Genomic DNA, 115,343 nt, shown 5'->3' on the forward strand with positions numbered 1-115,343 from the left:
CCAGTGCTTTCAGCAGTACTACGGTACTGGCGCAAGAAAGCGAGAGACCAAACACAAGCCCGTGTCCCATGCTCCAGCCCCAGTAATGGGCGACCAGCATGCCGAGCAGCGTCGCCAGTGTCATCTGTACCAGGGCGCCAGGTAGCGCAATGCGCTTCACAGACATTAAATCCTGCACCGAAAAATGCAGGCCGACGCCAAACATCAGCAGCATGACGCCGATTTCAGAAAGCTGCGATGCGATTTCGATATCAGCGACAAAGCCAGGCGTGGCTGGGCCGATCAATATTCCGGCAAATAAATAGCCGATCAGGGCAGGTAATTTGAGTTTTTCTGCGATGAGTCCAAAGATCAGCGATAGCGCAAAAGCTGCGGCAATCGTGGTTATCAGGGAAAGGTTGTGATCCATAATGCTTGTTTTTCTTCTGGCAAATTGAAAGGGCTTTTTTGAGAGCTTTTATTATAGGTTTGAATGACTGACCATGATCAGCTTAAAAAGTTGAACATTTTTTCTTGAAAGAGAGGCTTGATCAAACTCTCTTAAATTTACATCAATGTATTTTAGTGTTCATCTTGCCGTATGCCACCGCAAGTCGTCAATGTTTTATATATGCAAGCCAGTCCTGACTCAGAATCAGGAAAGACGGGATTTTTCTAACTGGACAGCCGTTGCAGCCCATATTCACAAAGCTGTTCGGCTTTTTGCCAGCGCTGTGTTTCCGGCAGATTACCAAAATGTACGATGCTGAAAACACCTTCAATAATCGACTGGCAATACAGACTGATCAGCTCAAAGTCTGCATCAGGCTTGATCTCACCGGCTGTGATGGCTTGCCTGAGCAGGCTATCAATCTGCGCTATGCGTTTTTTCTCCCATGCATAGCGCAGCTGTAACAGTTCAGGGGAATCATCAATGCCGACATACAAAAAAAACAATACTTTCTGGGTGGAACTGGGTTCTATATAGCTGCAAATTTCCTGCAGGCAGTATTCTTTCAGGTTAAGCAAAGGACTTAAGCTTGCATCGCCCTGAAACGGGGTTATCTGGTCGATCACACGTTCAGCCATGGCGGTGGCGACTTCCAGTTTACCTTTGTAATGCCCGTAGACGGCGCCACGCGAAAGGTCGGCAGTGACGGCGATGTCGGACATGGTGGTCAGGGTAAACCCCTGGCGATAAAACACCGATTCCGCAGCGTCCAGGATCTGGTCACGGGTTTTTTGGGCGTCCTCTTTGGTTTTTCTGGCCATGGCAAATGACATGCTTAAGAAATGAATGACGTCATCATAGCAAAAAATAATTAATCAGTCACGATTGATTAATTAAAAAACTGCGGCTAGAATAGTAGCCATTCGCATTCAAGGCATGTGTATGTCGCTATTACGTTCGCAATCCATTTCGTTATTACTTTCTCTGGGTTTACTTTTGCAACTGGCTGCCTGCAGCAAAACTGAAGAAGCTGCAGCTGGCGCGGCTGGTGCGCCTGAAGTAGAGGTGGTGCAGGTGCAATATACAGAAATACCCTCTGAAACAGAGTTGCCGGGGCGTGTTGAAGCATTCCGCATTGCTGAAGTGCGGGCGCGGGTGACGGGCATTGTCGCCAGGCGTTTATACCAGGAAGGGCAAGTAGTCAAAGCAGGGACAATCTTGTTTGCGCTGAATCCCGAGCAGTTACAGGCTTCCAAACTTGAGGCCGATGCAGAACTGGCTAGAACCGAAGCCAACCTGGTGAATGCCAATGATAAATTACAGCGCTACCAGGCATTGGTCAGCGACCAGTCGGTAAGTCAGCGTGATTTTCGTGCGGCGCAAGCCGAAGTGCAGCTGGCAAAAGCAGAAGTGGCGGCCGCCCAGGCCAAACTCAATCGCGCCAAACTGGATGTGGGTTATGCCAATGTAGCGGCACCTATTGATGGAGTTGCCCGACGGGCGCTGGTGACGGAAGGTGCGCTGGTGGGTAAGGATGAAGCGACGCATATGACCACGGTGGAACAGGTGAATCCGGTCTACGTGAACTTTGCGCAATCTTCTTCTGAAGTGTTTGCACTGCGCAAAGCACTACGTGACGGACAACTCAAGGGTAATGATGGCAAATTTAAAATAGAATTGATCCTGCCGGATGGGACAACTTACCCAAGCGCGGGGAAACTCTCATTCTCGGATGTGTCTGTCAACCAGACCACAGATTCGGTGGTGATGCGTGCCATTTTTGAAAACCCGCAACAGGAACTGATGCCGGGTGCTTATGTGCGCCTTAAAATCCGCCAGGCGACCAATCCTAAAGCGATCCTGATTCCCCGCGACGCCTTGCTGCGTGACCAGTTTTCTGCGCGGGTTTGGGTGGTGAATGCGCAACAGGTGCTGGAATCGCGTGAAGTACAAACCGGCAGCCTGTCAGGCAAGCAATGGGTCATCGAGCAGGGTCTGCAACCGGGTGAACGTGTGGTGGTCACCAATGCCGCCACCCAGGCCGCGGGAACCAAAGTGACAGCTAAAGTCGTCACCGTCACCGAGATGAATAAAGCGGACACTGATAAAGGTGAAACTGGCAAAAGCGATGCTGGTAAAAACGGCAGTGGCAACAGCGACACACCCGAAAAATCAACGAAAGCCGCTTCATGAGCAGATTCTTTATTGATCGCCCGATATTTGCCTGGGTGATCGCGATCCTGATCGTGCTGGCCGGTATCTTGGCCATTAAACAATTACCGATTGCGCAATATCCTGACATCGCACCGCCGGTGGTCAATATCGCAGCGACCTACCCCGGCGCGTCAGCCAAAGTGGTAGAAGAAACCGTGACCTCGATCATCGAGCGTGAGATGAACGGTATGCCAGGCCTGATGTATGTATCGGCCACCAGCAATGTGGGCATGGCGTCCATCAGCGTGACATTCCGCCAGGGCACCAACCCCGATCTGGCAGCGGTGGATGTGCAAAACCGCCTCAAGAGCGTAGAAGTGCGCTTGCCGGAAATCGTCCGCCGTAGCGGCATCATGGTCGAAAAGTCTGCTGACAGCTTCCAGCTGATCGTTTCCCTGACTTCAGAGGATAACCGCTACAGCGAAATTGACCTGGGCGAGCTCTCATCCGCCACCGTGATGCCGACGCTTAAACGCGTGCAGGGTGTCGGTAAAGTACAGTCATTCAGCCCGGAATACGCCATGCGTATCTGGCCTGACCCGCAGAAAATGGCGGGCCTGAATGTCAGCGTGACGGAAATTTCCAATGTTTTGCGTAGCTACAATACCCGCCTGACCCTGGGCCAGGTGGGTGCCAGCGGTGTGCCGGATGGTGCGCCACTCAGTGTGTCACTGGAAGCAGATGCCACGCTTAAAACTGCGGAAGATTTCGCCAATGTGCCTATCCGTACGCAGCCGGACGGCTCAGCATTGCTGGTCAAGGATGTCGCGCGCGTCGAAATGGGCAGCAGCGACTATACCTATAGCTCAAAAGTGAACGGCAAGAATGCCGCCGGTATGGCGATCAAACTGGCACCGGGTTCAAATGCGGTAGAAACCATCAAGCGCGTGAAGGTTGCCATGGAACAGATGCAGCCGTACTTCCCGCCGAATGTGGTGTTCCAGCTGTCGTATGACTCCTCCGCCTTTGTGTCTATTTCGATCAAGAAAGTGATCCAGACCCTGATTGAGGCGGTGGTGCTGGTGTTTTTGGTCATGTATCTGTTTATGCAAAACCTGCGCGCCACGCTGATACCGACCATTGTGGTGCCGATTGCCTTGATGGGTACGTTTGCCGTGATGTACTGGCTGGGTTATTCGATTAACGTACTCACGATGTTTGGCGTGGTGCTGGCGATTGGTATCCTGGTTGATGACGCGATTGTGGTGGTGGAAAACGTAGAGCGCCTGATTGTCGATGAAGGCTTGTCGCCCTACGATGCTACCGTGAAAGCCATGTCGCAGATCAGCGGCGCCGTGGTTGGGATTACTGCCGTTCTGGTATCGGTGTTTATCCCGATGGCATTCTTCAGTGGTGCGGTGGGCAATATCTACCGCCAGTTTTCGCTGGCATTATCCGTCTCAATCAGCTTCTCTGCATTCCTCGCGTTGTCGCTGACGCCTGCATTGTGTGTGACCTTGCTACGTCATGAATCCGGGGCAAAAGCCGGTTTCTTTGTCTGGTTTAACCGCAGCTTCCAACGCTTGACCGAACGCTACACGCGATTGACCGGTGGCTTGCTCAAAAAACCTTTGCGCTGGCTGGTGGTGTTCGCTTTGATCGTCACTTTGGTAGGCTGGTTGTTTATGCGCTTGCCTGGTGCATTCTTGCCGGAAGAAGACCAGGGCAACTTCATGGTGATGGTATCCTTACCACAAGGCGCGACACTGGCGGAAACGGCAAAGGTGCTGGGCGATATGAGCAGTTATATCCAGAAGAATGAACCAGTCGATATCATCTTTGAAGTCAGTGGTTTCAGCTTTTATGGCACCAGTACTAATAGCGGCATGCTGTTTATCACGCTCAAAGACTGGGCGGAGCGTCCCGAGGTTGAGCAGCAGGTGCAGGGAATTGTAAACCGCGTCAACCAGCATTTTTATGGCCGCCCGAATCTGACTATTTATGCCATGAATGCGCCACCATTACCTGAGCTGGGCAGCGTGGGTGGTTTTGACCTCAAGCTGGTCGACCGCGCCAGTGTCGGTATAGAAACCCTCATGAAAGCGCGTGACCAGCTGATTTCCGAATCGGCCAAACATCCTGAATTAGCCAATGTATTGTTCGCGGGTTTGTACGATACCCCGGTGGTCAATATGCAGTTGGATCGTATCAAAGCCAATGCGCTGGGGGTATCGCTGGATGAGATCAATGACACGCTGGCGACCTTGCTGGGTTCCAATTACCTGGGGGATTTTGTCTATGGCAACCAGGTGCGGCGGGTACTGATACAGGCCGATGGCAAACAGCGCCAGACGCTGGAAGATATCAAGAAAATCCGCCTGAAAGCGGCCGACGGCAGCCTGGTACCGCTTTCTTCTATCATGACGCTGGGCTGGGCCATGGGCACGCCGCAACGCACACGCTTTAACGGCTTCCCCTCATTTAATATCAACGGTGGCGCGGGGCCAGGCTACAGTAGTGGTGAAGCCATGCAAACCATAGAAAAAATAGTGCAGGGGCTGGGTAAAGGCATAGGTTTTGAATGGGCCGGGCAATCATTGGAAGAAAAGCAGTCCGGCAGCCAGGCAGCATTGCTGTTTGGGTTATCCATTCTGGTGGTATTCCTGGTACTGGCCGCTTTGTATGAAAGCTGGGCGATCCCGTTTGCCGTGATGCTGGTAGTGCCTTTGGGGGTATTGGGAGCCGTAATGGGCGTGACCATACGTGGCTTGCCGAATGATATTTATTTCAAGGTAGGCCTGATTGCTACCATAGGCCTGTCGGCGAAGAACGCCATCCTGATTGTCGAGTTTGCACGTGAACACGTGTTACAAGGCATGCCATTAATGGAAGCCAGCCTGCTGGCCGCCAAAGAGCGTTTACGCCCGATTGTGATGACATCTCTGGCGTTTGGTGTCGGCGTGATCCCGCTGGCTTTTTCTACCGGCGCGGCGTCCGGTGCACAGGTGGCCATCGGTACCAGCGTGCTGGGCGGCATTATCACTGCCACCTTGCTGGCGATCTTTTTTGTCCCCTTGTTTTTTATGGTGGTCGGGCGCTGGATGCGCAAGCCGGAAACTCAACAAAAGGTGTCACATGAAGAGTAGTCGTATCAAAGGCCCGCTGGCAGCAGTCATTGCGTTGGCGTTCGCCATTAGCAGCTGCTCGCTGGTACCTGAGTATTTCAGGCCAGCAGCACCGGTGCCTGAAGCTTATCCAGGTCTGCCAGCCAATGAATCAGTCGCTGAAGCACCACCACTCACCTGGCAAAGCTATTTCCCGGATGCCGATTTACAGAAGCTGATACAAGTTGGCCTGGCGCATAACCGTGACCTGAAAACGGCAGTGTTGCGCATGGATGAAGCCAAAGCCACTTACGGTATCCAGAAAGCCGACCGGCTACCGACCATACAAGGCAACCTTGCTTACGACCGCAGCAGAACGGTGTTCAGCTCCAGCCAGGCCTTTGAAGCAGAATTGTTCAGGGTAGGCGTTGGTATCTCCGATTACGAAGTGGATATATTCGGTCGCGTCAAAAGCTTATCCCAGGCCGCACTGGAACAATACCTGGCAGTCGCGGAAAACCGGCAGGCGATACAGGCGACACTTGTCACCGAAATCGCCACGCAATACGTCAACCTGCTGAGCATACATGCGCAACTCAAACTGGCGCAACAAACGCTGGATGACAGAAAGCAGACCTTGCAGCGCACGCAACGCCGTTTCGAAGCTGGCTTAGACCAGATATTGGATGTGAAAGCCGCACAAATCCAGGTAGAGCAGGTGCAGGCGCAATACGCCCAATGGCAACGCCAACTGGAAACCACCAGAAATGCGCTGTATTTATTGTTAGGAGAACCTTCACAGCGAACGGCTTTGACAATCAAGCCACTGGAAACACTCAGGCTAGGTACCACACCTGCCGGATTGCCTTCAACGCTGCTTACCAGAAGAGCCGATATCCGCGCCGCTGAACACCAACTAAAAGCCGCCAATGCCAATATCGGTGCTGCCAGGGCTGCGTTTTATCCGCGTCTGCAACTGACCACCAACATCGGCCTGGTCAACTCCGACTTCTCCAAACTGTTTACCCAGACCGGCAGTAATTACTGGGCGTTCAGCCCGCAACTGGTCATCCCGATCTTTAACTATGGAAACAAAGCCAACCTCAACCTGGCCGAAGCACGCCAGCACATCGAAGTCGCCAATTACGAAAAAACCATACAGACAGCGTTCAAGGAAGTGATGGATGTGTTGTCGACTCGTACGGCTATTGCTGAGGAATCAGCATCCAGAACACGATTGAGTGACTTGGAAAGTAGTCGTCTGCAACTGGTCAAACGCAAACTTGATCAAGGATTGGTAACGTATTTAGAGTTGCTGGATTCCCAACGCAGTGTGCTGGATGCGCAGGCACAGGCATTACAGATTCAGCAATTAGCATTGCAAAATCAGGTGAGCCTGTACAAAGCGCTGGGTGGCAATTAAAGGTAAGAAAAGTAGCGATAGATTAATCTTGCGTTAATTGCTGAGTTTACAAAAATTTTCACCTGAATTCATTTGCAACAGGGAAAGACAATTGCAAATTTCTTTGATGAATGTATATTCAAATCAAGTATAAAAAATAAATAATAAAGTTTCAGGGCGATTTCCCATTTTTAAGCGTTTTTTGAAGTTCTTATTATTTTTCAATTGAGGAGACCCATATGAAACAACTTAGTAAATTTGCAGTTGCCTTAAGCTTGGCATTCGGCTGCACGCAGGCTTTTGCTGCAGCGTCTATTTTTGTAACAGAACCAGGTGCCGATGGTTTTCATATCGAAACTGGCGGTTTTAACGGTTCCAGCTATGAAATCACCAAACTGGTTTTTGACTTCAGTAAAGCAATCACCTCAGATGGAAGTGCCCTTGTCATTGACGGAACCCCAACTTCCGTGACCAATCCATCAGGCGGTTCAGCTACATTCTTCGGTAGCGGTTCCGTATTCGGTTTTGATTTCACAAGTTTTAATACTTTTGATACATTCAGTTTTACATGGGATCCTGACTCAGCCCTAAACCCTGATTTTGGTGCCACAGGTCTTGATTTCATCGGTGGTATTGTTACTGCTTATACCACTAACGGCTTGTACTCAGGCAGCTTCCAGTTAGTAGGCAGCGGTCCAGATGTATCCGCATCACTTTCACCAGTACCAGAACCAGTATCTAGTGCTAGCTTTCTGGCTGGCTTAGGCCTATTAGGTTTGATCGCAGCTCGTCGTCGTTCTTAATTTGCTCTAGATTAAAAAAAGCCCATCACGATGTGATGGGCTTTTTATTTTTACTCTTTGGAGTTATATCAAAATTGAGTTTAAGAAAGCGGCAATCAGCAGCAATAATTAGACCGCTTTGAGTTGGAAATTTTTTAGCAGGATTTATAGTCTATTTGCTCTTTACAGAGTTTTATGTCATTTGACTATTTGCATTCAGTCATTGTTAAGTACTTTATCTAGTTCCTTATGATGGTGACCATTACATTTACAGGTACTATCTACCTTCAGCAAATCTAGAGACCTTATCCCCTAATGCAAAGTGAAGTTAAAGAGCCTATCAGGTACGCTGTAGTTGCGGCAGTTCAGTTACCGAATGTGAGTGATATCGAGTTTGAAGCCTCTTTGAACGAACTGAGTGAGCTGGCAAAAACACTGGGCTACAAAATCGTCAACACATTTGTGCAGAAGCGTTCAAGCTTTGATACGACTGGCTATCTTGGGATAGGCAAGCGCGAGGAAATTCGACATTACGTCAGCAATGAACCCGTAGAGGATACGTCTCAGTCGTCGAATGCAGACTTGCCCGAGATAGAAGCCGTGCTGGTAGACCACGAAATTTCGCCGGCCCAGGCGCGCAATCTTGAAATTGAAGTGGGCTGCGAGGTGATGGACCGTACCATGGTCATCCTCGAAATCTTTCACCGCAATGCCCGCTCACGTGCTGCACGCGCGCAGGTTGAGATCGCGCGTTTAGGCTACATGGCGCCACGTTTGCGTGAGGCGGCAAAACTGGCAGGCCCACAAGGGCGTCAGCGTAGTGGCGCAGGTGGTCGCGGGGCAGGTGAGTCGCACACCGAGCTGGACAGACGCAAGATTCGTGACCGCATTGCCGATCTGCAACAGGAAATCATCGTGATGGATGGCGAACGCAGAACGCAACGCGCCCGCCGTCAGGAGCGCCAGACAATGGCGAGTGTCGCCCTGGTTGGTTATACCAACGCAGGTAAATCTACCTTGATGCGCGCGCTGACTGGCAGCGAAGTATTGGTGGCGAACAAGCTGTTCGCGACGCTGGATACCACGGTGCGGGCTTTGTATCCCGAGAGCGTGCCACGCGTTCTGGTCAGTGATACGGTCGGCTTTATCAAGAACCTCCCGCATGGCCTGGTCGCCTCTTTCAAATCTACGCTGGATGAAGCACTGGATGCGTCATTGCTGCTGCATGTGATTGATGCAAGCGATCCGGGCTTTGAACGCCAGCTGGAAGTGACTGATAAAGTACTTGAGGAAATCGAAGCGGACGATGTGCCGCGTATCCGCGTGTTCAACAAGATAGACTATGTTGGCGATGCCACGGCGCAAGCCGAGTGTGAAGCAGCCCTGCGTCTGAAATACCCGGATTGCATCGTCATGAGTGCGCGCCGCCCGGATGAAGTGGCGAGCCTGCGCCAGAAGATCGTTGATTTTTTCCAGCAGGACCTGGTTGAAACCGAGATTTTCCTGCCCTGGTCAGCGCAGCAACTGCGCGGAAAAATCTACAGCACCTGTCAGGTAGTGAACGAGCGCTCTGAGGATGACGGCACGTTCTTTACTGTGCGTGGCGAGCAAAATGACATAGATAGCCTGCGTGAGCAACTAACACAGTTAGAGTGATGGCAGTGACTTCCGGCCCTGCGCCAACTGGATAAACGCCTGTACATAATCAATCTGCACATCTGTTTCACGGATGCCCAGGTAAATCTGTTTGGCGATGCCTTGTTTACCAAGTTGTACCGGCACTACATCAAACCGGTTTTGATATTCCTCCACCAGCCATCGCGGTAATGCCGCAACCCCACGGCCACTGGCGACCATTTGCAGCATGATGTCGGTGGTTTCAATCGGTTTATGCACATGCGGGCTGATCCCCGCCGGTTGAAGGAACTGGTTATAGATATCCAGCCGGTCTATCTCGACCGGGTAGGTAATCAGCGTTTCGTTACTTAATTGTTCAGGCACGACATAGGCCGATTTTGCCAATGGATGTCGGTGATTCACCACCAGCACCTGTTCATAATCAAATACCGGCTGAAACACCAGGCCGGGTTTATATAGCGGGTCTGGCGTGACCAGCATATCAATTTCATAGCCAAACAGCGCGCCTATGCCACCAAACTGGAACTTCTGTTTTACGTCCACATCTACATCCGGCCAGTCCGCCAGGTAGGGTGACACTACTTTCAGCAACCATTGATAGCAGGGGTGGCATTCCATACCGATGCGCAAGGTGCCACGCTCGCCCTGGGCAAACTGGCGCAATCGCTCTTCAGCCAGCGACAGTTGTGGCAACAGCCGGTTGGCGACTGCCAGCATATATTGCCCTGCCTGGGTTAAGCGCAAACTGCGCCCTTCACGCAGCCAGATATCCGTTCCCAGTTGTTGTTCCAGTTTTTTGATGGAGTGGCTTAATGCAGACTGCGTAAGAAACAATTTTTCAGCTGCTGCGGTAAGTGAGCCTTGCCGTTCAACCTCGCGAATGATCGCCAAATGGATACGTTCTATCATAGATTTATGTATGAATAAAATTAATCGATAGTTGAAATAATACCATTTTACTTCATGGTTTGTGTTTTCTAGAATGCGTGTTCTGAAACGATTACAGGCGAGACACACATGGTCACCACACACAATCTTGGATTTCCGCGCATAGGTGCAAAACGCGAATTGAAATTTGCCCTGGAGGCATACTGGAAAGGGCAGTCTTCACTAGAGGCTTTAAAACAGATCGGTAAAGATTTGCGACAACACAACTGGGCTTTGCAATCCGGCCTGGATTTAGCGCCAGTAGGTGACTTTGCCTTTTATGACCAGGTGCTGGATATGAGTTTCACCCTGGGTAATTTGCCACCCCGTGTGCAGGACTTTCATGGCGACCCACTGGATAACTATTTCCGTGTCGCGCGTGGTCGTTCAGCTGAATCCGGCGAGGAGCACGCACAGTGTTGTGGCGGCGTTGCCGCAGGCGAAATGACCAAGTGGTTTGATACCAACTACCACTATATCGTGCCGGAATTCACTGCTGATACAAAATTCAAGCTAGATGCGACACGCCTGCTGGAACAACTGGCTGAAGCCAAAGCACAAAACGTCAAAGCGAAACCAGTGATTGTCGGCCCTGTGACTTACCTTGCTATTGGTAAAGCCAAGGATGACTCAAACCGCTTAGCCTTGTTGCCGCAATTGCTGCAAGTGTATACAGAGTTGCTGGAAAAATTGGCCGCGCAAGGTGTGGAATGGGTGCAGATAGACGAACCTATTCTTGTGACAGAGTTGGATGCTGACTGGCAACATGCATTTAACCTGGCTTATCACCAGTTGAAGAGCAGCCGCGTCAAATTGCTGGTCGCCACTTATTTTGGCCAACTGGCTGATAACCAGTATCTGGCAGCTAATTTGCCGGTGGCTGGTCTGCATGTGGACGCGATCAATGCCCGTCACGAAGTGGTGTCGCTTATTGGTTTGTTACCAGCGCATAAAGTTCTTTCAGTCGGTGTCATCAACGGCCGCAATATCTGGAAAGCAGACTTGAATGCCACACTGGAGTGGCTGGAACCGGTTGCAGAACGCCTCGGTGACCGCTTGTGGTTGGCGCCTTCCTGTTCTTTGTTGCATGTGCCTGTGGATCTGGACAGTGAACAAAAGCTGGATAGCGAGATTAAATCCTGGCTGGCTTTTGCCACCCAAAAACTCGAAGAATTAAGCATTCTGGCGATTGCCTTGAATCAGGGCCGTGCAGCTGTCAAAAAGCAATTGGCAAATAACCAGGCCGCGGTTGAAGCGCGCCGCAGTTCGCAACGTGTCAACAATCCGGTGGTGAAAGCTGCGTTGGAAAAACTGACGCCACAATTAGGCCAGCGCCAGAATGCCTATGCGCAACGTGCTGCCAAACAGGCTGCATTGCTCAAGCTGCCTAAATACCCGACCACCACGATAGGTTCTTTCCCGCAGACCGCTGATATTCGCCATGCCCGCAGTGAGTTCAAGGCCGGTCGTCTTGATGAGGCCCGCTACAAGATCGCGATGGAAGCCGAAATCGCCCGTAGCGTTAAAGAGCAGGAAATACTGGGTCTGGATGTATTGGTGCATGGTGAAGCCGAGCGTAATGACATGGTGGAATATTTCGGCGAGCAGCTGGATGGTTATACGTTCAGCCAGTTTGGCTGGGTGCAGTCTTACGGCTCGCGTTGCGTAAAGCCGCCTATCTTATTTGGTGATATCAGTCGTCCCAAAGCCATGACCGTGGAATGGATCAAGTATGCGCAATCTCTGACCAGCAAGCCGATGAAAGGCATGCTGACCGGCCCGGTGACGATACTTAACTGGTCATTTGTACGCGATGACCAGCCGCGCTATGTCTCGTGCTACCAGCTGGCATTGGCAATTCGCCAGGAAGTGCTGGATCTGGAAAGCGCAGGAATCAGTGTGATCCAGATCGACGAAGCGGCACTGCGCGAAGGTTTGCCGCTGCGGAAAACACAATGGAAGGAATATCTGAACTGGGCAGTGGAATCGTTTCGTATCACCGCCAATGGCGTCGCCGATGAAACGCAGATTCATACCCATATGTGTTATTCGGAATTCAACGATATCATCCAATCGATTGCAGACATGGATGCGGATGTCATTACCATTGAAACTTCACGCTCTGATATGGAATTGCTGGATGCGTTCAATACGTTCGAGTACCCGAACGAGATCGGTCCGGGTGTGTATGACATTCACTCACCGAATATTCCCAACGAAGCCTACATGGTCAAGTTGATGAAACTGGCGGCTGAACGTGTGCCCGCGGAACGGTTGTGGGTGAACCCGGATTGCGGCCTGAAAACCCGCCAGTGGGCGGAAGTGTTGCCGGCACTAACCAATATGGTTGCAGCGGCGAAAACATTGCGGGCAAGCGTATAAATCTGGCATAGCTTATTCAACATCATCTTGAAGTGATTGCGCTGGCATCCCTCAGAGGATGTCAGCGTTTTCCTTTTCAAACTTCAACAATATAATCTTTGCGTTTTTTCACCTATTTGAGAATGATTTTCATTTGTTATTTTTCAACGAGGCCGTTAAGATACCTGTTTTATCCAATTCATGTCTATTTGCCGTGTTGCTTCATCCGGAACATTCCAAACTCGTGGTCACACTGGTTTATCACTATGACGAACTGGTCAGCTATGTGAAACGCCGCTTTGGCGACCATCATTTCGCGCAGGATGTGGTGCATGATGTCTGCATAGAACTGATGGAAAAACCGCCGGCAAACGATGTGCACACACCTATGGCATTCTTGCGCAAGCTGTCACGCAACCGCGCCATTGACCGCTATCGCCAATACCAGGTTCAGCAATCACATCTCAATACCTTGCAGGAAACCACCGTTACTTCTCATCATATCGATGGCGAACGCGTGTTGCATTTTGTGCAACGGCTGGAAGCGTTGAAAAAGATTATTGAGGGCTTGCCAGCCCGGCAAAGACAGGTATTTTTATTACATAGATTGCACGATATGCCGCAACAGGAAATCGCCGATGAATTAGGCATTTCACGCAATATGGTGACACAGCACTTTACCAAAGCGATGGCGGCTATTAATTTGAACTGGGGAACAGCCGCATGAAGGTGACTGGGCATGAACTGGCCGCGTTGCCTAAGCAGGCCTCTGCAAATGATGCCTTGAATCCTTATAAAGAAGCATTGCGCGAGCATTTCCCTTCGCGCGAAGCATTGTTGCAGGAAGCCAAACGGCAAACGCAGCGGCAACGCATGCTGAAAAAAGTGACAACCGGAGTGACTTTCTCAATCGCATTCGCGTTTACCTGGGTGATAGACCCGGTATGGCATCGTGAAGAGATGCATACCATGGTTGGCCAGCAAGCCAGTTTTGACCTCAAGGATGGCAGCCATGTAGACCTTAATACCAATAGTGTGTTGGTGGTCGAGCAACATTTGTACTCCAGACAACTTCAATTAACACAGGGCGAAGCCCTGTTCACGGTGCAGCACGGCTGGCGTCCGTTTACCGTATTTGCCAACCAGACGCAGATCAGGGATATCGGCACCATATTTAACGTACGCAACACCGACGATGGCGCCGTAGTGACCGTAGTGGAAGGCAGTGTAGAAGTGCGTACTGCTAACGCACAGCGCATTTTGACCAAAGATATTTCTGTAACCACGCAAGCGGGTACGATCTCTGAAAGCCGTTGTACCTCGGCCAATGTTGCATGGCAACAAGGGCGTCTTGTATTTGATGGCACGCCATTACAGGAAGCCGTTGCCGAAATACAGCGTTATCGTCAGGCGCCGATTGTGATCCAGGATAGTAAAGTGGGCCTTATGCGTCTTTCTGGCGAATACGATATTAACGCCATAGAAAGCCTGTTAAAAACCTTGCCACTGAGTCTGGGCATACACGTAAATTATCAAACGGATGGAAAGGTCATATTAAGTAAATAATATTTTTTTCACAGCACCTCAACATTTCTCCACGCTCAAACGACATACCCATATCACTATGATTTCATCATCTTAATATGGGACTTTCAATGCAATCTCGCAATAAACATACGCATGCCAATTTTTCAGCAGCTCTTAAACGCACCAGCGTGCTGGCAGTCATGCTCAGCCAGGCATGGGTGGCGCAAGCAGCAGACTTTAATATCCCGGCACAACCTTTAGATAAAGCGCTTAATAGCCTGGCGAAACAGTCTGGCGAGCGTATTTTATTTTCCACCGACCTGACTGAAAAAATTTCAGCTCCTGCCGTTAAAGGCAATTTAAGTACGCGTGAGGCGTTGAATACGCTATTGAAAAATAGTGGCCTGACATTGCAAGGCGATTCAGCAAAAGGTTATACCGTTGTCAAAAAGTCAGCAGTGCAGTCACAGAACCCTGAAGATACCTTGCCGGAAGTGGCCGTTTCAGCAAAAGCTGAGGCGCCTTCGCCAGTCAAAGAGCCTGGCACTGTAGTGATTGATGAAGAAGCACTGGCACGCAATAACCCCAGCGACGTACGTGGCATTTTCAATGGCCAGCCTTCAGTGAAGGTAGGCGGGTCAACGCCTATGTCGCAAAAAGTCTATGTGAACGGTATTGAAGAAACCAATCTGGCGGTGACGATTGATGGCAGCCGCCAGAACAACAAAGTGTTCCACCATAACGGCACCACCTTGATCGATCCCTTGTTTATGAAAGCGGTCAGCGTCAATGCAGGGGTAGCACCTTCGGATGCGGGCCCCGGTGCAATTGCGGGTTCGATTGCTTATGAAACCAAAAATGCGCGTGACTTCCTGAGCTCGCCTGGCATGGGTGCTTATATCCGCTCCAGCTTTAATACGAATGGTGATGTATTCAGCCAGACACTGGCAGGCTACGGTGCTACCGAGCAGCTGGATGCATTAGCTTATTTAACTGTTGCCAACGGCAATAGATTTGAAGCGGGCAATGGTGACAAGGTTGATGGTACTGGCACCGACTCAGTCAGCGGCTTCTTTAAAATTGGTGCAGAAGCTGAAGGCGGCCACCGCTTGCAATTAAGCCATGAGCGGGTGCATGATGATGCCGCGCGTCCTTTCCGTGCCAACATCGGGTTTATTGCAGGGCGGCCTCCATCAGAGCCACGTGTTCGTGATTATCAAATGATTCGTGACAACACGGTGCTGCGTTATCACCAGGATAATCCTGACCATTGGTGGAACCCAACGGCGGTATTAGCTTATAGCAAGACCGAAATTACAGTACCAATTGTGGCTGGTGGTGTAGTGCTTTATCCCGGGAACGGTGAAACCGGCAGCTTTAACGGTAAGTTTGAGAATAAATTCCCTCTGGATATCGGCAATATTGTGGCTGGTGTAGATTTTTATCGCGACAAAGCAGAGTACAAAGACCCGACTTCGCATCCGGACGAAAAAGCCAGCAATAACGGCGCCTATGTGCAGGCACGCATCAACCCTTGGCAGCCGTTGCAGATTTCAGCAGGTATCCGCAATGACCGCCATGAGCTGACAGGTACGCGAGGCGATAGTTGGAAACACTCCGGATTCAGTTCCAATGTGTCTGGTGAATTATCAGTTGTGCCTGAGCTGCTCACTGTAAAAGCGGGCTACTCAGAGGTGTTTAGCGGTAGCCAGATGGCTGAAAACTTTATTATGAACACGGCGTGGAATTATGGACGTGGGCCCAGGGCTACCAAGGCAGATAACTACTTCTTCGGGTTGCAAAGTCGCTTCTATGGATTCACTGCGGATGCCAAAGTTTTTGAAACACACATAGACGATGCTCGCGTGGCAAGATTCGCCGCCGGTAGCGCCAACTTGGCCCGCGATGTACGTACACGCGGCTACGAACTCGGCCTGGCCTATCAATGGGAACAAAGCTTTGCCCGTGCACGCCTGGCGGATATTGATGTCACCATTGATGGCGCCGCTACTGATAGCGATGCAGGTAATTATTTAGCCACGCCCGTCGGCGAGATTTTATATGTAACGGTGGGACATCGTTTCCCCTCTTTAAACCTCACCGTGGGTGGCGATGCGGAGTTCGCGCAGAAATACAAGAAAGTCAGCAATGGCACTCTGGATTTCCCGTCGTACGAGGTATTTAATCTCTATGCCGAATACCAGCCAACCTGGGCAGTCAAAACCAGGTGGCGGGTAGATGTACGCAATCTGTTTGATGACACCTATGCAGACCGTGCTACTTATCAAGGATTTGGTACTGTGACGCCGTTGTATCAACCGGGCCGTAGTGTGCTGTTTAGCGTTGCAGCGACCTTCTAAATGGTTATAAATAAACTTATTGGCCATTTGAAGTAAGTAGTTTCATGCGCCAGATTTTCGCCATCATCCATCGATATATAGGGCTGACTTTGGCCCTGTTTCTAATGCTGGCGGGTGTTACCGGGGTGTTTATCGCCTTTTATGATGAGCTGGAAAAATGCATGCATCCTGAGTTCAGGCTGGTTGATTCGCAGCCTGGTCAACCAAGACTCAGCCCGGTCCAGCTTGCTGAAACACTCAAAGAAAAGTATCCGGATGCGATGTTTAATCGCATCAACTTGCACCAGGAAGCAGGCGAGTCAGTATCGTTTTATTTGCAACCTCGACCGGGAAACACAAGCGGATTGGTGAATGACGAGATTTTCGTCAATCCGTATACCGGGCGAGTACTGGCTGAACGCAAATGGGGGGATATTTCACAAGGCAGTATTAATTTACTGCCATTTTTATACCGTTTGCATTTCTCGCTGGCATTGGAGAAAACCGGTCGCTTGATACTCGGGATAGTCGCATTGATTTGGACACTGGATTGTTTTATCGGCGCCTATTTAACGTTTCCTCCCAAGCATCGTAGAGCAAGTATTCAATATCAGTCAAAAAATAACTCCTGGATTAAACGCTGGTGGCGGGCCTGGAAAGTGCGCTGGCAGGGTGGGTCAGCCAAAGTCAATTTTGATCTTCATCGCGCCGGTGGGTTGTGGCTGTGGGCCATGTTGTTTATTTTTGCCTGGTCCAGCGTGGCTTTTAACCTGCGCGATGTTTACTATCCGGTCATGGGTGCTGTGTTCTCCAAACAGAACTTCGGCGAAAAAATTCCGAGGTTATCCAAACCGCTTACAAATCCAGCATTAAATGCACATGCCGCGCTCGATACCGGGCGTATCTTGATGCAACAAATCAGCTTTGAACATCACTTTGCCATTCATCACGAAGCCAAGATTTACTATGACGCCAGTAAAGGCACATACACCTACATCGTGAATTCCAGTCGAGATGTCTCTGAACAGTCGTCTAATACCGCCGTGATGTTCAACGCCAGCAGCGGCGAGCAATTAGCGGTCTATCTGCCGACAGGTGGTGCCGCTGGCGATACCATCACACAATGGTTACTCGCGTTGCATACGGCTAAAGTGTGGGGAATGCCCATGCAGATATTCGTCAGTACGATGGGCTTTGGTGTTATAGGGTTAACTGTCACCGGCGTGCTGATCTGGTTAAAAAAGCGCAGTTCCCGCCAGCTCGTCCGGCAGCTCAAACAGGCTCAGTTGTAAAGCCTGAACTAAACCTACCAGCGGCGGCTCAACATAAAGTGCAGCACAATCGCCTCATTGCGGATTTCCGAGTCGCCCAGCAATTGGCTGTTGTATTTGACGCTTACCGGCAACATCCACTCCACGCCGCCTGTCGCCAGCCAGTTCTGGTCTATCTTGCGCGCGGCGCCGAACGTCAGGTGGTGTTCAAGAATACCTGCCAGTAGCGGGTTGGTATTTACACGCGGAATCGGATTTTTGCCATAATTGTGGCCCGCATAAATTGTAGTCCGGTCATCCCAGTTGTAAGCAACGCCGGTGGCGATCACCCATTGGTCTTTCCAGTCAGCAGGAGCAGTGGGGAAAGGGTAAACAGCAGGCGCGGCAGGATTATTCGGTTTAGTGGCGCGTAACTTCACATCATTAATCGCATCGTCCCAGTTCATCCAGTTCAGCTTGAATGAAAGCAACCAGGCATCCGCTGGCTTAAATGCCAGACCGACAGCGACTTCACGCGGCAATGCAAAACCTTTGACTGATGCATCCGAATACTTCACCTGGCCCAATCCGGCACTGCTGTAATCGGCGACTAGCGTGCCGCCGGTGAGTGGTAATTCGGTTTTTTCCGTATAGGTGGCAGCCAGGGTCAGCGCGGGGGTGACACGATATTGCATGCCTATTTTGAACCCAGTGCGTAGTGCGGCCGCATCCTCCAATTTGTAACCGGAGAAGCCATTAATACCACCAAATGAAGTGTTAGCAAAAAAATCCTGTTCTATGCTGGCATAAACGATATTCAGGCTGGCACCCAGCGACAGCCTGTCGGTCACTTGACAGCCTATGCCAGGGATAATCTTGGCAATGCCGAATAGCGAAGAAAGATCATCACGGTTGCCAAAAGGCGTGCGGATTTTATCGAACACACCACCGGCGCCGCCTTGTGCGAAGAAGCCGATGCCCGCCGTGCAGGATGTGTCTTCCAGTGGCCGCGCATAGCCACCACCACCCAGAGGTGTGTAGCGGTTAGAGGCATGCTCTTCGTTGCGGGGATCTTTATGCACCAGGTCGGTGGTGCGCAGTATCGAACCAAACATGTCCAGCAGCGGTGCCTTGATCTGCGTCAGCCCGGCCGGGTTGGTATTCAGTGCGCTGGTATCGCGGGCGACTGCCACATCGGCACCGGCCATCAGGCTGGATTCGGCACCAAAGCCAATCAGGTTGATGCCGTTGGTGGCAAATGCAGTACTGCTGAGCATAGTCAAAGCCAGTGCGGTTGAAATCGGCAGAATAAAGAGGCGGGAGTAAGTCATTTGCGAATTTTTATTGAATGCGTTAAACGCATTTTCGCATAATCAAATAAAACTGAGTTGCGATAATAGAGTGGTAATTACATGGTATTTACCCGGAAATAACGGCAAGCCTTACACAAGAATAGCCGATGCATCACATACAGCTTTGCTATACCTAACGCCCATGAAATGTATATAATGAGAATAATTATCATTATTCTGCGTATAGTATGTCTTTTCAAGCGCCTGTTGGCCAGCAGAGCATTGCAGCACTTTACAATGACCACCATGGTTGGCTATTAGGCTGGTTGCATCGTAAGCTGGACTGCCCGCATTTAGCCACCGATTTAACACATGACACGTTTTTGCGGGTGATCACCAGGCCATCAACCCCGGATTGCCGTGAGCCCAAAGCGTATCTCACCACCATTGCACGAGGCTTGCTGATAGATCACTGGCGCCGGCAGGACGTTGAGCGCGCATGGCTGGAAACACTTTCTGTATTGCCGCAGCCGCTGGTCTCTTCACCTGAAGAATATATGCAGGTGCTTGAAGCGCTCTATCAGGTTGACCAGCTATTGAACAAGCTAAAGCCCAAAGTGCGTGAAGCTTTTCTGTTATCTCAGCTGGATGGGCTGACCTATAGCCAGATTGCAGAAAAATTAGGCGTGGGTGAGCGCATGATCAAAAAATATATGGCTCAGGCCATGCTGGCCTGTTTGTCAGCAGAACTTGTCGGCGCTGTTTAGAATATGACCAGGGAACAGCTGATTCTTAACCAGGCCTCTGAATGGTTTGCGGTGTTGCAGGATAAGCACTGTAGCGAGCAGGATTACCAGCAATGGCAAGCCTGGTTAGCACAGGATGCAGCGCATGCACGGGTCTGGCAACGTGTCGAGGCTTTAAGCAAGCCATTTCAAACGCTGGCAGAGAAAGTGCCGGCAAACCTGGCCCGTGAAACCTTGGACCAGGTCAAACACTCTGGCCGTCGTCAGGCCTTGCGCTTACTCGGGCTGGGCAGTACCGTCGTCGCCACTGGCTTGTTACTGCGTTATAGCCTGCCCTGGCAGGGATGGCGGCATGAATATGCCTTGGCCCACGCCGCCTACCGTACCCGCCTGGGTGAACGCTTGCGGTTCAAGTTGGCGGATGGCACACAGCTGACACTGAACACTGCCAGTATGGTTGATGTTGAATACGATGAACATTTGCGACGTATCATATTGCATCAAGGCGAGATACATGTGGAATCAGCACATGACACAATGGTAAAAGCCCGGCCTCTGGTAGTGGATACGTCCACGGCACGTATTACTGCACTGGGTACGCGGTTTACTGTGCGTAGTGACCTGCACTCAGGCCATGTTGCCGTATTTGACGGCGCTGTGCAGGTAGCTCCTGAAAAAACTGCACCATTGCGTGTAGAGGCGGGCCGGCAGGTACGATTTAATATAGCGCAAATCACACCTGACGGATTTGCCGAGCTGGCGCGTGAGGCCTGGTCAGCAGGTAAGCTGGTAGCCGATAACATTGCATTACGTGATTTCATCGACGAGTTGTCGCGTTACACACCGCTTACCATCCATGTCAGTCCTGACACGGCGAAATTACGGTTGGTAGGTGTGTATTCTATTGCGAATCCAGCCAGTGATATCCCTGTGATTCTGGCAGCACTTGAACATGCATTACCGATACATGTTCAGAAAACTTCCCCTGCAAATTTAACTATCATCCCCAGGTAAACATTAATTTTTTTCGCAATACAGTTCCCTTTTTTGCAACTCATCCGGCATAGCAGATGAAAGTATCTGAAAAGTTTAAATCTGGAGCCTGATTTTTATGCAAAAACCTTCTTTAAAACCACGACGGATGTTGGCAACAGCGGTGAGTGTCGCTATCACAACTGCCGCAATGACCAGCCTTGGTCTGATCACGCCTGCTTATGTGCAGGCTGCAGAAGCCAGCTATAGTTTCAACATCCCTGCCGGACCCTTATCAACAGCATTGACTCAGGTGGCTTTAACCACAGGTGTAAACCTGACAGCAGATGCAGCGCTGACTAACGGTAAAAATGCAAGTGCGTTAAAGGGTTCTTTAACACTTCATCAGGCACTAACGAAATTGCTGGCTGGAAGTGGTTTAGAAGCAGTGCAATCTGGCAATGGCTATGTATTGCGAACTGCGGTGATTGCAGCACCAGCAGCAGCCAAAGCTGACGATGTGTTACCTGAAGTCAGCGTCAATGCCAAGGTTGAAAAAGAGCATGCCTACGGCCCGGTGATTGGCTATGTGGCCAAGCGCACCGCCACTGCGACCAAAACCGATACCCCCATTATTGAAACACCGCAATCTGTTAGCGTGATTACTGCTGACCAGATCGCTGACCAGAAGGCCATGTCCATCCAGGAAGCCTTACGTTACAGCGCCGGTGTCGTTGCGGACCAGTATGGCCAGGATTCCCGGTCTGATGGCTATGCCATCCGTGGCATGGATGCAGTGCAGTATCTTGATGGCCTGCGTCAGATCAACACATTCTATTCGGAAACCACCCGGCCGGACCCTTACATGATGGAGCGGATAGAGGTGCTTCGCGGGCCAGCGGCTACCTTGTACGGGCAGGGGGGTGTTGGCGGCATTATCAACCTGGTCAGTAAACGGCCACTGACCGAAGCACGCCGCGAGATCGGTGTGTCGCTCGGCAATTATGACTTCAAGCAGATACAGGCGGATTTCACAGGCCCGGTGGCAGATAGTGATAGCTTGTTTTACCGGCTGGTGATGGTCGGTAAAGACACTGATACCCAGATTGATCACGTTTTCCAGAAACGTACATTATTTGCGCCGTCACTGACCTGGAAGCCGAATGACAAAACCAATCTTACTTTGATTGCACGTTATCAACTGGACGACGCTTTACCAACACCCCAGTTTCTACCGGTCTACGGCGTGCTGAGACCCAATCCGAATGGACGTATTCCTTATGATAATTATTTAGGTGAGCCGGGTGTTGATAAATACGTCAGTGAATCGACCCATCTGGGGTATATTTTCGATCATCAGGTGAATGACACATGGTCTGTGCGACAAAATTTGCGCTGGACCAAAAGCCGCAATAATTACACTTCCCTGTACGTCAATTCGTTTACGTTTAATCCGGATGTGAACCCTTTTCCCACGCCAGACCAACGCACATTGCCACGTTACTACGATGTATCGAAAACACAGACCTACACGCTCAATGTAGATACCAATGCCAAAGCGCAATTCGATATCGGAAATACTTTCCATACCGTGCTGGTCGGTCTTGATTATGCCCGTTTCCGTAAAGTCGGCGTTGCTGGGTTCGATCTCGGCAATGCGAACCTGATCGATATCTATGATCCTGTCTACGGCAACATCGATTCTTTGCCGACACTGTCGGCAACACCTGAAACCAAGATGATGCAGACTGGCCTGTATGTGCAGGACCAGATCAAATTCGATCAGCACTGGGTGCTGACGGCTGGCTTGCGCCGTGACAAGGCAGAAAACAACAGCGAAGGTGTAATCCCGCAGGAAACTTATAAGACGACACAGCGATACGGCCTGAACTACCTGTTTGATAATGGCTGGGCACCATACGTCAGTTACGCAGAGTCTTTCCTGCCACTGAATAACCTGTCGGTCAGTGGTGGCTATCTGAAACCGCAGGAAGGCAAGCAGTGGGAGGTCGGCCTGAAATACATGCCTGCAAATTCTCCGACACGCTTCACCATTGCCGCTTACGATCTTGAAGATGAAAACCGGGCCATTTTTGTCATGAGTAACCTCTATACGCAAAAAGGCAAAATCACCTCGCGAGGAATCGAGATGGAGGCTGCCACCAGTTTTGGTGACCGCTGGGATGTGATCGGTTCTTACAGTTTCACCCAGGCCAAATACGGTATTACCGACAATCCCCTGGAAAAAGGTCAACAGGTAGAAGCCATTCCTAAACACCTGGCTTCAGGCTGGTTGACCAACCGATTCACGATTGGCGATATCAGCGGGTTCAGGGCAGGGTTGGGTGTTCGCTATATTGGTGAATCTTTCAATTCCACCCATATCGTGAAAACCCCTGATGTCACATTGTTTGATGCGATGCTAGGCCTGGATTACGGCAACTGGCGTTATACACTCAATGCCAGCAACCTGACTGACAGGGAATATGTCTCTACCTGCCTGACACGAGGCGATTGCTGGATAGGTGCACGACGCGCCGCCATCGCCACTGCAACCTATACCTGGTAATTTGGTATGAGTGCTTAATCAACGCAGGCGTATACCGAACCAGGTTTACTCACTTGCATTTGATTGTGTAAAGACCGGCCATCATGGCCGGTCTTTTGCGTTTAAGACGCGAATCAATATGTTTCAGCTTTGTAACATTCAATGCGCAATTCAATCAAAAATGCAATGCATTTTCTCAAAATTTTATTAAAAAAATTCTTAAAACATATTCTTTAATAGAAACAATACCTTGTCTATGAAAGCTAGACTTTACAACTATATCTTGTGTTTTGACTGATTGAAAAGCCATAGATATTGTTTTATAGTCGCATCCATACGGTTTGCAGGAGAAACACTTCTTCTGCATTTAAAAGGGAATCTGGTGCGTGAAACACTGCACAGTGTTCATCAAGCCAGGGCTGCCCCCGCAACTGTGATCAGCGAGTTGTTTGCGAACACTTAAAGCCACTGAAGCAATTCGGGAAGGCGACAGCAAATAATCATGACCTGAGAGCCAGGAGACCGACCGTATTTTTACTTGTTAACGTTTGAGGCGGGGTGTCCTCGGCAATAGCAGTGCATTCATCATCATCTGGATCTCCAGATCAGGCATGTTTTGCGTTTGCGTCTTTGCTGCAGTCCCTCCGCTTCCTGAATTTGGGAGCCATCAATGTCAAAATACGAATCCATGCAAGCCACCAAGCGTGATGGCCGCAAGGAACCTATCAATCTCGACAAGATTCATCGTGTGATTGATTGGGCAGCACAGGGCTTGAACAATGTGTCTGTGTCGCAGGTTGAGTTGCGCTCCCATATCCAGTTTTACGATGGCATTCGTACTGACGACATTCATGAAACCATCATCAAATCTGCGGCTGACCTGATCTCGGAAGAGACGCCGGATTACCAGTACCTGTCAGCGCGCCTGTCGATTTTCCACCTGCGCAAAATCGCCTATGGCCAGTTTGAGCCTCCGCACCTGTTTGACCATGTCACCAACCTGACCGAGCTTGGCAAATACGACCAGCACCTGCTGCGTGATTACAGTCGTGAAGAATTCGATGTGCTGAATGGCTATATCGACCATTGGCGCGATATGAACTTCTCCTATGCGGCAGTCAAGCAGCTGGAAGGTAAATACCTGGTACAAAACCGCGTCACCAAGAAGATCTACGAGAGCCCGCAGTTCCTGTACATCCTGGTCGCCATGTGCCTGTTTGCCAACTACAAAGGCCAGGTGCGTCTGGACCTGATCAAGCGTTTCTACGACGCCGTGTCTACCTTCAAGATCTCGCTGCCTACGCCTATCATGTCCGGCGTGCGTACGCCTACGCGCCAGTTCAGCTCCTGCGTGCTGATCGAGTGTGGCGATAGCCTGGATAGCATCAACGCGACGACTAGTGCGATTGTGAAGTATGTCTCACAACGTGCAGGTATAGGCGTCAACGCTGGACGTATCCGCGCGCTGGGTAGTGAGATCCGTGGCGGCGAAGCACAACATACCGGTTGCCTGCCGTTCTACAAACTGTTCCAGTCTGCCGTGAAATCCTGCTCGCAGGGTGGTGTGCGTGGCGGTGCGGCAACCTTGTTCTACCCGTTGTGGCACCTGGAAGTCGAATCCCTGCTGGTGTTGAAAAACAACCGTGGCGTGGAAGAAAACCGCGTGCGCCACCTTGATTACGGCGTGCAGATCAACCGCCTGATGTACCAGCGCCTGATCAAGAGCCAGAACATCACCTTGTTCTCGCCGCATGATGTGCCTGGCTTATATGACGCCTTCTTTGCCGACCAGGATGAGTTCGAGCGCCTATATACCCAATACGAAGCCGATGAAAGCATACGCAAACGCACGCTGCCAGCCGTTGAACTGTTCTCGCTGATGATGCAGGAGCGTGCAGGTACCGGCCGTATCTACATCCAGAACGTAGACCATTGCAACACGCACAGCCCGTTTGATCCGGCTGTGGCACCGGTGCGCCAGTCCAATCTGTGTATGGAGATCGCACTGCCGACCAATGCCCTGAATGACATCAACGATACCGAAGGTGAAATCGCCTTGTGTACCTTGTCCGCATTCAACCTGGGTGCGCTGGAGTCATTAGATGAACTTGAAGGCCTGGCTGACCTGGTGGTACGCGCACTGGATGCCTTGCTGGAATACCAGGATTACCCGGTAAAAGCCGCCTTGAGCGCTACTGATAAACGTCGCTCACTCGGCGTGGGTGTCATCAACTATGCTTATTACCTGGCGAAAAACGGCACCAACTACACCAGCGATGAAGCACTGGGCCTGACGCACCGTACTTTTGAGGCGATCCAGTTCTACCTGCTCAAGGCTTCCGTGCAACTCGCACGTGAGTTTGGTCCATGTGGCGCTTTCCAGGAAACCACTTATGCCAAAGGTACCCTGCCGATCGATACCTACAAGAAAGATCTGGACGCGGTATGCAGCGAGCCATTGCTGCTGGATTGGGAAAGCCTGCGCACCGAGATTCAGAAAGACGGCCTGCGCAACTCTACCCTGACGGCCTTGATGCCATCAGAAACCTCCAGCCAGATCGCCAATGCGACCAATGGTATTGAGCCACCGCGTGGCCTGGTATCCGTCAAGCAATCCAAAGACGGCATCCTGCGCCAGGTCGTGCCAGAGATTGACCGTCTGCGTGACCAGTACCAGTTGCTGTGGAAAATGCCTAACAACGAGGGTTACCTCAAGCTGGTGGGCATTATGCAGAAGTTTGTTGACCAGTCGATTTCTGCCAACACCAACTACGACCCGACCCGTTTTGAAGGTGGCCGTGTGCCGATGAAGCAACTGTTGAAAGACTTGCTGCAGGTGTACAAGCTGGGCATCAAAACGCTGTATTACCACAACACCCGTGACGGTGCGACTGAGGGTGGGACGGAGGCAGAGGATGACGGTTGCGCCAGCGGAGCCTGCAAAATCTAAATAATAAGTGGCTGCGCCGGCGAATTGCTAATAAATAGGAGTTTAAGAGTGCGTTTTTTAGTTACGGCATAACCTAAAGGTTAGCCTACACTGAAACTCCGTTTTCACAACCTCGCCGTACTATTTGTACTGTCTCGGTTGTTGCGTTCCGGGCGCCTTGCACTTCATCCGGCTCGCTCACTTATTTGGTATGTCTTGCAGTGAAGTAGTGAATATATTTTAAAAAGCAGTTTGAGTCTTGAAACTTAAACATTAGGAACACGGCCATGGCCTACAGCATCTTCACCAAAATCGACAACGAACAACTTAAAGAACCGATGTTCTTCGGTCAGCCCGTCAATGTGGCGCGGTATGACCAGCAGAAATACCCGGTGTTCGAGAAGCTGATCGAGAAACAGCTGTCATTCTTCTGGCGTCCGGAAGAGGTGGATGTGTCGCAGGACCGTTCTGATTACCAGAACCTGCCGGAGCACGAAAAGCATATTTTCATCAGCAACTTGAAGTACCAGACGTTGCTCGATTCTATCCAGGGCCGTAGTCCTAACGTGGCATTATTGCCGCTAGTGTCGTTGCCTGAAATTGAAACATGGATCGAGACCTGGGCGTTTTCCGAGACTATTCACTCACGCTCATACACCCATATTATCCGCAACATCGTCAATGATCCGTCCATCATTTTTGATGACATCGTGCGTAACGACAACATCACTGCCCGCGCATCGGATATCGCGCATTATTACGATGAGCTGATCCACCAGACCATGCTGTATTCGCAACTGGGCGAGGGCGACCACATCATCAATGGCGAGAAAAAAGTCGTGAACCGGCGCGAGCTGAAAAAGCTCCTGTACCGCTGCCTGATGAACGTGAATATCCTGGAAGCGATCCGCTTCTATGTCAGCTTCGCCTGCTCATTCGCCTTTGCCGAACGCAAAGTGATGGAAGGCAACGCCAAGATCATCCGCCTGATCGCGCGTGATGAAGCCCTGCACCTCACCGGCACCCAGCACATGCTCAATATCATGCGCTCAGGGCAAGATGATCCAGAGTTTGCCGAGATCGCCGCCGAGTTACAGCAAGAATGCTTCGAGATGTTCAAAACTGCTGCCGAGCAGGAAAAACAATGGGCAGAATACCTGTTCAAAGATGGCTCCATGATAGGCCTGAACAAAGACATCCTCTGCCAGTATGTGGAATACATCACCAACAGCCGCATGGCCTCGGTCGGGCTGGCACCTGCTTTCCCCCTGGCGAAAAGCAACCCTATTCCATGGATCAACACCTGGCTGTCGTCAGACACCGTGCAAGTCGCGCCGCAAGAAGTAGAACTCAGTTCCTATCTGATCGGTCAGATTGATTCTGAAATGTCTGCAGACGACCTTAATGACTTCGAACTCTAATAAGTGGCTACGCGGGCAAATTGCGGCCTTGCACTTTATCCCGCTCGCACACTTAATTATCGTTCTCTAATTATTGAATCACAATTCATAAAGTGAGCGTCGTACAAAGCCAGCACATCCGCTTTAACCTTATCCCGCAGGAAACCCTGCTCGAAGGCCTTGAACGTACCGGACACGAAGTAGAGTACCAGTGCCGGAGCGGTTATTGCGGCGGGTGCCGCGTGCGCCTGCTGGCGGGTGAAGTGGAATACCTTGAACAACCTTTGGCATTTATCGGTGCCGACGAAATCCTGCCTTGTTGTTGCATACCCAAATCGGATATCCGCATCGATTGCGAGCTCAGGCTCGATGTGCAAAATGCGCAGATGCAGAACGATATGTTCCCTGCACAGCAATCCCTGTTTGACGAACCTTCGCTTACACCCAAGCACGCGCCAGTGAAAAAAACAGCCAGAAAAAGGGCGCCTAAAAGCAATGTCCGGGCGCGTAATCTGAGCCTGTTCTAGAATTAGGGCTAAACACAAATAAAAAAGGCGCTTATAAAAGCGCCTTTTGAGTTTTAAAACATGCCTGGTTCTTAAGGCCAGTCTTATCTAACCGTTATGGTCGTACCCAATTCATTTTCAAGTTCGGCACACGTGCCCTGATATCTTCAATCAGGCCGCAGCTGATAATGTCACAACGCAAATACATCTGCCGAATCTTGTTATCCGCTTCAGTGCGGGATTTACCATACACCTGCAAATTCTCAACCAGCACGCCATTCGCGCTGCGTATCGTATACAAATATTTCCCAGAATTATGCTCTAACATTTTTAATGTCACCCCGAGTCTCGCTCTGTGTAAATCACAGTAATTTTTTAATAATTTGCACGATATCAGAGTTTTTTACACATGTATATACATTGAAGATAGGGTTTTTATATTTAATTCAATGCTTTAAGGGGTATTTTGCATAAATTAACTTCGATTCCAACGCTAACTATGATTATTCAGGTTGGAGGACTCGTCGCTAAATAGCTAAATGATGTCTTTAACAATCTCTATTAAGCGACTTTTCACAGTCTCTGAGACTCTATCTTCAGATATATTTGTTCCTCCGGCATAAACTGCTATTTTGGTGGAGCCTACGTCTCGGAAAGGCTTAAAGTTGCTTCTTGATTTCTCTTTCTGCAAGTCGGGACTGGAGTCAAAGCGGATTACTTTCGTATCAGTATCAATATCAGGAGAGTCTGTCACGCCGATTGATACTTGAGTAACTGTTATATAAGTATCTTCTTTAATGAAGCTACCAATAATTGCTCCCAATGTTGCACCAACAAGTATGCCAGTTGCTGTTCCAGCTCTAGCATCTGATCTGTATCCTTCAATACCACCTGCGGCTCCGCCTAAAAAAGCAAATTGTTGAGACATGTTCGTTTGTACATGACCACTGTACATAACATTGATATCGACTTTTATGCCAAATGAATCGTCTTTTACAGGAATGAAGCCTTTTTCTGCAAAGGCTTGTTCGATACTATTTTCTAGCCCTTTAAGTCTATATTCATTATCACCAGATACATTTCTAGTGGTGACTTTAATTCGTTTGTTTTTAAATTGACTTGAATCGACAAAAAAGCTTTTTTCTAAAACAGAACCAATTTGAATGCCTGACTTGCTGTCCTTAACCATTCCCATTCGTGTAGGTTGCGAGCATGCTGAAATTAGTAAGGTTAATAATATTGTTATTTTTATTAAAGAATCTCGCATCTCAAAAACCTTCATCCATGAATTTAGCTACTTCAGAGTGGTGAATAGCGAATCCGATACCCTCAACTCCCTTTTGAATCATTTTATTGTCGTTTACCCCGATTACCTTATCTCCAAGGAACAATGGACCTCCTGAATTACCTGGGTTGATTGCTGCATCGGTTTGAATAAAAAGGACATCTTTTCCGCCAGTTTGGAAAAGACTGGGACTTTTTCGCAAGGCACTTATGACACCTCTTGTAATTGTAAATTGCAATCCTTTGGGATGCCCGATTGCTTCAACCGTAGCACCTAAATCAAGCTTATTTTCTTTATAAAAAGATACTGGTTTTCCTTTTGTTTCGACTTTTATAAGAGCCAAGTCAAGCCTAACATCTGATTTCACTACCTTTCCAAAAGTCTCTAGACCATTGTAGAGTTTCATTTCTACATATTTAACACCTTCAATAACATGATAGTTCGTCATTACCAGATCTGGAGTGACGTAGAACCCAGTTCCTAGTGCACCTTTTGGGTTTAAAATCACAACGACGTTATCAAAACGGTTGTCATTCAACGCTCTTTCATCAAACTTATTAGTTTTATATTCAACAAGTGCTTTATTTTTATCATCAAGCATTTCTTTACGAAGTGCTTGGATGTCCTTGATAGGCTTTGATGCTTCTTGGTTACTTGCGTAGTTATCAATTAATGCCGACAGCTTGACTGAAACTGGTTCTTTTTCAAAAGATGCTATTTCATCCTCGTTGTTGTAACGTGATTGAAGCTTAGATTTGTCCGGATCATTATCATTAATGTTGTATGCCAACTTGTAAGAGTGAGATTCATTAATGTCAAAAGTGCCTTTGTAGTAGTCTTTTTTGGTCTTATTAATAAGATAGTAGTTAACAGTCATGACTTTAGTTACATCAACATCTGATACTGAGTAATTGTAGTTTGAGTATGCTGGAACCTCTTTGTACGATTGCAATGTAGAAAGGGTATCTTGCGCCTTTTTCAGATTGCCATTCCAAGAGATAATGTTTATTGCTTTGACTATCTCTGCGGCAGCACCATACACAAACTGATTCTGCGCGGTATTTAAACCGCTTTGAGCTTCAAAAACCTTCATTTTGGCCATCTCAAACTCAGGGTTTTGTACACGATCTATATGTGTTTGTATTTTTGAATTGACCTCTTCACGTTTTTGAATCCTACGATTTGCAGATGCTTTTGCAACATCAATTACAAAGATAAATTCCGAGTCACTCTTAAGAGCGTCATCAATCTCTAATTTACTAACATCAAACGGAGCATCTAAGGCGACTTCTGCTGGGAATTCGATTACACCTTCCTTTAGAAGGGTTTTGCTGGTTACTTGAATGAATGAGATTTTATTATTCGGAATTTTAGGTATTGGTAAACCAACATTTTTTAAGCTTGTTACAGATGTTAGGATGGTTTTTAAGTAGTTCTTCCCATTGCTTTCTTCATTTTTAATGGATGATTTTAAATAACATTCAGATATATCTTTTGAGAACTCTTCAGAAAAGTAATTACGATAATTTGAGACGACTTTAATCATCAGGTTAGGTGAAAGCCCACAAAACTTTGTCATCAGTGTTGATTTGTTTGAACTGAATAATGATTTTGAGTCAGCTTGAATAGGATATTGAGTAAAAAAGCTTTCTTGTTTTAAAAGGTCGTAATCTATAAAGCTTTCAGTGAATTTTGACGCATAGTGAGTTTTTATTCGATTGGATTTGTCATTAATGTTTTTCAATGTGGGTGACGAGTATCCAGTTTCTTGAAAGATTGCAACATTGCTATATTGGTTAAGCTTTTGATCTACGCTTTGTAGAATAACTTTATGTTCTGGCCATTGATCAAAGCTAGCATTTTTCAAATTAATGGAGTTGATTTTATTAAGTAGAATTAGGTTTTCATCAGCAATTTTTTGCTCCAGCATATCTGACAGCTTTGATAACAATTCTAAATATTGAGTTTTCTTCTCAGAAAAATATGATCTTTCTGATTCGAAATAAGTTAATGAGCCGTCAAGATCTTTACTCTCAATAAACTTTTCCAATTTGCTAGATTTTCCACCAAAAAAACTATTAATTTTTTTTGCAAAGTTATTATTATTTTTGATTTCAGGCTTATTTGGTTTGAGTGATTCTGCAGAGTTTTCAATTGTTGTTTTTTGAGTTGAGTTTACAGCGATGACTTCTTTTTTTTGATCTTTTTCTTCAACTGAGATGATTGGTTCTGTTGTTAAGCTGGACTCAGTTTTTACAAGTTGATTTTCAGAAACTAGTTTACTAAATTTTTCATACTCTTCTTGAGTGTCAATCCCAAAACAGGTGGTTGGTAAACAAGAGGTAACTATGTTTTTGGAATTTTCAATATAGGTTTTTGCTGCATCGTAATAGCCAAGATTTATAGCGGATTTCACTAAGTAGTAATGAGCCAACTCGTGACTATATTGTACGTCGTGAGTTCTTTTCGCTAAATCAATCCAATTTTTTTCATCATCAAGTTTCTTCAGTTCAGTCCTTATTACACCCCATTTGAACATGCAGGATTTACCACACTCTAGTTTCAGCTCACCTGTTTTAAACTTATTTTCAAAGACAGACTCTTCTGCATGGACTGTTGTGGAAAAGAAAACACCTAGGAGGAAAAAATTTATTATTTTTATAATTGACATGATGTTGTGTAGTTTTAATGGATTTTTATTCATATTACAACTTATTACGAATATAACAATATCCCATGTAGGTTATAGAAAAATTAGGAAAGTGCATGCTACTAAACACGGTACAGGCGGTGAGGGAAAGATACTGCACCGCCAAAAAAAGCAGTTTATGACCTAGATGTTTCGCGTCTAATATTCCAAAAATCGCATTTAATCAGCAGCTTGCAATTTATCCTTAGGCAGCCCCTTCGTGTTGAGGGATAATAGCGCCTCAGCATTTTTTGCAGCATTCTCGGAATTCTCCCCCATGGAAATCAAAGTTAACTTTCTCGATAAGCTACGTCTTGAAGCCAAGTTCGATGACTTCACGGTGATTGCCGATCAGCCTATCCGCTATAAAGGCGATGGCTCGGCGCCGGGCCCATTTGATTACTTTCTGGTTTCATCGGCTTTGTGTGCGGCTTATTTTGTGAAGTTGTATTGCAGCACGCGCAATATCCCTACCGAGAATATCCGCCTATCACATAACAATATTGTTGATCCTGAAAACCGTTACGGGCAGATATTTAAGATTCAGGTTGAGTTACCTTCTGATATTTCTGACAAAGACCGCCAAGGGGTTTTGCGTTCTATTGACCGCTGTACGGTGAAGAAGGTGGTGCAAGCCGGGCCTGAGTTTATCATTGAAGAGGTGGTGAATCTGGATGCCGATGCACAGGCGTTGCTGATGGTGAACCCGGCGGCGGATGCGCTCACTTACATTACCGGCAAAGATTTACCTTTAGAACAAACCATCGCCAATATGTCTGGCTTGCTGGCGAGCCTGGGTATCAAGATCGAGATCGCTTCGTGGCGCAATATTGTGCCTAATGTGTGGTCGCTGCATATCCGCGATGCGCATTCGCCCATGTGCTTTACTAACGGCAAAGGTGCGACCAAGGAAAGCGCGTTGGCATCAGCCTTGGGTGAGTATATCGAGCGGCTGAGTAACAACCATTTTTATGCCGGCTCGTACTGGGGCGAAGACATTGCCAATGCCGAATTTGTGCATTACCCGAACGAGCGCTGGTTCAAGCCAGGCCGTAAAGATGCGCTGCCGAAAGAGATTCTCGATGAATACACGCGGGAGATTTACAACCCGGATGGCGAGCTGCGTGGTTCGCACCTGATAGATACCAATTCCGGCAATGCCGAGCGTGGTATCTGTTCGCTGCCTTATGTGCGCCAGTCGGATGGCGAGGTCGTTTATTTTCCATCTAACCTGGTGGAGAACCTGTATGCCAGCAATGGCATGAGTGCAGGGAATACGCTGGTGGAAGCGCAAGTGCAATGTTTATCAGAGATTTTTGAGCGGGCAGTGAAACGCGAAATTATTGAAGGTGAAATTGCTCTGCCGGATGTGCCGCAGGAAGTACTGGCGAAATACCCTGGCATTGTGGCTGGTATCAAAGGGCTGGAAGAGCAGGGCTTTCCGGTGCTGGTGAAGGATGCCTCGCTGGGTGGCGAATACCCGGTGATGTGTGTGACCGTGATGAACCCGCGCACCGGCGGTGTGTTTGCCTCGTTTGGCGCACACCCGTCACTGGAAGTCGCACTGGAACGCAGCCTGACCGAGTTGTTGCAAGGCCGCAGTTTTGAAGGCCTCAACGATTTGCCGCAACCGACTTTTGCCAGCGAAGCGGTGACCGAGCCGAATAACTTTGTTGAGCATTTTATTGATTCCAGCGGCATTGTGTCGTGGCGGTTTTTCAGTGCTAAAGCGGATTACGAATTTGTCGAATGGGATTTCTCCGGCCATGGCGAGAATGCTAACGCTGAAGAAGCCGCGACCATGTTTGGCATGTTGGCCGACATGGGCAAAGAAGCGTATGTGGCGGTATATGACCAGCTAGGCGCGACGGCTTGCCGTATCCTGGTGCCGGGATATTCGGAAGTGTATCCGGTAGAAGACCTTGTGTGGGATAACACCAACAAGTCGCTATTGTTCCGCGAGGATATTCTCAACCTGCACACACTAGACGATGCCAGCCTGGAAGCGCTTCTGGATAGACTGGAAAATAACGAGCTGGATGATTACGGCGATATCGGTACCCTGATCGGTATTCAGTTTGACGAGAATACCGCATGGGGTCAGCTTACCGTGCTGGAATTGAAGTTATTGATCAACCTTGCCTTGCAGCAGTTTGAAGAGGCACAGGATCTGGTTGGCGCCTTTTTGCAGTACAACGACAATACGCTGGAACGCGGCTTGTTTTACCAGGCCTTGAATGTGGTGCTGGAAGTAATGCTGGATGATGAACTGGAACTGACAGACTACGAAGCCAACTTCCGCAAGATGTTTGGCGATGCGCGGATGGATGCAGTGATCGGCTCCGTGGAGGGCAGCGTGTGTTTCTTTGGCTTGACGCCGACCAGTATGAAACTGGAAGGGCTGGACAGACATCACCGCCTGATTGATAGCTACAGGAAGTTGCATGCGGCGCGAGGCAGGACTGCTTAGACGATCCACTTTCTTATTAGAAGTGAGAACGTCAAAGCTTAAATATATTGCAACCATTAGAAATGGATAATAACGCGTATAATACCCTCACCCTGTGACCTTCCAATCATCACAGCGGCCTAGCAAACCTCTAGAAATATCATCTTCGTTTGTCCAGATTGGTGTTGCGACTCGCAACAGACCAGCGCTCAATAATTTGTTGTGTGGCCTTGATAATAGGGGCCATGCACGCTCTATAAGTGAATTACTTTGTCCATAGAAAACAATACCCCCGCAAACGTGACGTTTGCTGATTTAAATTTGTGCGCGCCTGTGCAGCGCGCCATTGCCGATGCAGGCTACACCGTGCCTACGCCTATCCAGGCGCAAGCGATCCCTTATGTATTACGCGGCGGCGATCTGCTGGCGGGCGCACAAACCGGTACCGGTAAAACGGCCGGGTTTACCTTGCCGATTCTGCATCGTTTATCTGAAACTCCGCTTAATACTGCCACAGGCAAACCACGTTGCCTGATTCTTTCCCCGACCCGCGAGCTGGCGGCGCAGATTGGCGAGTCAGTCACCACTTACGGTAAATATTTGCCACTGAAAAGCCTGGTGGTGTTTGGCGGCGTGAGCGTGAATGCGCAAATCGCCCGCCTGAAAAAGCCGGTGGATATCCTGGTGGCGACACCGGGCCGCTTGCTTGACCTGGTGCAGCAGAGGGCGCTGGATTTATCCGGCATTGAAATCCTGGTGCTGGATGAAGCCGACCGTATGCTGGACATGGGTTTTATCCATGACATCAAGAAAGTGTTGGCCCTGCTGCCTAAAAAACGTCAGAACCTGCTGTTCTCGGCGACGTTCTCTGACGAGATCAAGCAACTGGCAGATAACCTGCTGAATGCGCCTGACTTGGTGGAAGTGGCGCGCCGCAATGCGTCTAACGCGTTGATCGAGCAGAGTGTGCATATGGTGCCGCAAGCGCATAAGCGCGAGATGGTCAGTCACCTGATCAAGCAGAATAACTGGAAGCAGGTGCTGATATTCACACGCACCAAGCATGGCGCTAACCGCCTGGCTGAAAAACTGGTCAAGGATGGTATCCCGGCGATGGCGATTCATGGCAACAAGAGCCAGAATGCGCGCACCGCGGCATTGGCCGAGTTTAAAGCGGGTACGATTCCGGCACTGGTGGCGACGGATATTGCCGCACGTGGGCTGGACATCGACCAGCTGCCGCAGGTGGTAAATTTTGAGTTGCCGAATGTGCCGGAAGATTATGTGCACCGTATTGGCCGTACTGGCCGTGCCGGTGCCACCGGCGCAGCGATTTCACTGGTAGACCGCGAAGAACTCAAAATGTTGAAAGACATTGAGAAACTGATCAAACGCGAGATCCCACGCGTGGCAGTAGAAGGCTTTGAGCCGCCGGCAAAAGGCAGTGAAGAGCCGGACCGGCCACCACGCGGGCAAAATCCACGCGGACAAAATAATGGTCGCCAGGGTCAAGCTCAGGGGCGTCAGGGTCAGGGCAAGCCAGCTGCTGGTGGAAAACCGGCGCAACCCCAACAGAATGGCCAGCGTCCGGCACAAGGTCAGCCTAACCAAAACCGGCCTGCGCATGGGAATGCCGCCAATGGCAACCAGGCGAAACCGGCTGCACAACACCGCCAGGGCGGTAACAAGCCTGCGGGCGCTTTGTTTACCCCAAAGCCGGGTGCAAACCCGGCCAACGGCCAGGGCAATCACGCAGCCAACAGGAATAAACCCAGAGGTCGCTAATGCATATCTGGGTGGATGCCGATGCTTGCCCGGTAGTGATCAAGGAAATCCTGTTCCGGGCGGCAGAGCGCGCCAAAATAAACACCACCCTGGTCGCCAATAAATTGCTGTTTGTACCGCCATCGCCTTACCTGAAAGCGATGCAGGTCGGCAAAGGCTTTGATGTGGCGGACAACGAGATTGTGGCGGCGCTGGAGGCGGGGGATCTGGTGATTACCGCCGATATTCCACTCGCCGCGCAGGTGATTGAAAAGGGTGGTCACGCGCTGAATCCGCGCGGGGAATTTTATTCGGCTGAAAATATCCGTGAGCGGCTGGCGATGCGCGACTTTATGGAGTCATTACGCGCCAGTGGCGTGCAAACCGAAGGGCCGAGTGCCATGCAATCGTCAGACCGCCATGCATTTGCCAGGCAGCTGGACCAGTTTCTGGCACGTTGCGCACGTTAACCTGCTTACGCTAAAGAGTTAGTACCGGCTTCTCTATTTTCGGGTGACAGATCGCGGATGGTAATGGGCCGCGCGCGGTAGAAACCTTGTGAGTAATCACAACCCATTTCTTTCAGTAAATTCTCCTGCGCCAGCGTTTCCACGCCTTCTGCGATCAGCCTGATATTGAGTTGTTTACCCATATAAATAATGGTTTTGCACAAGGCGAGGTCGTTGGCGTTTTCCGTGATATTGCTGATAAATGACCTATCGATCTTGACGTAATCAATCTTGAACTTGTTGAGGTAAGCCAGCGATGAGTAGCCGGTGCCAAAATCATCCAGCGCCAGGCGGATGCCATGTTCATTGATCTTGTTCAGGTTATCAATCACATGATTGGAAGGCTCCAGTAACAGGCCTTCGGTGATTTCAAAACAGAAATGTGTGCCGGGGATATTGCGGCTGCGGATGTTGGCAATAAATTGGTGGATGCATTCTGATTGCGCAAATTGGATCGGCGACAGGTTGATGCAGATTTCAATATCGCCAAAGTGTCTGGTCAGTTTTGTGAAATCACTCATCACTTGTTGAAACACCCATTCGCCAATCTCGATAATGCTGCCGTTCTCTTCGGCAATGCTGATAAATACATTGGGTGGCACGGTGCCGAATTCAGGGTGATACCAGCGCAGCAGGGCTTCTACTTTCTCGCAATGCTGGTTGTGCAGATTGAATATCGGCTGGTATTGCAGGTATAGCTGGTGCCTTTCCACCGCATGCCTTAATTCGTTGCCTAGCTGGGTGCGCTTGGTAAATACATCATGCATGTTTTCATTAAACAGGATGAATTTATTCTTGCCGGTGCGTTTGGCCTGGTACATGGCTTCATCCGCAAACATGATCAGTTCTTCTACATTGCGGCTGTTCTCGGGGAAGCGTGAAGCACCTATGCTGATAGACACCAGAAATGACTTTTGCTGAATCTTGAACGGTGCTTCCATGACCTCGATCAACCTGGCACAGAAAGTATTTAATGCTTCTGCATCAGGGTTTTCCTGCATCAGGATCAAAAACTCATCGCCGCCAAAGCGGGCCATGATATTGGGCGGCGCGATAATGGCGTTGATGCGTGCGGCCACTTTGATCAGCACTTCATCGCCAATGGCATGGCCTGCCGTATCATTGATTTCCTTGAAGTTATCCAGGTCGATAATGATCACGCCTATGTTACTCAGGCTGATTTCTGATTGATGCAAAGCCTGCGAGAGCTGGGTCTTGAGGAAGTAGCGGTTAGGCAGCTGGGTGAGAAAGTCGTGATTGGCCTGGAACCAGATTTTCTGTTCGGATTCGTGCGCCTGTTTTTTGCTTGATTTATAGAGCTTAATGAGTTGGAATAGCAGCACCACTGCAAAAAAGGAAATAGCGGTGATCAGGTATTTGGTAAACGGATTCTCGGCCTGGATTTTCCAGGTATTTAAAATCTCCGGCTGGTTGGTGCCGATTTGCAGGATGGCTTTATTGAGGATGCTTTGCAGCAAGGGGTGTTCTTTGCTGACCGCCAGATAGACTTTGCTGGTGATGGGCGTGACACCGCTTTTTGTAACCGATTTGATCCTGTGGTAATCGATATGGTAATCCAGCACCAGTTCGTTACCGATATAGGCATCTACTTCCTGCGCATGCAGGTATTCAAAAGCGTCGTCTGCGATATCCACCAGCTTCAGGTTGATATCAGGCACGGAAGTTTTCAGTTCGCGTGCCAGTGGACCACTCCTGAATACCGCCACGGTTTTCTGGGATAACTGGTTCAGGTTGCTATTGCCCGGAGAGAGGCCACTTTTAGCGGCCACGTAAATCGCATTGGTCGTTTCCAGGTAGGGTGTGGCTACCAGCTGGAAACCTTCAGGATAGTTTTTGCCACGGATGCCGGTCATGAATTCGACTTCATTGGCGTTGATGTTGGGGTGATAATCAACAATGGTAAACGTAAGCCCTGTCAGCAGGCTGATCTGCTCCAGGTAATCCACCGAAATGCCGGTATGTTTCTGGTTTTCCAACTGAAACTCGATCGGCATCCAGCCACTTTTCACGGCGACCCTGACACCAGGATGCTCTTTGATCCATGCCCTTTCCTGTTGCGACAGCGGGAGAGGTGGAATCAGGCTCACTTCCGGAATATGGTTAGGCAGCACTTCTTCAGCGAAAGCCAACATTGATACACATGTAGCAATGGCCAAGGCCAGCTGTTTAAGCCTCCGTAAGCGAGATGCGCTGAAGCGGTCGTCTGATCCCATCTTCTTTTAAGTCCTTGGCATTGCGGTGATTTCAATCAGGCTGTGTTGATGTCAATGCCTGTAGAGAGTGAATAAGCGCATGGGTTGGTTGTATATTGATCATTATATTTATTTTTATCTGGAAACAGCCATATTTCATAGCACTCTTTTTAAATCGGGAGTGTGAGTTGAGCGTATGGATGTTAATTCCTGGGATGAGGAAATCGTCAGGTATAAAAACGCAACTGGAACCCGTGCGATTCTTCCTACAGCAAATTCAGAAGAAAATGCATAGTACGTTTGCAGGTAAGCCCGCATGATTGAGCCTAATAAAACAAGTCATTCGATAGGCGGATGGCTGAATTTAAAAATTGCCACTTACCAGGAGATTTACCATGAGAACAGTATCAAATGAGCCATCAAAAAAAGCGACACCAGTAACTGCCGTTAAACACGATGTGATCGTATTGCTGAAACATGACCATGACGAGGTCAAAAAAATGTTCAAGCAGTTTGACAAGCTTGCCGAAAAAGGCGATACCGAAGGCAAGGTCAGCATTGCCAATAAAATCTGTTTAGAACTGATTGCACATACCATTGCCGAAGAAGAAATTTTCTACCCTGGTGCACGCGCCGCTACCGAAGATGATGCGATGATTAATGAAGGCATCGTTGAGCATGAAAGTGCAAAAGAATTGATGGCTCAAATTCAGGACATGGACCCTGAAGACGAAATGTACGATGCAAAAGTCACCGTGCTTGGTGAGTACATTAATCACCATGTGGATGAAGAAGAGGAAGAAATGTTTCCTGAGGTAAGGAAATCAAAGGAATTGGACCTGCGCGCGCTGGCAGTGACTTTTACCGCCCGCAAGGAAGAAATTCTGAGCAAAGTGCATGGTGCCAATGGCGAAATCAACGCCCAGGAACTGAAAACACTCATTGGCGTGCCATCAACACACTAATACTTTTGAATAGGCGTATGCCTGCTTTCAAAGTTACTTAGAAAAGACCCGGGGATAATTTCCCGGGTCTTTTTCTTTACATGGTCTATTGGTTTTGAAAATGCGGGAATTTTACGATTGGTATAAATGATTGGCTTTGATGTAATGCAGCACTTTTTCGGGTATTCCAGGGATGGATGCAATCTCAGCATGAGCTAAGGCTTCACGAATGCGCGTGGATGAAATATCCGGCGGGGTCACAGGCAGGTAACTGATAAAGCCATGCGTATTTTCAGCAAATCGCTCTGCTGCGTTAGCAATATCCACCAGCCTGTTTTCGTGTTCGGCATGCAGTTGTAACTTGTGTTCAGTATCTGCTCTATGCACGACCAGTAAATGGCAGTAATCGAGCAGTTCCAGCCAGCGATGCCAGCTAGGCAGTTTGAGGTAACTGTCTTGTCCTATGATCAAACACAATGCCTGATCCGGCAGGCGGTTGCGCAATAAGTGCAATGTTTCTATGGTATAGGATGGGCCCTGGCGATCAAGTTCGCAGGTATCCAGGATAAATTCAGGATGATCAGCAATCGCCAGCTGCACCATATTTGCTCTATGTTGCGCGGTGACTGCAGGAATGGCTTTGTGTGGCGGGATGGCAGCCGGAAGAAAACGGATATGGCTGCAATTCAGGGTATTCAGGACGCTTAGCGCGAGTGCTAGGTGGCCGTTATGGATGGGGTTAAATGTACCGCCGAACAGTCCGATGATTTCCATTTTTAATGATTCTTCCGGCACATCAATCAATAATCAAATTGCATCAATCGAGTTCCAGCACAAGGCGCACGGAGCGCAGAAACCGGAATGTACAAATAGTACATGAGGATTTCGAGCACCGCGCAACGCCGTGAAGCGCTCGATTCATGCAATTGCTTAAGCGCGAACGTGGCCGTCACCGAGGACGATATACTTCAGCGACGTCAATCCATCCAGACCCACAGGCCCGCGCGCATGCAGTTTGTCGGTAGAAATACCGATCTCCGCGCCAAAGCCATATTCAAAGCCATCGGCAAAGCGGGTAGAGGCGTTAACCATCACGCTGCTGGAATCCACTTCACGCAGGAACTGGCGCGCTTTGGTATAGTTCTCGGTCACGATCGCTTCCGTATGCTGGCTGGAATGCTGGTTGATATGCGTGATCGCCTGTTCCAGCCCGCTCACCACTTTGCAGGAGATGATCGCATCGAGGTATTCGGTGTAATAGTCTTCTTCTGTCGCCGCAATCGCTTGTGGCACCAGTGCGAGTGTCTCTTCACAACCACGGATTTCTATGCCTTTGCTAATGAGCATTTCCGCCAGTTTAGGCAGGGCGGTTGGCGCAATGCTACGCGCTACCAGTAGTGACTCGGCAGTGTTGCAAGTGCCCAGGCGCTGGGTCTTGGCGTTTTCCAGGATGCGAACGGCTTTCTCCAGGTCGGCTTCATCATCCACATAGATATGGCAGTTGCCATCCAGATGTTTGATCACCGGTATGCGGGCTTCATTGCTGATACGCTCGATCAGGCCTTTACCACCGCGTGGCACGATCACATCCACATATTGTTTCATGGTGATCAGTTCGCCAACGGCAGCACGGTCAGTAGTTTCGACCACCAGCACGGCAGCTTGCGGCAAACCGGCTTGTTGCAGACCTTGATGGACGAGCTTGGCCAGTGCCTGATTACAATGAATGGCTTCAGAACCGCCACGCAAAATACAGGCGTTGCCGGATTTGATACACAAACCGGCTGCATCCACTGTCACATTCGGGCGGGCTTCGTAAATGATACCGATCACGCCCAGAGGTACACGCATCTGGCCGATCTGGATGCCGGAAGGGCGGTATTTGAAGTTGCTCATCTCGCCGATAGGGTCAGGCAGGCTGGCGATTTGTTCCAGGCCTTCTGCCATGGTCGCCACTGATTTTTCGCTCAAGGCCAGGCGATCCAGCATGGCAGCTTCCATACCATTGGCTTTTGCCGCGTCCAGGTCTTGCTGGTTGGCGGCGAGCAGGGCTTTTTCGTGATGGCGGATCAGGCTGGCAATGTTGCGCAGCGCCTGATTCTTGGTATTAGTATCCGCCTTCGCCATCAAACGGGAGGCGGCGCGGGCCTGCTCTCCCAGTTGCTTCATGTAGTGTTGAATGTCCATAACTTGTTATTTTATCCTAAACCAGCTTTACCCTGAATGTTAGCGTGCTCTTGCCCTGGCCGACTTGCTGGCCGCCATACGCGCAATGCCGGTACACAGCCTCGATAACTCCAGCCAGGCATCGCCATCACCTACGCCTTTTGCCATGCGGTCTATGTCTGACAATTTTTGCAGTGCTGCTTCGATATGCTTTTGCGGTAAAAATTCCAGCGCGCGTTTAACTAATTGCTGGCGGTCACCAAACAGTCGGGCCTGGGTAAAGGCATTCTGCATGGATTGCCCGCTTTGCATGGCGATGCGCACTTGTAGTAACGGGCGGAATAACCACACCAGCGGGTTCATCACCGTAACGGCGGTTTCGCCTTCTTCACGCAGGCCTTCGATAATGCGCAGGATACGGCTCTGGTCGCCATGCAGCATGGCTTCACCCAGTTGCGACACATCGAATCGTGCCACATTGAGTACGCATTGGCGGATCGCTTCTTCAGATAATGGGCCTGCCGGATACAGCAATCCCAGTTTCTGGATTTCCTGGTGCGCGGCCAGTAAATTACCTTCTACCTGTTCGGCAATAAAACGGCGTGAGACTTCATCTGCGGACTGTTGTTGCATCGCAAGCCGCTGGCCTATCCAGTCCGGCAGTTGCGCAAGCGGTACCTGGTTATGAATCAGCACAACACCTTGTTGTAACAGTGCTTCATACCAGGCGCTGTTGGTCATGTCGCGGTCAGGCGCGGGCAGGGTGATGATGATGGTGGTATCAGCTGCTGGCAGCTCTGCCAGTTGTTGCAGGGCTTTAGCGCCTTCAACACCGGGTTTGCCGGTCGGGATATTGATTTCGAGTATGCGTTGTTCGGCAAACAGGGAGAAGCTTTGCAAAAACTGGCTGACCTGGCCCCAGTTGAAGTAGCGCTCTACAGAAAAGCTGGCGCGTTCCTGCGCGCCATGCTGCCTGGCTGCGGCACGAATTTGATCAAGGGATTCGGTAATGGATAAAGGCTCGTCACCCGCCAGCACGTATAGATGCTGTTTGGGTGGCAGATGTTGTGCCAGTTGCGCAGCCTGGATGCGCATTCGCTTACTCGGCTTTTTTCAATGCTGAAAGGCGACGCAATATCCCATTCAGAACATCGGTCTGCATGCGTTCAATCAGGAGTTTTTGTTCAGCCAGCTTGGCCAGCAGGTTTGCGTCGTTGTAGATGTAATCGCGGCGGCCTTCCATTATCAAAGGGAGGCTCCATACAGGCTCACCTGTCAGTTTTGTCCGGTATTGCACACGGTAGTACAGCTCATATTCCCGCACCACACCGGTACCGCTCAGGGAAAGAATACGTTGCTCGTTTTCTTCCTTCAACAGTTCAAGTTGTAACTCGGCACCCTCGGCGCTCTCGACCAGTTTAATACCCTGCTCGGTCAGCGCTTTGCGTAATTGGGGGTAGATGATAGCGCTGCCGGAAATATGTATGGTTTTAAACGCAATCGGCGATGGCTGGCGCAGCTGAAAGCCGCAGGAAGACAGTGCTGCCAGTAAAACCACCCAGCCACAATGTTGCAGAAACCTGGTCATTGAAAACCGGGTCAGCAAGCTTGGTGTCAGGCGGGAAAGCAGCATGGTCATCCTTTCTACGATATTCAACGCCAGTATGGGCTAGCCAACGACGATATTAATCAATTTGTTTGGCACAACAATGATTTTTTTAACGCTGCCTTCATTCAGGAATTTCTGCACAAAATCCTGGTTGACTGCGGTCGCTTCAATCTGTTCTTTTGCCATACTCTTGGGAATATTGATACTGCCGCGCAGCTTGCCATTCACCTGCACGACATATTCCACCTCGTCCTGTACAAGTGCCGAATTGGCAGGCTCCGGCCATTTGGCAGCCAGGATATCTTCGCCCAGGTCCAGTGTTTGCCACATGACTTGGGCAATATGCGGGGCGATAGGTGACAGCACGCGTAACAGAATACTGTAGCCTTCAAAAGCCACGGCTGACCAGTCTTTTTCTGCGTCTTTCTGTACTTTTTCCAGCGTATTCAGGATCTTCATGCAGGCGGAAGCCACAGTGTTGAATTGAAGCTTGGCCAGGTCGACATTGGCCTGTTTCAATAACGTATGAATCTCGCGTCTGTGGTTAGCCAGTTCGCCAGTCAGTTTGTTAGGCATTTCAGACGCTGATGTTTCAGACAGGCTGTAGCCGTAATTCCACACGCGTTTCAGGAAACGGTGCGAGCCTTCCACACCGCTGTCAGACCATTCCAGCGTTTGCTCCGGAGGTGCAGCGAACATCATGAAGAAGCGGGCAGTGTCGGCGCCGTATTGTTCGATCAGTGACTGTGGATCGACACCATTACGCTTGGATTTGGACATGGTGCCTATGCCCTGGTAATCAATGGTCGAGCCATCGGCAACCAGTTTGGCACCGGTAGTCTTGCCGTTCTCATCCTGGATCAGTTCGACTTCTTCAGGCGCAAAATACTCAATGCCGCCTTTGGCTGTACGACGAGAGAAAATATGGTTGAGCACCATGCCCTGCGTGAGCAGGTTGGCAAACGGCTCGTCATAATTGACCAGGCCCAGGTCGCGCATGACCTTGCTCCAGAAGCGCGAATACAGCAGATGCAGGATGGCATGTTCAATACCGCCTATGTACTGATCTACCGGCATCCAGTGGTTGGTTTGTGCATCGACCATAGCGTCTGCGCTGAAGCCTGACGCATAGCGTGCGTAATACCAGCTGGAATCGACAAAGGTATCCATGGTGTCGGTTTCACGCTTGGCCGGTTTGCCACAGCTGGGGCAGGCACAATTCAAAAAGTCTTCGCGTTTGTTGAGCGGATTGCCGGAACCATCAGGCACGCAATCTTCCGGCAATTTGACCGGCAACTGGTCATCCGGCACCGGTACGCTGCCACAGCTGTCGCAATGGATAATAGGGATAGGGCAACCCCAGTAGCGTTGGCGGGAAATACCCCAGTCACGCAGGCGCCAGTTGGTCTGTTTGCCGCCCAAGTCTTTTTCCGACAGGTCAGCAGCCACTGCATCTACCGCTTGCGCATAATTCAGGTCGTTGTATTTGCCGGAGTAAATGCAAACGCCTTTGCTTTTCTCGCCGTACCATTCCTGCCAGGCACTGTTGTCAAAGGATTGATCCATCACGCTGATGACCTGCTTGATCGGCAGGCTATATTTTTTGGCAAAGCCAAAATCACGCTCGTCATGCGCAGGCACCGCCATCACGGCACCTTCGCCGTAAGTCATCAACACGTAGTTGCCTACCCATACCGGCACCTGTTCACCAGTCACCGGATGCGTCACGGTCAGGCCGGTATCCATGCCTTCTTTTTCCATGGTCGCCATATCGGCTTCCATGACTGAACCTTGCTTGCATTGATCGATAAAGGCTTGCAAAGCCGGGTTGTTTTGTGCGGCATACGTGGCTAACGGGTGCTCGGCAGCGACTGCACAGAAAGTCACCCCCATGATAGTGTCGGCACGCGTGGTGAATACCCACAGTTTGCCATCATCAATCAATTTGCCTTCATTATTTTGAATGGTGTGCGGAAACGCAAAACGCACGCCCACACTTTTACCTATCCAGTTGGCCTGCATGGTTTTGACACGTTCAGGCCAGCCTGGCAGTTTATCCAGATCATCCAGCAACTGCTGGGCGTGGCCGGTGATGTTCAGGTAATAGCCGGGGATCTCGCGTTTTTCGACCAGCGCGCCAGTACGCCAGCCGCGGCCATCAATGACCTGCTCATTGGCAAGTACAGTCTGGTCTACCGGGTCCCAGTTGACTACCTGGGTTTTTTTGTAGGCAATGCCTTTTTCAAGCATGCGCAGGAATAGCCACTGGTTCCATTTGTAATATTCAGGCTGGCAAGTTGCCAGTTCACGGCTCCAGTCAATGGCAAAGCCGAGTGACTGTAATTGTTTACGCATATAGGCAATGTTGTCATAGGTCCATTGCGCTGGCGGTACCTTGTTCTGGATCGCAGCATTTTCTGCCGGCAGGCCAAACGCATCCCAACCCATAGGCTGCAACACGTTGAAGCCCTTCATGTGGTGGTAGCGGCTGAGTACATCGCCGATGGTGTAATTACGCACATGGCCCATATGCAGCTTGCCGCTAGGGTAAGGGAACATGGACAAACAGTAGTACTTGGGTTTGCTGCTTTCCGGTTTGGCTAAAAAGCTTTGTCTGGCGCCCCAGAATTGCTGTGCCTGTTGTTCGACTTCTTTATATGGATACTGCTGTTGCATGGGGACCGGGACGCGATGACGAAAACAATAATTATACCTGAGAACCCTGCGGCTTGTTGTTTGTGACCGGCATGACAGGCGCGAAGGAAACATTCATATAGGCTGATATAAACCAACAGGTTTCCTGATTGGTTTATATAAACCGGTATTAATGCCCTGTTTTAATTTTTTTGCAGAGGAATTTCAGTTTGTAAGTATATTTGCATAAATAAATCAACGAGATAATGATTATCTCAATTGCATTGGTGTAAATGTTGCTTAGTCTTCCCCGTCATTTTTATCACAAGAGGACGAAGAGGATGTACACAACTAATAAAAAAATCATATTCGCTGCCACTGCAGTAGCGATGGGTGTCAATGTTTCAAACGGTTTTGCAGAAACACAGGGAAATCAAACTGATACTTTAGAAGTCGATTCAGTCGTAGTAAAAGGTATTTTGCCGGACCGCCTGGAAACGGTGCCTGGTTCATATAGCGTTGTTGATGAAAAAGCGCTGAATGAACGCAGGCCGTTTTCGCTGCAGGAGGCTATCAATAATGTGCCAGGCATACATATTGTTGGTGAGAATACATTTGGCCTGGGCGTCAATATCGGGGTCAGAGGCATGGACCCAAGACGTACATCACGCACCTTGCTGATGGAAGATGGCATGCCATTATTTCTGGGGCCATATGGTGACCCTTCGGCCCATTACACAACCCCAATCGAACGCGTTCAACGCATCGAAGTTGTTAAAGGCTCTGGCCAGATTTTATACGGCCCGCAAACGGTAGGCGGCATGATCAACTTTGTGACCAAGCCAGTGCCCAAAAACGGATTTGAAGGAAGTGTCACCGGTATGGCGGGTAACAATGACTTTACCGGATTTGCCGCAAACCTTGGTGTGGGTGGCGAGCAGGGCGGCATCATGATTGATGCGATACAGAAAAAAGGCGATGGTATCCGCAAGAACCATGACTTTGAAATGCGCGAGCTGATGGTGAAAGGTCAGTTGAACCTGACTGAAAGCCAGAGAATCATTGCAAAAGTCGGGTACTATGAAGAGAATTCCCACGTATCCGAAACCGGTTTAGGCGCCATCGAATACGCGCAGGACAAATACCAGGCACCTACCGGAAAAAATGACAAGTTTGAATACGAGCGCAAGTCATTACAGTTGCAACATATATTCGATATCAATGCCAATGCTACCTTAACCACGAATGCATATTATGTGGATGCATTCAGAACTTCCTTCAGGCAAATCAATGCACCCGGTACTTTAAACGACGACACGCAAACCGGTGTTTCGGTGATGGACAGGTGTGAAAGTCTAGGTCCTGCAACCGTCGCGAATGCAGCGCAATGTGGAGGCCGTCATCGTCCCAGAAGTTATGATTATTACGGGTTTGAACCTCGTTTAGATATTAAACATAGCTTGTTTGGGATTGATAGCTCAGCAGTTGTTGGTTTCCGTTACCATGAAGAAGGTAACAAGCGCCAGCAGTTCAGGGATGGCGATCCTAGAGCACAAAGCTTATCGTATGCCAAGGCATTCGGATCTTTCAGGGAGGATATCCGGATTGATATTGAAGCGAAATCCTACTATGCACAAAACACTTTTTACCTCGGTGACTGGACATTGACCCCAGGCTTGCGTGTTGAGGATTATAAAAAGAAAATCAATGTGTTGCAGGCAGAAGGCGACCCACAAGGGTTTGCTAAAACCAATAGCCAGACCGTATGGTTGCCAGGCATAGGCACCACCTGGAACGGCATCGCGAATACCACTGTATTTGCCGGCATACACCGAGGATTTGCACCACCAAGACCCTCACGTGATATCAACTTTGATGATCTGGCAGGATTGGACGCGATTAGCAGCACGCGTGCTGAAGAAAGTACCAATACTGAAGTTGGTGTGCGTTCTTCTTACTTTAAAGGCGTTGGTCTTGAAGCCACATTGTTCAATATCGATTTTGATGAGATCGTGATTCAAAGAAACGCAGGTGATTTTATCAATGCCGGTAAATCACAGCAAACTGGTCTGGAACTGGCAGCAAGGGTGGATTTTGGCCGGATCTATGACAGCCCGCATAATTTCTATATTGCTGGTAATTATACAAACCTGTTTACTGCCAAATTCAAGAAGAGCACTGACGAAACGACAAGCGGCAATCGCTTGCCTTATGCACCACGCGATATCGCTTCCATCAACTTTGGTTATCAGCATCCAGTCGGCATTAACGCACGCATTGGTGTGGATTACGTGAGCCAGCAATATGTGGATCCCGATAACACTACCATTGAAAGTCTGGATGGCCAGGAAGGTAAAATCCCTGCGTATACTTTGCTGAATGCGTCTATCAACTTCAGAGCAATCGGGTCCAAGCTGACTTACTTTATCAGTGGTCATAACCTGGCTGATAAAGAGTACTTGATTAGCCGTGTCGACGGTAAAGTGGCAGGACGTCAGCGCCAGGTATTCGGCGGTATTCGCTACGACTTCTAGAGAAGGTGAAAACAATCTGATTTCTCGATAAAATAAAAGCCCGCTAAATGCGGGCTTTTTTAATTCAAGCTAAGCTTATTTCAATGCAGCAAAGATTTCTTCTTTGATGGCATTCAACTCACCCAGGCCGTTGACCTTGACGTATTGTGGGGCGCCACTGACACCGGATTTCGCCCAGTCTGAATAGTAGCCTATCAATTGTTCGGTCTGGTCGTGATACACCTGTAAACGCTTGAGCACGACTTCTTCCTTGTCATCGTCACGTTGTACCAGCTCTTCACCGGTGACATCGTCTTTACCCTCAGCTTTAGGCGGGTTGAATTTCACATGGTAAGTACGACCGGAAGCAGGGTGGCTGCGGCGGCCGCTCATGCGCTCTACAATCGCTTCATCCGGTACATCGATCTCAACCACATAATCAATGGCGACGCCTGCGTTTTTCATGGCTTCCGCTTGCGGAATAGTGCGCGGGAAACCGTCAAACAGGAAACCATTGGCGCAATCAGCATCTTTGATACGCTCTTTCACCAGGCCGATGATCACTTCATCAGGGACCAGGCCACCCGCATCCATGAATTTTTTGGCTTCCAGGCCCAGCTGAGTGCCTGCTTTCACGGCTGCGCGTAACATATCACCAGTAGAAATTTGCGGAATATTGTATTTTTCTTTGATGAAAGTGGCCTGAGTACCTTTACCGGCACCGGGTGCACCCAGCAGAATCAAACGCATGTCATGCTCCAAAAGATTGTTTTTGAGGAAAGAAGGATTATATCAGGCTAAAAAAAGCTGGCCTAATTCAATTGACCTAAACTTAATTGGCTAGACTCAATCAGTCAGTGGATTAGCAGCAACAAAATTGCTGATAGTCACAAACTCGGCCACGCTAAGATTTTCGGCTCTTAATTGCGAGTCGATATCCAGTGCAATAAACCCGGCATCATCCAGCAGGCCTTTAAGTGTATTGCGCAAGGTCTTACGGCGTTGGCCGAACGCTGCCATCACCACTTTGGCAAACAGCGCTTCATCGCTGGCCGGATAAGGGAGTTGTGTATGCGGTACGCAACGCACAAAAGCAGACTCTACTTTAGGGGCTGGTTCAAATGCCTCCGGCGGCACGGTGATCAGATATTCCATCTGCAAACGGTATTGCAACATCACCGAAAGGCGTCCGTACTCGGAAGTTGAGGGCGCTGCCACCATGCGCTCTACCACTTCTTTTTGCAGCATAAAGTGCATATCAATGATTTGTGCAGTGTTTTCCAGCAGCTTGAACAGGATAGGACTGGAGATGTTGTAGGGCAAATTACCCACGACGCGGATACGTTCGCCTATGGTACTGAAATCAAACTTCAGTACATCCGAATTGTGTATGGTGATTTTCTCGGCAGGGTAGAAAGACTGCATCCACTGAATAATATCCCGGTCTATCTCGACTACATGCAGGTGATCAAGCTGTTTGATTAAAGGTTGCGTCATGGCGCCCAGGCCAGGGCCGATTTCAACCATTAGGTCATCAGATGATGGTTGGATCGCAGTGATCAGGCTGCCGATAATTGCCTGGTCAGTGAGGAAGTTTTGCCCGAAGCGTTTTTTTGCTAGGTGTTTCATGTGCTCGAATATTCTTGGATTGTGTGATGCGCCAGCAGGCTGGATTAGTCAATTGCGACGCGTTTGTGTGCGATTTCAATGGCCAGGTTGATGGCGCTGAGCATGCTGCCGACATCGGCTTGACCTGTGCCAGCAATATCCAGCGCTGTGCCATGGTCCACCGAGGTGCGGATGATAGGCAAACCCAGAGTGACATTCACGCCTTCACCAAAACTGGCATGCTTGAGCACGGTGAGGCCCTGATCATGGTACATGGCCAGGAACGCATCTGCCTTGGCCAGATTTTTCTGTGAGAACATGGTGTCAGCGGGCAATGCGCCCATCAGCTGCATGCCTTCTGCGCGTAGGGTATCCAGCACAGGGTTGATGGTATTGATTTCTTCGTCGCCTAGGTAGCCATTCTCACCGGCATGCGGATTCAGGCCAGCGACATAAATGGTGGGATTGCTGATGCCGAACTTTTGCACCAGGTCTTGATGCAAAATGCGCAGGGTGGTGGTCAATGACTCGCGGGTAATGGCATTGCTCACTTGCGTCAGCGGCAGGTGGGTGGTGGCTAAAGCCACTCGCATGCCGCCGCCAACCAGCATCATGACTACTTGCGGCGTGCCTGTGGTGTCTGCCAGGTATTCGGTGTGGCCGGTAAAGGCAATGCCCGCATCATTGATAATGCCTTTATGCACAGGGGCGGTCACCATGGCGTCAAACGTATCTGCTTCGCAACCTTCGCGGGCCTGGTCTAGCATGGCTAATACATACGGGCTGTTTTTCGGGTCCAGCGTGCCTGCTGTGACAGTGGCACCTGCCAGCACAGGCAGTACACATAAACTGCCATCGCCCGCATGTGCAGGCGCAACGTCTTTATAACAGTGCAGGGTTAAGGGAAGGTTTAATTGTGCCGCCCTGGCTTGCAATGCATGCGGGTCGGCCAAAACGACCAGTGCGGCGGGTACTGCGGTGTGCGCGAGTTTGACACAGATATCCAGGCCTATCCCGGCGGGCTCACCAGCGGTAATTGCAATACGGGGGAGTGTGGTCATCCAGTTAGACCATATCTTGCCATTTAAAACTTGTCTTCTAAACGTAACTCGACAAACGCCTTGTCTCGCAATTCGTGTATCCACTCGTTATAAGCTTCTTCTGCCTTGCGGGCGCGGATTTCCTGGCGCGCTTTCAGGCGTTTGGATTCTTTGGACATGTCCTGTTTGCGGCGCTCTATGACCTGGATAATATGCCAGCCAAACTGGCTGCGTACAGGCGAGCTCACTTCATTAGGGGCCAGTTCGGCCATGGCTTTTTCAAATACCGGCACGGTATCGCCCGGGTTGATCCAGCCCAAGTCACCGCCATTGGAAGAGCTGCCGTCGTCGGAGTATTGACGCGCCATGTCCTGGAAAGGGGTGCCGTGATCGATACGTTCCTTGATGGATTCGATTTTTTGCTGGGCTTCTTTATCCGACAGTACTTCATTCGGCTTCAGCAAGATGTGGCGCACGTGGGTTTGGTCCACGATCAAGGTGCTGGCACCTGCGCGTCTTTCGTTCAGTTTGAAAATATGCACACCGCTGCCGCTACGGATAGGGCGTGAAACACCACCGACATCCAGTCCTTTAATCAGTTCTACGAACTGGGGAGGCATTTGCTGGCCACTGCGCCAGCCGAGTTCACCACCTTCAAGCGCATTCGGAGCGTCGGAGAAATTGGCAGATGCTTTCTCAAAACTCATGCCGTCCGACATGGCTTTGATCGCCTGTTCGGTACGGGCCCTGGCTTTCTGGATATCTTCCGGCGAGCTGTCTTCCGGCAGGCGGATCAGAATCTGGGAGATATTAAATTCGTCCAGATCACCTTCTTTTTCCTGAGTCGTCAGGTAGTTATCAATTTCAGCTTCGGAAATATTGACCTTGTTATCTACATCACGCTCGCGCAAACGGGTGAGGATGATGTCATTACGGATGTCTTCACGGAATTTGTAAAACTTGGTGCCGTCTTCTTCCAGCGCTTTTTTAAAGGCAGGCATGGTCAACTTGTTCTGCTCGGCGATACGCTCTATGGTTTTATCCAGTTGTGCATCGTCGACTTTAATCCCTGTTTGCCCTGCCAGCTGTAATTGCAGGCTATCGACAATCAGGCGTTCCAGGATCTGCTTTTGCAACACATCTTCAGGCGGTAATTCCACGCCTTTTTTGATCATTTGCGCTTTGACCGATTCCATGCGGTCCAGCATTTCGCGTTCAGTGATCACGGATTGATCCACCACCGCGATAATCCTGTCCATCTTTTCGATAGGGGCTTTGTCTGCTGCACTGATATTCGCTGTAACGCCAAGCAACAGCGCAACGCCAACAACGGATGGTAAAAATGTTGATAAGTATTTCATCATTGGGTGTTCTGGTCTCTGTAAATTCCCGGTATGTCATTGGTGCGCATATAGGTCGGGATATTGCGCTTGATAACGTTTAATGGGTTGGCGCCGATAGAAGTCAGCCCGCCCAGTTCGAGTTGAAAAAACATCGCATAGTTCGCGTCAGCAGTCGCCGTTTGCACACGTTGCATGACGCCTCTGGCCTGCCAGCAACCCGCATCATACTCCAGCCCGGCCAGAAGTTGTACCGCGTTTCCGTCACGGATAGAGTAATTCAAACGGCCTACGCCATACCATCCGGAACCTAATGGCCATTGGCCTGCGGTATCAAATTGCTCAAGGACATTTGCAGTGTAGCGATAGCCAAAACTGAATGATTTGCCTGGTTCAGGGTTGTAACGTAGCAAGTAGTTGTTACGCTCCATATTGCCGCGGTCAGGGTCGTATTGCCAGTAAGTGTCTAAATTGAGGCGGCTAGATAGACGGGCAGTAAACGCTGCCAGGATGTCAGAGGATTTGCGTGCGTCAGGTGTTGAATTCGGCAAAAAAACCTTTTGATCTTCAAAATACAGGCGTTGGCCCAAGGTGCCGCTGAGTCGTTCGATACCTGTTTCGCTATCGATCAAACGGCTGGTCACTGCCAGTGTCACGTGGTTTGCATTATTGATGCGGTCGTTACCGATAAATTGATTTTCAAGAAAAATAGAGTCTTGATTAAATGTGGCAAGTGAAGAATCAAAAATAGGGATTTTGCTCTGATCACGATATGGTACATATACATAATAAGCACGTGGCTCCAATGTATGAGTGTATTGATTGTCAAACAGACTTGTTTGCCTGTCAAAATATAAACCGGAGTCCAGGCTGACTATAGGTAAAGTTCTCTGTAATTGATTGTGTTCATCTGTATAGCCAACTGGTGTGTTGTTGGTAAGCGTATATTGGGTAGTGTGAATGCCGACTTTAGGCGATATATATGCATATGAGCTCTTAACTGGATAAGAAACAGACGGGTAGAAGCTCAACCGACTGCCACTAGGCACCGAATTTCCCATCTCTTTCATCGCGTCAAAGTAAACATATTGCGCAGCGGTTTGTGTTTTAAAACCTTTCCAATTATTGTCATATGACAATGAAAGTTGAGGTAATCTTTGATAGACATAAGACAGATTGTCCAAGTTTTGATAACGCTCTACTGTTCCATTAAAAGCCCAATGATCGTCCAGATAGTTGACAAATGCCGTTTGCGGCAGGTTCACACGTGATGTAACCTGGATCCTTGTTGCCATTTCAGAAAAATATTTGTCATCGGAAACTTTTTCCAGATTGTAACCGCCTGACCAATGGTCGCTGAATTGTTGACGGTGGGTCAGTTTTCCATAAAAGCGCGTTTGCCCGGTCTGGCTATCATTGTCTAGATACTCAAAACTATTAATTCCGGAATAGCTCTCGTCAAGATAACGGAATTCACCTTGTAATTGCATGCCGCGCTTACTTAGGAAACGCGTAGCGATAGTGGCATCCATATCCGGACGAATATTGATGTAGTACGGGGTTAATAGCTCAAAGCCGCTTCGCGAGGTGCTTCCCCACAGAGGTGCTAAAAGACCAGATTTACGCTGATTGTTATATGAGAAACTCATCCATGGCGTATAGAGGATAGGAACGCCTTTAAATTCGACAAATGCATTGATGGCTTCGCCGGTACGGGTATAGTCATTGAGTTCTAAGCTATTGGTTTTAATGTACCAATCATCTACATCTGCAGCACAAGAGGTATATGTTGCATTTTTCAAACGTTTGATATTTTGCCCCTCGAAAAATACCTGCTTGGCTGTAGCGCGGATATTATCGAATGAAGTCTTGTTTCCCTCGTTACTGTAAGACTCATTGTCTTCAAGATATCGTTTCGGGTCACTAATTAGAATGGCCTCGTCGTTTAGTAAAGCGCTACTGTCTTGATTGCTCGGTCTGGGAGGTGCGCTTTTAAATTCGATTGTCACATCACGCATTTCACCGATGTTTTCGCTCAGGCGCATGCGCAACATGGGGCCTTTAATCGTGGTAGTTCCCGCTGAAATTACTGCATTGCCATCTACCTGCAGCTCATCGTTTTGCATGTCATAACGGATTTCGTCACCGGTGACTTGCTGGCCATCTTTGCGGATCACGGCATTGCCAGTGGCCCACATTTGTCTGTCCATACGCAATTTGAGTGTATCGCCCTCAATCTCGACTGCGCCTGGCAAGCTGGCGTTTTCGGCCACCACCACAGGTGGCGCTTTGCCTTCTTCAGCCTGCAAGTGCACGGACGTCAGTGTTCCGGTCGCCACCAGCGCCAGAATCAGGCGTATGCCGCGCTCCCGTGAAGTGGAGGAATGAGCTTGCAAATTAGTCAAAGAGTGATAGTTTCAGTAGGCTCCGCGGGTCGCAGAGTGGTTATATGCATGCAATTCGTGCCACCTGGCCGGATGCCCCATTCATTTGGGCTATATTATTCATTAAAACGTTTAAAAAGTCATTTTTCACTTAAAATGTGAGCCGCATTTTAACAGCAAGCGAGTGCACTTGAATCGCTTATTCATGATCCGGGAAAATTTGTGGACAGAACACAACAACTTGAACAATGGCTGGCACAGGTCCTAGACCAGCCTTATACGCTCACCACGGCTTCTGCCGATGCCAGTTTCAGGCGCTATTTCCGTGTGCATCTGCCGCAAGAAACCTTGATCGCCATGGACGCTCCGCCACCTCAGGAAGACTGTAGACCGTTCGTCAACGTGGCAGAGCGCTTGCTGGCTGCCGGTTTGAATGTGCCGAAAGTGATCGCCCAGGATGTCACGCAAGGGTTTTTACTATTGAGTGACCTGGGTAATGATACTTACCTGTCTAAACTCAATCCCAAAAACACCAAGGCATTGTATGGCGATGCCTGCCAGTCATTGATCAAAATGCAACTGGCGACCGATAAGGACGCGTTGCCGCCTTATGATGCCGCCTTGCTGATGCGCGAATTACAGTTATTCCCTGGCTGGTATGTGGCTAAACATCTGGGTAAAACATTGTCAGCAGAGCAGCAGGCGGTGCTGGATAAGACCTTCGCCCAGCTTATCGACAATATTCTGAAGCAACCGCAGGTGACCGTCCATCGTGACTATCACTCACGCAACCTGATGGTGACCGCAGAAAATAACCCGGGTGTGCTCGATTTTCAGGATGCAGTCATAGGCGCGATCACCTATGACCTGGCTTCGTTGTTTAAGGATGCTTATATCCGCTGGGATGAAGAAGATCTGATGGATTGGGTCGTGCGTTACTGGCAGGCAGCAAAAAAAGCCGGTTTGCCGGTGAACGAGGATTTTGGCGGGTTTTATAAAGATTTTGAATGGATGGGCGTACAGCGGCACATCAAGGTGCTGGGTATTTTTGCGCGGCTGTATCACCGGGATGGCAAAGACGGCTATCTCAAGGATATGCCCCTGGTCATGCAATATCTGCAGGCGGCCTGCGAGCGCTATGTTGAGTTGCGCCCTTTCCTCAGGTTATTGCAGTCGCTGGAAAAGGCTGATTAACCATGCGGGCAATGATACTGGCGGCGGGGCGTGGCGAGCGCATGCGGCCCTTAACCGACCACACGCCTAAACCATTGCTGGAAGTGGGCGGCAAACCACTGATCGTGTGGCATATCGAACGGCTGGCGAAGGCGGGCATCACCGAGATCGTCATCAACCATGCCCATTTAGGGCAGCAAATTGAACAGGCGCTGGGCGATGGACAGCAGTGGCAGGTGCGTATTCAATACAGCCCTGAGCAAACTGCACTGGAAACTGCCGGTGGTATTGCCAAAGCCTTGACATTGCTGGGAGAGCAGCCGTTTTTGGTTGTCAACGGCGATGTGTTTACCGATATTGACTATGCGACGGTTGGCTTGCAAGCAGGCAGGCTCGCGCATTTAGTGATGGTCGATAATCCGCCGCAACATGCGCAGGGCGACTTTGTTTTACAGAATGAAATGATTCATCAGGCGGGTGAGCAAAGACTGACCTTTTCAGGCATCGGAATTTATCATCCGGACCTGTTTCAATCTGTACACAAAGGTGAGGCAGCAAAGTTAGCACCACTGTTAATCACTGCCATGCAGCAGGGATTGGTCAGCGGGCAGCACCACACAGGCGTGTGGCATGATATAGGCACGCCAGAACGCTTAAAGCAGCTTGATGAGTGGCTACGCACGGCAAAAACCAAGGGGGAATCATGAGACCACCGTATGAACACAAAACCGATAAGATTGCGCACCAGGCATTGATGTGGATAGAGCGTTTGGGGCTTGCGCTGGTGACCATCGCCACATTTTTCTCGCTGGCACACGAATTGGCCAGGATGTGGAATGTCGGCATGGTGGGACTGGGAGACCTGCTGCAGCTGTTTTTATATCTGGAAGTTTTTTCCATGATTAATAGCTATTTTGGTACCGGAAAATTGCCTATGCGGTATCCGATCTATATTGCAATGGTCGCTTTGGCGCGCTATCTGCTGCTGGATATGAAGGAGATGACCGAGACACATATGCTGGCGGTATCTGCTGCGATATTGATCCTGGCCATATCAGTACTGGTTATGCGATTCGGGCATTCCCGGTATCCATATGAGGATATCCCCGAGCAAAAGCGTGATTTGCTGTAAAGGGAGATGCAGCCTAAGGCAGTTTATGCCTAAGCCGCAGCCAGTTCTTCGGTAATAATGGTAACCTGGTTACGCCCTTTGGCTTTGGAGGTGTATAACGCCTGGTCTGCACGATTCAGGAAGCTGTCAGTCGATTCACCAGGTTGATAGGCAGTGACCCCAAGAGAGATGGTGATATTTGAAATCAGCTTGCTGGTGACATTGTTTTTAATGCTGATATTAGCCACATGCTGGCGTATGCTCTCAGCCACTTCCCTGGCGGTTTCCAGTGTGGTGTGTGGCAATAGCAACACAAATTCTTCACCGCCATAGCGTGCTGCAGTGTATAAATCACCCGAAACGGCTTTCATGATTCTGGCCACTGCCTGGATGACTTTATCGCCGAACAAATGGCCATAAGTATCATTCACTCGCTTGAAGAAATCAATATCACCGATGATCAGGCAGGTGTCTGCATTTGCTGAGACTGATTCCAGGCTGTGGTGTAGCGCCAGATCAAATCCCCTGCGATTCATCAAGCCGGTCAGCCCATCGGATATGGCTTCCTGTTTGGCCTTGACGATTTCGTTTTTCAGGTCGGTAATCTCTTGCAGGCTGCTTTGCAACTGATGTTGCAGGGTGTGCATGGATTGTTGAATGTTAGCGGTTTCAGAGAGCAGCTGCCCCATATGGCTTGCGACTTTGCCATCCAGTTGCTGCAGTTCGCCAGACCAGGCGTCCAGCGTTTTCCTGAATTGTGTCGTCTCCTGACCGGCTTTAATGGTTGAGGCGTTAATATCGGATACCACATGGGTAAAGCGGTCAACAATATTTTGCGCACTGTCAGCATCCAGGCTGGCGATATGTTTGTTGAAAAGCTGGGCAGTACTTTTTTCGTTAAGTTTTTTCTCTTTTTCGATCAACGAATTGACTTCATCTATCAGGTGCGCGTGTTCACCGGACGAATATTCATACCAGACGGCATAGCTGACCGGATGAAAGGCAGCATCCTGCATCGACATGTGCTGGATGGCCTGTCGCAGAAACTCTGCACTCTTTTCTTTACTGATTTCGTATTGCATCGTGTCTCTTAAGCGATGTTAAAATTCAACGCTAGTTATTTTTCAATGGTTATCTATTGCCTACCTAATGTGGTTAACGGATGGCCACGTGTTTTTTTGAGAGCAAAAATCAATAAAAACTGTAAATTATTTTTATCACTATGTAATTTCGTATTTGTGATTTCTCTAATCTGCTGAAAAGATGTCTATGGATAAGAATGATTTGATGCAACTGGTGACGCTGAAAATGCCCTATGGCAAATACAAGGATAGGCTGATCGCCGATTTGCCCGGCCATTACCTCAACTGGTTTGCGCGCGAAGGCTTCCCCAAAAGCGAACTGGGGCGCTTGCTGCAGTTGATGCAGGAAATCGACCATAATGGCCTGAAAGAGTTGCTGCAGCCATTGCGCAGCCAGACTGAGGCCAGGCATGATTAGATCTTTACTGGGATGGTGCCTGCTGGGTATTTCCCTGCTTGGGCATGCAGAAGAGCCCTGGCAATCGGCCGCGTATTTGCAGCAGGCATTTACCGAGATCGCCTTGCATAATGAATATAGTGTCGGTGAGCAACCGGTACGCAAATGGCTGCAACCTGTGAAAGTGTGGCTGGAACATCATACCGATCAGGCTGAACAGCACACATTGCTCACCAAATACCATTTTCAGCATCTAGCCAAAATCACCGGCCATCCCATCAGTTTTGCCAGTTCGCGTCAGGAAGCCAATTTTATCGTGGTGTTCTCGCACTTGCAGTTGTGGCGCAATGACATTGCGCTGGTCAGTGGCGATCTGTTCACCAAGCCCCCCGATGACGCCGTCTGCGTATTTGGCCTGAGCCTGGATGATAAAAAGGCGATTAAAAGGGCCTGGGTGGTGATTCCCGTCGATTATGCACAGGAGCATCGCCAGCTGCTGTCCTGCATCGTCGAGGAAACCACGCAGGCAATGGGCTTGCCTAGCGATTCGGACAAAGTATTCCCTTCGGTGTTTAACGACCACACGCCAGAGTCATTATTGACCGGCCTGGATGCCTTGTTGCTGAAAATGCTGTATCAGCCTGCAATCAAGCCTGGCATGCGTGGGCCACAGGTCAAACCTATCCTCGCCAATATCCTACAGAAGTGGCAGGCGGATGGCACCATTGAACAGGCTGAAAAAAATGTCAGGCAATCTGAGCTGTATGAAATGATGGGTTTCTGAAGCCGGGCTGGCGTTGAACCATTCCAGCAAATGCGCACCAAATAAGCTAGAATGCCCAACCATCCAGGATTACCTTTGAGTTTTTCAATGCACGAATTTTCGCGGCAAGAATTTTCCCAACGTCGTCAACAACTGATGTCCCGCATGCAGGCCGGGATCGCAGTCATTCCCACCGCGCCGGAAGTGACGCGTAACCGCGACAGCCATTACCCATACCGTTTTGACAGTTACTTTTATTACCTGACCGGTTTTAAAGAGCCGGAGGCCGTGTTAGTACTGGTGGCCGGTGCAGAAAACAAAAGCATTCTTTTTTGCCGCGACAAGGATATAGAGCGGGAAATCTGGGATGGTTTTCGTCATGGGCCGGAAGCGGCCAGGACTGAATTTGGGTTCGATGAAACCTATTCCATCACTCAACTGGATGAAATTTTACCCAAGCTGATGGCGAATCAGCCCGCACTATTTTATAGCCTGGGTAACGATGCCGGTTGGGATGCCAAACTGACTGGCTGGTTGAACACTGTTCGGGCGCAAACGCGCAGTGGCATACAGGCACCAGCGGCGGTGGTTGATGTGCGTCAACACGTAGACAGCCTACGCCTGATTAAATCCCCCTGGGAAATCGACCTGATGCGCCGCTCGGCGGAGATAGCCGCCGGTGCACATAATCGCGCCATGCAGGTGGCAAAACCCGGAAAATGGGAATACGAAGTCGAAGCGGAGTTTCTGCATGCGTTTTATCGGCAAGGTGCCCAGGCACCGGCTTACACCAGCATCGTCGCCGGCGGTGCCAATGCCTGCACCCTGCATTACAACGCCAATAATGCCGAATTGAAGCAAGGCGATCTGCTGCTGATTGATGCAGGTTGTGAGCTGGATGGATATGCATCTGATATCACACGTACTTTTCCGGTGAGCGGACGTTTTAGCGGGCCACAGAAGGATCTATACGAACTGGTGCTGACTGCCCAAGCAGCTGCGATTGCCAGCGTCAGCCCGCAGCATCACTGGAATGCGCCACATGAAGCTGCGCTGGGTGTGCTGGTGGATGGCTTTATTCATTACGGCTTGTGCCAGGGCAGCCGTGACGAAGTGCTGGAAAATGGCAGTTACCGCCAGTTTTACATGCACAGAACCGGCCACTGGCTGGGCCTGGATGTGCATGATGCCGGTGAGTATAAAACGTCGGCTGGTGACTGGGTCATGCTGCAGGCAGGCAATGTGCTGACGGTGGAGCCGGGTTGCTATGTGCGCCCAGCCGATAATGTACCCGAGCATTTCTGGAATATCGGGATTCGCATTGAAGATGATGTACTGGTGACTGAAGCCGGTCATGACGTCATAACGACGGCGGCGATCAAATCAGTCCACGATATTGAAGCACTGATGCGTGACAGCGCATAAAGATGAATATTCAAAAAAGGTTCCAGGTTTGAAGCAAACGGTGTCTCATCCGGTAGTGATAGGCGGTGGTCCGGTGGGGCTGGTGCTGGCATTGTCGCTGCAGCAAGCTGGTGTGCCCGTGACCGTGCTTGAGGCGCAGCAGCCTGGTGCCATGTACGGCGATGGCCGGGCATTGGCCCTTTCTTATGGTACACGCCAGGTGCTTGAGCAACTAGGTGTCTGGTCTGTAGTGTCATCTAAAGTCACGGCGATTGAAACCATTCATGTCTCGCAGCAAAAAGGCTTTGGCCGTGCGTTACTCAAGGCGAGTGAACACCAGTTGCCAGCGCTAGGTTATGTGGTGTCTTACGGCGCTTTGATGCAAGCGCTGGATGCGCGTATGGCTGAAACGGGGGCTGGTATCGAAGTACGCTACGAGGTGCCCGTAAAACAGTTACATGTGGATACTAGTGCTGCAGAAGTGACTTATGAAAGCGCTGCTGCGTCAAATCCTGATGTATTGGTGACTCCGCTAGCGATCATCGCCGATGGCGGGCGCAGCCTGGAAGCGATTCCTGGCCTGGTGCGGGAGACTAAACATTATGGCCACGATGCACTGGTAGGCCTGGTGCAAACCGAGTTGCCACATCGCAATATTGCATATGAGCGATTCACCCCTTTTGGGCCGATGGCGCTATTGCCCAATGGCGACCAGTTCTCCCTGGTCTGGACAGGCGAACAGGCTTACATAGACCAGATAGCCGCATTAGACGATGCTGACTTTTTGCAGGCGCTTCATCAGGCATTTGGTGACCGCGTCGGCAAGTTTTTGCAGATCGGAAAGCGCGGCAGGTTCCCGCTTAAACTCAGCAAACTGGAGCAGACGTTTCCAGCGCATTGTGTGGTGATCGGCAACGCCGCACAAACCATGCACCCGGTGGCCGGGCAAGGCTTTAACGTCGGAATCCGGGACGCCATGGCACTGGCTAAAAATATCGCGGCAAGCTCAGCGGCAGAGTGGGGCGCCGCGCACCGGTTGACGGAATATCATCAATCACGTGCCCGGGACACTGGTCGCGGATTGATTTTTACCGACTTCCTGGTCAATGTGTTTTCTAATGACCTGATAGGCGTCGGCTTACTACGTGGCGCAGGCCTTGGCGCACTCAGTCTGTTGCCGGCCGCACGCCGGTTCCTGGTAAGTAAAATGAGTTATGGCAGCTAGTAAATCCTCTATCAGTACCGATGTGGTGATTGTCGGCGCCGGGCTGGTCGGCCTGACGGCTGCGATTGCTTTATCCAGGCTGGGCAAAAAGGTGGTACTCACCGATGCCCAGCCATTGCCGGTATTTGCTGACGGCTGGGTTGAAGATACGACGCATTGGGATGCGCGTATCTATGCCTTAACCAATGAGACCATACAGTGGTTAAACGAGATCGGCGTGTGGCCGCATGTGCCTGCGAGTCGTGTCAATGCCATGACTGCTATGCATTTATGGTCTCCTACCGCTGTTCATACTTCACCCAGCCTGCGCCTGAATGCCGAGGATGCGCATCTGGTGCAAATGGGATGCATTGTCGAGAGCCAGGCTCTGATATATGCCTGCTGGCAAGTGCTGGCAGAGTCAGACGTGACCATCATCACTGACGCTCCCGCGCAGGCATTGCAACAATCCGGTCATATTATGCAGTTAACATTGCCGCAACATGACATTGAAGCGCAGTTGCTCATTGGTGCCGATGGTGCCCGATCATGGGTGCGTGAGCAATGCGGTATCAGGGTCAGCACGGTGGATTTCGAGCAGATGGCACTGGTCACCAATTACCTGGCAGAACAAGGGCATGGCAATATCGCCAGGCAATGGTTTGGTGCGCATGAAACGCTGGCATTGTTGCCCATGCCGCAGCAACAGGTATCTCTTGTCTGGGCTTTACCACAGGATGAGGCCAGCATCCAGCAAGCCCGGTCGCCAGAAGCGCTGGCCGCAGAAGTTGAGCATCGGGCTGGCTATGCATTGGGCAAGTTAACACCTTGTGGCCCTGTACTTAGCTTTCCATTAGTGCAAAAAACAGCAGATGACATGGCATTGCCCGGCGTACTGTTACTGGGAGATGCCGCACACCAGGTACATCCAATGGCGGGGCAAGGGGTGAACCTGGGTTTCCAGGATGTACGGGCTTTGTGCCTTGAGTTAGGTAAACTGCCTGCCGTACGTCCGATTGGGGATGCAAGGTTTCTACGTCATGTCGTGCGCATGCGGCAACTGGATATCCTGAAAATGCATGCACTTACCCGTGGCCTGGATAAATTGTTCTCGCGGGCAGAGCCTGCCTGGACACACGCGGCTATCCTTGGTTTACGCGGGCTGGAAAACAGTGCTATGCTAAAACGATTTTTAATTCGCACAGCCACACAAAATTAAGTGTTGTGCACGCCAAGAAAGAGTGATTTATGAAAAAAGGTTTTTGGAGTTCTGCGATTCGCTGGGTGAGCTTGCCGGTTTTACTTAGTGTCGGTTTAATGAGCGCGCTGAATAGTGTCGCAGATGAAGCTTCAGTCAAAAAAGCCCTTGAAGCGGCTTATCCGAAAATCAAGGTCGATAGCGTTACTAAAACCAGCTATGCCGGCTTATATGAGATTTTCATGGGCGGGCAGATTATCTACACCGATGAAAAATTCAGCTTCCTGATTGCTGAAGGTCGCCTGGTAGACCCTAAAACGAAAAAAGACATCACTGGTGAACGCCTGGATGAGCTGACTAAAATCGACTTCAATAGTTTGCCTTTAGACCAGGCCATCAAAGTAGTGAAGGGCAATGGTTCCCGTAAGCTGGTGGTGTTTTCAGATGTGGATTGCCCGTTCTGCAAACGCCTGGAGCAGAACGAGTTGACCAAAATCAATGATGTCACTATTTATACGTTCCTGTACCCGATTGAACAGTTACACCCGGATGCAGCCAACAAATCGCGCAGTATCTGGTGTGCGAGCAATCGTGTAAAAGCCTGGCAGGAATGGATATTCAATAACAAATTGCCATCATCTACCGCTAAATGTGATGTGCCTCTGGAAAAAGTCGGTGAGCTGGCCCACAAGATTGGTGTGAACAGTACGCCGACCATGTTTTTTGAAAACGGCAAGCGTATGCTTGGCGCGCAGCCTTCTGACGAGATTGAAAAAGCGTTGCAGACTGCAAAGAAATAGTTTTATAAAGTAATTAAGTAAGTAAGCAAAAGGCCGGGGTTCCCGGCCTTTTGTTTGATTTATAGCAGTTCTTTTAAGGTATTCGTTCTTTTAACCGCCGCCACTAACCACTTTACCCATTTTGAAGATAGGCATGTACATGGCTACGACCAGGCCGCCAATCAGCACACCCAGTACCACCATGATTACCGGTTCCATCAGGCTGGAGATGGCGGCGACCGCATCGTCCACTTCTCCTTCGTAGAAATCAGCTACTTTAGTCAGCATGGAATCCAGAGAACCAGACTCTTCGCCAATGGCTGTCATCTGGATCACCATGTTCGGGAATACATTGGCATTTTGCATGGAAACCGTGAGGCTGGTACCAGTGCTGACTTCGCTTTGTATTCTTTTGGTGGCGTCATAGTAAACTTTGTTGCCAGAAGCACCTGCAACGGAATCCAGCGCTTCTACCAGCGGTACGCCGGCAGCAAACATGGTAGAAAGTGTGCGGGCAAAGCGTGCGATAGTGGCTTTACGGATCAATGCGCCAAAGATAGGCAAGCGCAGCATCAAACGGTCCATTGAGGCTTGCAGTTTTTCCGAGCGTTTCCAGGTGTAGAGGAAAAACCAGATGCCAAAGCCGACTGTGCCAAAAATAGCCCACCAGAAGCGTACAAAGAAGTCGGAAATATTAATCACCACAACCGTTGGCCCTGGCAGGTCGGCGCCAAAACTGCTGAATAAATCTTTAAACGCAGGCACCACAAAAATCATGATCACCGCCGTGATCACAAATGCCACCACGATAATCGACACCGGGTATACCAGGGCGGATTTGATTTTGCTTTTGATGGCCTGGATTTTTTCTTTATAAGTCGCCAGCCTGTCCAGCAAGGAATCCAGGATGCCGGCCTGTTCACCGGCCGCGACCAGATTGCAAAAAAGATTGTCAAAATACAGTGGATACTTGCGGAAGCCCGCACTCAAGCTGCTGCCGGTTTCGACATCGGCTTTAATATCCGCCAGTAATTTAGCCACTGCCGGGTTATGGTGACCTTTGCCGACAATATCAAATGCCTGCAACAGTGGCACACCTGCTTTCATCATGGTCGCCAGCTGTCGGGTGAATAAAGTAATGTCTTTGTCGGTGACCTTACCTTTAATTCTCAGTGAACTCTGTTTTTTGACTTTAATGACTGCAATGCCTTGCCGCCGCAGGGTGGCGTTGACCACCGCTTCGCCATTGGCGCGCATTTCGCCTTTGACCACCTTGCCTTTGCGATCTTTGCCTTCCCAGAGGAATACGGATTGTTTGATATTTGCAGTTGCCATAATGTTTTCTTACTGATGACTCATCAAATGGTGCATTATTCGTTGGTGACGGCTTCAACTTCCTCGATTGAAGTCAGGCCCTGCTTTACTTTGAGCAAGCCTGATTCGCGCAAGTCTTTGACGCCTTCCCGTTTGGCTTGTGCGGCAATATCCATGGCGTTGCCACTAGCCATGATAATGCGCGCCATCTCTTCACTGACCGGCATCACCTGGTAAATGCCGACGCGGCCTTTGTAGCCATTATTACAGTGTTCGCAGCCGCCTGCTTTTGCATCATACAACTGCCAGCTGCCATCGAGGTCAACCTCTTTAAAGCCTACGCTCAACAAGGCTTCCTTTGGGACATCTAAAGGGACTTTGCAATGTTTGCATAAGCGCCTGGCGAGGCGTTGTGCTGTTATTAACGTCACTGCCGAGGCAATATTGAAGGGCGCAACGCCCATATTCACTAATCGTGACAATGTTGTCGGTGCATCATTCGTATGTAGCGTAGACAACACCATGTGGCCGGTCGAGGCGGCTTTAATCGCCATATCAGCTGTTTCCAGGTCACGGATCTCACCAATCATGATGATATCCGGGTCTTGCCGCAGAAACGATTTGAGCGCCGCGGCAAAGGTCAGGCCTTGTTTATCGTTGACGTTGACCTGGTTAATACCCGCCAGCGGGATTTCTGCAGGATCTTCAGCGGTGGAGATGTTCACGCCAGGGTCGTTGAGCAGGTTCAAACAGGTATAAAGCGAAACCGTTTTACCGGAGCCAGTCGGGCCGGTGACCAGTACCAAGCCATAAGGACGCTGCACCGCTTTAAGCAGGGCTTCTTTTTGTTCAGGTTCATATCCCAAGGCTTCAATGCCGAGCGTGGCACTGGTCGGATCCAGAATCCGCATCACAATTTTTTCACCATAAATCAGTGGCAAGGTGCTGACGCGGAAGTCAATCGAGCGTGTTTTTGATAGCAACAATTTCATGCGGCCATCTTGCGGAATTCTTTTTTCCGAAATGTCCAGGTTAGAGATCACCTTGATGCGCGAAGCAAGTTTGTCTTTAATCGCTAATGGCGGTTGCGCCATATCCCTGAGCACGCCATCAATACGGAAGCGGATGCGGTAGTACTTTTCATAAGGTTCAAAGTGCAGGTCAGATGCGCCCATGTTGATCGCATCCATCAGTATTTTTTGCAGGAATTTAACGACAGGTGCATCGTCTACTTCCTGTGTGTCTTCGGCTTCCTGCTCCTGATTGGCTTCTTCCAGCCCCAGATCAAAGTCATCACCACCGGCACTCAATGAAGCCATGCTGGTGTCTTTGGAGTCTACAATCCTGTCTATCCATTTGCCCAGCTTGTCGTCTTCTACCACCAGGGGCGATAAAGTAGCGCCCATCTGGAACTGTATGGTATCAAGTGCCTGCAAGTTGGTGGGGTCGGAGATCGCAATATAGGCAACATTGCTTTTTTGTTGCAGTAACAATACCCGTTGTGACTGCATCAGTTTGATATCGATGGTTTTTGCCGGTAACGATTCCTGGTCAAGCGCATCCAGGTCGAAAAATGGAAAACCAAAGGCATCAGAAGCTGCTTGCGCAATATGTCTTGAGGAGATTTTTTTCTGGGCCAGGATCGCCGCCACAAAACTGATTTTTTGCGAGTGTGCTTTTTGCTGCAGCTCGCCAGCTTCATCCTCGCTAATCAGCGCTGATTGCACCAGTGTACGCGCCATGCCACCAAGTTTTTGTGTACTGCCAAGCGTTGCCATAAAGTGTTATCTGAGCTCGAGTTAATCCGGTTAATGTGTTGATACAACAATACTTTTTCCTAAGTATACTTTGTACCGCCTGTCATCAAATCAGAGAAAAGACATACTCTCATGCAGCATTTATACAAATTTTAACCAGATTTACGACAATTCGCGAAAAGATGAAAAATTACACTTGACATTTAAATAATGCTAAATGTATAAAGTCCTTAAGGCGTTTGCGTTCAGGTTTTTTGTAGCCGTCTTTAAGTAAAGCAGAGCTTGTTTATTGCGACTTAAGTACTTGAGACAAACTTTTGGGGCGCCTCCCTTTCAATAAGTAAAAAAAGTAAGGAAGTAAAATGGCAACAGGTACCGTGAAGTGGTTTAACGACTCTAAGGGTTTCGGATTCATTACGCCTGATGATGGCGGCGACGATTTGTTTGCGCACTTTTCTGCAATCGTTGAATCTGGCTACAAAAGTTTAAAAGAAGGCCAGCGCGTCAGCTTTGATTTGACGGAAGGTCCAAAAGGCAAGCAAGCAAGCAATATCCAAAAAGCATAATGATAGTTTAGGGGCACCAAATGTAAACGGCTCACACATTGGTGAGCCGTTTTTTGTTATGCCATTGTTTTTATCGTCTTGCTTTAGCGCATGGCGCTAATTTAAGCACGCATCGCAGCTTACATGTGCTTGATGATTTCATCGCCGAATTCGGCAGAGCCTACTTGAGTCGCGCCTTCCATCTGGCTGGAGAAATCTCCTGTCACGCGCTTGCTGGCGATTGCCTTACTCACACCACTGATGACCAGGTCAGCCGCTTCTACCCAGCCGATATGACGCAGCATCATCTCTGCTGACAAAATCAAAGAGCTTGGATTGGCCAGGTTTTTACCGGCGATTTTTGGCGCTGTGCCATGCGTGGCTTCAAACATGGCAATGGTATCGCTCAAGTTGGCGCCTGGCGCAATGCCAATGCCACCGACCTGTGCCGCTAAAGCATCACTGATGTAATCGCCGTTCAGGTTCAATGCTGCCACGACATCATGATCTTCCGGGTGTAACAGGATTTCCTGCAAAAATGCATCCGCAATACAATCCTTGATCACAATGCCATTTGGCAGTTTGCACCAAGGGCCGCCATCAATCAGTTCTGCACCAAACTCTTCCTTGGCCAGTTGGTAGCCCCAGTCACGGAAGCCACCTTCGGTGAACTTCATGATGTTGCCTTTATGCGTGATGGTGACTGATGTGCGATTATTATCAATAGCGTATTGAATCGCTTTGCGTATCAGGCGCTTGCTACCATCGATAGAAACTGGTTTGATGCCGATGGAAGAGGCTTCAGGGAAGCGGATTTTCTTGCGCACGCCCATGTCACTCAGGAAGTTAATCACTTTTTTAACTTCTTCAGTTCCGGCAGCCCATTCGATACCTGCGTAAATATCTTCGGTATTTTCTCGGAAAATCACCATGTCGGTTTTTTCAGGGTGTTTCACCGGGCTGGGCACACCCTCAAAATATTGAATCGGGCGCAGGCAGACGTATAAGTCTAGTTCCTGACGCAAGGTCACATTCAATGAGCGAATTCCGCCACCGACTGGCGTGGTCAATGGGCCTTTGATTGAAATGACATAGTCTTTCAGCACAGCCATGGTTTCGTCAGATAACCAGGTGTCTTTGCCATACACGGTAGTGGATTTTTCACCGGCATAGACTTCCATCCATGAAATCTTGCGCTTGCCGCCATAGGCTTTTTCCACGGCAGTATCGACTACTTTAATCATTGGTGGCGTAATGTCCAGCCCGATACCGTCGCCTTCAATAAAAGGGATAATAGGTTGGTCGGGAACATTTAGGGTATTATCGGCGTTCACGACGATTTTGCTGCCAATCTCTGGCACCTTGATTTTTGACATAGCGCTTTCCATGTTGTTACTGTTTAACAAACCTTTTAACGTCGTCTGCCAGTTCACTCCTCACGAGAAACATGCGACGCTCAAAGACTATATTCCGATTCCCAACGTTTATGCGGCTGGGCGGCTGGATACCGATTCTGAAGGATTGCTCATTTTAACCGATGACGGTGCTTTACAACATCGTTTAAGCCATCCCAAACACAAAGAAATCAAAACCTACTGGGTTCAGGTCGAAGGTGCTCCTGTACAAGCAGATTTGATGCCATTGCAGCAGGGTGTTGATTTAGGTGACTTTGTGACGCAGCCTGCGCAGGTGAAAATCATAGAAGAACCTGCCCATTTGTGGCAGCGAGATCCCCCTATCAGAGAGCGCAAAGCCATCCCAACCACCTGGCTGGAGCTGAAAATAAGCGAAGGCAAGAACCGCCAGGTGCGCAGGATGACCGCGCATGCGGGGTTCCCGACCTTGCGACTGGTGCGTTATGCGATCGGTCCCTACAATCTGGACGGAATCTTGCTTGGTGAATATAAAGCACTTTAATTCAAGCAAATTTAGTCAGAAGCAAAGGAAGCGAAAAGGGTCAGTATGAAACCGGTGGTTGTTTTCAGGCATGCCTGCTGCGAAGGTGCAGGCTATTTAGGCACTTTTTTAGCGCAACATGCCATTCCGTGGTGCGAAGTGCGTATCGATAAAGGCGAAACAGTGCCTGACTCAGTCGAGGCCTACAGCGGCATTGTGCTGATGGGCGGCCCCATGAGTGTCAATGATGATTTGCCTTGGATTCCCCCTCTGCTGAGTTTGATCCGTGAATCGGTAGCCAAAGATGTGCCTTTACTGGGCCATTGCCTGGGGGGGCAGCTGATCAGCAAGGCGCTGGGCGGCACCATTACAAAAAACCCGGTCAAGGAAATAGGCTGGGGTGAAGTGTCAGTACTGGATAACCAGTTAGCCAGAGAGTGGTTTGGGGATCTGCCAGGCTTCAACAGCTTTCACTGGCATGGTGAAACCTTTACCTTGCCAGCGGGCGCCACCCATCTGCTGGCTAGCCCGTATTGCGAAAATCAGGCTTACGCTTTTGGCAAACATATAGGCTTTCAATGCCATATTGAAATGATGCCGGAAATGGTCAGGATGTGGACTGATAAATGGAAAGCGGATATTGCCGAGGCTTCATCTAGCCCTGCCGTGCAATCTGCCGAATCCATGCTGGCAGATGTTGAAGCGGGTTGCGATCGTTTACATACGGTGGCCAATAAGGTTTACAGCCGCTGGATCCAGGGGCTGGTACATAGTTAGCATTTTATTGGTCTGGCGTATCTGCTTCTGTAGCAGAAGACTTCTTTTCCAATTTATGCATCGCATAGCGCCGTTGCTTGAAACGGTTGTACTGCCATAAATACTGCGCAGGGCATTGTGCAATCTGCCGCTCTATCGCCTGGTTGAGCAGGGCAGGGGTATGAATATCGTCAACACGGGTGAGGTGAATATTAAAGCCTTTACCGTCACCTAATCGTTCACCAAATGCCATCACTACTACCGCATTTGACTTGCTGGCCAGTTTACTGGCAAGGCCCATGGTATAAGCCGGTTTACCAAAAAAATCCGCCCATTCACCTTCACCATTGCGAGGGATCTGGTCAGGTAATATGCCTACCGCTTGCCCGCTTTTAAGTGCCTGCAATAATTTCCTGACACCGCTGGCATTAGCTGGCGCCATGGTTACCTTGCCTTTTTGCCGCCCACTCACCACCAGATTGCTTAATGCCTGCATTTTTGGCGGACGGTAAAGCACGCTGATGGGATGGTGTGAGCCATAATAAATAGACGTAATTTCAAAACAGCCCAGGTGTGGCGTCAGAAAAATCAGGCCTTTGCCATCCTGCTGTGCCTGGGTGACCACCTCCCAGCCATGTATTTCATGTATCAGTGGCAGCAGTTTTTCCGCAGCTTGTCCCCAGATGAAGAAAGTTTCCAGTAAGGCCTTGCCAGCTTCAATACGACTGCGTTTCATCAGTTGTCTGGCCTGGTCGTCGTTTTCTGTCAAGCCGCTTTGCAGAATATTAGCCAGCGCGATCTGGTTACTTTTGCTATCCAGCCAATATGATAACGTGCCTAGCCCGGACCCCAGACGATGCACCCAGCGCAGGGGCAGGCAGGCAATGCATTTGCAAAAGTAGAACAGCATCAATAATCGGCAGTCGTTAACACATTAAATGGTGTGTATCTTAACAAACTATGTCGTGCTGCCAGCGTATGGCCGTCAAGTTTTTATGCTGCGGGCAGGTTTGCAGTAAAATAGCAGCAATTCCTCAAACCCGATATTGCATGGCTCATCAGCAACCTACCTCGATTTCACTCGGCAACAGCATTTTTCCGCCGCTTTCAGCATGTCCTGTTGTCAGTGGCGAGCAGATAATACTGTCTGACAGCAGTACGCTCACCCAATTGCAGGTACATCGCATGTTGCCAGGTCGCCGTTGGGTGTTCAGTGCGCAGTGGCAAGGTCAAGCTGTGTTTGCAAAAGTGTTTGTTGGCACTCAGGCGGGCAAATACGCGCAACGGGATGCGCAGGGGGCTTTGTGGCTGGCAGCGGCGAAACTGGATACGCCTGCTTTGTTATGGCAAGGTATTGCGCAAAGCGGGCAGGCACAAGTATTGATTTATGCTGCGATTCCCCAGGCTAGAAATGTGCATCAGGTCTATGCGCAAAGCGAAACAGAGCAAAGATTCGCGCTGATTGAAAAAGTGGTGCGTGTACTGGCCCGGCAACATGCGGCAGGTTTGGTGCAAACGGACTTGCACCTGAAAAATTTTATGCTCGCCAATGATCAGGTATGGTCTATTGATGGAGATGGCATACGCAAAAAAACCTTATCCAGATGCGCTTGCTACCAGCAACTTGCCGCATTGATAGGCAAGCTTGCTGTTCTTGACCAGCAAGCCTGGGTGACGTCTTTGCTGGCTGCTTATCAGCGACAGCGTCACTGGTCGGATCAGCAGGATGCCAGGCAGGTGCTGAACTGGGCAAGTCGCTACAAAGCGCTTGAAGTACGTGAGTATGTTGAACGGAAAATATTTCGAAATTGCAGCGATGTGGTGTGGCAGCAGACAACCGGCTTTGTGCTGGCGCGCAATGCACATGCCATGTTGCCTGACTTGAGCCCTGATTCGCTGGAAACAGCCATGCGAACGGGAAGTCTGTTGAAAGACGGTAATACATCGACTGTGGTGCGCACGCGCCTTGCACAACAGGATGTGGTGATCAAGCGCTACAACATCAAGCATGTATTACATGCTATTGGTCGTAGCTGGCGCCCCAGCAGGGCAGCGGTTTCATGGTCCAACGCACACCGCCTGCAATATTATGGTTTTTTGACGCCGCAACCGCTGGCGATGCTGGAAAAGCGCTTTTGTGGTTTGCGTGGCGAAGCCTATTTTGTGTCTGCTGTCAGCGAATTGCCTGATGCGCTCGCTTTTTTCCAGACTGTCAAAGACGATGCCTTGCGCTCAGAAGCACTCAGGCAACTGGCGTTAACCTGCTACCAGTTTTACCTGCTAAAAATATCCCACGGCGATCTGAAAGCCAGCAATTTACAGGTGAATCTGCAGGGCCAGATTAGCGTAATGGATCTGGATAGCATGCAACAATACCGCTGTGCCAGACGCGCCTTGCGTGCACATGTCAGGGACATCCGCCGCTTGCTGCAAAATTGGAAAGACGATACTTCGCTGTATAATGCGCTGTTGCTAAGTTTTCATGCGGTGTATGTGGATCACACACCGCTGAAACTGGCAGGTATTTCTGTTTAATCAATTGGCGAGTCACTGAATGATTGTATTAGGGTTATCTGGCGCATTGGGGCACGACGCTTCTGCGGCTATTCTGGTCGATGGCAAAATTATTGCGGCGGCTGAAGAAGAGCGTTTTATACGCGACAAGCACGCCAAAAATCACTGGCCGTATGAGGCAGCCAAGTTCTGCCTGAAGCAGGCAGGCGTGACGGCCGACCAGGTTGATATTGTCGCTTTTCCTTATGGCGAAATATCACTGGCCTCGCCTGCGCGCTGGCATTATGCCAAACGTTATTGGTATGCGCCTGACCGGGCACTGGATGCGATTTTTAATGGTAACCGCCGTTTCAGGCGCAACCGTGATAAATCCCTGAAGCTGATGCAGGATTTAGGCTTGAGTAAGGCTAAATTCGTACCGGTAGAACACCATTATGCACATGCTTCCAGTGCATATCATTTAAGCGGCTTCAAAGAAAAAACCGCGATTGTCGGCATTGATGGTAAAGGCGAATACGCCACCACTTTCTTCGGCTATGGTGAAAACGGCAAGATTCACAAGATCAAGGAATTCTACGATCCGGATTCATTAGGTGGACTGTATGGCGCTATCACTGAATACCTGGGCTTTGAGATGCTGGATGGCGAATTCAAGGTCATGGGCATGGCACCTTATGGCGACGCCAAGAAATACGATTTAAGCCGGTTGGCCAAGTTTGAAAATGGCGAACTTATCATCAACACCGAATATGTCAATGTGGTCGGTTTACGCCGCTACAAAGAAAACGGCAAAGGCTTTTACTTCACGCCAAAACTGATTGAGTGGTTAGGGCCAAAACGTTCTGGCGATGAGATAGATAATCCCTATATTCATTACGCTGCCAGCGTACAGCAATTGCTGGAAGACCTGGCGCTGCAGATGATTGAGTATTACCTGGGCGACATCATCCGCGAAACCGGCAAGATTGTGATGGCAGGCGGCGTAGCGCTGAATGTGAAACTTAACCAGCGCATCATCTCCTTGCCGCATGTGAAAGAATTATTTGTGCAACCGGCGGCTGGTGATAACGGTACCAGTTTAGGAGCGGCGACCTATGCTGCGCACCTGGCCGGTGAAACCATCCACAAAATGGAACATGCCTACCTGGGACCTGCATTCACCAATGAAGAATGTATCGCTGCCTGTGAAGCACACCCGGAAAAACCCGTATTCACCCGCGTGGAAAATGGCCCGCAAAAAGCAGCCGAGTTACTCGCAGCCGGTAATCCGCTGGCCTGGTTCCAGGGTCGTATGGAGTTTGGCCCACGTTCATTAGGCTGCCGCAGTATTCTGGGTGACCCGAGCTTTCCTGGCGTGGCAGACCGAATCAATGCGCAAATCAAATACCGCGAGCGCTGGCGGCCGTTTTGCCCGAGCATGCTGGATAGGGTGGCTGAAGATATTTTGCAAACAGACCATCCGGCGCCTTACATGACCTTCACCTTTGATGTGAACCCGGCCTGGAAGTCGCGTATTCCGGAAGTGGTGCATGAAGATGGGACCGCCCGCGCACAAGTCGTCACTAAAGAAACCAATCCTCGGTATTACGCTTTGATTGAACATCTGGAAACACTGCGTGGTAACCCGGTGGTGCTGAATACTTCGCTTAATCGCCGTGGCGAGCCGATGATTTGCAGCCCTACGGATGCGTTGAATATGTTTTATGGCTGTGACCTGGAGTACCTGATGCTGGAAGATGTGCTAGTGACGAAAAGTTAAATCCAGAGGTAGGTTATTCCGGTTTAAGTGTTTGGAATCATTGAAAAAAACCATGCTGACCTTCTTTTAGGTTTGACTGATTCCAGTAGTTTAGCGATAATCGGGAATAGAGTTCAGTTTGGACTCATATACAATAAATCCCAAAACTGTGATTAAAAGCAAGTCAAAGCAGTTCATCAGGGTAGTTCAGTAGTTAAAACACAGTTGAGCGATAGTCAATGAAACAATCTCACATTGAAGTAACAGAACGCATCATCGAGCGCAGTCGACCGACCCGCAAGGCCTACTTGCAGCGTATTGATGATTATCTCAACCGTGACAAAGGCCCGGATCGCCTCGGCTGTGCCAACGTGGCGCACGCATTCGCGGCGATGCCACAGAACGATAAATTCAAGATTTACGCTGAAAAGCCAACACATATTGGTATTGTCACTGCTTACAACGAAATGTTGTCCGCGCACCAGCCTTATGTGAATTATCCGGATATCATCCGTGATGAAGCCCGCAAGCACGGTGCAACCGTGCAGGTCGCTGGCGGTGTGCCAGCTATGTGTGATGGCATCACCCAGGGTGAGCCTGGTATGGAGCTGAGCCTGTTCAGCCGCGATACCATTGCCATGAGTACCGCCGTGGCCTTGTCGCACGATGTATTTGATGCCTCATTGTTATTGGGCGTCTGTGACAAGATTGTACCGGGCTTGCTGATTGGTGCTTTGCATTTCGGCCATTTGCCTTGTGTATTTGTGCCAGCCGGCCCGATGAGCACCGGTATTGATAACACTTCCAAATCCAAAGTGCGTGAGCAATACGCACAAGGCCTGGTTGGCCGTGAAGAGTTGCTGGCGAGTGAGTCTGCTGCTTACCATGGCGCGGGTACCTGTACTTTCTACGGTACCGCTAACAGCAACCAGATGCTGCTGGAAGCGATGGGCCTGCATGTGCCTGGTGCTGCATTTATTCACCCACACGATGGCATGCGCGAAGACTTTACCCGTGAAGCAGTGCGCATGGTGATACAAAATACCCAGAAAAATAAATTTGTTCCGATTGGCCGTCTGGTTGATGAGCACGTCATTGTGAATGCAATGGTTGCTTTATTGGCGACCGGCGGTTCAACCAATCATCTGATTCACTGGGTGGCCGTTGCACGTGCTGCCGGTATCGTGATTGACTGGACTGATTTCCACTATCTGGCGAGATCGACGCCATTGCTGGCAAGCGTGTACCCGAATGGTAAAGCCGATGTCAATGAATTCCAGGAAGCCGGTGGTCCAGGTTTCGTGATTCGCGAATTGATCGAAGGCGGTTACATGTATCCTGATGTGTACACCGTCAGTGGTGGTGGCATGCGTGATTACGGTAAAAAGCCTGAAAAAGAAGCGGACAAGCTGGTGTGGAAAGATTACCCGGCAGAGAGTGGTGATGAAACCATTGTCCGTACTGCGGCGCATCCATTCAATGAGTCCGGCGGTTTGCGTCTGTTGAAAGGCAACTTGGGCCGCAGCGTGATCAAAATTTCTGCGGTGCCTGAAGACCGTCATATTATTGAAGCCCCAGCCATCGTGTTTGATGCGCAGGAAGAGTTATTGGCCGCCTTTGACCGTGGCGAACTGGAAAAAGACTTTATTGCTGTGGTACGTTTCCAGGGACCTAAAGCCAATGGTATGCCTGAGTTGCACAAACTGACACCGCCGCTGGCTGTGCTGCAGAACAAAGGTTTCCGCGTGGCGATCGTGACTGATGGCCGTATGAGTGGTGCCTCCGGCAAGATCCCGGCAGCGATTCACTTAAGCCCTGAAGCGAGTGCCGGCGGTCCGATTTCCAAGATTCGCAGCGGTGACATTATTCGTTTGAATGGCACAGTTGGCCAGTTGAACGTGCTGGTTGATGAAGACACCTGGGCTGAGCGCGAGACTGAAGAGTTGAGCGATGCAAAACGCCACCATAATGCGCATGGCCTGGGCCGTGAGTTGTTTGGCGGGATGCGCAGGAATGTATTATCCGCCGAAGAAGGCGCGATCACTTGGCTGTAAATTAAAATGGCGTCGCAATACGTCGTTGCAGTTCGCTTTAGGCGTACTGTCCTCGCTTCTGCGCCTTGTCTTACTTAGCCATTTGAATTTACAGGCATACATAAAGTTTATTTTTAGAGTTCGATTATTAATTAGGTAAATATTAACAAAATGAGCACATTAGATTTAGCGAACCATGGCCCGGTCATCCCGGTGATTGTCATCAACAAAGTGGAAGACGCTGTGCCTATGGCAGAAGCATTGCTGGCCGGCGGCGTGAAGGTGCTGGAAGTGACTTTGCGCTCACCGGTTGCCTTGCAAGCCATGGAGCAAATTGCCAAACATGTGCCTGATGCGATTCTGGGTTCAGGCACCGTTCGTAACCTGAAAGATGCACAAGCTTCTAAAGACGTAGGTTGCCAGTTTGCGGTTAGCCCTGGTTACACCACTGAGTTAGGCCAGTTCGCCCGTAAAATCGGCCTGCCATTATTGCCTGGTGTGTCTACCGGTTCTGAAATCATGATGGCGAATGCTGATGACTACTACTTCCTCAAGCTTTTCCCGGCTGTGGCTGTAGGTGGCATTAATTTGCTGAAAGGCTTTGCAGGCCCGTTTGCTGATGTGAAATTTTGCCCTACAGGTGGCGTGAGTGTTGAATCGGCGCCACAATTCCTGGCATTGCCTAACGTGGTCGTTTGTGGCGGTACCTGGTTGACGCCCAACGACGCTGTTGAGCGTAAAGACTGGGCACATATCACCAAACTGGCAAAAGAAGCTTCGGCAATCGTCGCAGCCAAATAATCCACTAAGGAAAATCAGCTATCATTAAAGGCTTGTAGTCTTACAGGCCTTTTTTTGTTGCCAGCCGCTTATGTCAAATCCCTTGAATCTCGAAAAATACAAAACCATCGTGCTTGATTGCGATGGCGTGGTACTTAACAGTAACCAAACCAAGGTGGATGCTTATTACAATACGTCCAAGCGCACCGGTGGTACGGATGCCCAGGCGCAGGCATTCGTTGATTACCATATCAAGCTGGGCAGCATTCCGCGTAACGACAAGATCCGTTACTACATCAGCGATATCCTTAAACAAGCATTCACTGAGGAATTTTTCCAGACATTGATGGATACGTTCACCGAGATTCTGGATGAAACCCTGATGCAATGCGAAGTCGCACCGGAACTGGATAACCTGAAGCAAAAAACGGCACAAGCCAAATGGATGCTGATGTCCGGCGGTGACCAGCAAGAGTTACGCAAGATTTTCCCGCGTCGCGGCCTCGACAATCTGTTTGAATTGGGGATTTACGGCGGTCCGACAAAAAAGAACGAGCATCTGGCAACCATGATTGCGGATGGCACCATACAGTTTCCGGCATTGTTTATCGGCGATAGCCGTTTTGATCACCAGGCTTCAACCGGCGCCGGGCTGGATTTTGTGTTTGTCTCGGACTGGACCGACATGCCAGACTGGCAAAGTTATTGCAAACAGCATCAGGTGACGGTAAGCCATCACCTGGAATTAAAGCCTTACACTGACTTTTAAGCAATGCGTATGGCTCTTTTGAGTGAACGATTACACTAGCCTATAATGCCGGTCATGACGACAGACAACAAACAAGTCACCATATTGGTGCCCAATTATAAAACCCCGGAAATCACCAAAATCTGCCTGCGTTTGTTGCGCAAATATACTGATTTCAATCAGGTTGAAGTGATTGCGATTGATAACGACTCGCAGGATGCATCTGTGCAGTATTTGCGCTCTTTGTCTTGGGTGAAATTGATTGAACGCAAGCCAGCAGCTGATGACACCGTGCCACTTTCGCATTCGCGAGCGCTGGATCTTGCACTTTCTGAAGTCAAGACGCCGTACGTACTTTCTATCCATACTGATACTTTTGTTAAACGGTCGGATTGGTTGCAGATGCTATTACAGCCTTTCAACGATCATCCCAAGCTGGCGGGTGTAGGTTCCTGGAAACTGGAGTCCAAGACTACCTTACAGCGTTGGGGAATCCGCTTTGAACAGTCATGGAAAAAAGCTTTAAACCAATGGTTTGGTTATCGCGGCTATAACCCTAATCGATTGGATGAAAGTAAATATTATTTACGTAGCCACTGCGCGATGTACCGCACGGATATCATCCGCGCACTGAATACCAGTTTTTCGGATGACAACCAAACTGCGGGAATGGTAATGCATCAGAAAATGGTCGCCGCCGGCTATGAGATGCGCTTTCTTGACTCTGTGCATTTGGGGCAATACGTAGATCACCTTAACCATGCCACGCTGATATTTAATCCTCAACTGGGGACCAGCGAAAAGAATATGCGTGAGGGTGCCAAACGTATCAATGCCAAATTGCGTGGTATTGATGGTGAGGCCATTCTTGCAAACGATGGTCTGGACAAATAATAGACTCATGACAAACCGTTTGCTTAGCCTGGCATATTACCTGCCGCAATTCCATGAGATTGAAGAAAACAATCGCTGGTGGGGTCGCGGATTCACCGAATGGCAACAGCTTAATACTGCGAAGACTTATTTTGACTGGCAACAGATTCAGAAGCCCGACACTCCCTTCGGTGATTACAACCTGCTCAATCCTGCCGTGTTTGAGTGGCAGCAATCTATTGCTCAAAAGCATGGTATAGATGGTTTCCTGGTATTTGACTACTGGTTCGGCCGAGGGAAAAAGTTGCTCGAAAAACCCATGCAATTAGTGCTGGATCAGCAGCTGGATTTCAAATATGCCTTCTGCTGGGCGAACCACACCTGGTATAACAAGCGCGAAAATATCACGCTGCAGTTACAAGAGTACCTGGGTGCTGAAGATTACACTGCCTATTTTGAGCAATTATTACCGCACTTTCAGTCTGCCAATTACATCAAGATAGACGGCAAACCGGTATTTTCAATTTTCAGCCCGCGGGATATCCCCGATCTCGAAGTGTTTATCCAGACCTTTAATCAATGTGCTGGTCAACATGGTTTCCAGGGAATCTACTGGCTTGCAGACAACACCGAGCCGCATCAGCCGTGGAAAAAACATTTCGATGGTTACAACAAATCCGGCAGCATTTTTAAATGGCGCAAGCGCGATAGCTGGTGGTTTTATGTACGGGAAAAGCTGGCAAGGACTTTCCATTGCAAACAGCTGGGACCTTTTGTATATAACTATCGAGGTTTGGTGATTGATAACGATCCGTTAAATGAAGACCCGCATCAAATCCCGATTGTATTTACCGGTTGGGATACCACTCCCCGGCATTTGCGTCGCGGAACCATATTAAAAGGCTTTAATCCGCAATCTTTTGCCAGGCATTTGGAGCAGATTCACTTGCAGTTGAGCCAGAGGAAGCAACACTTAGCTATCCAGGTGATTGTGATCAAGTCATGGAACGAATGGGCAGAAGGCAATGTGATTGAGCCTGATACACTGTGGGGTAATGAATTGCTACATCAATTTTTACTGTTCACCAAAAAATTTTAAGAATGATGCATTTTTCCTGGCCACAGCTTATCAATAATCTTGTCTTCAAATTACGGAGATTCAGGTATCAAACTACAGGCGAAGAGTCCGAGCATGCCTTGACGCTGACTTATCTTTGCCCAAATGCGAAAAAAGCCTCAGGCGGCGTCACAGTGATCTACCGGCATGTCTCCATGATTAACGACATGCAAATGGATGGTGTGAGGGCGCAGGTGTTTCATCCCAAAGATTTAAGTTTTCGTTATGAAGCCCCATTCGCCAATTTGAGTTTTAAGCCGAATTTTGTCTTTAATAAAACGCGTGAGGTATTTGTAATCCACGAAATGTGGGCTGCCCGGGAAGCCAGTATCGCGCGTGATAAAGGTATACGCTACATCATCCAGGTGCAGAGTGGCTATGATATCTTTCGCAAAACTGACATTGATTCCGTTTATAGTGCTTATGAATATGCAGAGCTGATTACCTGTGTATCTGATGATATTTACGCCTGCCTGATATTCCTTTTTCCCGAATTCGAGCAGAAGATATATAGGCTGCAATTGTCTGTAGAGGCCGAGCTATTCAAGCCTGCCACGCATAAAGATAACATCATCACTTACATGCCCCGCAAGCTCGAAAAACATTCGACCCTGGTGCTGAATTATATTGCCAGGAAATTACCTGCTTCCTGGAAAATTATCGCAATACACAATATGAGTCAGCAAGCTGTAGCTGAGTTATTATCTAAATCAAAAATCTTCTTATCCTTCAGTGAGCTTGAGGGGTTGGGGCTGCCGCCGATTGAAGCTGCTTTATCTGGTAATGCTGTCATTGGGTATACCGGGGAGGCAGGTAAGGAATACTGGCTTGATGGGCAGTTTCATGAAGTAAGTTGTGGTGATATCCGCAAATTCTCAGAGTTAATATTGAGTAAAATTCAAGAAATCGATAATGGACATTTTGATTTCAGTAAAATAAGACAGAATATCGCAAGCTTGCAAAATAAATATTCCAAAACAAAGGAACTGGCGGGGTTGCAGGGTTTGGTAAATCAAATGATCATGGGCGGGAAAGAAAGTGCAAACATCTAAATACCACCTTGATTTAGGTTGCGGTGCAAAACCAAGAAATCCTTTTTCTTATGAAGTAGTCTGCGGCGTCGATCTGGTTGCACATTCAATTCCGGAACAGGGTATCGAGATCAGAACAGCAAATCTGTCTATTGATCAAATTCCTTATCCGGATAACACGTTTGATGCTGTGTCAGCATTTGATTTTATCGAACACATACCGCGCATCCTGAATGGAGGCGAGCACGGTACACGCTTCCCATTTATTGAGTTGATGAATGAAATCTGGAGAGTGCTAAAACATGATGGGGTGTTTTATGCGCTGACCCCTGGTTACCCTAGCAATGAGGCGTTCATCGACCCCACGCATGTCAACTTCATTACCGCTGGGACCCATACCTATTTCTGCGAAGGCCGCTGTTATGGAAAAAACTATGGCTTTACCGGTATGTTCAAAGCCAGGCGTGTGGCGTGGGTTTATCCCAGATTGCACTATCGTGCCAATGACGATTTTTCCACCAGGCTTAAAACGATCTTCAGAAAACTAAAATTAAAACCGCAGACCCATATCTTATGGGAGTTGCAAGCGATTAAACATGATCAACCATCGTAAACATTTCCCCCTTTATTTAGCACTTTTTCTGGCATTTATTATTTGTTGCCGCGTATTGTGGATACAACATGGCTGGATTACCAATGACTCCATCCTCTATTTTGAGATGGCTCGCTATTTTTCTGTTGGTGATTTTACTGCAGCGCATGCCGTTGAAGGATATTCCTGGGGCTTTTATCCTGCGCTGATAGGCATGGTACATGCCATTAGCGGCTTGACCCTGCAAGCATCTGCAAACCTGCTGATTATCATTTTTTTTATGCTTCTGGTGTCGGGGCTGATGAGAATGGTCAGTATCGCGGGAGGCAATCAATGGATGCAGTTTTATGCAGTACTGTTATTACTGGGGTCTAATTACATAGTAGGTAATATCCTGCCTATGGCTAGCCGTGACCTAGGCTACTGGGCTTTGCTTGTGCACGCTGTAAACCAGTTAATTCTTTTTTATCAGCATGGATTATGGAAGCATGCCATCTACTGGCAGATACTGGCGTTTATAGCAACATTGTTCAGGATTGAGGGTGCGATTCAGCTGTTGGTTTTACCCATAGCCGGCTTGTTTGTTTCGCGTTCGGTACCAATGAATGTCAAGAAATTTGCCCAGCCATATTCTCTGTTAATCTTCAGCTCTTTACTTGCCCCCATCGTTTTATGGGTGATGCATATAGGTTTGGAAGACCTCGGCAGAGTCAAAGAGATTTTTAACGGATTAAGAGATATCGAACTGAATTTTACTCAGAATCTGATACATCGTATTCACGTAATGCGCGATGTAGTGATAGGTGAGGCATTTGAAGAGTATTCCTGGTTTACTTTCCTGCTTGCCTATTTTTCGATCGCCACCATTAAATCTTTAAGTGTGGCTGGCTGGGGCCCTCCGTTACTCGTTTTCTCTGAAAAATACAGCATCAGGAAAAGTATGCAACCTGTGGCATACAAAGTGCTGCTGTTCTGGATGTTTGTTTCATGGGTCATTGGATGTCTGATTACCTTTAAGGTGAATTTGCTGTCAGGACGTTATGTGGCGTTGTTTGGGTTTGTGCTGATCGTGTTTTCAAGTTTTGCACTGTATAAGTTATTACATGAACAAAAAAACAAGATATCTCCAGCAAAAAAACTGGTGTTAATACTGGCTGCGTTTACAGTACTGGCCGGGTTTATCAGTAACATCAAACCTAAAGCTGCAGATTTTTATTATGAAATAGATGCTGTTGCTTATGTTAAAACCAAGCTGCCGCAAGGTCAGCATGCGCTGTACGCCTCGGCCAAACAAAGATTTTATGCCGATGCGCCTTATGACGGCAGGATCGATTATGATTGGGAAGATCTGGAGAAGCGCATTGCTGATGGTAGTATCCGGCAATATGCTTATGTTGTGATCAAGCACGATGACACACCTGAAGAGCAGGCAAAATTAAAACACTGGCAACAGCAATTGATTGGCTATCAACTCGACAAGACGTTTTATGGTCACAAACGAAAAAAACAGCTACTTGTTTTTAAACGTATTGATTAATGCGGAGGATGCAGCAAAAAATGCTGCATTTTCTTTTTAAGGATGCCGGCTTGGGATACGGTCAGTGCCGCATGCTCGATGTAACTATTCACTAGCATAGACCAGTTTGTATCGCCAAACGAAACATTTATACGGGCATAACGCGTCAAATGCCTGAAGCTGCGTAAGCGCGTGCCAAACCACAGCGACCACGGATAAATCTTCATATCCGCAATATCAATCAGTCCCATTTTGCCTTCCGGCGTCAGCACTATATTTCCCAGATGTAATGACCGGAAATGTATGCCTTTTTCATGCAATTCGGCAATAAACACCCCCAGCTGTTTAACATGGTTTGTATCGAGTTGTTGCTGATCAAGCAGGATTTTTAACGTTTCGCCAGCCAGGGGGGCGTAATGAACAGCATAGGTTTGGGTTAAAGGTGCTATGTCCTGGATGGGCTCTGAATGCGAGTGAGCTGAGAGCGGATAATCCAGCAGGCGGCCATTTTTCACTTGATAGCAATTGATCACCCTCACAGTAGGAATTCCTAATGCAGCAAGGCTGCTGGCATTGTTGGAAAAGCGTTGCGCATAACCTTGAAAACGCGACCAGCTAAAGCGATGACGCAAGCGAAACACTTTCAGGTAATCCCCATTGGGCAATTGTAAAACTTTGATGCCTCTTGGATCACGCTCAATCACACGTGCATTAAGAAGGTGTTGCGCTGTCAGCAGCGGATAAGTCATACCTGAGCTGCTTGTGTGCTGAAAGAAAGATGCTGTATCACGCGACCTGGAGAAATGTGTTTCAGGCAATTAAGGTGTCCGAGCGGACATACCCGTTCGAAACAGGGGCTGCAGGATAACCCCAGATATTCGACCACTGCCTGTGGATGCATAGGCGGTGTATGGCTTGGATCAGAAGAGCCGTAAATGGCTATCAGCTGCTTATCCAGCGCTGCGGCTACATGCATCAGGCCGGAGTCATTACTGATCACGGTGTGGCAGGCAGACATCAGATCAATCGCTTCACCCAGTCTGGTTTTCCCGGCCAGGTCTACACAGCCATCTTGCGTGACTTGCTGAATCTGTGTCGTCACCGGACGGTCTTTATCTGAACCAAACAGCCATACTTGCCAGCCTTTGTTTAATGCGGCATTGGCTACTTCGGCATAGTACTCAACCGGCCAGCGTTTGGCCTCACCATATTCAGCGCCCGGGCATAAACCAAGCACCCGGCTATCGGATGGTGCAATGCCATGCTCTTGCATCAGCGTATCAATTTTTGTGCGGTCAGCTGCCAATGCAGGGAGCGGGAGTGATTTGGGAAGTGCACCATTCTTTGCACGTCCCAACGCAACAAAACGCTCCACGGTTTTTTTGAGGATAGATTTATCCAGTGGCCGCATATCGTTAATCAGGCCATAACGCATTTCACCCTTGAAACCGGTGCGCACCGGGATATTGGCTGCCCATGGCAGGATGGCAGATTTCAGGCTGTTAGTCAGTAAAATGGCTTGTGTGTAACCTTGGGTGGCTAGTTGCTTGCCAAACAGGTAACGCTCGGCTATGGCTAAATCACCATGCTTGAACGGCAGGGCGATTGCCTGCGATACTTCTGGCATTCTTTCCAGCAGTGGCAAGGTCCAGGCCGGGGCAGCGACATCAATCTGGCAATCCGGCTGGTCGATTTTCAGTTGTTTGAACAGGCTTTGCGCCAGCACCATGTCACCCACCCATGATGGGCCCATCACCAGGATCTTGTTCATGCGTGCATTTTTTTTATCAGGTTGCTGGTGCTGCGGCCTTCGACCAGGTCAATCAGCGCAATTTCGCCACCCCAGGCTAATACTTCCTGCCCACCGACCACCTGGTCAGCAGTGTAATCACTGCCTTTGGCAATCACATCCGGGCGGATGGCATTAATCAAGTTGAGCGGCGTATCTTCGTCAAACAAGATCACGGCATCTACAGATTCAAGTGCAGCCAATACCCGTGCACGGTCATTTTCATTGACGACCGGGCGGGTAGGGCCTTTTAGGGCAGAGACAGAGCGGTCGGTATTCAGGCCAAGTACCAGCTTGTCGCCGCGCTTTTTGGCACCTTCAAGATAAGTCACATGGCCTGCATGCAGTAAATCAAAGCAGCCATTGGTAAACACAATTTTTTGCCCTTGCTGTTTCCAGGCGGATACTTTTTGCATCAGGTCAGGCAGTTCACTGACTTTATGCGCCTGGGCGCTGCCTTGCGCGCTGGCAAGGGCATATACCAGGTCGGCTTTGGTAATCGGCACTGTGCCGACTTTACCAACCACTACACCGGCGGCAATATTGGCCAATGACAGGCTTTCCAAAGGGGATAAACCATGAATCAGGCCCGCAGCCAGCGTGGCAATCACGGTATCGCCGGCGCCGGACACATCAAACACCTGTTTGGCGGTTGCGCCCAGATGCTCAGTACGCTCCGTGATCAGGCTGATGCCTTCTTCACCGCGTGTGACTGCCAGGAAATCCAGCGCCAGGCTGGTTTTTAAAGCACTGGCTTTTTCAATCAGCGCAGTGTCGTTTACCTGGGTATCACACGCCTCGGCAGTCTCTTTTTTGTTCGGGGTCAGCGCCGTCGCACCACGATATTTATGGTAGTTGCGACCTTTTGGGTCGACCAACACTGGAGTCTGTTGGGAGCGGCAATAATGAATGACATGCTGGCAAATATCTTCCGTCAGCAGGCCTTTGGCGTAGTCAGACAGAATGACCAATGCAGGTTGTTGCTCAAGCGCTGCCTGAATGGCGGCAGTCACATGGTTTGCTTCGCTGGCAGACAGTTCAGTGGTGATTTCCTGATCCAGCCGCATCATTTGTTGATGCCCGCCCAGAATACGGGTTTTGGCGATAGTCGGGCGCGTTGAAGTTTTAATCATGGCTTTAGTATCAATGCCATGACTGTGCATGGCGTTTAATAACAATGATGCTTCATTGTCCTCGCCTATCAACCCGATCATACGCGTATGTATGCCTAACAAAGCCAGGTTGGCTGCGACATTGGCGGCACCGCCTGCACAATGCTGTTCGGATTTGATCAGTAACACCGGTACCGGCGCTTCCGGCGAGATGCGATTTACTTCACCGATCAAATAGCGGTCCAGCATCACATCGCCAATCACCAGTATATGTTGCCGGTCATTACCGAAATGCTGAACCAGGGCGGCCAGGCTGGTATTTGTTTGCGTGCCAGTCATCAGGATTCCAGGATTTCACACAGGCTGTGACCAATGAAAATGTGGGCTTCCTGAATGCGGGCAGTCACATTAGAGGGCACCACGATATTATATTTGCACAAATCATTTAATTTGCCGCCACTGCCACCGGTCAGGCCAATCGTGGTTGCGCCAATCTCGTTCGCCGCCTCAATCGCTCTCACAACATTGGCGCTGTTGCCACTGGTAGTGAGACCGATCAGGATATCTTCAGGGCGGCATAGAGCTTCAACCTGGCGGGCAAAAATGTAATCGTAGCCGTAGTCATTGCCTACCGAGGTCAGAATCGAGGTGTCAGTAGTCAATGCGATGGATGGCAGGCCTTTACGCTCTTTTTTAAAGCGGCCGACGATTTCAGCCGCAATATGCTGACTATCTGCCGCGCTACCGCCATTGCCACATAACAAAATCTTGCCGCCTTTATGGATACAGTCCCGCATGGCGATACCAACTTCACTGATCAACGGAAATGTGGTTTTCAAGGCCTCAAACATGGCCATATGTGCCGCATGCTCGCCCTCGAGATATTCAACATAGCTCATGATGTCGCCCTTAAATCAGTGGTTGTGTATGCATCAAATGCGGGCAATGTGACTGGATTGCAAGTGAAAAATGGCATGTTAGCAGTAAGCGTCGTCTTGCATTAAATAGTTTTGCACATAATCCTTCACGCCTTCTTCCAGGCTGGTGAAAGGTTTCTTGTAACCGGCATTGCGCAGTTTCTGCACCTCGGCTTGGGTGAAATACTGGTATTTTCCCTGCAAGTCCAGCGGCATATCAATGTACGTGATATCGGGTTCGCGCGCCATGCTGGTCATGACATTGGTCGCCAGGTCTTTAAAGCTGCGTGCCTGGCCGGTGCCGATATTGTAAATGGCATTAGTAGCTGGTTTCTGTTTGAGAGCCGCTTCCAGGAAGAATCCCATCACATCTGCCACATCTTTGACATAGACAAAGTCGCGCAACTGCATCCCATCCTCTATGCCTGCTTTAGTGCCTTTGAACAGGCGCATGGTGCCGGTTTCACTGAACTGGTTGAACGTGTGGAAAGCAACACTTGCCATACGTTCCTTATGGTATTCGTTAGGGCCATACACATTAAAGAATTTAAATCCGGCCCAGGCAGGCGGAGCAGGCTGTTTCTGTTTCACCTGTTCCAGCACCCACTGGTCAAAGAAGTGCTTGGAATAGCCATAGCCATTGAGCGGGCGTAAACCTTCGATACTGGCATCGTCATACCCATGCTCGCCCGCACCATATGTAGCGGCTGAACTGGCATAAAAGAATGGGACTTCATATTCCGCACACCAGGACCATAAATCCTGCGAATAATGCATGTTATCCGCCACCAGCTTGTTGAAGTCGCGCTCTGTGGTGGCGCTGATGGCCCCCATATGAATCACTGCAGTGATGTCGTCATTCTCTTCCAGGAAGTCGAACAACTGGTCTTTGTCCAGGTATTCTGCATAGTGCCTGTGCACAAGGTTTTGCCACTGGTTTTCATGCGTGATGCGGTCAACAATCACCAGGTCATGCCGACCCAGTTTGTTATTCAAATGCCAGGCCATGATAGAACCTATCATGCCTGCACCACCGGTGATAATGATCATAGAAGAGAGTTTAAAACGTTAAAACGCGATTATAACGCGTAATCGGCGAGGGCTGGCATAGGATGGAGTGTTTGCTCATCAAGCTATTCAATGCCAAATCTATAGGATGTAGAGCCCTCGGAAAGTGAAATTTATTTTTCAGCACCGAATGCTAAAGCCCGTTCTTTACTCGCTTGTGCTTCGGCTTCTGCATTTACTGAGTCAAACTCATTACTTACCCAACCGTGCAACTGTTCCAGCGCAATATCGCGCATCGCCTCAATCCACACTGCTTCGGTATTAAGTGCCGGTATATAGTGATAATCTCCCCCTCCAACAGACTGGAACAGGTGTTTGCCTTCCATTGCGATTTCTTCCAGGGTTTCCAGGCAATCGCTGCTGAAGCCTGGGCATACTACATCTATGCGTTTGAGTTGTTGTTTACCTAAGGCATCCAGCGTATTAGCGAGGTAGGGTTGCAGCCATTCCTGACGGCCAAAGCGGGATTGAAATGCGACTTGATAGTGTTGTTTGCTTAAACCTAAAGCCTCTGCCAGCAAGCGTGCAGTTTTGTGGCATTCGCAATGGTAGGGGTCGCCTTTAAGCAGATGGAATTTTGGCACGCCGTGAAAGCTCATGACCAGTTTTTCCGGTTGGCCGTGTTGTTGCCAGTAGGCTTTAATGTGGCTGGCGAGCGCTTGAATATACAGCGGGTGATCATGGTAGTGCTTGATAGTACGGATGGCTGGTACGTTGCGCATTTTAAGCAGTACGCGCCAGACTGCATCCAGCGCGGCAGCTGTGCTACTGGCAGCATATTGCGGGTAGAGCGGAAAAACCAGGATACGATCACAGCCTTGTGCCTTAAGCGATTCAATAGCACTTTTCATGCTGGGGTTGCCGTAGGTCATGCCCAGTTCGACAGCAAAAGGCGAATTGATTTTTTGGCTCAGGTAGCCTTGCAGCAGTTTTTTCTGTTGTTGCGCATACACCATCAGCGGTGAGCCTTGCTCTGTCCAGACACTGGCATATTTTTCTGCCGATTTTTTTGGACGAATTACCAGAATGATGCAGTGCAGAATCCAGCACCAGATAAAGCGTGGAATCTCGACCACACGCCTGTCCATCAGAAATTGCTGTAAATAAGGACGAAGGGCTTTGGCTGTAGGAGCTTCTGGTGTACCCAGATTAGCTAGAAGGATACCCACTTTTGATTGGCTGCCGTGGGTGTAAGCAGGTTCTGGCTGATAATAGGTCATATGCTTATTTTATGCGATTCAAGCTTTCCAAGGTGAATGATAGTTGTGATGTAGACACGATTTAAAATCAAATGGGAATGTAAATAAACCTTATGACTTAAAATGAATACAACTGATCACCTAAACCAATAAAAATCCCCGTAAAAACGGGGATTTTTTAAACTCAACAACAGTTAGCTGATTTAGGCATTAGCCTTTTTTTTTGCGCCCCATGATGCCCGCCAGACCCAAGCCTGCAAGAAATAAAGCATATGTCTCTGGCTCAGGTACCGGTGTGGCAGTAAATGTGGTGATGGTACCATTGTAACCGGTAGTTGCACCTATACTAGTGCCAACGACATGCAGGAAAAAATTCCCATACTGTGCACTTTCAAGGTAGCCAAAAGACACTTTCGGACTGCCATTTAAAACAGATCCGGTTGCAACTAGATTTTTATTTGCATCAAGAAGATTAAATGTTTCAAAGGTGAAAGTTTTGCTACTGGAACCTGAGATGCTAGCTACGATATTCTGTAAGCCTTCAGTATTAAATCTAATATAGTCATTGAAACTGGTGTCGCCAGAAAATGAACTGCTGAATTGATAGCCATCACCTGACAATACTGCATCATAAGTGGCGGCGTATGCAGTGGTGAAGACTGTGCTGAACCCTAACGCGAGCAATAATAAAGACTTTTTCATACTTAAACTCCTAACAACGATTAAAAAACGGGTTAAAATTAAATTTATCTAAGCTATCAGGTGGCCTCCCACTTACTAAAATGAGAAAAGCCAAAGCCTGGAAATTGATAACTACTTGAATATGGCAGGACTCAATCCAAGACTGATCCCATAGGTATGTTTGTTTATTTGTTATTATTTTGATTACCAACCACACCACCAAGTACCGCGCCACCTACAATTTGCATTACCGCCCGTAAGGACTACGCCGCTTGCACTGCCTATGCCTGCACCCATTCCGTACTTTTGCCGCGTCAACTCATGAAACCATAGCCGGAAGTGCTAAGAGCGATCATTTAAAAAACGGACCAGAATAATGGTTATGATATTCATTTAACCACCTCATTTATATAAATTAAATGTTGGTCAATTATGCGAATTTAGTAAGCGTAAGCTAAGAGGATGAGTGCTGATTGTCCTGTCGGACGATTCAGACAATCAAGAAAAAAATGTTAAGAAAAGGAAATTATTGATTAGATAGGGCGTTTGAAAGCAGTTTTGCTGTGATGTCTACAATGGGGATAATCCGTTCGTAAGCCATGCGCGTAGGGCCTATAACTCCAAGCGTACCAACCACCTGACCGTCAGCTTCATATGGCGCGGTGATCAGGCTGCATTCATCCAGTGGCAGGTAACCGCTTTCGCCACCGATAAAGATTTGTATGCCATCGGCACGTTGGCTATGATCTAGTAATTGCATGAGGGCCGTGCGGCGTTCAAAAATCTCGAACAGCTTGCGCAGGCTGGTCACGTTGGTGGAAAGCTCATCCACTTGCAACAGGTTGCGCTCACCCGAAATGACTACCGATTCTTTTTCTGATGGTTCGGGTTGACCGGCGGCATCCAGGGCAGCAGACATCAGCCTGTTGATATCCGCTTGCACCTGCTGTAACTCCTGCTTTAACTTATGTTGCAACTCATCCAGCGTTAATCCCTGGCAATGGCTGTTGACGTAATTGCTGGCGGCTGTTAATTCGCTAGAGCTAAATGTCTTCTCCGCCATCAAAATACGATTCTGCACCTGGCCATCTTCGGTCACCAGAATCACCAGGATTTTCTTGTCACTTAAATGCAGGAATTCCATATGCTTGAGCACATTGCGCGTGCGCTTGGGCGTCATCACCAGCCCGGCAAACTGCGTCAGTTGCGAAAGCATATCTGCAGCACTGCTGATCAGTTCCTGCTGGTTAGGCGAGGAAAAGCCGGTTTTGAGTTGCGCGACCGCGCGATTGTCCAAAGGCTGCACCGTCATAAGTGAATCTACAAACAGCCGGTAGCCTTTTTTAGTCGGAATCCTGCCGGAAGAGGTGTGCGGGCTGGTAATAAAACCCAATTGCTCCAGGTCACTCATGACATTGCGTATGGTGGCCGGGCTCACATCCAGGCCGGAATGTTGTAATAATGTGCGTGACCCTATCGGCTGGCCACCACTGATGTAATGCTCGACCAGCGTTTTCAGTAAAATTTGCGCGCGTTTGTCCACTTTTTACAGCCTTGTTAATGTAGGGTGATTTTGCCCGATTTATGGTCGGGATAACAGCCCCCTGTGCTTTTCAGTTCAGGGCTTCTGTGCTTTAATGCGCGCATGCTTCCTTACTTTCGCTCGGTTGCCATTGTCGGCAAATACATGGATGAGTCAGCTCTGCAAAACATGCGTGATGACTTGACGCGTTTGGTACAGTATCTGATGTCACAAGAGCTGCATGTATGTGTAGAAGAGCAGACCGCCCGCTTTGTCAGGCATGAAGGGTTTGAACTGGCCAGCCTGGAAAATATCGGCCACAAAGCGGATCTGGTGGTGGTCATGGGTGGCGATGGTACCATGCTTAGCGTGGCCCGAGCACTGCGTGACAGCAATGTCTCTCTGGTCGGCATTAATCGTGGCCGTCTGGGTTTCCTGACAGATTTGCAAACCGACAATATGCTGGGCGAAATTGAAAAGATTTTGCAGGGAGACTACCAGCTGGAGTCGCGCATGCTGTTGCAATCGGAAGTTTCTCGCAACAAGGCGTCACTGTGGCAGTCTGTCGCTTTGAACGATGTAGTGATTAAAAGCGCGTTTCGCCTGATTGAGCTGGAAGTACATGTGGATGGCCTGTTTGTCTCGCGCCAGCGTGCTGATGGCCTGATTCTGGCCACGCCTACAGGCACCACTGCTTATGGCTTGTCAGCTGGCGGGCCAATTATGCATCCTGACCTGCACGCGATTTCAATTGTGCCTATCAGTCCGCATACCTTGAGTTATCGGCCGATTACAGTCCCTGCAGATAGCGTGATTGAGGTGATCATTGTGAATGCAGCCGATGCGCAGATCAGTTTCGATGGTCAGGGCCAGCATCAGCTGGTTGAGGGTGATCATATAAGGATTGCACGCGGCGCGCAGGAGATCCAGCTGGTACATCCTAAGACTTACTGCTATTTTGATATGTTACGTAACAAACTAAACTGGGGCTGATGCAGCTCTTACAAGAAAACCATGTTACAAGCCCTTTCTATTCGTGATTTTGTGATTGTTGAGTCGCTGGAACTCGAGTTTTCGGCTGGCTATACCGCATTGACCGGTGAGACCGGTGCCGGTAAATCCATTCTGATTGATGCCCTCTCGCTCAGTTTGGGCGCGCGCAATGACGGTGACGTCACCCGCAAAGGGCATGAAAAAGCCGAAATTTCCACCACTTTTGATATTGCCCACAACCAAGCCGCACGCGTCTGGCTGCAAGCGCAGGAAATGGATGTTGAAGATACCCTGATATTGCGGCGTGTTATCTACGCCGATGGCCGCAGCCGCGCGTTTATCAATGGCACCTCAGCCACAGTAGGGCAATTGCGTGACATTGGCGAAACCCTGATTGATATTTACAGCCAGAACGCGCATCACTCATTGCTTAAAGTTGCTACCCAGCGCGAAATACTTGATGCCTATGCGCAGGCCACCCCGCTCGCAAAACAGGTCAGCCAGTTGTACAAAGACTGGTCGCAATTGCATCAACAGCAACTGGCTTATGAAAAGAATGCCAGCCAGTTTGCCGATGAACTGGCGGAGCTGCGCGATAGCACCCGCGAGCTCAAACAATTAGCGTTCACTGCTGAGGAATGGCAATCACTGCAGCAGGAACATGTACGCCTGAGTAATGGTGCCAGCTTGCTCAGCGGCATGGAAAGCTGCCTGCAATGGATGAGTGAAGATGGTGAAGTGAATGCTCTCCAATTGCTTACGCAAGTGCAGGTCAAATTGACTGAGCTGCAAGCCATAGATACTGGCTTGCAACCGATAGCGGAAATCCTGGATTCTACGGTGATTCAGCTGGAGGAAGCCAGTCGCGCATTGAACCGCTATTTACAAAAAAGCGAACTCGATCCCGAAAAATTAACGGAAGTTGAAGCACGGATACAGGATATTCATGGCGCCGCGCGTAAGTACCGTGCGAAACCGGAAGAGTTGCCTGACTTGCTGGCGCAGCAAACTGCACGAATGCTTGAGCTGGAAGGGTTCGCCGATGACGGTGCGTTAGCCAAACAGGTAAATGCTGCATGGCACGCCTATCAGGCTTCAGCAACACAGCTTTCAACACAACGCCAGCAGGCCGCCAAAAAACTGGCCCAAACAATTACTGAAGAAATGCAAACGCTGTCACTCAAGGGCGGCCAGTTTGCGGTATCGCTGGTACCCTGTGAGGCTGCTGCCCATGGTCTGGAGCAGGTGGAATTCCTGGTAGCCGGGCATGCAGGCGTAGAACCGCGGCCGCTGAATAAAGTCGCTTCCGGCGGTGAGTTGTCACGTATCAGCCTGGCGCTGCAAGTCACAACTGCTTCATTGGGCAGTATACCGTGCATGATCTTTGATGAGGTTGATGTCGGTATCGGTGGTGGTGTCGCTGAAGTGGTTGGCAGCTTGCTCAATCAATTAGGCCAGCAGCGCCAGGTACTGGTGATTACGCATCTGGCTCAAGTGGCTGCACAGGCTCAGCAGCATCTGCAGGTGAGCAAATCCGAACAGAACGGCGCAACCTTGAGCCGCATCCGTGGCCTGAATGTGGATGAGCGTATCGAGGAAATCTCCCGCATGATAGGTGGCTTGCAGATTACCGAGGCCACCCGCAATCATGCGCGGGAAATGCTCAAGCTGGCAACGCATTGATGTCATGGTAGTTAAAGTGATTCGCTCCCGCCATTAAGGCCTGAATGTGCAAGCCATGCTAGGCACCATTATCATTTACGCACGTGATATCCCGAAAACCGTTGCGTTTTATCGCGACCATTTCGGGTTTGAAACGACTGGTGAAGTAGTCGAGGGGCTGGTGGAACTGCGTGCCAGAAACGGTGGCGCAAATATTCTGGTGCACCAAGCCGCGAAATCAGTCAAGCTGGGGCAGGTCGGTGTAAAACTCTCTTTTCATGTGCATGATGTTGGACAGTTTGTGCAAGCGTCGCAGGGACAAGGTCTTAAGTTCGGCACGATCCATCAGGCAAATGGCTACAGTTTTGCCAACGCCAAAGATCCCTATAACAATTCAATCAGTATCTCAAGTCGCGCTTTTAGAAGCAGCCCGCCTGCTTAATCACGGTAATTCAGTAATACTGACCATCTTTCCAGTTTTTTTACATAGGGAATACTGGCGTTGGCTGGACTGGTTGATGGCAAAATAAGTGTGCTTATCGGTTGTATGAGTCGGATATGTTTGTTGAATAAACTGGCGGCGGCATTCCCATTGAATGCAAGCAGTTTGATGGAAGGGTGTTGCGCCAGTAAACCGTTGATGTCATTGGCAATCACAGTATTGCGGGTAATGGCGCTGTCAAGGCTGCCAGGCCTGTAAGCCGAGTGGCAGACATCCCAGATTGCCAGTCGGGCGGCTTTCACCTGTTCGCAACGCACTGCGTATTCCGTATTGGCTGGAATATGAAATAGCGCTTCCAGCATTCGCCAAAATGCATTTTGTTTGTGGGCGTAATACTGGTGTTGTGTCAGCGAAGCGATCCCGGGTAAAGAACCCAGAATCAGGATGTTCGGGTGATCGCCAATGACAGGCGGGAAACCAACTGAGTGCAGGGTGGGGGTGTTGGTAAGGTCAGTCAAGTTTGGTGCGTTGGTGCCAGATCGAAAAGAGAGTCAGCATGTTGTTGTGCTGACTCTAAATTTTCACTGATTATTCATTGCAAGGTTGGTCTTTACATACACCATAAATGGTCAGTGAGTGATCCTGCATAGTGAAACCGTATTGTTCCGCAGCACTCTTTTGTCTCTTCTCGATCTCTTCATCGTAAAACTCTTCAACGCGGCCGCACTTGATACAGACAATATGGTCATGGTGGCTGCCATGATTTAATTCAAACACTGCTTTGCCACTTTCAAAGTGATGGCGCACCAGCAAGCCAGCTTGTTCAAATTGTGTCAAAACACGGTATACCGTTGCCAGACCCACATCTTCGCCATTGCCGATCATGACTTTATAAATATCTTCAGCTGACAAATGGCGCTGTTCGCTTTTCTCGAATAATTCCAGGATTTTCAAACGCGGCAGTGTGGCTTTCAGGCCGGCATTTTTGAGATCTTTTGAGTCATGCATAGTGTTTTGTCCATTGTTAGGTAGTCCGACATATTATGATTGCGAAACTACGTGGTATATTAATGTTTGTTTTCAATATACCGATTATAAAGTGAATCCAATGCGTAATTCTATTTTTTTTGTGTTGGTTGTTGCATCGCTGGGGAGTGGATGTGGCGCAAAGCTTCCATCCATGAAGCCTTTCAAAATGGAAGTGCAACAGGGTAATGTAGTGACTTCCAAAATGTTACTGCAACTGCGTCCTGGCATGACGCGTTCCCAGGTGCGTTACATCATGGGGACACCGCTGATTGTAGATAGTTTCCGTGACAACCGCTGGGATTATTTTTACGAACTGCGCAAGCAGGGTTCCGTGGTTGAAAAACGCCGTGTTATTCTCGATTTTGACAAAGACAGCTTGCTGGCGGTACGTGGAGACGTGATTCCATCAGCAGAAAATCCTGAGATTAAAACCATTGCTGAAACACCCAAGCAAAAAGTTGATGATGCTAAAGATCAAAGCTGGTCAGATAAGCTGAAATTCTGGAAAGGTGATGAAGCCACCAAAGCCGGAGCAGCAGGCGCTGGCGCTGCTGCTGCTGCAATCGCTACGGAAGAAAACAAGACAAATGCAGTTGCAACACCGCCTGCTCCAGTGAATCAACAAGCCAACCCAGAGCCTGCATCACCTCAGGTGACTGCGGCACCTTCAGAGCCAGCACCTGAACCAGCCAAAATCTCTGAGGCAGATGCTGCCAAAGCCTCTGCACCGGCAACAATCTCTGATGACGAGGTTGTGCCTCATATTCCTGAAGGGGAATATGCCGGAGCACCGACCCCGCAAGAAATGGCAAAAGGTAATCTTGATGCCAGTGCTAACCAGGCTGCTGAGGCGAATGCGCATGCTGTGAACGAGAAAACTTTGGCTGCGAAGGCCGCTGAGACTGTAGAGCCTCCTCCCGTATTCGAGCAGCAAGCTGTCGCAGCGCCAGCAGTAGTGGCAGAACCTGAGCCGGTGTTGCCACCCCCGGCTAAAGTCACGCCACCGCCAGCACCTGCTGCAAAAAGTGTGCTTGTACCAGTGAAACCTGCTGTAGCAGCAGCGCCGGTGGCCATTGCCGCAGCAGCCAAGGCGACACCCTCGAAACAAGCATCTTCAAAGCCTGTTGATACAAAACCTGCAGTGCCGGCCGCCACCCCAAAACAAACGGGAATTACTATCGTTAAAACCAAAGACCCGGCTCTGATTGACGATGATGAGGTGATTCCTTACATCGCCGAGGGGGAATATGTTGAGCAAGTCATCCCTACCGAGGGGGAGATGATCAAAGGTAATATGGCTGAAGCAAATGCGCCATCCATCGATGCAGAAGCGCGGCAGGTGACCGAAAAGGGTGTCGCGCCTAAGGAAAGTAATGAAGCGGCTGAGCCGCCTCCAACCTTTGTTGCCGAACAATTGCCTGAACCGGAGCCTGAGCCTGAGTTGCCTCCGCCTCCAGTGAAATCCGCGCCTAAAGCAAATGCGGCAGTCGCAACTGGCGCATCATTGGCAGCGGCAGAGACAAAACCAGCATCTGTTTTAAAACCTGCAGCGCCTCAGGCAGACAAGCTGGCGCCAGCCGCTGAAACAGCAACACAAGCTTCTGCCACAAGTGATGCAAGCGTCAATCAGTCAGTGGCTGCCTGGGCACAAGCCTGGAGAAGCAAGGATATGAATGCTTATTTTGCCGCTTACGCGCCTGAGTTTGTGCCTGACGGTGTGCCAAGCAAAAAGGCCTGGGAGTCGCAACGCAAGCAACGCCTGTCAGCCAAGCAAGGTGAAATCACACTGGTGTTGAATGGTCTTCAAGTGCAGCGTGATGGTGGTGAAGCCGTTGTACAGTTTGAGCAGAAGTATGCAACAAAGTCTTACAAAGACGAGTTGCTGAAAACACTTGAGTTGCGTTATGAGCCTGCACAGAAGCGCTGGTTGATCACGCGCGAGCGGACTGCACCTTTAGGATCTGCTGTCGTCCCTGCAGTGGTGGCTTTGCCTAATAAAGCGGCGGTAGCAGTGCCTCCGGCTTCAGAAACCAAAGTGGAGATTCCTGTTGAAGCTGAGCCAAGTGTAGAGTCTGCCATCGAAACCTGGGCCCAAGCCTGGCGCAGCAAGAATATCAATACCTACCTGGCGGCTTATTCACCTGAGTTTGTGCCTGAAGACCTGCCTAACAAGCGTGCCTGGGAAGCGCAGCGTAAGAAGCGCCTGTCGCCCAACCAGGGCAATATCAGCCTGGAAATTGATGCAGTGAATGTGACGCGTGATGGCGATAATGCTGTGGCGACCTTTACCCAGAAGTACGCAGCAAAAGCCTACCGCGATGTGATGGTTAAGAAATTGCAATTGAAGCTGGACCCTGCTACCAAAAACTGGTTGATCGTGCGCGAGACAGCCACTACCGCAACCGATTTGCCAGCGGCAAAACAACAGCTGACTACCCCTCCGGCAGCTACTGAAGCAAGCCCGGAACAGTCAGATGCGGCACCGGAACAAATCGGGTTTTAATCAAAACCTGACCAACAAGAATTAGAGTGTATTGAGCGATTTATGTTAAAAGTAGTGATTGCAGGTGTGTCAGGCCGCATGGGGCATGCCCTGCTGGATGGTGTGTTTTCAGATGATGGATTGCAGTTGCATGCGGCACTGGATAGGGCAGGCAGTGCCATGCTGGGCCGGGATGCCGGTGAGCAGTTTGGTAAAGCAACCGGCGTCAAAATCACTTCGGATGTGGCTGCGGCACTACAAGGGGCTGATGTGCTTGTAGATTTCACCCGCCCTGAAGCCAGCATGCAGTATTTGCAGGCCTGTGAGCAGGCCGGGGTGAAGCTGGTCATAGGCACGACCGGTTTTAACGAGACGGAAAAATCTGCTATCGAAACCGCTGCTAGACAAACAGGCATTGTCTTTGCACCTAATATGAGTGTAGGCGTAACTTTGCTGATCAACCTGGTAGAGCAGGCAGCGCGCGTGCTCAATGAAGGTTACGATATAGAAGTGGTGGAAATGCATCATAGGCACAAAGTGGATGCGCCTTCAGGGACAGCCTTGCGTTTGGGCGAGGCTGCTGCCAAAGGGATTGATAAAGCACTCAAGGAGTGTGCTGTGTATGCGCGCGAAGGTGTCACCGGCGAACGTGAGGCAGGCACTATCGGCTTTGCTACCTTGCGTGGTGGTGATGTGGTCGGTGATCACACGGTGGTGTTGGCTGGCGTGGGCGAGCGGGTAGAGTTGACGCATAAAGCCTCAAGCCGTGCGACGTTTGCACAGGGCGCTTTGCGCGCTGCCAAGTTCCTGGCGGATAAACCTAGCGGGCTTTTTGATATGCGCGATGTGCTGGGTTTCGACAAAAACTAAGTCATTTACGCGTATGGCTGCTCTTGAGTGACCAGTCATATTAGGCTATAATGCTGCAATTCTGAAACGGGAAGAGTCCAAAAAGCTTTTCCCGTTTTGCACATCTATTTACCGGTACTTGATGTTAATTCTAGCGACTGCGTAAACCCTCTAAAGGATGTGTTTCGTATCAAACTTAAGGAGCTAAAGGTGTCAAAAACAATTCCAGCGATTTTAGTCTTAGCAGATGGAACTGTTTTTAAGGGCATTAGCATTGGCGCTTCGGGTCATACGGTTGGCGAGGTCGTTTTCAACACCTCCATGACCGGCTATCAGGAAATTCTGACTGATCCTTCGTATGCCGCACAAATTGTGACACTGACTTACCCACACATTGGTAACTACGGTACCAACAGTGAAGATGTAGAGTCAGGCAAGGTCTATGCTGCAGGTCTGATTATCCGGGACTTGCCCTTATTGGAAAGCAATTTCCGCAGTGAACAAAATCTTTCTGATTATCTCAACACAAACAATGTAGTGGCGATTGCCGATATTGATACGCGCAAACTGACACGTATCCTTAGGGAAAAAGGCGCGCAGGCTGGCTGTATCATGGCCGGTGAAACTGTAGATGAAGCGCAGGCGTTGGCTTACGCCCAAAGCTTCCCCGGGTTGGCAGGCATGGATCTGGCAAAAGTGGTGAGCTGTACTGAGCCTTACGAATTCACCCAGCAAGAGTGGCAGCTCGGCAAAGGTTTCAACAAACCTGCCGGGCAACAGTTTCATGTGGTGGCATTCGATTATGGTGTCAAACTGAATATCCTGCGTATGCTGGTTTCGCGCGGCTGTAAAGTGACCGTATTGCCAGCACAGGCAACCGCTGAGCAAGCTTTAGCTTATCAGCCTGATGGCATTTTCCTGTCCAACGGCCCTGGCGACCCGGAACCATGCGACTACGCCATCAAGGCCATCAAAACCCTGGTGGATACCGGCATCCCTACTTTTGGTATTTGTCTGGGTCACCAATTACTGGCCCTGGCCAGCGGTGCCAGAACATTGAAAATGAAGTTTGGTCACCATGGAGCCAACCATCCGGTGCAGGATGTGGATAGCAAGCGCGTGTATATCACCAGCCAGAACCACGGTTTTGCGGCAGATCCATCCACCTTGCCCGCCAATATTAAGATCACGCACGTCTCTTTATTTGATGGCAGCCTGCAAGGCATTGCACGCACTGACCAACCTGCGTTCAGCTTCCAGGGCCACCCGGAAGCAAGCCCGGGGCCGCAAGAAATGAGCGTGCTGTTTGATCGCTTTATCCAGTTAATGCAAGATAGAAAGTCCAGCTAATGGCAAAAAGAACTGACATTAAAAGTATCCTGATTATCGGTGCCGGTCCGATCGTCATCGGCCAGGCCTGTGAGTTTGACTACTCCGGCGCCCAGGCTTGTAAGGCTTTGCGCGAAGAAGGTTACCGCGTGATTCTGGTGAACTCGAATCCTGCGACCATCATGACTGATCCGGAAATGGCAGATGCGACTTATATCGAGCCTATCACCTGGCAAATCGTTGAAAAAATCATTGAAAAAGAGCGCCCTGATGTTTTGCTGCCAACCATGGGCGGACAGACCGCATTGAACTGTGCGCTGGACCTGGACAAGCATGGCGTCTTGCAGAAATATAACGTCGAACTGATCGGTGCTTCCAAAGAAGCGATTGATAAAGCGGAAGACCGCCAGAAATTCAAGGAAGCCATGACCAAGATCGGTCTGGGTTCGGCGCGTTCTGCGATTGCGCACAGCCTGGAAGAGGCACTGCAAGTGCAAGCCAATATTGGTTATCCGGCGATTATCCGTCCATCATTCACTATGGGTGGCAGTGGCGGCGGTATTGCCTACAACCGTGAAGAGTTCATCGCTATCTGCGAACGCGGTCTGGATGCTTCTCCAACCAATGAACTGTTGATTGAAGAATCTCTGCTTGGTTGGAAAGAGTACGAGATGGAAGTTGTGCGCGATAAGGCGGACAACTGCATCATTATCTGTTCGATTGAGAACCTGGATCCTATGGGCGTGCATACCGGTGACAGTATCACCGTAGCGCCTGCACAAACATTGAGCGACAAAGAATACCAGATCATGCGTAACGCCTCTTTGGCAGTGTTGCGTGAAATCGGAGTCGATACCGGCGGTTCAAACGTACAGTTTGCGATTAACCCTGATGATGGCCGCATGATTGTGATCGAGATGAATCCGCGCGTCTCGCGTTCATCTGCACTGGCTTCAAAGGCGACGGGTTTCCCGATTGCCAAAGTGGCCGCCAAACTGGCTGTAGGATTTACGCTGGACGAATTGCGCAACGATATTACCGGTGGCCAGACCCCGGCTTCATTCGAGCCTTCTATTGATTACGTGGTCACTAAAGTGCCACGTTTCGCATTTGAAAAATTCCCGCAGGCAGACAGCCGCCTGACGACGCAGATGAAGTCTGTCGGTGAAGTGATGGCCATAGGCCGCAGCTTCCAGGAGTCATTCCAGAAAGCCTTGCGTGGCCTGGAAGTGGGCTTTGACGGTCTGGATAGCGTGACCGATGACAAAGACCGCATTGTCAAGGAAATGGGCGAGCCTGGTCCTGAGCGTATCTGGTATGTGGCCGATGCGTTCCGCCTGGGCATGAGCACTGATGAGATTTTTGATATCACCAAGATAGACCGCTGGTTCCTGGTACAGATCGAAGAAATCATCAAGCTGGAACAATCCCTGATTGGCAAGCACATTGCTGATCTGAGCAAAGACACAGTATTCCGGCTGAAGCGGAAAGGCTTCTCGGATCGTCGTTTGGCTAAATTGCTGGATACTGACCAGCACGCAGTGCGCGCTTTCCGTCAGGCTTTGGGTGTGCGTCCGGTCTACAAGCGTGTGGATACCTGTGCGGCTGAATTTGCCACCAACACTGCCTATATGTACTCTACTTATGAAGAAGAGTGCGAGTCATTACCTACAACTAACAAGAAAATCATGGTATTGGGTGGCGGTCCTAACCGTATCGGCCAGGGTATTGAGTTCGACTATTGTTGCGTGCATGCGGCTTTTGCCATGCGTGAAGATGGTTACGAAACCATAATGGTTAACTGTAACCCGGAAACGGTTTCTACCGATTACGACACTTCCGACCGCCTATATTTTGAGCCGGTGACGCTGGAAGATGTACTGGAAATCGTGAATATCGAAAAACCGGTTGGCGTGATTGTGCAGTACGGTGGCCAAACGCCATTGAAGCTGGCGCGTGACCTGGAAAAAGCCGGTGTGCCTATTATTGGGACTACACCTGATGCGATTGACCGTGCGGAAGACCGTGAGCGTTTCCAGCAAATGTTGCACAAGCTGAACCTGAAACAACCGCCAAACCGTACTGCGCGCGCGCCTGAAGAAGCGATTCGCCTGGCGATGGAAATCGGTTACCCGTTAGTGGTACGTCCATCGTATGTGTTGGGCGGCCGCGCGATGGAAATCGTGCACGAACAGAGCCAGCTTGAGCGTTATATGCGTGAAGCAGTGAAAGTGTCTAACGAATCACCTGTATTGCTGGATCGCTTCCTCAATGACGCGATTGAAGTGGATGTGGATGCGCTAAGTGATGGCGAAGATGTATTGATCGGCGGCATTATGCAGCACGTTGAGCAAGCAGGGGTGCACTCCGGTGACTCAGCCTGTTCATTGCCACCATACAGCTTGAGTGACGAGCTGCAAGATGAATTACGTAGCCAAACCGTGCAGATGGCGAAAGCCTTAGGCGTGAAAGGCCTGATGAACGTGCAGTTTGCTGTGCAGAACACTGAGCAGGGGGAAGTGGTGTATGTGCTGGAAGTGAACCCGCGTGCTTCACGTACTGTACCGTTCGTCTCCAAAGCTTGTGGTTTGCAACTGGCGAAAATTGCCGCACGTTGTATGGCGGGCCAATCACTGAAATCACAAGGTGTGACCAAAGAGGTGATTCCTCCTTACTACTCAGTCAAGGAAGCCGTGTTCCCATTCATCAAATTCCCTGGGGTAGATACTATTCTTGGCCCAGAGATGAAATCGACTGGTGAAGTGATGGGTGTAGGCAATACGTTTGCTGAAGCATTCGTCAAATCGCAATTAGGCGCCTCAGTCAAAATGCCAACCGGTGGTCGTGCTTTCATCAGTGTGCGTAATGAAGATCACCGCAAAGTCATTGATATCGCCAAAGATCTGGTCAGCCTGGGCTTTACCATCGTGGCGACCAAAGGCACCGCACGTGCCTTGTCCGAGCAGGGTCTGGACGTGACGCCGGTGAACAAAGTAGCAGAAGGCAGGCCGCATATTGTCGACATGATCAAGAATAATGAGATCAGTCTCATCGTGAATGTGACAGAAGACAAAAAAGCGATTACCGATTCGTATGAAATCCGCCGCAGTGCCTTGCAAAACAAGGTGACCTACTACACGACATTGGCTGGCGCACGCGCTGCCTGTATCGGTATGGCACAAAGTAAGGATATGGACGTGTATGCAGTGCAAGACTTGCACAAACGTCTGGCATAACTTACACTGAGGTCGTTGCATTAAGAAATATTGCACTGACTGTTATTGAAATAAGCCACGCTCGACCGGGTGTGGTTTATTTTTTTTATACTAATTTTTTCAAGGTTTTTCGTTATGGCAGTAAATCAATTTCCTGTGACCGTGCTCGGTGCAGAATTACTAAAAGAAGAATTACAACGTCTACGCGCGGTTGATCGCCCGAACATCATTCAGGCAATTGCTGAAGCACGTGCACAAGGTGATTTGTCAGAAAACGCAGAGTACGAAGCGGCTAAAGAGCGTCAAAGTTTTATTGAAGGCCGTATTTCCGAGCTGGAAGCCAAACTGTCCAACCTGCAGATCATTGACCCGACGACTTTAAATGCTGAAGGTCGCGTGGTATTCGGCGCGACAGTGCGATTTGAAGACCTGGATTCCGGCGATAGCAAAATTTACCAGATTGTTGGTGAAGATGAAGCTGATATCAAAAACGGTAAAATCTCCGTGAGTTCACCGATTGCACGTGGCCTGATCGGAAAATCCGAAGGTGAAGTGGCTGAAGTGCAATCTCCAGGTGGTATTAAAGAATACGAAATTATAGAAGTGCTTTATAAATAGTGTTTTAATATTTAAGTGCCTGTTTAAAAGCACTTACTTCAAAGCTCCACATATACAAGGGAAGCACACATGGCACGTAAAGCTGGTTTTGTCGGTGGATTGACCCCGGTGCTGATTACTCTCTGGGTGGGCGCATTGTGGATGACAGGCATCACCGCAAGTGTGTTGTTCCAGACCATTCTTGATAGGTCACTGGCCGGGCTGGTGGCTGGCAAGCTGTTTACTATCGTCAGCTATATTGGCATAGGCAGCGGCATCTGGCTACTCATTCAGCGCTTGGCCTCGGATGGTTTTTCAGCCTTTAAACAAAGCCTGTTCTGGATTGTGTTTGTGATGTGGGTGCTGGTGCTGGTAGGAGAATTTGGTATTCAACCTTTGTTAGCCCAGCTGAAAGCCAGTGCTTTGCCTAATGATGTGATGCAAAGTGTTTTTGCCAGCCGATTCAAAACTTGGCATGGCATTGCCAGTATCGCTTATCTGGTGGAGTGCCTGCTGGGTTTATGGTTGGTGATTAAATCCAGTTAGCCGATTAAAAAACGCGCATTTTTTTGCGCGTTTTTTAATCGAACCAGCTGTTTTTTTATAGTTTCGGTATGACGATTTTTGCCGATGCTTTCACAGTGTCACTGGCGCGGTAAAATACCAGTTGTTTGCCAATGTGGTGAACAGCAAGTGCATTCACCTTGGTGGCAATTTCATCCAGTATGGTTTTACGTAACGCGCGGTCATCGCCTGACACCTGCACCTTGATCAGTTCATGCGCGTTCAGGTTGAGATCAATCTCTTTTAACACAGCTTCTGTTAGGCCATTATTGCCTATCATGACTACTGGATTCAGTGTGTGGGCAAGGCCACGTAAATGTGCGATTTGTTTACTATTTAATTGCATAAAAGCATTCCTTCAAGACAATCTCTATTTTAGCACGAAGCGAATAATCACCCTATGAAACCTACCAGAACCAGCAAAGCCTGGATGCAGGAGCATCTGAACGACGAATACGTCAAACGTGCACAAAAAGACGGCTACCGCGCCCGTGCGGCGTATAAGTTGTTGGAGATCGACGATAAAGACAAACTCATCAAACCGGGGATGACGGTAGTCGATCTCGGCTCCACGCCAGGTAGCTGGTCGCAGGTGGCCGTGCAACGCTTGAAAGGTCAAGGACGCATCATCGCGCTTGATCTGCTGGAGATGCACCCGATCCCCGGCGTAGAGTTCATTTGCGGCGATTTTCGCGAAGAAGTAGTGCTAAAGCAGCTGGAGGCGAGTCTTAAAAATAAGTTGGTGGATCTAGTGATTGCCGATATGGCGCCCAATATGAGTGGCTTGAAAGATGTCGATCAGGCAGGAGCAAGTTACTTAACTGAACTGGCATTGGAATTTTGTCAGGATTGGTTGAAACCGGGCGGGCATTTCCTGGTCAAAGTATTTATAGGCAGCGGTTTTGATGAAATCGTTAAGCAAATGCGTAGCCAGTTTGATAAAGTGGTCACGCGCAAACCGAAAGCCTCTCGTGACCGCAGTAGTGAAGTGTACTTGCTGGGATTACATCGAAAACCTTGAAATGCAATGGTTTTTCCTGTCTAGTTTCATCGCATAACCCAAAATTTATGTATACAATACAATTTAAGGCTTGAAAATTTTGGTTTTGCCTCCATTGTCACCAGTAGGGATATTCCCCGCCTTTCGTTTTTAAGTTAAGGAACCATCTTGAACAATCTATTGAAGAATATCGCGATTTGGGTAGCTATCGCCTTGTTGTTGATGACGGTATTTAATCAATTCAACGGCACCAGCAAGAATAGCGGTCAGGTGGTTTACTCACAATTTATGCAAGAGGTCAGGGATGGCCGCGTGGCAAAAGTCCAGATTGACGGGCGTAATCTGCACGTCACAACCAATGAAGGTAAAAACTACGATACTTTTACGCCATCAGACCCATGGTTGGTTTCTGACCTGTTGAAAAATAACGTGATTGTAGATGCCAAGCCTGAAGAGCGCGAATCCATGCTCATGAGTATTTTCGTCTCCTGGTTCCCGATGATTTTGCTGATCGGTGTATGGATATTCTTTATGCGCCAGATGCAGGGCGGCGGCAAGGGCGGTGGTCCATTCTCGTTCGGTAAGAGCAAGGCGCGTCAATTAGACGAGTCGAATAACAGTACTACATTTGCCGATGTGGCGGGTTGTGATGAGGCGAAAGAAGAAGTCGCTGAACTGGTTGAGTTTCTTAAAGATCCAAGCAAGTTCCAGAAACTGGGTGGTCGCATTCCACGTGGCGTATTAATGGTAGGCCCTCCGGGTACGGGTAAAACCTTGCTGGCACGCGCCATCGCCGGTGAAGCAAAAGTACCATTCTTCAGCATTTCCGGTTCTGACTTCGTAGAAATGTTTGTCGGTGTTGGTGCTGCGCGCGTGCGCGATATGTTTGAAAATGCCAAGAAAAATGCACCGTGCATCATCTTTATTGATGAGATCGATGCGGTGGGTCGTCACCGTGGTGCCGGTACCGGCGGCGGTAACGATGAGCGCGAACAGACCTTGAACCAGATGCTGGTTGAGATGGATGGGTTTGAAGCTAATTCTGGTGTAATTGTGATAGCGGCGACTAACCGTGCGGATGTACTGGATAAAGCATTGTTACGCCCTGGCCGTTTTGACCGTCAGGTGATGGTTGGTTTGCCAGACATCAAAGGCCGTGAGCAGATCCTGAATGTGCATATGCGCAAGGTGCCGATCGATCCGGACGTGAAGGCTGATATCCTGGCGCGTGGTACACCTGGATTTAGTGGTGCGGACTTGGCTAACCTTGTCAACGAAGCAGCCTTGTTTGCAGCCCGCCGTAACAAGCGCACTGTTGATATGCAGGACTTTGAAGATGCCAAAGACAAAATCTTTATGGGTCCAGAGCGTAAATCCATGGTCATGCGTGAAGAAGAGCGTTTGAACACGGCTTATCATGAATCAGGCCATGCAGTGGTTGCCAAGCTATTACCAACGGCTGATCCGGTGCACAAAGTGACCATTATGCCGCGTGGCTGGGCCTTGGGCCTGACCTGGCAGTTGCCTGAGCATGACCGTATTAGTAACTACAAAGACAAAATGTTGCATGATATTTCTATTCTGTTCGGTGGCCGTATTGCTGAAGAAATCTTCATGCACCAGATGTCTACCGGTGCTTCAAACGACTTCGAGCGTGCGACCAAACTGGCGCGCGATATGGTGACCAAATACGGTATGTCAGATAGCCTGGGTACCATGGTGTATGCAGGTAGCGAGCAGGATTCCTGGATGGGTAACATGTCTTCCCGTACTGTGTCTGAAGCGACCCAGCAAAAGGTAGATGCGGAAATCCGCCGTATTCTGGACGAGCAATATGCGCTTGCGCGTAAATTGCTGGAAGAGAATCGTGACAAAGTGGAAGCCATGACCAAGGCATTGATGGAAATGGAAACCATTGATGCTGACCAGATCAACGACATCATGGCAGGTTTGCCTGTGCGTCCTGCTAAACCAAAAAATGGTCCTACCGTGACTAGCGGTGGCAGTGGTACAGGTGGCACTGTGGTCAATACATCGCCACAACCCACGGCGAAAACTGACGAAACTGATTTAAATAATCAATAGACTCAGGGCTTTAAGTTAGAATATAAAGGCTGGCTTTTGCCAGCCTTTATTTTTTCAAAAGAATTAATTTTTATGCACTTTCGCTGCGGCGCATTTACATTAGATTTAAGCACACCTCAGGTGATGGGAATCGTCAACGTAACCCCGGACTCTTTCTCTGATGGTGGTCAGTTCACTTGTACTGAATCTGCTGTCGTCCACGCCCTGAAATTGATCGAAGAGGGTGCTGCCGTGCTTGATATCGGCGGTGAATCCACCCGGCCAAATGCCACACCTGTCCCGCTTGAAGAAGAGTTGAAGCGTGTCATTCCGGTGATTGAAGCATTGGTTGCACACAATATTCCTGTCCCTATTTCTATCGACACTTACAAACCCGCCGTCATGCGCGCGGGGATCAAGGCAGGCGCCAGCATCGTGAATGATGTATGTGCATTGCAGGAATCAGAAGCGATTGAAGCCGTTGCAGAAAGTACCGTAGGTGTTTGCTTGATGCATATGCAGGGTACACCGCAAACGATGCAGGACAATCCGCATTACGAAGATGTGGTGACTGAGGTAAAAGATTTCTTACGCGCGCGACGTGATGCCTGCCTGGCTGCTGGTATTCAGACTGAACGCATTATGCTAGACCCTGGATTTGGTTTTGGTAAAACCCGCGCGCATAATATTACTTTGGCTAAGTCCTTGGCGGAGTTGCTAGACCTGGACTGTCCCTTGCTGGTCGGCCTGTCGCGTAAATCCGTCCTGGGGCAGGTGACCGGTAACGATGTCGATGCCCGTTTGTATGCCAGTGTTGCCGCTGCCGTGGTGAGTGCCATGCAGGGTGCGCATCTATTGCGGGTACATGATGTCAAAGCCACTGTAGAAGCATTAAAAGTTGTCACAGCACTTAAATAAATCAAGGAAGTAAACAGGTATGGGTAAACAATATTTTGGCACTGATGGCATCCGCGGACGCGTAGGTGAGTCAGTCATCAATCCTGAATTCGTCATGAAGCTGGGTTATGCAGCGGGCAGGGTATTAGCCAACCAGGAGCAATTACCCAAAGGTCAACGTCCTACGGTATTGATCGGTAAAGATACACGCATCTCCGGCTATATGCTGGAAGCCGCACTGGAAGCAGGTTTGTCAGCTGCAGGTGTGGATGTTTTGCTTACCGGCCCCATGCCTACTCCCGCCGTTGCCTATCTGACCCGCGCATTGCGTGCGCAGGCGGGTATCGTGATTTCTGCGTCACATAACCCGTATTACGATAACGGCATCAAGTTCTTCTCCGCACAAGGGAGCAAATTGCCCGACGATGTGGAGTTTGCAATTGAGGCTGAGATTGCAAAACCCATGCAGGTGATGGAATCAGCCAAACTGGGCAAAGCCAAGCGCGTAGATGATGCGGCCGGGCGGTATATTGAATTCTGTAAAAGTACTTTTCCCAACCACCTGGATTTACGCGGCCTGAAAATCGTGCTCGACTGTGCCCATGGCGCAACCTATCACGTAGCGCCAGACGTGTTTCATGAACTGGGGGCCGAAGTCATTGCCATTGGTAACCAGCCTGATGGCCTCAATATCAATGAAAAAGTCGGTTCTACGCATCCTGAAGCCTTGCAGAAAGCCGTGGTTGAATATCAGGCAGACCTGGGCATCGCATTTGATGGCGATGGTGACCGCGTCATGATGGTGGATGGTGCCGGCAATTTGCTGGATGGTGACCAATTGCTGTATATCATCGCCATGGGCCTCTATGCCAAAGGCAAGCTCAAGGGCGGCGTAGCAGGCACGCTGATGACCAACCTGGCGCTGGAACACGCGCTGCAAAAACACCAGATTCCGTTTGGCCGTGCCAAAGTGGGCGACCGTTATGTGCTTGAATTATTGCAAAGCAAAAACTGGACACTGGGTGGCGAAAACTCCGGCCATATCCTGACCCTGGATCAACACAGCAGCGGCGATGCCATTATTGCGGCACTGCAGGTGTTACATTCATTGCGGAACAGCGGCAAAACCCTGCAGCAACTTGGCGCTGATCTCGCGCTGTATCCGCAGGTGCTGATCAATGTGACGACCAAGCAGAAGCTGGATCTTGAGCAGAATGCCGTGCAGGATGCCGTGAAACAGGCAGAAACCGCACTGAATGGACAAGGCCGGGTATTACTACGTGCTTCCGGTACCGAACCCAAAATCCGCGTCATGGTGGAAGGCCTGAACCAGTCACTCGTTCAATCGCAGGCAGAAGCACTGGCAGCTGTGATTCGCCAGCTGGCCGCTTAATTAAACAGGGAGTTTTGGCATGGATACCTTTAGTCACGCGCTGTGGGGATATGGCCTTTTCGGCATTCGCAAATATCCGAAATTCGCCGCCCTCATGGGTGCCATGCCTGACCTGATTTCTTTCGGTGCGCTGATGCTCACGCGTGTGATCGATGGGACTTATCGCTGGGGCAAACCTGCACTGGCAACATTACCTGCCTGGATTTATCCAGCTTATACCGTAGGCCACAGCTTCGTGATTGCCTTTGCAGTGATTGGACTTGTCGCTATCTGGCGTAAGGATATCGCATTCGCCATGCTGGGCTGGCCATTTCATATCACGCTGGATTTCCCGTTCCACAGCCTGCAATACTTCCCTACACCCATGTTCTGGCCGATTTCAGATTTCAAGATTGACGGTATTCCCTGGTCAAACTGGTATATCTGGTTCCCGAACGTGGCGGGGATTATATTGCTGCTGGCTTACCGGCAGCGACAAAAGAGAAGGCGCCAGGCCGGTCTTTAATTTTCAAGAATTAGGTTTCAATTCGATCTGTTGCTGATGGAGCGCACTTTTAATCCGTCTGTAATATTCCCGCTTGATCACAGCCTTTTCCAGCGGCAATACCTTGAAACGGCAACGAATGACCACAGCAGAATCTGTCAGTTTATCAATATCACTGATTTCGGCCGATCCCAGGATTTTATTTTTAAACACGCCATCCTGAGATAAATTGTCAGCCACCTGCTGCATGATCTGGATCACTTCAGGAATGTTTTCTTCGTAAGCCACGGTCACCTCGATCACCGCATAGGAAAAGTCGCGTGAACGGTTAGTCACAGTGAGAATCTGTCCATTAGGCACATAGTGTACATTGCCGTCATCGTCGCGCATCTTGATGTAGCGTAGCGTAATGGCTTCCACCAGGCCAGATTTCCCGGCTACCTCAATCACATCATCCTTGCGGATCTGGTTTTCCAGCAGCAGAAAGAAGCCGGTGAAATAATCTTTGACCAGGCTCTGCGCACCGAAGCCAATCGCCAGGCCAACCACGCCGGCAGCGGCAAGTACCGGGGCAATTGAAATCCCCAATTCATGCAGCACTTCGACAATGGTAATAGCAATGATGACTGTGGTGATAATGTAGCGCAGCACCATGGTCACGGTATTGATGCGCTTGATTTCTTCCACGTGATTCACTGTTTTATTGCTCAGGCTGTCACGCAAGGCTTCCAACGCACGTTTGCTAACGCGGTTGAGAAAATAGGCAATGCCGATAATGATGGCAATACGCAGCAGGGTTTTGGTCAGTATCAGCGCCTCTGCCGGGTTAGCAATGCCAAAGTGTGTAAACCATTCTGTCATTCAGGGCCCTTTCTCAATGTTTAAACAGGTAACCAGTAAGCCGTCAATTTCGGTATCACAATGGCATCATCTTCTATCTGCACCACCTGACCACTGGATAAGTCGATTAATGTACCGTCTGTTTTGAGACCTTTCTGTTTAAACAAATGCAGGGCGGCGCGCTGCGTATGCACATCAAAGTTGGCAATCACCACCACTTTCGGGTTCATGCCAGTTTGCACATAACGATTGAAGGCAAACAGATGCGGATTAACCATATCAATCAATTCACGGTTATTTAAATCGGCAAATGCAGATATCTCTTTACGGATGGCGATCATCTGCTTGATCTGGCTGAACAGGCGTTGCTGCACGGTGCCAGGCTCATTCCTTAGCGCCATCTCATCCCAATCCAGTGTCGGTCTGTGCACCCAGCGGTTATCGTTCATTTTAGAAGAGTCCTGCAAATAACCGTCATTGTTCAGGGTGCCTACCGAATCGCCGTAATAAAGCAGCGGGATACCGCCAAACGACATGATCAGGTTATGCAGCAGTACGATGGTCAGGATGGCATTGTCAACCGCAGGCTGGTCATTGTTAGCCAGCGCCGTTTCCAGCCCGGCCAGTGAAGCCAGCGCACCGGAAATCCTGGCATCACCGGTTTTACGGTTCACGCCAAAGGCAAAGCCGCGTGCATTCGAGTCAGGGTATTGGCCGGTGTAGTAATCGACCAGGAAACGTCTGTGCGAGACCGGTTCAAAACCGGATGCGATAATCGCCTGGTCACTAAAGCCAAGACCGATATCATCGTGGCAACGTACATAATTCAGCCAGGTGGCCCTGTCCAGTTTTTCTGGTAAATCTTTCACGCCATTGGTCAGTAAAACCGTGTTCTTGGTGGCGACCGCATCCCATAACAAGGCCATAAAGGTCGCGTTATAGGCAATTTCACATTCCTTGGCATTCACCGCATCTTCACCAAAGTATTTGATGATCTCCAGCGGTGCGACAATCGCTTCAGCGATAAAAATGACCCCTGGCGCGGTGACCTGGCAACAATCTTTCAATAGTTGCAGGATCAGGTGGGCTTCGCGCTCGTTCTGGCTGGTACTGCCTATCTTTTTCCAGAGAAAGGCCACAGCATCCAGCCGTAAAATATCTACTCCTTTGTTAGCCCAGAACAGGATGATATCGACGATTTCAATTAATACTGCCGGGTTTGTGTAGTTGAGGTCCCATTGGTAATTATTAAAAACAGTCATCACCCATTTTCCGGTTTCCGGATTAAAGGTGAAACTGCCCGGCGCATGCTCGGGAAACACTTCCGGCATCGAGGCTTCAAACATATCCGGCACGGCGCGGTCAGGATACATATAGTAGTAATCCTGGTAATGCTGATCGCCTTCCTTGGCTTTCAGCGCCCAGGCATGTTCGTCAGAGGTATGGTTGGCGACCACGTCCAGCGTTAATAGCATATCGGATTGCTGCATGGCAGAGATCAATTGCTCCAGGTCTTCCATAGAGCCATAGCGGGGATCAATTTTGCGAAAATCGCGTACGGCATAGCCACCATCGTTCGCCTGCTCGGGACAGTCACAGATAGGCAAGATATGCACGAGGTTGACGCCCAGCTCTTGCAGGTAAGCCAGCTTGTCTTTCATGTTCGCCAGGTTACCGGCAAAGCCTTCGCAATAAAGGGCCATGCCGACCAGTTTCTGTTGCATGAACCAGTCGTGGTTTTTTTCACGTTCCAGGTCTTTTAACCTCAGATGCGGAGCACGCTGGGCATATTGCCTGGATAGCACAGAGACCAGGCTTGCCAGCTGCGGCTTAAAGTCTTCGCGTTGGCCGTATAAATGCTGGAACAGCGAATAAATCGCATAAAAGTTGGCACCCAGCCGCGTATAAAAATGCTGCCAGTCTTCACCTTGCGGCTGTTTGTGTTTTGTCAGGATGTCATTCAACAAAGAATGCGAGATTTGTTCGTACATTGTGAATGCTCCTAAATCACTTTTTCATCAACATCATGGTGCGTTTTTTTCTTTGATGCACGGGAGGGTTGTGTTTCGCCCGTGGCTTTGCCAGCATTGGCAGGCGCCCCGAATTTGTAATGCTGCATGCCTTCCAGAATGCCGTGCGCATAACTGGCCTCGGCAAAGTAAATGCGGTTGGTGCCTTTGAGATACGTCAACTCCTCGCTATGGTTACCCACCACCACCGCCATGGTGTCGCCCATCAGCATTTCGATATCATTGCCCGAATCACCCGAGACCAGGAAGTTGGCTAATGGCAAGCCCCACTTATAAGACAGGTAACGGATTGCATGGCCTTTAGAGGCGCGAATGGGTAACAAATCGAGGAATTCACCATGTGAGTAAATCAATTGGGCATGCAGGTGCTCTTTACGCAAGAGCGCATGAATCTCATCTAACGCAGGCATTTTTTTTGGGTCTACGATATAAGAGATTTTGAATTCACGCTGATTTTCTGCTGCCTGCAATTTAAGGCCGGGAATTTCTTTCATCGCTTCCAGCAGGTACTCCCGACGCCATAAGTGCCGGATATGGTTAGACCAGCCAACATCAGGAATGCAACGCACGCCATAGTGGATTTCAGAACCGACAGAAGTGATCAGCACATCCGGAATAGGAATACGATTTTTACGCAAAATATCTACGGCACTTTCCAGAGGCCTACCGGTGGCAATGCCAAAAATATTGTAGCCTGAGTTGTTTCTCAGCCAATCCACCAGGGCTTCATGCCCCTCGCGGTTGCCTAATAAAGTGTTATCTATATCCGTAATAAAAGCATGTTGTGCCAGTGGAATCTGCGACTTGCCGTTATGTGTGGCAATCTGCTTTCTGCGCAAGTTTTTGCGCTGTTTGTGCAATAAGTTAAACACTTCCTTGACGTATTTATCCACATGCCCTGCCCAGGTGTAATGGCGTTTGACATTTAATACACCGCTCTTGGACCATTTCCGCCAGCGGCTCCTATCGGTCAGTGCCGAGAGCAGGGTGTCACCTATGGCGTTACTATCTAGGGTATCCACCAGCAAGCCATGATGGCAATTAGCCAGGATATCGCGCGGGCCACCATCGTCCGGCGCGATCACCGGCAATCCGCAAGCGGCTGCTTCCAATAAGGTTAAACCGAAAGGCTCGGTAAATGCCGCATTGATAAATATGCCGCGGCTTTTGGCAGCCATGCGATACATTTCAGGCACATCTTCCTGCGCATGTGTTTTAGGGATGGATACTTTGCCCCACAAGTCATAAGCGTCGATATCAAGAAGCAGGTCTGTGAGCACTGTTGCCTGTGATTTTTCCAGTTCACGGATATTTTCGCGGCTACCTGCCACCAGCACCAGGTTGGCTCGGCGCTGCAAAGCCGGGTTATTGCCATAAGCGGTAACCAGGCCCTTGATGTTTTTACGTAGC

General features: G+C 49.5%; 94 protein-coding genes and 1 riboswitch (2 of these 95 running past the window's edge). Of the genes, 57 read left to right on the plus strand and 37 right to left on the minus strand.

Annotated features, from left to right (window positions below; genetic code table 11):
- On the minus strand, nt 1-409 hold the beginning of the coding sequence (gene ybaL, locus ACFQ2T_RS14010; RefSeq protein ID WP_379035493.1) for a YbaL family putative K(+) efflux transporter. It extends 1,289 nt beyond the left edge of the window; the window shows 409 of its 1,698 coding nt (coding positions 1-409); the start codon lies at nt 407-409; its stop codon lies off the left edge, out of view.
- 245 nt (nt 410-654) lie between these two features.
- Complete coding sequence (locus tag ACFQ2T_RS14015; RefSeq protein WP_379035495.1) at nt 655-1,251, minus strand: TetR family transcriptional regulator; 597 nt, start codon at nt 1,249-1,251, stop codon at nt 655-657.
- A gap of 121 nt (nt 1,252-1,372) precedes the next feature.
- Here ACFQ2T_RS14015 and ACFQ2T_RS14020 point away from each other — a divergent pair, with 121 nt between their 5' ends.
- The 5 genes from ACFQ2T_RS14020 to hflX all read left to right on the plus strand — a co-directional run bounded on the left by ACFQ2T_RS14020 (nt 1,373) and on the right by hflX (nt 9,528).
- Nucleotides 1,373-2,623, plus strand: a complete 1,251-nt coding sequence (locus ACFQ2T_RS14020) for an efflux RND transporter periplasmic adaptor subunit (RefSeq protein ID WP_379035497.1) — start codon at nt 1,373-1,375, stop codon at nt 2,621-2,623.
- On the plus strand, nt 2,620-5,730 hold the full coding sequence (locus ACFQ2T_RS14025) for a multidrug efflux RND transporter permease subunit (RefSeq protein WP_379035499.1): 3,111 nt from the start codon (nt 2,620-2,622) through the stop codon (nt 5,728-5,730). The genes ACFQ2T_RS14020 and ACFQ2T_RS14025 overlap by 4 nt, the downstream gene beginning before the upstream one ends.
- On the plus strand, nt 5,720-7,111 hold the full coding sequence (locus ACFQ2T_RS14030) for an efflux transporter outer membrane subunit (protein WP_379035502.1): 1,392 nt from the start codon (nt 5,720-5,722) through the stop codon (nt 7,109-7,111). The genes ACFQ2T_RS14025 and ACFQ2T_RS14030 overlap by 11 nt, the downstream gene beginning before the upstream one ends.
- Nucleotides 7,112-7,329: 218 nt before the next feature.
- Nucleotides 7,330-7,893 carry a PEP-CTERM sorting domain-containing protein gene (locus ACFQ2T_RS14035; protein WP_379035504.1) on the plus strand — a complete coding sequence of 188 codons (564 nt, stop codon included), beginning with the start codon at nt 7,330-7,332 and terminating at the stop codon, nt 7,891-7,893.
- 294 nt (nt 7,894-8,187) lie between these two features.
- Nucleotides 8,188-9,528: a GTPase HflX gene (gene hflX, locus ACFQ2T_RS14040; protein WP_379035506.1), complete on the plus strand. Its 1,341-nt coding sequence runs from the start codon at nt 8,188-8,190 to the stop codon at nt 9,526-9,528.
- On the opposite strand, the gene ACFQ2T_RS14045 is transcribed toward hflX, so the two are convergent.
- Nucleotides 9,520-10,419, minus strand: coding sequence for a LysR family transcriptional regulator (locus ACFQ2T_RS14045; RefSeq protein ID WP_379035508.1), 900 nt, complete (start codon nt 10,417-10,419; stop codon nt 9,520-9,522). The two genes, hflX and ACFQ2T_RS14045, sit on opposite strands and share 9 nt — an antisense overlap.
- Nucleotides 10,420-10,527: 108 nt before the next feature.
- Here ACFQ2T_RS14045 and metE point away from each other — a divergent pair, with 108 nt between their 5' ends.
- From metE to ACFQ2T_RS14070, 5 genes are all read left to right on the plus strand, one after another.
- Nucleotides 10,528-12,819, plus strand: coding sequence for a 5-methyltetrahydropteroyltriglutamate--homocysteine S-methyltransferase (metE, locus tag ACFQ2T_RS14050; RefSeq protein WP_379035510.1), 2,292 nt, complete (start codon nt 10,528-10,530; stop codon nt 12,817-12,819).
- Between the two features lie 193 nt (nt 12,820-13,012).
- On the plus strand, nt 13,013-13,525 hold the full coding sequence (locus ACFQ2T_RS14055) for an RNA polymerase sigma factor (protein ID WP_379035512.1): 513 nt from the start codon (nt 13,013-13,015) through the stop codon (nt 13,523-13,525).
- Nucleotides 13,522-14,364 carry a FecR family protein gene (locus ACFQ2T_RS14060; RefSeq protein WP_379035514.1) on the plus strand — a complete coding sequence of 281 codons (843 nt, stop codon included), beginning with the start codon at nt 13,522-13,524 and terminating at the stop codon, nt 14,362-14,364. The genes ACFQ2T_RS14055 and ACFQ2T_RS14060 overlap by 4 nt, the downstream gene beginning before the upstream one ends.
- 89 nt (nt 14,365-14,453) lie before the next feature.
- The gene (locus ACFQ2T_RS14065) at nt 14,454-16,685 is read left to right on the plus strand and encodes a TonB-dependent receptor (protein ID WP_379035517.1); all 2,232 of its coding nucleotides are present in this window, start codon (nt 14,454-14,456) and stop codon (nt 16,683-16,685) included.
- Nucleotides 16,686-16,729: 44 nt separating this feature from the next.
- A complete protein-coding gene (locus ACFQ2T_RS14070; protein ID WP_379035519.1) occupies nt 16,730-17,956 on the plus strand; it encodes a PepSY-associated TM helix domain-containing protein in 1,227 nt (408 codons plus the stop codon).
- Nucleotides 17,957-17,970: 14 nt separating this feature from the next.
- On the opposite strand, the gene ACFQ2T_RS14075 is transcribed toward ACFQ2T_RS14070, so the two are convergent.
- Nucleotides 17,971-19,245, minus strand: coding sequence for an OmpP1/FadL family transporter (locus ACFQ2T_RS14075; RefSeq protein WP_379035521.1), 1,275 nt, complete (start codon nt 19,243-19,245; stop codon nt 17,971-17,973).
- 209 nt (nt 19,246-19,454) lie between these two features.
- Here ACFQ2T_RS14075 and ACFQ2T_RS14080 point away from each other — a divergent pair, with 209 nt between their 5' ends.
- The 6 genes from ACFQ2T_RS14080 to yfaE all read left to right on the plus strand — a co-directional run bounded on the left by ACFQ2T_RS14080 (nt 19,455) and on the right by yfaE (nt 28,328).
- Entirely contained in the window at nt 19,455-19,973 is a 519-nt protein-coding gene (locus ACFQ2T_RS14080; protein WP_379035523.1) for a sigma-70 family RNA polymerase sigma factor, read from the plus strand.
- Nucleotides 19,974-19,976: 3 nt separating this feature from the next.
- The gene (locus ACFQ2T_RS14085; RefSeq protein ID WP_379035525.1) at nt 19,977-20,966 is read left to right on the plus strand and encodes a FecR domain-containing protein; all 990 of its coding nucleotides are present in this window, start codon (nt 19,977-19,979) and stop codon (nt 20,964-20,966) included.
- Between the two features lie 97 nt (nt 20,967-21,063).
- The gene (locus ACFQ2T_RS14090) at nt 21,064-23,493 is read left to right on the plus strand and encodes a TonB-dependent siderophore receptor (protein ID WP_379035527.1); all 2,430 of its coding nucleotides are present in this window, start codon (nt 21,064-21,066) and stop codon (nt 23,491-23,493) included.
- 299 nt (nt 23,494-23,792) lie between these two features.
- Nucleotides 23,793-24,017: riboswitch (cobalamin riboswitch) on the plus strand.
- A gap of 125 nt (nt 24,018-24,142) precedes the next feature.
- Nucleotides 24,143-26,422, plus strand: coding sequence for a class 1a ribonucleoside-diphosphate reductase subunit alpha (nrdA, locus tag ACFQ2T_RS14095; RefSeq protein ID WP_379035530.1), 2,280 nt, complete (start codon nt 24,143-24,145; stop codon nt 26,420-26,422).
- Between the two features lie 266 nt (nt 26,423-26,688).
- Entirely contained in the window at nt 26,689-27,822 is a 1,134-nt protein-coding gene (gene nrdB / locus ACFQ2T_RS14100; protein WP_379035532.1) for a class Ia ribonucleoside-diphosphate reductase subunit beta, read from the plus strand.
- A 92-nt stretch (nt 27,823-27,914) separates the two neighbouring features.
- Nucleotides 27,915-28,328, plus strand: a complete 414-nt coding sequence (gene yfaE, locus ACFQ2T_RS14105) for a class I ribonucleotide reductase maintenance protein YfaE (RefSeq protein WP_379035534.1) — start codon at nt 27,915-27,917, stop codon at nt 28,326-28,328.
- Between the two features lie 94 nt (nt 28,329-28,422).
- On the opposite strand, the gene ACFQ2T_RS14110 is transcribed toward yfaE, so the two are convergent.
- The 3 genes from ACFQ2T_RS14110 to ACFQ2T_RS14120 form a co-directional block, all read right to left on the minus strand.
- Entirely contained in the window at nt 28,423-28,635 is a 213-nt protein-coding gene (locus ACFQ2T_RS14110) for a hypothetical protein (RefSeq protein ID WP_379035536.1), read from the minus strand.
- Between the two features lie 207 nt (nt 28,636-28,842).
- Nucleotides 28,843-29,574 carry a complement resistance protein TraT gene (gene traT, locus ACFQ2T_RS14115; RefSeq protein WP_379035538.1) on the minus strand — a complete coding sequence of 244 codons (732 nt, stop codon included), beginning with the start codon at nt 29,572-29,574 and terminating at the stop codon, nt 28,843-28,845.
- Between the two features lies 1 nt (nt 29,575).
- A complete protein-coding gene (locus tag ACFQ2T_RS14120) occupies nt 29,576-32,296 on the minus strand; it encodes a S1C family serine protease (RefSeq protein WP_379035540.1) in 2,721 nt (906 codons plus the stop codon).
- Nucleotides 32,297-32,558: 262 nt separating this feature from the next.
- Between ACFQ2T_RS14120 and ACFQ2T_RS14125 the strand changes: the two genes are divergently transcribed.
- From ACFQ2T_RS14125 to ACFQ2T_RS14135, 3 genes are all read left to right on the plus strand, one after another.
- On the plus strand, nt 32,559-34,751 hold the full coding sequence (locus ACFQ2T_RS14125) for an OsmC domain/YcaO domain-containing protein (RefSeq protein WP_379035542.1): 2,193 nt from the start codon (nt 32,559-32,561) through the stop codon (nt 34,749-34,751).
- A gap of 249 nt (nt 34,752-35,000) precedes the next feature.
- On the plus strand, nt 35,001-36,515 hold the full coding sequence (locus ACFQ2T_RS14130; RefSeq protein WP_379035544.1) for a DEAD/DEAH box helicase: 1,515 nt from the start codon (nt 35,001-35,003) through the stop codon (nt 36,513-36,515).
- Nucleotides 36,515-36,964 (plus strand): YaiI/YqxD family protein, encoded by a 450-nt coding sequence (locus tag ACFQ2T_RS14135; protein WP_379035546.1) that lies wholly within the window; start codon nt 36,515-36,517, stop codon nt 36,962-36,964. Before ACFQ2T_RS14130 ends, ACFQ2T_RS14135 begins: the two co-directional genes overlap by 1 nt.
- A gap of 5 nt (nt 36,965-36,969) precedes the next feature.
- On the opposite strand, the gene ACFQ2T_RS14140 is transcribed toward ACFQ2T_RS14135, so the two are convergent.
- On the minus strand, nt 36,970-39,156 hold the full coding sequence (locus ACFQ2T_RS14140) for an EAL domain-containing protein (protein WP_379035548.1): 2,187 nt from the start codon (nt 39,154-39,156) through the stop codon (nt 36,970-36,972).
- Nucleotides 39,157-39,611: 455 nt separating this feature from the next.
- Between ACFQ2T_RS14140 and ACFQ2T_RS14145 the strand changes: the two genes are divergently transcribed.
- Nucleotides 39,612-40,181: a hemerythrin domain-containing protein gene (locus ACFQ2T_RS14145; RefSeq protein ID WP_379035551.1), complete on the plus strand. Its 570-nt coding sequence runs from the start codon at nt 39,612-39,614 to the stop codon at nt 40,179-40,181.
- Between the two features lie 111 nt (nt 40,182-40,292).
- Here the strand turns inward: ACFQ2T_RS14145 and nadD are convergent, their stop codons facing one another.
- The 5 genes from nadD to leuS all read right to left on the minus strand — a co-directional run bounded on the left by nadD (nt 40,293) and on the right by leuS (nt 46,611).
- Nucleotides 40,293-40,934, minus strand: a complete 642-nt coding sequence (gene nadD, locus ACFQ2T_RS14150) for a nicotinate-nucleotide adenylyltransferase (RefSeq protein ID WP_379035553.1) — start codon at nt 40,932-40,934, stop codon at nt 40,293-40,295.
- Between the two features lie 156 nt (nt 40,935-41,090).
- Nucleotides 41,091-42,347, minus strand: a complete 1,257-nt coding sequence (locus ACFQ2T_RS14155) for a glutamate-5-semialdehyde dehydrogenase (protein WP_379035555.1) — start codon at nt 42,345-42,347, stop codon at nt 41,091-41,093.
- A gap of 39 nt (nt 42,348-42,386) precedes the next feature.
- Complete coding sequence (gene holA, locus ACFQ2T_RS14160; protein ID WP_379035557.1) at nt 42,387-43,421, minus strand: DNA polymerase III subunit delta; 1,035 nt, start codon at nt 43,419-43,421, stop codon at nt 42,387-42,389.
- Between the two features lie 4 nt (nt 43,422-43,425).
- Nucleotides 43,426-43,959, minus strand: coding sequence for an LPS-assembly lipoprotein LptE (locus tag ACFQ2T_RS14165; protein ID WP_379035559.1), 534 nt, complete (start codon nt 43,957-43,959; stop codon nt 43,426-43,428).
- Between the two features lie 36 nt (nt 43,960-43,995).
- Nucleotides 43,996-46,611 (minus strand): leucine--tRNA ligase, encoded by a 2,616-nt coding sequence (leuS, locus tag ACFQ2T_RS14170; RefSeq protein WP_379035561.1) that lies wholly within the window; start codon nt 46,609-46,611, stop codon nt 43,996-43,998.
- 299 nt (nt 46,612-46,910) lie between these two features.
- On the opposite strand from leuS, the gene ACFQ2T_RS14175 reads away from it, so the two are divergent.
- The gene (locus tag ACFQ2T_RS14175) at nt 46,911-49,103 is read left to right on the plus strand and encodes a TonB-dependent receptor family protein (protein WP_379035564.1); all 2,193 of its coding nucleotides are present in this window, start codon (nt 46,911-46,913) and stop codon (nt 49,101-49,103) included.
- Between the two features lie 75 nt (nt 49,104-49,178).
- On the opposite strand, the gene adk is transcribed toward ACFQ2T_RS14175, so the two are convergent.
- The 5 genes from adk to ACFQ2T_RS14200 form a co-directional block, all read right to left on the minus strand.
- Nucleotides 49,179-49,832 (minus strand): adenylate kinase, encoded by a 654-nt coding sequence (gene adk / locus ACFQ2T_RS14180; RefSeq protein WP_379035566.1) that lies wholly within the window; start codon nt 49,830-49,832, stop codon nt 49,179-49,181.
- A gap of 96 nt (nt 49,833-49,928) precedes the next feature.
- Nucleotides 49,929-50,711 carry a 16S rRNA (adenine(1518)-N(6)/adenine(1519)-N(6))-dimethyltransferase RsmA gene (rsmA, locus tag ACFQ2T_RS14185; RefSeq protein WP_379035568.1) on the minus strand — a complete coding sequence of 261 codons (783 nt, stop codon included), beginning with the start codon at nt 50,709-50,711 and terminating at the stop codon, nt 49,929-49,931.
- A gap of 44 nt (nt 50,712-50,755) precedes the next feature.
- Nucleotides 50,756-51,751, minus strand: coding sequence for a 4-hydroxythreonine-4-phosphate dehydrogenase PdxA (pdxA, locus tag ACFQ2T_RS14190; protein WP_379035570.1), 996 nt, complete (start codon nt 51,749-51,751; stop codon nt 50,756-50,758).
- A gap of 23 nt (nt 51,752-51,774) precedes the next feature.
- The gene (locus tag ACFQ2T_RS14195) at nt 51,775-53,094 is read right to left on the minus strand and encodes a peptidylprolyl isomerase (RefSeq protein ID WP_379035572.1); all 1,320 of its coding nucleotides are present in this window, start codon (nt 53,092-53,094) and stop codon (nt 51,775-51,777) included.
- Nucleotides 53,091-55,475 (minus strand): LPS-assembly protein LptD, encoded by a 2,385-nt coding sequence (locus tag ACFQ2T_RS14200; RefSeq protein ID WP_379035574.1) that lies wholly within the window; start codon nt 55,473-55,475, stop codon nt 53,091-53,093. The genes ACFQ2T_RS14195 and ACFQ2T_RS14200 overlap by 4 nt, the downstream gene beginning before the upstream one ends.
- 201 nt (nt 55,476-55,676) lie before the next feature.
- Between ACFQ2T_RS14200 and ACFQ2T_RS14205 the strand changes: the two genes are divergently transcribed.
- Genes ACFQ2T_RS14205 through ACFQ2T_RS14215 form a run of 3 tightly spaced genes read left to right on the plus strand, consistent with a single transcriptional unit; the run spans nt 55,677 to nt 57,759 of the window.
- A complete protein-coding gene (locus ACFQ2T_RS14205) occupies nt 55,677-56,648 on the plus strand; it encodes an aminoglycoside phosphotransferase family protein (protein WP_379035576.1) in 972 nt (323 codons plus the stop codon).
- A gap of 2 nt (nt 56,649-56,650) precedes the next feature.
- On the plus strand, nt 56,651-57,334 hold the full coding sequence (gene murU, locus ACFQ2T_RS14210; protein ID WP_379035578.1) for an N-acetylmuramate alpha-1-phosphate uridylyltransferase MurU: 684 nt from the start codon (nt 56,651-56,653) through the stop codon (nt 57,332-57,334).
- Nucleotides 57,331-57,759: a phosphate-starvation-inducible protein PsiE gene (locus ACFQ2T_RS14215; protein WP_379035580.1), complete on the plus strand. Its 429-nt coding sequence runs from the start codon at nt 57,331-57,333 to the stop codon at nt 57,757-57,759. Before murU ends, ACFQ2T_RS14215 begins: the two co-directional genes overlap by 4 nt.
- Nucleotides 57,760-57,788: 29 nt before the next feature.
- Here the strand turns inward: ACFQ2T_RS14215 and ACFQ2T_RS14220 are convergent, their stop codons facing one another.
- Complete coding sequence (locus ACFQ2T_RS14220) at nt 57,789-58,820, minus strand: GGDEF domain-containing protein (protein ID WP_379035582.1); 1,032 nt, start codon at nt 58,818-58,820, stop codon at nt 57,789-57,791.
- A 187-nt stretch (nt 58,821-59,007) separates the two neighbouring features.
- Between ACFQ2T_RS14220 and ACFQ2T_RS14225 the strand changes: the two genes are divergently transcribed.
- From ACFQ2T_RS14225 to ACFQ2T_RS14250, 6 genes are all read left to right on the plus strand, one after another.
- A complete protein-coding gene (locus ACFQ2T_RS14225; RefSeq protein ID WP_379035584.1) occupies nt 59,008-59,238 on the plus strand; it encodes a DUF3820 family protein in 231 nt (76 codons plus the stop codon).
- On the plus strand, nt 59,231-60,001 hold the full coding sequence (locus tag ACFQ2T_RS14230) for a DUF2927 domain-containing protein (RefSeq protein WP_379035586.1): 771 nt from the start codon (nt 59,231-59,233) through the stop codon (nt 59,999-60,001). The genes ACFQ2T_RS14225 and ACFQ2T_RS14230 overlap by 8 nt, the downstream gene beginning before the upstream one ends.
- Before the next feature lie 87 nt (nt 60,002-60,088).
- Complete coding sequence (locus ACFQ2T_RS14235; RefSeq protein ID WP_379035589.1) at nt 60,089-61,405, plus strand: aminopeptidase P N-terminal domain-containing protein; 1,317 nt, start codon at nt 60,089-60,091, stop codon at nt 61,403-61,405.
- A gap of 28 nt (nt 61,406-61,433) precedes the next feature.
- Entirely contained in the window at nt 61,434-62,609 is a 1,176-nt protein-coding gene (locus ACFQ2T_RS14240; protein ID WP_379035592.1) for an FAD-dependent monooxygenase, read from the plus strand.
- The gene (locus ACFQ2T_RS14245) at nt 62,599-63,807 is read left to right on the plus strand and encodes an FAD-dependent oxidoreductase (protein ID WP_379035594.1); all 1,209 of its coding nucleotides are present in this window, start codon (nt 62,599-62,601) and stop codon (nt 63,805-63,807) included. The genes ACFQ2T_RS14240 and ACFQ2T_RS14245 overlap by 11 nt, the downstream gene beginning before the upstream one ends.
- Before the next feature lie 98 nt (nt 63,808-63,905).
- Nucleotides 63,906-64,586: a DsbC family protein gene (locus tag ACFQ2T_RS14250; protein ID WP_379035760.1), complete on the plus strand. Its 681-nt coding sequence runs from the start codon at nt 63,906-63,908 to the stop codon at nt 64,584-64,586.
- Between the two features lie 90 nt (nt 64,587-64,676).
- On the opposite strand, the gene ACFQ2T_RS14255 is transcribed toward ACFQ2T_RS14250, so the two are convergent.
- The gene (locus tag ACFQ2T_RS14255) at nt 64,677-65,900 is read right to left on the minus strand and encodes a type II secretion system F family protein (RefSeq protein ID WP_379035597.1); all 1,224 of its coding nucleotides are present in this window, start codon (nt 65,898-65,900) and stop codon (nt 64,677-64,679) included.
- A gap of 35 nt (nt 65,901-65,935) precedes the next feature.
- The gene (gene pilB / locus ACFQ2T_RS14260; protein ID WP_379035599.1) at nt 65,936-67,657 is read right to left on the minus strand and encodes a type IV-A pilus assembly ATPase PilB; all 1,722 of its coding nucleotides are present in this window, start codon (nt 67,655-67,657) and stop codon (nt 65,936-65,938) included.
- Nucleotides 67,658-67,998: 341 nt separating this feature from the next.
- Here pilB and ACFQ2T_RS14265 point away from each other — a divergent pair, with 341 nt between their 5' ends.
- Nucleotides 67,999-68,202, plus strand: coding sequence for a cold-shock protein (locus tag ACFQ2T_RS14265; protein ID WP_015831543.1), 204 nt, complete (start codon nt 67,999-68,001; stop codon nt 68,200-68,202).
- 119 nt (nt 68,203-68,321) lie between these two features.
- Here the strand turns inward: ACFQ2T_RS14265 and icd are convergent, their stop codons facing one another.
- Nucleotides 68,322-69,557 (minus strand): NADP-dependent isocitrate dehydrogenase, encoded by a 1,236-nt coding sequence (gene icd, locus ACFQ2T_RS14270; protein WP_379035603.1) that lies wholly within the window; start codon nt 69,555-69,557, stop codon nt 68,322-68,324.
- Nucleotides 69,558-69,567: 10 nt separating this feature from the next.
- Here icd and ACFQ2T_RS14275 point away from each other — a divergent pair, with 10 nt between their 5' ends.
- Together ACFQ2T_RS14275 and ACFQ2T_RS14280 are read left to right on the plus strand one after the other, a co-directional pair.
- A complete protein-coding gene (locus ACFQ2T_RS14275; protein WP_379035605.1) occupies nt 69,568-70,098 on the plus strand; it encodes a pseudouridine synthase in 531 nt (176 codons plus the stop codon).
- 45 nt (nt 70,099-70,143) lie between these two features.
- Nucleotides 70,144-70,854, plus strand: coding sequence for a type 1 glutamine amidotransferase (locus ACFQ2T_RS14280; protein WP_379035608.1), 711 nt, complete (start codon nt 70,144-70,146; stop codon nt 70,852-70,854).
- A 4-nt stretch (nt 70,855-70,858) separates the two neighbouring features.
- Here ACFQ2T_RS14280 and ACFQ2T_RS14285 read toward each other — a convergent pair whose 3' ends face one another.
- Nucleotides 70,859-71,743 (minus strand): lysophospholipid acyltransferase family protein, encoded by an 885-nt coding sequence (locus tag ACFQ2T_RS14285; protein WP_379035610.1) that lies wholly within the window; start codon nt 71,741-71,743, stop codon nt 70,859-70,861.
- Between the two features lie 140 nt (nt 71,744-71,883).
- Between ACFQ2T_RS14285 and ACFQ2T_RS14290 the strand changes: the two genes are divergently transcribed.
- The 10 genes from ACFQ2T_RS14290 to ACFQ2T_RS14335 all read left to right on the plus strand — a co-directional run bounded on the left by ACFQ2T_RS14290 (nt 71,884) and on the right by ACFQ2T_RS14335 (nt 83,796).
- Nucleotides 71,884-73,368 carry a lipopolysaccharide kinase InaA family protein gene (locus ACFQ2T_RS14290; RefSeq protein ID WP_379035612.1) on the plus strand — a complete coding sequence of 495 codons (1,485 nt, stop codon included), beginning with the start codon at nt 71,884-71,886 and terminating at the stop codon, nt 73,366-73,368.
- Between the two features lie 19 nt (nt 73,369-73,387).
- The gene (locus tag ACFQ2T_RS14295; RefSeq protein ID WP_379035615.1) at nt 73,388-75,106 is read left to right on the plus strand and encodes a carbamoyltransferase family protein; all 1,719 of its coding nucleotides are present in this window, start codon (nt 73,388-73,390) and stop codon (nt 75,104-75,106) included.
- A 218-nt stretch (nt 75,107-75,324) separates the two neighbouring features.
- A complete protein-coding gene (edd, locus tag ACFQ2T_RS14300; protein ID WP_379035617.1) occupies nt 75,325-77,139 on the plus strand; it encodes a phosphogluconate dehydratase in 1,815 nt (604 codons plus the stop codon).
- A gap of 150 nt (nt 77,140-77,289) precedes the next feature.
- Nucleotides 77,290-77,919 (plus strand): bifunctional 4-hydroxy-2-oxoglutarate aldolase/2-dehydro-3-deoxy-phosphogluconate aldolase, encoded by a 630-nt coding sequence (eda, locus tag ACFQ2T_RS14305; RefSeq protein ID WP_379035619.1) that lies wholly within the window; start codon nt 77,290-77,292, stop codon nt 77,917-77,919.
- Nucleotides 77,920-77,989: 70 nt separating this feature from the next.
- Nucleotides 77,990-78,667: an HAD family hydrolase gene (locus ACFQ2T_RS14310; protein WP_379035621.1), complete on the plus strand. Its 678-nt coding sequence runs from the start codon at nt 77,990-77,992 to the stop codon at nt 78,665-78,667.
- A gap of 54 nt (nt 78,668-78,721) precedes the next feature.
- The gene (locus ACFQ2T_RS14315; protein WP_379035623.1) at nt 78,722-79,540 is read left to right on the plus strand and encodes a glycosyltransferase family 2 protein; all 819 of its coding nucleotides are present in this window, start codon (nt 78,722-78,724) and stop codon (nt 79,538-79,540) included.
- A 7-nt stretch (nt 79,541-79,547) separates the two neighbouring features.
- Nucleotides 79,548-80,618 (plus strand): glycosyltransferase WbsX family protein, encoded by a 1,071-nt coding sequence (locus ACFQ2T_RS14320; protein ID WP_379035625.1) that lies wholly within the window; start codon nt 79,548-79,550, stop codon nt 80,616-80,618.
- Nucleotides 80,619-80,620: 2 nt separating this feature from the next.
- Nucleotides 80,621-81,688, plus strand: a complete 1,068-nt coding sequence (locus tag ACFQ2T_RS14325) for a glycosyltransferase (RefSeq protein ID WP_379035627.1) — start codon at nt 80,621-80,623, stop codon at nt 81,686-81,688.
- On the plus strand, nt 81,675-82,280 hold the full coding sequence (locus ACFQ2T_RS14330; protein ID WP_379035628.1) for a class I SAM-dependent methyltransferase: 606 nt from the start codon (nt 81,675-81,677) through the stop codon (nt 82,278-82,280). The genes ACFQ2T_RS14325 and ACFQ2T_RS14330 overlap by 14 nt, the downstream gene beginning before the upstream one ends.
- Nucleotides 82,264-83,796, plus strand: a complete 1,533-nt coding sequence (locus tag ACFQ2T_RS14335) for a hypothetical protein (RefSeq protein WP_379035631.1) — start codon at nt 82,264-82,266, stop codon at nt 83,794-83,796. Before ACFQ2T_RS14330 ends, ACFQ2T_RS14335 begins: the two co-directional genes overlap by 17 nt.
- Here the strand turns inward: ACFQ2T_RS14335 and ACFQ2T_RS14340 are convergent.
- The 8 genes from ACFQ2T_RS14340 to hrcA form a co-directional block, all read right to left on the minus strand.
- Nucleotides 83,793-84,524, minus strand: a complete 732-nt coding sequence (locus ACFQ2T_RS14340; protein WP_379035633.1) for a hypothetical protein — start codon at nt 84,522-84,524, stop codon at nt 83,793-83,795. The two genes, ACFQ2T_RS14335 and ACFQ2T_RS14340, sit on opposite strands and share 4 nt — an antisense overlap.
- Nucleotides 84,521-85,546: a lipopolysaccharide heptosyltransferase II gene (waaF, locus tag ACFQ2T_RS14345; RefSeq protein WP_379035635.1), complete on the minus strand. Its 1,026-nt coding sequence runs from the start codon at nt 85,544-85,546 to the stop codon at nt 84,521-84,523. Before waaF ends, ACFQ2T_RS14340 begins: the two co-directional genes overlap by 4 nt.
- Nucleotides 85,543-87,015 carry a D-glycero-beta-D-manno-heptose-7-phosphate kinase gene (rfaE1, locus tag ACFQ2T_RS14350; RefSeq protein WP_379035637.1) on the minus strand — a complete coding sequence of 491 codons (1,473 nt, stop codon included), beginning with the start codon at nt 87,013-87,015 and terminating at the stop codon, nt 85,543-85,545. The genes waaF and rfaE1 overlap by 4 nt, the downstream gene beginning before the upstream one ends.
- On the minus strand, nt 87,015-87,575 hold the full coding sequence (locus ACFQ2T_RS14355) for a D-sedoheptulose-7-phosphate isomerase (protein WP_379035639.1): 561 nt from the start codon (nt 87,573-87,575) through the stop codon (nt 87,015-87,017). The genes rfaE1 and ACFQ2T_RS14355 overlap by 1 nt, the downstream gene beginning before the upstream one ends.
- A gap of 78 nt (nt 87,576-87,653) precedes the next feature.
- Nucleotides 87,654-88,643: an ADP-glyceromanno-heptose 6-epimerase gene (gene rfaD / locus ACFQ2T_RS14360; protein WP_379035641.1), complete on the minus strand. Its 990-nt coding sequence runs from the start codon at nt 88,641-88,643 to the stop codon at nt 87,654-87,656.
- 131 nt (nt 88,644-88,774) lie between these two features.
- Nucleotides 88,775-89,881, minus strand: coding sequence for a ferrochelatase (hemH, locus tag ACFQ2T_RS14365; protein ID WP_379035643.1), 1,107 nt, complete (start codon nt 89,879-89,881; stop codon nt 88,775-88,777).
- Nucleotides 89,882-90,070: 189 nt separating this feature from the next.
- On the minus strand, nt 90,071-90,562 hold the full coding sequence (locus ACFQ2T_RS14370; RefSeq protein WP_379035645.1) for an FxDxF family PEP-CTERM protein: 492 nt from the start codon (nt 90,560-90,562) through the stop codon (nt 90,071-90,073).
- A gap of 505 nt (nt 90,563-91,067) precedes the next feature.
- Nucleotides 91,068-92,084, minus strand: coding sequence for a heat-inducible transcriptional repressor HrcA (gene hrcA / locus ACFQ2T_RS14375; RefSeq protein WP_379035647.1), 1,017 nt, complete (start codon nt 92,082-92,084; stop codon nt 91,068-91,070).
- A gap of 102 nt (nt 92,085-92,186) precedes the next feature.
- Here hrcA and ACFQ2T_RS14380 point away from each other — a divergent pair, with 102 nt between their 5' ends.
- The 3 genes from ACFQ2T_RS14380 to ACFQ2T_RS14390 are packed head-to-tail and all read left to right on the plus strand — an operon-like array spanning nt 92,187 to nt 95,160.
- Nucleotides 92,187-93,056, plus strand: a complete 870-nt coding sequence (locus tag ACFQ2T_RS14380) for an NAD(+) kinase (RefSeq protein ID WP_379035649.1) — start codon at nt 92,187-92,189, stop codon at nt 93,054-93,056.
- A gap of 21 nt (nt 93,057-93,077) precedes the next feature.
- Entirely contained in the window at nt 93,078-94,739 is a 1,662-nt protein-coding gene (gene recN, locus ACFQ2T_RS14385; protein WP_379035650.1) for a DNA repair protein RecN, read from the plus strand.
- A gap of 55 nt (nt 94,740-94,794) precedes the next feature.
- Nucleotides 94,795-95,160 (plus strand): VOC family protein, encoded by a 366-nt coding sequence (locus ACFQ2T_RS14390; RefSeq protein WP_379035651.1) that lies wholly within the window; start codon nt 94,795-94,797, stop codon nt 95,158-95,160.
- On the opposite strand, the gene ACFQ2T_RS14395 is transcribed toward ACFQ2T_RS14390, so the two are convergent.
- The gene (locus ACFQ2T_RS14395) at nt 95,157-95,678 is read right to left on the minus strand and encodes a DNA-deoxyinosine glycosylase (RefSeq protein ID WP_379035653.1); all 522 of its coding nucleotides are present in this window, start codon (nt 95,676-95,678) and stop codon (nt 95,157-95,159) included. The genes ACFQ2T_RS14390 and ACFQ2T_RS14395 overlap by 4 nt on opposite strands.
- A 70-nt stretch (nt 95,679-95,748) precedes the next feature.
- Nucleotides 95,749-96,168 (minus strand): ferric iron uptake transcriptional regulator, encoded by a 420-nt coding sequence (gene fur / locus ACFQ2T_RS14400; RefSeq protein WP_325238528.1) that lies wholly within the window; start codon nt 96,166-96,168, stop codon nt 95,749-95,751.
- 172 nt (nt 96,169-96,340) lie between these two features.
- Here fur and ACFQ2T_RS14405 point away from each other — a divergent pair, with 172 nt between their 5' ends.
- From ACFQ2T_RS14405 to ACFQ2T_RS14430, 6 genes are all read left to right on the plus strand, one after another.
- Entirely contained in the window at nt 96,341-98,692 is a 2,352-nt protein-coding gene (locus ACFQ2T_RS14405) for a L,D-transpeptidase Cds6 family protein (RefSeq protein ID WP_379035656.1), read from the plus strand.
- Nucleotides 98,693-98,734: 42 nt separating this feature from the next.
- The gene (dapB, locus tag ACFQ2T_RS14410) at nt 98,735-99,541 is read left to right on the plus strand and encodes a 4-hydroxy-tetrahydrodipicolinate reductase (RefSeq protein WP_379035658.1); all 807 of its coding nucleotides are present in this window, start codon (nt 98,735-98,737) and stop codon (nt 99,539-99,541) included.
- Nucleotides 99,542-99,730: 189 nt separating this feature from the next.
- Nucleotides 99,731-100,870, plus strand: a complete 1,140-nt coding sequence (carA, locus tag ACFQ2T_RS14415; RefSeq protein ID WP_379035660.1) for a glutamine-hydrolyzing carbamoyl-phosphate synthase small subunit — start codon at nt 99,731-99,733, stop codon at nt 100,868-100,870.
- Nucleotides 100,870-104,085 carry a carbamoyl-phosphate synthase large subunit gene (gene carB / locus ACFQ2T_RS14420; RefSeq protein WP_379035662.1) on the plus strand — a complete coding sequence of 1,072 codons (3,216 nt, stop codon included), beginning with the start codon at nt 100,870-100,872 and terminating at the stop codon, nt 104,083-104,085. Before carA ends, carB begins: the two co-directional genes overlap by 1 nt.
- 114 nt (nt 104,086-104,199) lie before the next feature.
- Complete coding sequence (gene greA / locus ACFQ2T_RS14425) at nt 104,200-104,682, plus strand: transcription elongation factor GreA (protein ID WP_379035664.1); 483 nt, start codon at nt 104,200-104,202, stop codon at nt 104,680-104,682.
- Between the two features lie 69 nt (nt 104,683-104,751).
- Complete coding sequence (locus tag ACFQ2T_RS14430) at nt 104,752-105,207, plus strand: DUF4149 domain-containing protein (RefSeq protein WP_379035666.1); 456 nt, start codon at nt 104,752-104,754, stop codon at nt 105,205-105,207.
- 55 nt (nt 105,208-105,262) lie between these two features.
- Here ACFQ2T_RS14430 and yhbY read toward each other — a convergent pair whose 3' ends face one another.
- Nucleotides 105,263-105,571: a ribosome assembly RNA-binding protein YhbY gene (gene yhbY, locus ACFQ2T_RS14435; protein WP_379035668.1), complete on the minus strand. Its 309-nt coding sequence runs from the start codon at nt 105,569-105,571 to the stop codon at nt 105,263-105,265.
- A 54-nt stretch (nt 105,572-105,625) separates the two neighbouring features.
- On the opposite strand from yhbY, the gene rlmE reads away from it, so the two are divergent.
- The 5 genes from rlmE to ACFQ2T_RS14460 all read left to right on the plus strand — a co-directional run bounded on the left by rlmE (nt 105,626) and on the right by ACFQ2T_RS14460 (nt 111,084).
- A complete protein-coding gene (gene rlmE, locus ACFQ2T_RS14440; RefSeq protein WP_379035670.1) occupies nt 105,626-106,246 on the plus strand; it encodes a 23S rRNA (uridine(2552)-2'-O)-methyltransferase RlmE in 621 nt (206 codons plus the stop codon).
- Between the two features lie 147 nt (nt 106,247-106,393).
- Complete coding sequence (gene ftsH, locus ACFQ2T_RS14445; protein ID WP_379035672.1) at nt 106,394-108,310, plus strand: ATP-dependent zinc metalloprotease FtsH; 1,917 nt, start codon at nt 106,394-106,396, stop codon at nt 108,308-108,310.
- A gap of 72 nt (nt 108,311-108,382) precedes the next feature.
- Nucleotides 108,383-109,207, plus strand: coding sequence for a dihydropteroate synthase (gene folP / locus ACFQ2T_RS14450; RefSeq protein WP_379035674.1), 825 nt, complete (start codon nt 108,383-108,385; stop codon nt 109,205-109,207).
- Nucleotides 109,208-109,226: 19 nt separating this feature from the next.
- A complete protein-coding gene (gene glmM / locus ACFQ2T_RS14455) occupies nt 109,227-110,579 on the plus strand; it encodes a phosphoglucosamine mutase (protein WP_379035676.1) in 1,353 nt (450 codons plus the stop codon).
- A gap of 19 nt (nt 110,580-110,598) precedes the next feature.
- The gene (locus tag ACFQ2T_RS14460) at nt 110,599-111,084 is read left to right on the plus strand and encodes a hypothetical protein (RefSeq protein WP_379035678.1); all 486 of its coding nucleotides are present in this window, start codon (nt 110,599-110,601) and stop codon (nt 111,082-111,084) included.
- 3 nt (nt 111,085-111,087) lie between these two features.
- Here the strand turns inward: ACFQ2T_RS14460 and ACFQ2T_RS14465 are convergent, their stop codons facing one another.
- The 3 genes in view from ACFQ2T_RS14465 to ACFQ2T_RS14475 are tightly spaced (at most 20 nt apart) and all read right to left on the minus strand, a layout consistent with a single transcriptional unit that may run on beyond the window.
- A complete protein-coding gene (locus tag ACFQ2T_RS14465; RefSeq protein WP_379035680.1) occupies nt 111,088-111,924 on the minus strand; it encodes a mechanosensitive ion channel family protein in 837 nt (278 codons plus the stop codon).
- A 20-nt stretch (nt 111,925-111,944) separates the two neighbouring features.
- Complete coding sequence (locus ACFQ2T_RS14470; RefSeq protein WP_379035682.1) at nt 111,945-113,894, minus strand: alpha-amylase family protein; 1,950 nt, start codon at nt 113,892-113,894, stop codon at nt 111,945-111,947.
- An 11-nt stretch (nt 113,895-113,905) separates the two neighbouring features.
- Nucleotides 113,906-115,343: the 3' portion of an HAD-IIB family hydrolase gene (locus ACFQ2T_RS14475; protein WP_379035684.1), read on the minus strand. 806 nt of this gene lie beyond the right edge of the window; the window shows 1,438 of its 2,244 coding nt (coding positions 807-2,244); the start codon falls outside the window, past its right edge — the gene reads right to left on this strand; it ends in the stop codon at nt 113,906-113,908.

Source organism: Methylophilus flavus, from assembly GCF_042678905.1.
In the GTDB taxonomy this organism is placed as follows: domain Bacteria; phylum Pseudomonadota; class Gammaproteobacteria; order Burkholderiales; family Methylophilaceae; genus Methylophilus; species Methylophilus flavus.

What these genes read in the sequence shown, in the direction of transcription:
- ACFQ2T_RS14020 (WP_379035497.1), top strand. Translation starts at nt 1,373, where the DNA reads ATGTCGCTATTACGTTCGCAATCCATTTCGTTATTACTTTCTCTGGGT.
- ACFQ2T_RS14245 (WP_379035594.1), top strand. Translation starts at nt 62,599, where the DNA reads ATGGCAGCTAGTAAATCCTCTATCAGTACCGATGTGGTGATTGTCGGC.
- ACFQ2T_RS14030 (WP_379035502.1), top strand. Translation starts at nt 5,720, where the DNA reads ATGAAGAGTAGTCGTATCAAAGGCCCGCTGGCAGCAGTCATTGCGTTG.
- rfaD (WP_379035641.1), bottom strand. Translation starts at nt 88,643, where the DNA reads ATGATCATTATCACCGGTGGTGCAGGCATGATAGGTTCTATCATGGCC.
- ACFQ2T_RS14255 (WP_379035597.1), bottom strand. Translation starts at nt 65,900, where the DNA reads ATGGCAACTGCAAATATCAAACAATCCGTATTCCTCTGGGAAGGCAAA.
- ACFQ2T_RS14145 (WP_379035551.1), top strand. Translation starts at nt 39,612, where the DNA reads ATGAGAACAGTATCAAATGAGCCATCAAAAAAAGCGACACCAGTAACT.
- ACFQ2T_RS14175 (WP_379035564.1), top strand. Translation starts at nt 46,911, where the DNA reads ATGTACACAACTAATAAAAAAATCATATTCGCTGCCACTGCAGTAGCG.
- ACFQ2T_RS14220 (WP_379035582.1), bottom strand. Translation starts at nt 58,820, where the DNA reads ATGCAATACGAAATCAGTAAAGAAAAGAGTGCAGAGTTTCTGCGACAG.
- leuS (WP_379035561.1), bottom strand. Translation starts at nt 46,611, where the DNA reads ATGCAACAGCAGTATCCATATAAAGAAGTCGAACAACAGGCACAGCAA.
- ACFQ2T_RS14390 (WP_379035651.1), top strand. Translation starts at nt 94,795, where the DNA reads ATGCTAGGCACCATTATCATTTACGCACGTGATATCCCGAAAACCGTT.
- ACFQ2T_RS14430 (WP_379035666.1), top strand. Translation starts at nt 104,752, where the DNA reads ATGGCACGTAAAGCTGGTTTTGTCGGTGGATTGACCCCGGTGCTGATT.
- fur (WP_325238528.1), bottom strand. Translation starts at nt 96,168, where the DNA reads ATGCATGACTCAAAAGATCTCAAAAATGCCGGCCTGAAAGCCACACTG.
- ACFQ2T_RS14310 (WP_379035621.1), top strand. Translation starts at nt 77,990, where the DNA reads ATGTCAAATCCCTTGAATCTCGAAAAATACAAAACCATCGTGCTTGAT.
- ACFQ2T_RS14070 (WP_379035519.1), top strand. Translation starts at nt 16,730, where the DNA reads ATGCGCCAGATTTTCGCCATCATCCATCGATATATAGGGCTGACTTTG.
- icd (WP_379035603.1), bottom strand. Translation starts at nt 69,557, where the DNA reads ATGTCAAAAATCAAGGTGCCAGAGATTGGCAGCAAAATCGTCGTGAAC.
- ACFQ2T_RS14355 (WP_379035639.1), bottom strand. Translation starts at nt 87,575, where the DNA reads ATGAGCTATGTTGAATATCTCGAGGGCGAGCATGCGGCACATATGGCC.
- greA (WP_379035664.1), top strand. Translation starts at nt 104,200, where the DNA reads ATGGCAGTAAATCAATTTCCTGTGACCGTGCTCGGTGCAGAATTACTA.
- carB (WP_379035662.1), top strand. Translation starts at nt 100,870, where the DNA reads ATGGCAAAAAGAACTGACATTAAAAGTATCCTGATTATCGGTGCCGGT.
- ACFQ2T_RS14325 (WP_379035627.1), top strand. Translation starts at nt 80,621, where the DNA reads ATGATGCATTTTTCCTGGCCACAGCTTATCAATAATCTTGTCTTCAAA.
- folP (WP_379035674.1), top strand. Translation starts at nt 108,383, where the DNA reads ATGCACTTTCGCTGCGGCGCATTTACATTAGATTTAAGCACACCTCAG.
- ACFQ2T_RS14275 (WP_379035605.1), top strand. Translation starts at nt 69,568, where the DNA reads ATGTTGTTACTGTTTAACAAACCTTTTAACGTCGTCTGCCAGTTCACT.
- ACFQ2T_RS14285 (WP_379035610.1), bottom strand. Translation starts at nt 71,743, where the DNA reads ATGCTGTTCTACTTTTGCAAATGCATTGCCTGCCTGCCCCTGCGCTGG.
- nrdA (WP_379035530.1), top strand. Translation starts at nt 24,143, where the DNA reads ATGTCAAAATACGAATCCATGCAAGCCACCAAGCGTGATGGCCGCAAG.
- ACFQ2T_RS14340 (WP_379035633.1), bottom strand. Translation starts at nt 84,524, where the DNA reads ATGACTTATCCGCTGCTGACAGCGCAACACCTTCTTAATGCACGTGTG.
- ACFQ2T_RS14215 (WP_379035580.1), top strand. Translation starts at nt 57,331, where the DNA reads ATGAGACCACCGTATGAACACAAAACCGATAAGATTGCGCACCAGGCA.
- ACFQ2T_RS14250 (WP_379035760.1), top strand. Translation starts at nt 63,906, where the DNA reads ATGAGCGCGCTGAATAGTGTCGCAGATGAAGCTTCAGTCAAAAAAGCC.
- ACFQ2T_RS14045 (WP_379035508.1), bottom strand. Translation starts at nt 10,419, where the DNA reads ATGATAGAACGTATCCATTTGGCGATCATTCGCGAGGTTGAACGGCAA.
- ACFQ2T_RS14235 (WP_379035589.1), top strand. Translation starts at nt 60,089, where the DNA reads ATGCACGAATTTTCGCGGCAAGAATTTTCCCAACGTCGTCAACAACTG.
- ACFQ2T_RS14125 (WP_379035542.1), top strand. Translation starts at nt 32,559, where the DNA reads ATGGAAATCAAAGTTAACTTTCTCGATAAGCTACGTCTTGAAGCCAAG.
- ACFQ2T_RS14065 (WP_379035517.1), top strand. Translation starts at nt 14,454, where the DNA reads ATGCAATCTCGCAATAAACATACGCATGCCAATTTTTCAGCAGCTCTT.
- ACFQ2T_RS14230 (WP_379035586.1), top strand. Translation starts at nt 59,231, where the DNA reads ATGATTAGATCTTTACTGGGATGGTGCCTGCTGGGTATTTCCCTGCTT.
- ACFQ2T_RS14165 (WP_379035559.1), bottom strand. Translation starts at nt 43,959, where the DNA reads ATGCTGCTTTCCCGCCTGACACCAAGCTTGCTGACCCGGTTTTCAATG.
- waaF (WP_379035635.1), bottom strand. Translation starts at nt 85,546, where the DNA reads ATGAACAAGATCCTGGTGATGGGCCCATCATGGGTGGGTGACATGGTG.
- ACFQ2T_RS14155 (WP_379035555.1), bottom strand. Translation starts at nt 42,347, where the DNA reads ATGGACATTCAACACTACATGAAGCAACTGGGAGAGCAGGCCCGCGCC.
- ACFQ2T_RS14090 (WP_379035527.1), top strand. Translation starts at nt 21,064, where the DNA reads ATGCAAAAACCTTCTTTAAAACCACGACGGATGTTGGCAACAGCGGTG.
- ACFQ2T_RS14035 (WP_379035504.1), top strand. Translation starts at nt 7,330, where the DNA reads ATGAAACAACTTAGTAAATTTGCAGTTGCCTTAAGCTTGGCATTCGGC.
- dapB (WP_379035658.1), top strand. Translation starts at nt 98,735, where the DNA reads ATGTTAAAAGTAGTGATTGCAGGTGTGTCAGGCCGCATGGGGCATGCC.
- ACFQ2T_RS14060 (WP_379035514.1), top strand. Translation starts at nt 13,522, where the DNA reads ATGAAGGTGACTGGGCATGAACTGGCCGCGTTGCCTAAGCAGGCCTCT.
- hemH (WP_379035643.1), bottom strand. Translation starts at nt 89,881, where the DNA reads ATGACCTATTATCAGCCAGAACCTGCTTACACCCACGGCAGCCAATCA.
- edd (WP_379035617.1), top strand. Translation starts at nt 75,325, where the DNA reads ATGAAACAATCTCACATTGAAGTAACAGAACGCATCATCGAGCGCAGT.
- ACFQ2T_RS14085 (WP_379035525.1), top strand. Translation starts at nt 19,977, where the DNA reads ATGACCAGGGAACAGCTGATTCTTAACCAGGCCTCTGAATGGTTTGCG.
- ACFQ2T_RS14380 (WP_379035649.1), top strand. Translation starts at nt 92,187, where the DNA reads ATGCTTCCTTACTTTCGCTCGGTTGCCATTGTCGGCAAATACATGGAT.
- eda (WP_379035619.1), top strand. Translation starts at nt 77,290, where the DNA reads ATGAGCACATTAGATTTAGCGAACCATGGCCCGGTCATCCCGGTGATT.
- metE (WP_379035510.1), top strand. Translation starts at nt 10,528, where the DNA reads ATGGTCACCACACACAATCTTGGATTTCCGCGCATAGGTGCAAAACGC.
- ACFQ2T_RS14015 (WP_379035495.1), bottom strand. Translation starts at nt 1,251, where the DNA reads ATGGCCAGAAAAACCAAAGAGGACGCCCAAAAAACCCGTGACCAGATC.
- ACFQ2T_RS14140 (WP_379035548.1), bottom strand. Translation starts at nt 39,156, where the DNA reads ATGTTGGCTTTCGCTGAAGAAGTGCTGCCTAACCATATTCCGGAAGTG.
- nadD (WP_379035553.1), bottom strand. Translation starts at nt 40,934, where the DNA reads ATGGAAATCATCGGACTGTTCGGCGGTACATTTAACCCCATCCATAAC.
- ACFQ2T_RS14460 (WP_379035678.1), top strand. Translation starts at nt 110,599, where the DNA reads ATGGATACCTTTAGTCACGCGCTGTGGGGATATGGCCTTTTCGGCATT.
- adk (WP_379035566.1), bottom strand. Translation starts at nt 49,832, where the DNA reads ATGCGTTTGATTCTGCTGGGTGCACCCGGTGCCGGTAAAGGTACTCAG.
- ACFQ2T_RS14120 (WP_379035540.1), bottom strand. Translation starts at nt 32,296, where the DNA reads ATGAATAAAAATCCATTAAAACTACACAACATCATGTCAATTATAAAA.
- ACFQ2T_RS14265 (WP_015831543.1), top strand. Translation starts at nt 67,999, where the DNA reads ATGGCAACAGGTACCGTGAAGTGGTTTAACGACTCTAAGGGTTTCGGA.
- ACFQ2T_RS14470 (WP_379035682.1), bottom strand. Translation starts at nt 113,894, where the DNA reads ATGTACGAACAAATCTCGCATTCTTTGTTGAATGACATCCTGACAAAA.
- ACFQ2T_RS14135 (WP_379035546.1), top strand. Translation starts at nt 36,515, where the DNA reads ATGCATATCTGGGTGGATGCCGATGCTTGCCCGGTAGTGATCAAGGAA.
- pilB (WP_379035599.1), bottom strand. Translation starts at nt 67,657, where the DNA reads ATGGCAACGCTTGGCAGTACACAAAAACTTGGTGGCATGGCGCGTACA.
- recN (WP_379035650.1), top strand. Translation starts at nt 93,078, where the DNA reads ATGTTACAAGCCCTTTCTATTCGTGATTTTGTGATTGTTGAGTCGCTG.
- nrdB (WP_379035532.1), top strand. Translation starts at nt 26,689, where the DNA reads ATGGCCTACAGCATCTTCACCAAAATCGACAACGAACAACTTAAAGAA.
- ACFQ2T_RS14370 (WP_379035645.1), bottom strand. Translation starts at nt 90,562, where the DNA reads ATGAAAAAGTCTTTATTATTGCTCGCGTTAGGGTTCAGCACAGTCTTC.
- ACFQ2T_RS14025 (WP_379035499.1), top strand. Translation starts at nt 2,620, where the DNA reads ATGAGCAGATTCTTTATTGATCGCCCGATATTTGCCTGGGTGATCGCG.
- ACFQ2T_RS14315 (WP_379035623.1), top strand. Translation starts at nt 78,722, where the DNA reads ATGACGACAGACAACAAACAAGTCACCATATTGGTGCCCAATTATAAA.
- ACFQ2T_RS14320 (WP_379035625.1), top strand. Translation starts at nt 79,548, where the DNA reads ATGACAAACCGTTTGCTTAGCCTGGCATATTACCTGCCGCAATTCCAT.
- rsmA (WP_379035568.1), bottom strand. Translation starts at nt 50,711, where the DNA reads ATGAAACACCTAGCAAAAAAACGCTTCGGGCAAAACTTCCTCACTGAC.
- hflX (WP_379035506.1), top strand. Translation starts at nt 8,188, where the DNA reads ATGCAAAGTGAAGTTAAAGAGCCTATCAGGTACGCTGTAGTTGCGGCA.
- ACFQ2T_RS14075 (WP_379035521.1), bottom strand. Translation starts at nt 19,245, where the DNA reads ATGACTTACTCCCGCCTCTTTATTCTGCCGATTTCAACCGCACTGGCT.
- ACFQ2T_RS14290 (WP_379035612.1), top strand. Translation starts at nt 71,884, where the DNA reads ATGGCTCATCAGCAACCTACCTCGATTTCACTCGGCAACAGCATTTTT.
- ACFQ2T_RS14280 (WP_379035608.1), top strand. Translation starts at nt 70,144, where the DNA reads ATGAAACCGGTGGTTGTTTTCAGGCATGCCTGCTGCGAAGGTGCAGGC.
- ACFQ2T_RS14195 (WP_379035572.1), bottom strand. Translation starts at nt 53,094, where the DNA reads ATGATGAAATACTTATCAACATTTTTACCATCCGTTGTTGGCGTTGCG.
- murU (WP_379035578.1), top strand. Translation starts at nt 56,651, where the DNA reads ATGCGGGCAATGATACTGGCGGCGGGGCGTGGCGAGCGCATGCGGCCC.
- rlmE (WP_379035670.1), top strand. Translation starts at nt 105,626, where the DNA reads ATGAAACCTACCAGAACCAGCAAAGCCTGGATGCAGGAGCATCTGAAC.
- ACFQ2T_RS14110 (WP_379035536.1), bottom strand. Translation starts at nt 28,635, where the DNA reads ATGTTAGAGCATAATTCTGGGAAATATTTGTATACGATACGCAGCGCG.
- ACFQ2T_RS14405 (WP_379035656.1), top strand. Translation starts at nt 96,341, where the DNA reads ATGAAGCCTTTCAAAATGGAAGTGCAACAGGGTAATGTAGTGACTTCC.
- ACFQ2T_RS14335 (WP_379035631.1), top strand. Translation starts at nt 82,264, where the DNA reads ATGATCAACCATCGTAAACATTTCCCCCTTTATTTAGCACTTTTTCTG.
- yhbY (WP_379035668.1), bottom strand. Translation starts at nt 105,571, where the DNA reads ATGCAATTAAATAGTAAACAAATCGCACATTTACGTGGCCTTGCCCAC.
- ACFQ2T_RS14080 (WP_379035523.1), top strand. Translation starts at nt 19,455, where the DNA reads ATGTCTTTTCAAGCGCCTGTTGGCCAGCAGAGCATTGCAGCACTTTAC.
- ACFQ2T_RS14465 (WP_379035680.1), bottom strand. Translation starts at nt 111,924, where the DNA reads ATGACAGAATGGTTTACACACTTTGGCATTGCTAACCCGGCAGAGGCG.
- glmM (WP_379035676.1), top strand. Translation starts at nt 109,227, where the DNA reads ATGGGTAAACAATATTTTGGCACTGATGGCATCCGCGGACGCGTAGGT.
- ACFQ2T_RS14295 (WP_379035615.1), top strand. Translation starts at nt 73,388, where the DNA reads ATGATTGTATTAGGGTTATCTGGCGCATTGGGGCACGACGCTTCTGCG.
- holA (WP_379035557.1), bottom strand. Translation starts at nt 43,421, where the DNA reads ATGCGCATCCAGGCTGCGCAACTGGCACAACATCTGCCACCCAAACAG.
- ACFQ2T_RS14225 (WP_379035584.1), top strand. Translation starts at nt 59,008, where the DNA reads ATGGATAAGAATGATTTGATGCAACTGGTGACGCTGAAAATGCCCTAT.
- pdxA (WP_379035570.1), bottom strand. Translation starts at nt 51,751, where the DNA reads ATGACCACACTCCCCCGTATTGCAATTACCGCTGGTGAGCCCGCCGGG.
- rfaE1 (WP_379035637.1), bottom strand. Translation starts at nt 87,015, where the DNA reads ATGACTGGCACGCAAACAAATACCAGCCTGGCCGCCCTGGTTCAGCAT.
- traT (WP_379035538.1), bottom strand. Translation starts at nt 29,574, where the DNA reads ATGCGAGATTCTTTAATAAAAATAACAATATTATTAACCTTACTAATT.